We start from the raw sequence: 114606 nt of genomic DNA, 5'->3' as shown, positions 1-114606 counted from the left end.
CCCCATCGCCAGGCCGGCACCGTTGACCATGCAACCGATGTTGCCGTCGAGCGCGACGTAATTGAGTTCCCACTTGGCCGCATGCGCCTCGCGTGGGTCGTCCTGGGAAGGGTCGGCCATGTCGCGCAGCTTCGGCTGTCGATAGATGGCGTTGCCGTCGATATTGAGCTTGGCGTCAAGGCAATGCAGGTTGCCATCTTTCTTGATGACCAGCGGATTGACCTCTAGCAGGGCCAGATCGTAGTCCTGAAACAGCTTGGCCAGGCCAACGAAGATGTGGACGAACTGCTTCACCTGATCGCCCTTGAGCCCGAGCTGGAATGCCAGCTCCCGTGCCTGGAAGGGCTGCGCGCCGACCAACGGATCGATGGTGGCCTTGAGAATCTTCTCCGGAGTGTCGTGTGCAACCTTCTCGATGTCCACGCCGCCCTCGGTGGATGCCATGAACACGATACGGCGGCTCGAGCGGTCCACGACTGCACCCAGGTAGAGTTCCTTGTCGATATCGGTAGCCGCCTCAACCAGGATCTTGCTGACCGGCTGGCCATTGGCATCGGTCTGGTAGGTCACCAGTCGCTTGTCCAACCACTGCTGGGCGAACGCACGCGCCTCGTCTTTGCTGCGTACAAGCTTGACACCACCGGCCTTGCCGCGACCACCGGCATGGACCTGAGCCTTGACCACCCACTCGGTGCCCCCAATCTTGTCACAGGCTTCGGCGGCCTCCTTCGGGCTGTCTACCGCGTAGCCTTTCGACACCGGCAATCCATATTCTGCAAACAGCTGCTTACCTTGGTACTCGTGAAGATTCATGCTTCTTACCGTTATCAGGTACCGCATTTAAGCAGGGCGTTGCCCTGCCCCCTTCAAGTCCCTGAAAACTATCGCCGATACCTTTCAAGGACCTGATTGCTCATGAAAACATCCTACTTTAGTCAAAGAAAAGCCCGGCGTGTTCAGAACAGGCCGGGCTTTTGTACCACGCGATTCGCTTAGCGCTTCTTGCGATTCGCGATGTGAATGGCGTGGCCATTTACTGCCAGCGCAGCCTCATGCAAGGCCTCGGACATAGTCGGGTGCGAGAACACCATCATGCCGAGATCTTCGGCACTGGTGCCGAATTCCATGCCGATTGCACCTTGCTGTACCAGCTCCGCGGCAGCCGGCCCCATCACGTGGACACCCAGAACACGATCGGTCTTGGCATCGGCGATGACCTTGACCAGACCGGCGGTATCGTTGGCGGCCATGGCGCGACCACTGGCAGCGAACGGGAATACGCCGACGTTCACCTCGACGCCTTCGGCCTTCAGCGCCTGCTCGGACTTGCCGACCCATGCGATTTCCGGGTGCGTGTAGATCACCGACGGGATCAGCTCGTAGTTCATCTGAGTCTTGTGACCGGCAATGCGCTCGGCAACCATCACGCCCTCTTCGGAGGCCTTGTGCGCAAGCATGGCGCCACGCACCACGTCGCCGATAGCGTATACACCCGGCACATTGGTCGCGCATTGATCGTCGACATAGATGAAGCCGCGCTCGTCGAGCGTAACTTCCGAGTCGGCAGCCAGCAGATCGGCAGTCACCGGACGACGGCCGACCGCAACGATCAGCTTGTCGAAGGTCTGCTGCTGCTCGCCTTCGGCGTTGGTGTAGCTGACGGTGACCTGGTCGCCCTTGATCTCGGTGCCGGTAACGCGCGCGCCGAGCAGAATGTTCAGACCCTGCTTGGACAGTACCTTGAAGGCTTCCTTGGCGATCTGCTCATCAGCCGCCGGCAGGAACTTGTCCATTGCTTCGATGACGGTGACTTCGGCACCCAGACGGGCCCAGACCGAACCGAGTTCGAGGCCGATGACGCCCGCACCGATCACACCGAGCTTGCCGGGAACAGTTTGGAAGTCCAGGGCGCCGGTAGAGTCGACGATGATCTTCTGATCCACCGGTGCCGGCGGAATGTTCACCGGGGTCGAACCCGAGGCGAGGATGACATTCTCGGCCGCCAGCGTTTGCACGCTGCCGTCGGTACCCGTGACTTCGACCTGCTTGCCGGCCAGCAGCTTGCCGTGGCCTTCGAAGACGGTCACGCCGTTGGCCTTCATCAGCGCCGAAACGCCGCCGGTCAGGTTCTTAACGATCTGGTCCTTGCGCGCGACCATGGTCGGCACGTCCATCTTGACCTCGCCGGTCGAGATGCCGTGAACATCGAAACTGGCATGCGCCTCGTGATACTTGTAGGAGCTATCCAGCAGTGCCTTGGACGGGATGCACCCAACGTTCAGACAGGTCCCGCCGAGCGCGAGCTTGCCGTCCTTGCCCTTGTACTTTTCGATGCAGGCAGTCTTCAGGCCCAGCTGCGCGGCGCGGATAGCGGCGACATAGCCACCTGGGCCCGCACCGATGACGATGACGTCGAATTTCTCGCTCATTACCAATCCTCTTTCCTAAGCGGCAAACGAAAAGCCACGAGCCGCAAGCGGTGCCGGGTATATCACCAGCTGACCGCCCACCGCCCGTGGCTGCCTTGTCAGATGTCCAGCAGCAGGCGAGCCGGATCTTCCAGCAGGTCCTTCATGGTGACCAGGAAGGTTACCGCCTCTTTGCCGTCGATCAAACGGTGATCATAGGACAGCGCCAGGTACATCATCGGCAGGATGACCACCTGACCATTGACCGCCATCGGGCGCTCCTGAATCTTGTGCATGCCGAGAATAGCGGTCTGCGGCGGGTTGACGATCGGCGTCGACAGCAGCGAACCAAACACACCGCCATTGGAGATGGTGAAGGTACCGCCGGTCATTTCCTCGATCGTCAGCTTGCCGGCCTTGGCCTTCTTGCCGAATTCGGCAATGCCGCCTTCGACTTCGGCGAGGCTCATGTGTTCGGCGTTACGCAGCACCGGAACGACCAGGCCGCGATCACTGGAGACGGCCACGCCGATGTCCTGGTAACCGTGATAGACGATGTCGTTGCCGTCGATGGACGCATTGACGCCAGGCTGACGCTTCAGCGCTTCGACCGCGGCCTTGACGAAGAAAGACATGAAGCCCAGGCGTACGCCGTTGTGCTTCTTCTCGAACAGGTCCTTGTACTTGGAGCGCAGCTCCATGATCGGCTTCATGTTGACCTCGTTGAAAGTGGTCAGCATGGCCATGGAGGACTGCGCTTCGACGAGGCGCTCGGCAACCTTGGCGCGCAGGCGAGTCATCGGGACGCGCTTCTCGACGCGATCGCCCGCGGCAAAGATCGGTGCGGCGGCAGCCGGTGCGGCCGGCTTGGCAGCTGCAGCAGGTGCAGACTTCTTCGCCTCGATGGCGGCAACGACGTCTTCCTTCGTTACGCGGCCGTCTTTGCCGGTGCCGCGGATGCTGTTCGGATCGATGCCGTTCTCTTCGGCCAGCTTGCGCGCGGCCGGAGCGAGGATCTGCTCCTCGGCGGAAGCGGCAGGCGCGGACTCGGCAGCCGCTTGCGGAGCAGCAGCCGCAGCCGGAGCCGAGGCAGGCGCGGCAGCAGCGGAGGCACCCGCCTCGAGCTTGCCGAGCAGCTCGCCGCTGAGCACGGTGTCGCCTTCGTTCTTGACGATCTCGGTAAGCACGCCGTCAGCCTCGGCAAGCACTTCCATGACCACCTTGTCTGTCTCGATGTCGACGATCAGCTCATCACGCTTGACGGCCTCGCCAGGCTTCTTGTGCCAGGTCGCGACGGTACCGTCGGCAACGGATTCCGGGAATGTAGGGGCTTTGATCTCGATAGCCATTATCGGGGGTCCTATTGATTCGTTGTCTACGTCGAGGCCGCGCATCGCGCGGCCTCTTGCAGCTGGGTTTTAAACGGTGAACGCGTCCTGCAGCAGCTTCTCTTGCTGCTCGGCGTGCATGGAGGCATAACCGACCGCGGGGGCCGCAGACGCTTCGCGCCCTGCGTACTGAAGGAACAGGTCCTTGTTGTGCGCGGTGGCGACACGCCGCATATGGTGCTGGCTGCAATACCAGGCGCCCTGGTTCATCGGCTCTTCCTGACACCAGACGATGTGCTTGAGGTTCTGGTACGGCGCCAGGACTTCGGCCAGGTCGTCTTCCGGGAACGGGTACAGCTGCTCGATCCGGATGATCGCGATATCCTCGCGGCCTTCGTTGCGACGCTTTTCCAACAGGTCGTAATACACCTTGCCGCTACACAGCACCACACGCTCGACCTTCGCGGCGTCGATCGGATCGATCTCCGGCAGCACGGTCTGGAACGAGCCCTGAGTCAGCTCCTCCAGCGTCGAGATAGCCAGCTTGTGGCGCAGCAGCGACTTCGGCGTCAGCGCAACCAGCGGCTTGCGCAGCGGGCGAATCGCCTGACGACGCAGCATGTGGTAGACCTGCGCCGGCGTCGAAGGCACACAAACCTGGATGTTGTGCTCGGCGCACAGCTGCAGGTAGCGCTCCAGACGCGCGGAGGAGTGCTCAGGCCCCTGACCTTCGTAGCCATGCGGCAACAGCATCGTCAGGCCGCAGAGGCGCCCCCACTTCGCTTCACCACTGCTGATGAACTGGTCGATCACCACCTGGGCACCGTTGGCGAAGTCGCCGAACTGCGCTTCCCACACCACCAGCGCGTTGGGCGTGGTCGTGGCGTAGCCGTATTCGAACGCCAGTACGGCTTCTTCCGAAAGGAACGAGTCGTACAGCGTGAAGTTCGGCTGCTCCTGGTACAGGTGCTGCAGCGGAATGAAGGTCGAGCCATCCTTCTGGTTGTGCAGCGCGGCATGGCGGTGCGAGAAGGTGCCACGACCGACGTCCTGGCCGGTGATACGTACTGGATGGCCTTCGAACAGCAGCGTTGCGTAAGCCATGGTTTCGGCGAAACCCCAGTTGATCGGCATCGCCCCTGCCGCCATCTTGGTCCGGTCCTCGAGAATCTTCGAGACCTGACGCTGAACGACGAAGCCTTCCGGAACTTGCAACAGCTTGTTGGCGAGCTCCTGCAGGGTCTTCAGATCGAAGCTGGTGTCGTGCCGCGCGGTCCAGGCGTGCCCCAGGTACGGCCGCCAGTCGACGAACAGCTCCGGGTTCGGCTCCTTGACCAGGCTCTTGACCACGTGCAGACCGTTGTCCAGCGCCTGACGGTACTCGTCTACGCGGGCCTGAACTTCCTCGCTGCTGAGAACGCCTGCACTGATCAGCGCATCCGCGTAGTGCTCGCGAGTCGTGCGCTGCTTGGCGATCTTCTGGTACATCAGCGGCTGGGTACCGCTCGGCTCGTCGGCCTCGTTGTGGCCGCGGCGGCGATAGCAAACCAGGTCGATGACGATGTCCCGCTTGAACTGCATGCGGTAGTCAACGGCCAGCTGACTGACGAACAATACGGCTTCCGGATCATCGGCATTCACGTGGAAGATCGGCGCCTGGATCATTTTCGCCACGTCGGTCGCGTATTCCGTCGAACGAGCGTCTTCCTGCTTGCTGGTCGTGAAGCCGACCTGGTTGTTGACGACCAGACGAATCGTGCCGCCAGTTTTGAAGGCGCGAGTCTGAGACATCTGGAACGTCTCCATGACCACGCCCTGACCAGCGAAAGCGGCATCACCGTGGATAGTGATTGGCAGCACCTTGTCGCCGACCGGATCGTAACGCCGATCCTGACGTGCGCGCACCGAACCCTCGACCACCGGAGAAACGATCTCCAGGTGAGACGGGTTGAACGCCATCGCGAGGTGAATTTCACCGCCCGGGGTCATCACGTTGGAGGAAAAGCCCTGGTGGTACTTAACGTCACCGGAACTCAGGCCTTCGACCTTCTTGCCCTCGAACTCGTCGAACAAGTCGCGCGGATTCTTGCCGAGCGTGTTCACCAGGACGTTCAGACGGCCACGGTGAGCCATCCCGATGACGACTTCCTTCACGCCGTAGGATCCCGAGCGCTGAATCAGCTCGTCGAGCAGCGGAATGAGGCTCTCGCCACCTTCCAGACCAAAGCGTTTGGTGCCCGGATATTTGGTACCGAGGTACTTTTCCAGACCTTCTGCAGCGGTCAGGCGCTCGAGCAGATGGCTCTTGATCTCAGCGGAGAACTGCGGCCGGCCGCGCACGCTCTCGAAGCGCTGGATGAACCAGTTGCGCTGTTCAGAATCGACGATATGGGCAAACTCAGCGCCGATAGTGCGGCAATATGTCTCTTGAAGCGCCTCGACGATTTCGCGCAGAGTTGCCTGATCCTTGCCGATCGCCAGGTCACCCGTACGAAAAACGGTATCGAGATCGCCGTCGGTCAAGCCATAGTTGTTGATCGACAGGTCGGCCGGAACGGGACGCTGCTGCAGACTGAGCGGGTCCAACTGAGCAGCTTGGTGGCCACGCAGGCGATAAGCCTGAATCAAGCGCACGACTTCCACCTGCTTCTTCTCGTGCTCACTGCTGACGGCGCCAGCAGACACCGGCTGTGCGCGGCGCTGGTTCTTCGCCAACAGCACGAAATGATCGCGAACAGTCGAATGCGACACGTCCGCTGCGCCGGTGCTGGAAGGCAGCTTCTGGAAATAGTTGCGCCATTCTTCAGGCACAGCGTTGGGGTCGTGCAGATAGAGCTCGTATAGCTCTTCCACATAGGCAGCGTTACCACCGGATAGGTGTGCGCTGTCCCACATGCGCTGCATTACGCTTTCTTGCATGTCTGGTCACCTTCGATAAGGAGACACCACCAGCGTGGAGACCGCAGCATGACTTCCCAAGTTCTGAAGCAGCGACTCAGGTAAAGCCACTACGGACCGCGCAGATAGTTCCGGATATTCCGGATGCTCCTGCTGGTCATCAAATTTTCAGAGTGTGACCCCGGCTTTGTGAGCTGGGATCCCTACTAAAACCACGGCGCCTAAGCTGGCGCCGTGGGTACTACGGGTAACGCACGGGCCGGACCAGCATCCACACCGATCCAACCCTGCCACCTCAGGTGGCGCTTTGCAGCAACATGTTGCGCACGTGGCCGATGGCCTTCGTCGGGTTCAACCCTTTCGGGCAAACACTTACGCAGTTCATGATGCCGCGGCAGCGGAACACACTGAACGGGTCATCCAATGCCGCCAGACGGTTTTCCGTCTCGGTGTCGCGGCTGTCGGCCAGGAAACGGTAGGCCTGCAGCAGCGCGGCGGGACCAAGGAACTTGTCAGGGTTCCACCAGAAGGACGGGCAACTGGTCGAGCAGCAAGCGCACAGGATGCACTCGTACAGACCGTCCAGCTTCTCGCGCTCTTCCGGGCTTTGCAGACGTTCGATGGCCGGAGCCGGCGTATCGTTCATCAGGTACGGGCGAACTTTCTCGTACTGCTTGTAGAAGATGCCCATATCGACCACCAAGTCACGAATGACCGGCAAACCAGGCAACGGACGGATAACCAGCTTGTTGCCCTTGACCACGGCGGACAAGGGCGTGATGCAGGCCAGGCCATTCTTACCGTTGATGTTCATACCGTCGGAGCCGCAGACGCCTTCGCGGCAGGAGCGACGATACGAGAAACCCTGGTCCTGTTCCTTGATCAGAGCCAGGACATCGAGAACCATCAGGTCTTTCCCGTCGGTGTTGACCTGGAAGTCCTGCATGAAGGGCTTCTCGTCCTGCTCCGGGTTGTAGCGATAAACACTCACTTGCAACATATCGGTGACCTCAGTAAGTCCGGACCTTCGGCTCGAATGCCGGAACGGTCTTCGGAGCGAAGTTCACGGCACGCTTGCCTACCCGCTTCTCGCCGGGGAAGTACAGGGTGTGGCACAGCCAGTTCTCGTCATCACGCTCTTCGAAATCTTCACGGGCATGGGCGCCGCGGGACTCCTTGCGCGCCTCAGCCGCAACGGCAGTCGCCTCGGCCACTTCGAGCAGGTTCTGGAGCTCGAGCGCTTCGATACGCGCGGTATTGAACGCCTGGCTCTTGTCGGCGATCTTGACGTTGGCAATGCGCTGACGCAGATCCGACAGCTGAGCGATACCCTTCTGCATGTACTCGCCGGTACGGAACACGCCGAAGTAGTTCTGCATGCAGTTCTGCAGCTCTTTGCGCAGCGGCGCAACGTCTTCGCCAGTGGTCCGCTCGTTCACGCCTGCAAGACGAGCCAGGGCCACGTCGAGGTCGGTTTCGCTCGCACCGCGGTGCTCGATACCTTCCTTCAGCGCCTTCTCCAGGTGCAGACCGGCAGCACGACCGAACACCACGAGGTCGAGCAGCGAGTTGCCACCCAGACGGTTGGCGCCATGTACGGATACGCAGGCCACTTCGCCCACCGCGAACAGACCGTCGATGATCTTGTCGTTGCCGTTGGCGTCCTGAGTAATCGCCTGGCCATGGATGTTGGTGGCGATACCACCCATCATGTAGTGGCAGGTCGGAACAACCGGCACCGGTGCAACGACCGGATCAACGTGAGCAAAGGTCTTCGACAGCTCACAGATACCTGGCAGGCGGCTATGCAGCACTTCCTCGCCCAGGTGATCCAGCTTCAGCATCACGTGGTCGCCATCCGGGCCACAGCCGTTACCCGCCAGGATTTCCTTGACCATCGAGCGTGCCACGACGTCGCGACCAGCCAGGTCCTTCGCGTTCGGCGCGTAACGCTCCATGAAGCGCTCGCCGTGCTTGTTGATCAGGTAACCACCTTCACCGCGGCAACCTTCGGTTACCAGCACACCGGCACCAGCGATACCGGTCGGGTGGAACTGCCACATCTCGATGTCCTGCACCGGTACGCCGGCGCGCAGCGCCATGCCGACACCGTCACCGGTGTTGATCAGGGCGTTGGTGGTCGATGCGTAGATACGGCCGGCACCGCCGGTGGCCAGAACCGTGGCCTTGGAGCGAATGTAGACGGTTTCGCCATTCTCGATGCAGATGGCGATGACACCGACCACTGCGCCATCCTGGTTTTTCACCAGGTCGACTGCATACCACTCGTTGAGGAAGGTGGTGTCGTTTTTCAGGTTGCCCTGATAAAGGGTGTGCAGCAGCGCGTGGCCGGTACGGTCGGCAGCGGCACAGGTACGGGCAGCCTGGCCACCCTTGCCGTAGTCCTTGGACTGACCGCCGAACGGACGCTGGTAGATGCGACCGGTTTCGGTACGGGAGAACGGCAGGCCCATGTGCTCGAGTTCGAACACGGCTTCCGGGCCGACCGAGCACATGTATTCGATCGCGTCCTGGTCACCGATATAGTCGGAGCCCTTGACGGTATCGTACATGTGCCAACGCCAGTCATCGTTCGGGTCGGCAGAGGCGATCGCACAGGTGATGCCACCCTGAGCAGACACGGTGTGCGAACGGGTCGGGAAGACCTTGGTAACCACGGCGGTCTTATGCCCCGACTGGGAGAGCTGCAGCGCAGCGCGCATACCGGCGCCACCACCGCCAACGATGATGGCATCGAAGGAAAGCGTACGAATGTTAGCCATGAATCAGATACCCCACAGAATCTGTACGCCCCAGACGAAGAAGGTGAACATGGCAATGCCACACACCGCCTGGAACAGGAAACGCACGCCGGTAGCCCACTTACCGATCGCCATGTTGGTCAGGTAGTCAGTGGAAATCGTCCACATACCGACCCATGCATGCACGCTAAGCGAAACCAGCGCCAGCAGACTGAAGATGCGCATCCAGTTGGCCGAAAAAAGCTCGCGCCACTGAGCGAATTCCAACCCTGGGTTGGCAATCAGGTATCCGAGAAGAAACAGGAAATAAGCCGCCAGCACGACTGCCGACACACGCTGCGCCATCCAGTCATACAGACCTGAACGCGAGAAGTTGGTGACGTTGGTTACCATATCCACACTCCCGCCAAAACGATCAGTACCGCAGAAACGATGATGACGATCTTCGAGCCCAGCTTGCCGCCCTCGAGCGTCTCACCGTGACCCGTATCCATCACCAGGTGGCGAATGCCAGCGACCAAGTGATAGAGAAGCGCCGAAAGCAGCGCCCAGACAATCAGCTTGGCCAATGGGCTGCTCAGGTAGCCTCGCACCTCATCGAAGCCTTCTGGCGAAGACAGCGATGCATCGAGCGCGAACAGCATGAGCGCGATACCGATGAACAGGATGACACCGGATACACGGTGGAGAATCGACGTGTAAGCAGTGATTGGGAGTTTTATTGTCCTAAGATCTAGGTTTACAGGTCGTTGGCTTTTCACGGCTTCTTTTCACACTTGAGAGCCCCAGAGCGCAGGGCAAAGTTGTTGGGAAGAGTACGCAGCAGTACCCGCTACCCACGAGTGACAACCTACAGATTTCCGCCTGTAAGGCCCCTGCCGGTCGGTGCCGGAGTATAAACAGTTAGGTCACTAAGCACAATGTGGTGAAGTGCCACTAAAGGCTGATGGCGACCCCTATATAAATGCCGTAAACAGTCAGCCCAGCGCTGCACAGACACCCCCGAACCCCCTCTGCAGCGAGGCTCTGCGCAAATTGACTTTGCGATTTATCACACTATAGTGATGCGGGCCCTGCGTGGGGGGCCATGATGATTCCAAGCACAAAACAGGAGGCCATGCATGGCTGACAAGAAAGCGCAGTTGATCATCGAGGGCGCCGCCCCCGTCGAACTGCCCGTTTATTCCGGTACCGTAGGGCCTGACGTTATAGATGTACGAAGCCTGGGGACCTCCACGGGTCACTTCACCTTCGATCCGGGCTTCATGTCCACCGCCTCTTGCGAATCCAAGATCACCTACATCGACGGTGACCAGGGCATCCTGCTGCATCGTGGCTATCCGATCGAGCAGCTGGCCGAGAAATCCGACTACCTGGAAACCTGCTACCTGCTGCTCAATGGCGAGCTGCCCACCGTCGAGCAGAAAGCCAAGTTCGTCGACACCATCAAGAACCACACCATCGTTCACGAGCAGCTAAAGACGTTCCTCAACGGCTTCCGCCGCGATGCTCATCCGATGGCTGTCATGTGCGGCATCGTGGGTGCACTTTCCGCCTTCTACCACGACTCGCTGGATATCAATAATCCGCAGCATCGTGAAATCTCCGCGCATCGACTGATCGCGAAGATGCCGACCATCGCCGCGATGGTCTACAAGTACTCCATGGGTCAGCCGCTGATGTATCCGCGCAACGACCTGAACTATGCAGAAAACTTCCTGCACATGATGTTCAACACCCCGGCCGAGGTTAAGCCGATCAGCCCGGTGTTGGCCAAGGCGATGGATCGGATCTTCATCCTCCACGCTGACCATGAGCAGAATGCATCTACTTCGACTGTCCGCCTGGCGGGCTCGACCGGCGCCAACCCGTTCGCCTGTATCGCCGCCGGCATCGCCGCGCTGTGGGGCCCGGCTCACGGCGGCGCCAACGAAGCCGTACTCACCATGCTGGACGAGATCGGCGACGTGTCCAACATCGAGAAGTTCCTGGCCAAGGCCAAGGACAAGAACGATCCGTTCAAGCTGATGGGCTTCGGTCACCGCGTGTACAAGAACTTCGACCCGCGCGCCAAGGTCATGAAGCAGACCTGCGATGAGGTTCTGGGCGAGCTGGGCATCAACGATCCGCAGCTCGAACTCGCGATGAAGCTGGAAGAGATCGCCCTGAGCGACCCCTACTTCGCCGAGCGCAACCTGTACCCGAACGTGGACTTCTACTCGGGCATCATCCTCAAGGCCATCGGCATTCCTACCAGCATGTTCACGGTCATCTTCGCGATGTCGCGGACTGTCGGCTGGATTTCCCACTGGAAGGAAATGATCGCTTCGGGCCAGAAGATTGGCCGCCCGCGTCAGCTCTACACCGGCCCCGCCAAGCGCGATCTGCCGCGCTAAAACAGGCTGGTTTAAGAAAGAAGGCTGCCTAGGGCAGCCTTCTTTTTCTCCTACGGGCACACTCAACGCTTTTCGGCGCGCTCGCGCAGGTTACGCAAGGTGTTCAAAGGCGCCTCGACCACGAACTTGTTGGCCAGCCAGGACGGCACGCTACCACCCGGCTCGGTGTGCACCTGATAGACCACCTCGACTTCACCGCCGGGTTGCGGATTCATCTCCCAGAAGCCCTCCACTTCGCTCACACGAACATAGCCATCCTCTTCCGGAAGGTACTGGGGAAGCCCCTTCAGATCACGGCGCAGCCCGCCGTTCTTGAGCTTGCTTTCCGTTACCTGAACCACGGAGTCACGCGGAGTGACTGGCCAGGGGGTATTGAAACGGGTATAGGTTACCGCTGTGCTTCCCTCCTGTTTGAGCAGCTTCTGCTCCTTGCACTCGTGGATCCACGCACAGGCGCCGCCGACGTCTTCCTGGAGCTTCTTGAGTGTTGCGACATCCGTATCCATCATCGCGACGCCGCGATAAGCCTTGTACTTCGAACCCGGGACCGTCTGCAAATAGACCTTGACGCCATCCTCCTCCTTGGCCAGCTCCCAGCCTTCGGCGGCCTGCACGGAAAGCAGCGGCAACATCAGCAAGGCACCCACAACGCAACCTTTCAAATTCATGCTTCACCTTTTTGTTGTATGCGAATCGGACCGGTCAGGCCGTGGCTTGTTCAAGCCAACCAAGAATCCGCACAGCATCTTCGCGGTCCTGACCGCAAATTGCCGGCTCGGCCTGGAAAGCCGAGCACACCGCCGGCCTTTCAGCATCGCCGAAAATCAGGCAGCGGAACTGCGCCGAAAGCTGAGCACAGCGCACCCCTGCGGGTTTGCCTTGTGGCATGCCAGGTATAGGCGAACTGATGGAAGGAGCGATGCAACATGCCCCGCATCCGGAACGACACTCCATTGACTACTCCTGACCGAATCACGAACGAAATATTAGTTTGCGGTCACGCCGAACGCACCCCTCGCTGACATTTCGTTACGCGACGCCCTTTTCTACCGAGATCGAACCGCCTGGCCAGGTGACGACGTTCGGACGCTTGGGCATACTGGCCACCCATTTTTAACTCATGCAAGGTATCAGCATGTTCAAGGTTAACGAGTACTTCGATGGCACCGTCAAATCCATCGCGTTCGATATGGTCGAAGGCCCTGCCACGGTTGGCGTAATGGCACCAGGTGAGTACGAATTCGGTACGAGCCAACTGGAAGTCATGCACGTTATTGCCGGCAGCCTGGATGTGAAGCTGCCCGATGCCGAGGATTATCGGACATTTGCTGCTGGAACTCAGTTTACAGTTCCCGCCAATAGCAAGTTCCAGCTAAAGGTCGCCGTAGATACTGCGTATCTCTGCGAGTATCGCTAACACCCAGTTATTGGCCGACAGATTAGCGAGCGAACAAAAAAAGCGCTGGCAATGCCAGCGCTTTTTGCAATCCCGAGCCAACTTAGGCGTTGGGCCCGATGGCGTCCCAACCGTTCTTGACCTCTGACAGCAACGATGCCACTTCGTCGAGCTTGCCAACGTCATTATGGCGACTGGCCTCGAACAGGCGCATCGTCATATATTCGTAAAGACGTTCGAGATTCTCAGCCAGCTCACCCCCGGCCTCCTTGTCCAGCACGTCACGCAACCCGCCAACGATGTTGATTGCCTTACCAATCAGCACACCTTTCTCCGCATACGCTTGGCGCAGCATCGCGCCACGAGCCTGGGCAATTCGGTCGAGCCCGCCCTGCATCAGCATCTGGATCAGACGATGCGGGTCGGCCTCGGTAACCTGCGCTTTTACGCCGACCTGCTGATATTGCCGCATTGCTGCCATAGCATTCATTGGAAGAAACCCTCATCACATCAATCGCATGATCTGTTTATCGGTCAGGGCGCGCCAGACTTGAACATCGAACAGAAATAAAAAACCGCCCGAAGGCGGTTTTTTATTTCTGTTGAAGCCGTCATTTTTTCGAATTGCTCGCGGCCCAAGGCAGATTTTCCAACGAAGCCAGAAGGCTGTTGGAAGTATTGGTTAACTGGCCGACCAGGGTGTCCATGGCGTTGAACTGCTTGTACAACCGCTCCTGTAGCGAAGCGATGCGGCGCGTCAGGTCTTCCTTCTGGTCATCGATCTTGGAGATCGTCTCGGTCATAGCCTTGTTGCGCTGCTCGAGAATCCCCCCGGTTTCGGTGTAAGGCTTGAGCTTGTTATCCAGTCGTGTGGCAAGCCCCTGCTCTCCAGTAAACAGCGCCGGCAGTTCCGCGAAGTTGTTAGCCATCGCCTTGTCCAGCTTGGTGCTATCGATGGCCAGCGTACCGTCCTTCTGTGTGGTGATGCCGATGTCCGTCAGCGCGCGTATGGCGCCATCACTCTGCACATTAACCAGCTCGTTGCGAATCGTGTTAAGCAAGGTGCGCGCTGTGGCATCGCCAACCAAGGCCCCCGTTAGCGGCGCCTTGTCATCACCAACCGCTGTGACCTTCGTCTGCGCATTGATCACACCGATCAGCTTGTTGTAGCTGTCGACAAAGGACTGAATCTGCTTTTTGACCCCAACCTTGTCTTCCGCCACTGTGATGGTCAAGGGCTCGTTGGCGGCCGTTTTGGCCTTGAGGTCGAGCGTGACGCCCTCGATAGCGCTGTCTACTTTGTTTGTCTTACTGGTGATCAACAGACCATCAACAGAAATCTGCGCGCTTTGCGCCTTGGAAAGGGTCATGGGGCCTTCCCGGTATAGGGCCATTGCCGACTCATATCCTTGCGGATCGTTTTCAAAATCGCTCAGCTTTGGTTCGACGATCGAGCCATCAAATTTCAAAGCTTCAAGCGAGAGGCTTCCCATCCCGGCATTCGTTGTTTTGCCTTCGACCGTTATATCTTCACCTGTCCCGGTACTGGCACTGCTGAGCACCAGTCGCGCACCCGCATCATCTGTAACGATGGTGGCAGTGAGCCCAACTTCCTTGCCACTCGCATTGACTGCATCGCGGATGCCCACCAGCGTGTTATTGGCGTCGTCCACGGTGACCGAAAGGCTCTCGTCGCCCACCTTGAACGTCAGCGTGCCACCGCCAAAGGTAGCGGGCGCCTCGGCAGTATTGGTGAACGGCTGCAATGCCACCTTGCTGCTACTCGCCAGGGACTTGACCTCCAGCTGATAGCTGCCAGCTCCCGCAGTAGTTGCCGCCGTAACACCTACCAGATCGGACTTACTGGACGTAGCCGAGCGCGCCTGGAACAGGTTTGGCTTGTTCAAAGCACCCAGCGCGGCCTGGAAGTCACTTATTGCGCCTTTAAGGGCGCCAATCGCTGTGATTTGCGTGGTGGTCTTTTTCTCGAGGGTTGCAAGCTGGCTTTCCTTCGGAGCACGCTCAGCAGCGACCATACTCGCAACGATACTGTCGATATCGATTCCGGAACCGATGCCTGTTACGCCCGCCATAGCTTCACCTCGTCAAATAAACCACACGTCCGTATCTCGATCAGCAACCAAACAAGAAACGTGCCGCTAAGCCTTAGCCTCGAACAATAGGCTGCGCATTTCATCCAGGCGCTCGGCCAAGCGCAGAATATCCTCCGACGGAATCTGCCGCACTACCTTGCCCGAGTCACCATCCAGCACCTGCACCACTACTTGACCGGTGGAGTCATCCACACTGAAGTTCAAATCGCGCTGCAAAGTCTGCACCTGCGTGCGAATTCGCTCTACTGCTTCGTTTACATCTACGTTCTGTGGCGCCTTGCCAAAACCACCTTCACCCTGCAACAACGAAAACCCAGCCTCCTGACGGGGGCTGGGCATCGCAGTGCTCGAGGAGGTTGACGCGAGGGGTGCCGCTACTCTTGCGACGTCCATGACTCACCTCTCAATGAATCGATGGGGTGGCGCGCCACCCCATCCATTGCGCCTGGGCTTACTGCAGGAGGCTGAGAACGGCCTGCGGCAGCTGCTTGGCCTGGGCCAGGATCGCAGTACCAGCCTGTTGCAGAATCTGGTTCTTGCTCAGATTCGCGGTTTCGGCGGCAAAGTCGGTATCCTGAATACGGCCACGGGCTGCAGAAACGTTTTCGCTGATGTTTTGCAGATTTGAAATAGTGTTTTCGAAGCGATTCTGTACCGCACCCATATTTGCTCGGGTGTCATCAATCGAAGCCAGCGCTGCGTCGATAACATCAATAGCAGACTGCGCGCCATCTACTGTCGAGATATCAATCGTAGAGACCCGCTTTCCAGAGTCAGTCAGCGTCCCAACGACTTCGGTGGTCCCCAAAGTACCCAATCCATTATTAGCGTTAACGCTGCTTTTTACACTTACAGCACCAGCTGTCGCCGTAAATGATACGTGCCCCGTTACCACGCCAGCCTCATCACCAGCAGTAATCAAATCTTGAGCCGCGCCAGTGCCGGTCAACACACCAGCCGCATCCGATTGCATCGAATCCAGGGTTACTGCTGCTACCCCTGTTTGGCCAGCAAGCTCAACTGAAATATTTTTACCTGTACTGTCAGTGATATTAAGTTTTGTAGGATCAGTTCCATCGATAGAAACCTGCAAATCAGACAATCTAGATTCAGACTGAATGGCTTTTTGTAGCGCTTCAGCTTGCTCCGCGCCGGTCATACCATCAGCATTGCCGATATTGGACAACGTTATGCCGTTAATTTTGAAGCTCATCGAGACTTCAACGTCGTCAGCTGGATCGGCTCCGTCTGTACCTCCCGCAATATCTGCGAATCCAACTTGAGCTACAGTAGTCGCTTTGGCTGTTACACCGTCTACCTCAGCATTGACTGCATCAGCAACATCACGGGCGCTTGCGCCAGCTGTTAAGGATACCGTGCTCTCGCGATTATCGACTTTGAATGTAAGATCTTGCGTAGCGATTCCGCCAGTGCTGCCACTCGCGACATTACTAGAGTCCAGTCCAGCAAACGAAAGAGCGTTAACCCTACCAAGATCCTCAGCCCGCGCTGACCCAATGCTGAAACCAATGGTTTCATTCGCATTTGACCCCACTTGGAACTGAACCCCGCTAAAGGTTCCGTTAAGCAACTTGCGGCCGCCGAATACGGTAGTTTCAGCAATCCGATCCATTTCTTGTTGCAATTGCGCAACTTCTTTCTGCAGGGCTCCACGATCAGCACTATCGTTGGAACCGTTGGCTGCTTGAAGCGAGAGATCCCGCATCCGCTGAAGGATGTTCGTGCTTTGCTGCATCGCACCTTCGGCAGTCTGAGCCATGGAGATGCCATCGTTAGCGTTCTTAACCGCCACACCCAAGCCGCTTATTTGGCTAGTCAGGCGGTTGGCGATTTGCAGACCCGCAGCATCATCCTTCGCACTATTGATACGACTACCGGTAGACAAGCGTTGCATGGAGGTCTGCAACGCATTGGACGAGTTGCTGAGATTACGCTGGGTGTTCAGCGAAGCAATGTTGGTATTGACAGTAAGAGCCATGGTGTTTGCCTCCAAGGGCGCTAGTTACTTTGGTTGCCTGAGCTTGCGACTCCGGGCCGGCTTGTGCCCAGGCACCCATCGAGTTCGCATTCTTTCCTTTTATCGGCGCCGTTTGGGTTGGCTTTAGGGCAGGTTCGAATTTTTTCGTGGGCCCGGTACCGCACCACCGCTACGCCAGCGCATCCGTACTGCGGACTTGCTTGACCAGTTTTTCGGGTGGAGCGGGGAAAACTTTAGGGAGATGGCGGAAGCGGTTTGCTTAGGTGGCAGGAAGGAAGATCGTTGAGTGCTGACGGGCCTCGGAGAGCATTCGCGGCAAAGGCCGCTCCTACAGCTTCAGCGAAACAGTCCGGAGCGGCTTTGGCGGCGAGGGTCGCTGGGATGGGCTTATGCTGGCGCGCTATGAACCAAGCTGAGCGAGGTGCTCGAGGAATTGCGCTTCGTCGAGCACCGTCACACCGAGTTCATTCGCCTTGGCGAGCTTGGAGCCCGCACCCGGCCCGGCGACCACGCACGTCGTCTTGGCCGAAACGGAACCAGCAACCTTTGCCCCCAGGGCCTCCAAGCGCGCCTTGCCCTCGTCGCGGCTCATGCTTTCCAGGGTGCCGGTCAGCACCCAGGTCTGCCCGGCCAATGGCAGGCCCTCGGCCGCTTTCTTCTCGCTTTGCCAGTGCATGCCGAACTCGCGTAGCTGCGCCTCGATGGCGCGGGCGCGCTCGGCGTTCTCGGCGTTGTCGAAATAGTCACGCAGGGCGCGCGCGGCCTTTTCGTTGAGGCGTTCGACCTGGCGCAAGTCGAGCCAGTCGGCGGCGATAATCGCCTCCAGGCTACCGAAGCGCTCAGCCAGGCGTTGCGCACCGGTGCGGGCGATATAGGGAATATTCAGCCGGTCGAGCAGGTCAGCGAGCGTCGCGCAGGCGGCGAACTCCGGATGCACCTCGCCCTCCTCCTGCAGCTGCACGCCGCGCTCGCGCAGCTGGGCGATGACCTGGCGATTGTGCGCGTCGGCGAAAAAGCTGTGGATCTCGTGGGCCACTTCCAGGCCGACGTCCGGCAGATAGACGAGCACATCGGGCAGCGCACGACTGATGCGCTCCAGCGAGCCGAGAGCCCGCGCCAGCAACTTGGCGGTTTCCTCGCCGACGTCAGGAATGCCCAGCGCATAGATGAACCGGGCGAGCGCCGGCTTACGGCTGGCGTCGATAGCGCTCAGCAGGTTGCGCGTGGAGGTTTCGGCGAAGCCATCGAGCTCGATGACCTGTTCCTGGGTGAGGCAGTACAGATCCGCCGGCGATGTGACCAGCCCTCGATCGACCAGCTGCTCGACGATCTTGTCGCCCAGGCCATCGATATCCATCGCGCGGCGCGAGACGAAGTGGATGATCGCCTGCTTCAGCTGCGCCTGACAGGCCAGCCGGCCGACGCAGCGGTAGATCGAGCCCTCGCTCACCGACTCGCGACCCTTGCTGCGCTTGATCAGCTGGGTGCGCTCGACTGCCGACCCGCACACCGGACAGCGCTCGGGCACCTGCACGGCGCGCGCGTCGGCCGGGCGGCGCTCGGCAATGACGCCAAGGATCTGCGGGATCACATCCCCAGCGCGACGCACGATGACGGTATCACCGATCATCACGCCCAACCGCGCCACTTCGTCCATGTTATGCAGAGTCGCGTTGGATACGGTGACGCCGGCCACCTGCACGGGCTTGAGCCGGGCCACCGGCGTGATGGCGCCGGTGCGGCCGACCTGGAACTCGACGTCCAGCAGCTCGGTAATCTCTTCACGAGCCGGAAACTTGTGGGCGATCGCCCAGCGCGGCTCGCGCGCACGAAAGCCCAGCTCTCGCTGCTGCGCCGTGGCATTGACCTTGAACACCACGCCGTCGATCTCATAAGGCAGCGCGTCGCGCTTCTCGCCAATGGCCTGGTAATAGGCACGGCACTCGGCGACGCCTCGGGCCAGCTTCAGCTCGCGGCTGATCGGCAGCCCCCAGCCTTTCAGCGCCTCGAGGATGCCGATATGGGTGTCCGGCAGCTCGCCGTCGCTGCGACCGACGCCGTAAGCGCAGAGCTCCAGCGGGCGGCTGGCGGTGATTCGGGCGTCCAGCTGCCGCAGGCTGCCGGCCGCCGCATTGCGCGGGTTGGCGAAGGTCTTGCCGCCGGCCTCCAGTTGACGCGCGTTGAGCGCTTCGAAGCCGGCCTTGGGCATGTAGATCTCCCCCCGCACCTCGAGCACGGCAGGCCAACCACGGCCCTGCAGCTTCAGCGGAATGTTGCGCACGGTACGCACGTTGGCGGTGATGTCTTCCCCGGTGCTGCCATCGCCGCGGGTGGCACCACGCACCAGCACGCCATTTTCGTACAGCAGGCTGACCGCGAGGCCGTCGAGCTTGGGTTCGCAGCTGTATTCGACCTCTGCGCCGCCACCGAACAGATCGCCAGCCGGGAGGTCCAGCCCCTCGCGCACGCGGCGATCGAAGTCGAGCAGGTCCTGCTCTTCGAAGGCGTTGCCCAGACTCAGCATCGGCACTTCGTGGCGCACCTGGCCGAACGCCGCAAGGGCTTGCCCACCAACGCGCTGGGTCGGCGACTCCGGCGTTACCAGCTCGGGGTGCTCGGCCTCTAGCGCCTTCAGTTCGTTGAACAGGCGATCATATTCGGCGTCAGGCACGCTCGGCTCGTCGAGCACGTAATAGCGGTAGTTGTGGGCGTCGATTTCGCTGCGCAGTTCGGCGATGCGCTCGGCGGCGGTTTGAGCGGAAGGCATAGGACGGAGCCGTGACTGGGGCTGTGCTGATTCAGACCGCATCAGCGCGCCTTGGTTGATAGGGAAAGGCGTCGGATTCTAGCCGAATGCGACCGGGAAGGCAGGTCTGCGGGCACCTGATCGGGCATAGGCAACAGGGCGGGGAACACGACAGCGCAACGGTGACAGGCGCCCCGACCAATAGGATCGGCGGGCTGGAGCCGACTCGGAAAAGCGTCCTGATGCAGCGGCCGCTGGGCTGAAGGGCCGCTCCAGGGATGTAGCGCCGAATGATCGGCCGGGGCGAGCCGGCCCGGCAAACGCGGCACCGGGCGCTAGGCCCGGTGCGAGGGAGTTACTCAGCGTTGCTTGAGTGTCATCTGTCGGCGCTCGAACTCCACGATACGCTGGCGATAGTGCTCGATGGTCTGAGCGGTCAATACGCTGCGTTGGTCGTCCTTGAGTTCGCCGTTGAGCTCCGAGGCAAGCTTGCGGGCCGCCGCGACCATGACATCGAAAGCCTGTTTGGGATGTCGCGGCCCAGGCAGGCCAAGGAAGAAACTCACGGCCGGAGTGGTGAAATGGTCGATGTCATCGAGGTCGAAGGTGCCCGGCTTGACGGCATTGGCCATCGAGAACAGCACCTCGCCATTGCCCGCCATGCTTTCGTGACGATGGAAGATGTCCATTTCACCAAAACGCAGCCCGCTCTCGAGGATGTTCTGCAGCAAGGCCGGCCCACGAAAGCCGCCCGGATCGCGCGCGAGCACGTTGATCACCAGGACTTCCTCGACCGGAGACTGATCCCGCGCGACTTCCGGCTCCTTCTCGGACTCGTCGTCCTCCCCGACCACGGGGTCGAGCAAGGTTGGCACCGGCTCTTCGGCCGCAAAATGCAGATCACCCTGACGCGGCTCCTTGTGGCGGCGCTTGGCGGCCGGCTCACGGATGCCCTCGCGCGCGTTGACGGCAGGCAGATCGGTCTCGTTCAGTTGGGGCTCGTTGTTGCGATTGACGACCCGCGCCGGGCCGAGCAGTTCGTTGGAGTCGTCATCGACGTCCGGAAGATTGGCGAGGTTGCGGTCCAGCTTGAATTTCAGCTTGCCCTTGCCGCCGCGCATGCGGCGCCAGCCGTCAAAGAGTATCCCGGCGATGACGATGATGCCGATGACGATCAGCCACTCGCGCAGACCGATATCCATTAATCCTCTTACCCCTGAATCCGATGATAAAGACGCGAAATATCAGGCATTCCAGCCGCATTCGCGCATCGCAAAAAATGTTCTCTAAGCTAGCACGACGAACGGCAGATTTGCACCGTGCGCCAGTTCTCTTTTATAGCCGTGGGCCGTTGCAAAACGCTTCCAGACTCCAAGCCAACCTCAGGCCTCTGCCAACGCCACGGCTTGCTCCACGTCGACGGCGACCAGACGCGAACAACCCGGCTCGTGCATGGTCACGCCCATCAGCTGGTCGGCCATTTCCATGGCGATCTTGTTATGGGTGATGTAGATGAACTGCACCTTCTCGGACATCTCCTTGACCAACCGGGCGTAGCGACCGACGTTCGCGTCATCCAGCGGCGCGTCCACTTCGTCGAGCATGCAGAACGGCGCCGGATTCAGCTGGAAAATCGCGAACACCAGGGCCAGCGCCGTTAGCGCCTTTTCACCCCCGGAGAGCAGGTGGATGGTGCTGTTCTTCTTGCCTGGCGGCCGCGCCATGATCGCTACCCCGGTATCGAGTAAATCTTCCCCGGTAAGTTCCAGATAGGCCGTGCCACCGCCGAACACCTTGGGGAATAGCGCCTGCAGGCCGGCGTTGATCTGCTCGAAGGTTTCCTTGAAGCGATTGCGCGTCTCGCGGTCGATCTTGCGGATGACGTTTTCCAGCGTCTCCAGCGCCTCGACCAGGTCGTCGTTCTGCGCGTCCAGGTAGCGCTTGCGCTCGGACTGCTGCTGATATTCGTCGATCGCCGCCAGGTTGATCGGCCCGAGGCGCTGAATGCGCTGCGCCAGTTGTTCCAGCCCCGCCTCCCATTGCGCCTCCCCCGCATCGGCGGGCAACGTGGCGAGTACCCCATGCAGGTCGTAGCCATCCTCGTGCAGCTGATCCTGCAAGGCCTTGCGGCGAACGGTGAGGGCCTGCCACTCCAGCCGCTGCTGTTCCAGCTGACCACGCAACAGCTGCGCCTGCTGTTCGGCCTGAGTCCGGCGCTTTTCGGCATCACGCAGTTCACGATCCGCGTCTTCGAGGGCAAGCCGCGCCAGCTTCAGCTCGTCCTCGACGGCCATACGCCGCTCGAGCAGCTCTTCGAGCTTCATGCGTAGCTCTTCGAGCGGAGCCTCGCCCTCCTCCAGGTTGAGGTTCAGCTGTTCGCGTCGCTCGACCGCCCGCTCGAATTGCAGCTCCAGCCGCTCCAGCGCCTGGCGGGTCGAATCGTGCTGGGCACGCAGCGAGCCCACCCGCACGGCGAGCTGGTGCGCATGATCCTTGTGCTGGCGAGCATCCTGGCGCACCCGGTCGAGGCGCTCGCGGATGTCGTCACGGCTGGCTAGCAGCTCTTCCCGACGCTCGCTATCGCTGGCCATGGCATCGAGCGCGTCCTGCAGCAGCAGACGCGCCTCGCCGAGCTGCTCGGTCTCGATCGCACGTTGCTCTGCCAGCTCGGCAAGCTCCGTCTCGAGGCGCTGACGGCGCTCCAGTAGCTGCTCTGCGCGCGCCTGGCGAGCGGACCGCTGCGCCTTCAGTTCGCCTTGCTGGCGCGCCTCGTCCTGCAGCAGACGGCGCTGCCGCTCGCGCGCCGCTTCACGCTCGGACAGCTCGTGGCGCCCCTGGGCCAGGCGTCGCTCGATATCGTCCAGCGCGCGCAGCCGCTCCTCGCGTTCATCGACGAGCGCGGCCAACTCCTGACCGCGCGCGAGGATGCCGCCAGAGGCATCCTCGGGGCGGCGAACCCGCAGGAAGTGGCGCCCGACCCAGTAGCCATCACGACTAACCAGACTTTCACCTTCGGCAAGCGAGGCACGCCCGGCCAGCGCCTGCTCGAGCGTTTCGACCGGGCGGACAGCACCCAGCCAGGGCGAGAGATCGATACCCGCCTCGACCTTGTCGAGCAGGCTGCCCCGCTGCTTCGCGGCCGGAGCGCCCGTTGCGATGCGCAGCTCGCCTTCGGCGAACGTGGCGAAATCGAGCGCGCCCAGATCATTCAGCACCACGGCCTGCAGATCCGCGCCGAGCACCGTCTCGACGGCGACCTCCCAACCGGCCTCGACACGTAGCTGCTCGGCCAACCGGCTGGATTCGGACAGTTGCTGATTGCTCAGCCACTCGGCGACGCCCTTGCCCGGCTCCAGCGCCGCCTGCTGCAGCGCCTCGAGCGACGCGATGCGGCCTTCCAGGCGCTGCAGCTCACCCGTGGCTCGCTGCTGGGTGTTGCCGAGTTCGTCGAGTTCGCCGCGCAGGGTCTCGAGCTGCTCGTCGAGCACCTGCTCGGCAGCCGCCAGCTCTTCAAGGCGCAGCTCGCCGAGCGCCAGCTGTTCGTCCAGCTCCAGGATTGCCGCATCTTCCGGATCAGCCGCCAGCTGAACACGCTCCTCGTCGAGCCGACGCTGCCGCTCGCTGAGGCGCTCGAGGCTCTGCTCCTGCTGCTGGATACGCGCCTGCTGCACCTCGGCTACCCGACGCGGCTCGGCGCTCTGCTGGTTGAAGCGATCCCACTGTTCCTGCCAGCTCTGCATCGCTGCTTCGGCCTGCTCGAGCTGTGCAGCGCCCTCCTCCGCACTCGCAGCGGCCAGCTCTTGCTCGGGCTCGAGCATGGCAAGCTCTTCGCCAAGCGTCGCCAGCAACGTGCGGTCATGCCCCAGGTGCGATTCGGTTTCCAGCCGGGCCCGCTCCGCCTCGCGCAAATCATCCTGCAGCTGGCGCAAACGCTGCTGGCCATGCTGAATACTCTGCTCGACGCGGGCGATGTCGCCCCCCACCGAATAGAAGCGCCCCTGCACCTGGTTGAAGCGCTCGGAGAGTTCGTGATGGCCGTCGCGCAACCGCTCGATACTGGCATCGGCACTGCGCTGCTCGGCTACTAGCGCTTCGAAGGCAACCTCCTGATTGCCGATGACCTGCTCACGCCCGCCGACCTGCTCGTTCAATGCCTGCCAGCGCAATGCGGCCAGCTGGGCCTTGAGCTGGCGCTCCTCGGCTTTGTACTCCTGGTATTTCTCCGCCGATTGCGCCTGACGATGCAGCCGTTCGAGCTGCCGTTCGAGTTCTTCACGCAAGTCAGTCAGGCGTGCCAGGTTCTCCTGGGTGCGGCGAATGCGATTCTCGGTCTCGCGGCGACGCTCCTTGTATTTGGAGATGCCCGCCGCTTCCTCGATGAAATGCCGCAGATCTTCGGGTTTGGCCTCGATCAGCCGGGAAATCATGCCCTGCTCGATGATCGAATAGCTGCGTGGGCCAAGGCCGGTGCCGAGGAAGATGTCGGTGATATCACGGCGACGGCACTTGGTGCCGTTGAGGAAATAGGTGTTCTGCCCGTCGCGGGTCACCCGGCGGCGGATGGAAATCTCGGCAAACGCCGCGTATTCGCCAGTCAGGCTGCCGTCGGCATTGTCGAAGATCAGCTCGATGCTGGCCTGGGTCACCGGCTTGCGGGTGTTGGAGCCGTTGAAGATGACGTCGGTCATCGACTCGCCGCGCAAGTTCTTCGCCGAGCTCTCACCCATTACCCAGCGCACCGCGTCGATGATGTTGGACTTGCCGCAGCCGTTGGGCCCGACCACCGCCGCCATGTTGCTCGGGAAGCTCACGGTGGTGGGATCGACAAAGGACTTGAAGCCTGCGAGCTTGATGCTTTTCAGACGCATGAAAGCCTTCCGTGGCAGCGGCCGGCGCCTGGCCGGGCAAGCAGTGGTCGCCGTGACGTCATGGGTGTTTCGGGCATCCTGGTGGGCGTTGGCGATAGGCGCGCGAGTCTAGCACGCCACCTCGTTCGCCAGGCAGGCACCTACGCATGCTGCAGGGCGCAAAGGCGCGCGAGGGGACGGGACAGCCGGAACCGTTGGGGACGGATCGGGGGTTTCGCCAGCGGCCCGTCAGCCGCCGGTCATGCTCATGAAGCGCACCACCTGCACCTGCTCGTCGGTACGGAAGTGGTGACGTTCCGGCTTGAGCTGCAGCGCCTCGACCAGCGCGTTGCGCAGCCGCTCGGCGTCGCCAGGATGGCTGCGCATCAGCTGCTTGAGGTCCAGCGCCCCTTCATGACCGAGGCACAGCACCAGCTTGCCTTCGGCTGTGACCCGTACGCGATTGCAGCTGCCGCAGAAATTGTGGCTGTGCGGCGAGATGAAGCCGACCTGCGTCTGCGTGCCCGCCACCTGCCAGTAGCGCGACGGCCCACCGGTGACATGGCTGCTGCGCACCAGCGTATGCCGCTGTTCGATGCGCTCGCGCACCTCATCGCTGGAACAGAAAGTGATCCGGCGCTCGTGGCTGGCCACGTTGCCCAGCGGCATCTCTTCGATGAAGCTGATATCGAGCCCTCGCGCCACGGCGAAATCGACCAGATCAAGCACCTCGTCGTCATTGCGGCCTTTCTGGATCACGCTGTTGAGCTTGATGCGCTCGAAGCCAGCAGCCTTCGCCGCATCGATGCCTTCAAGCACGCGTTCGAGGCGGTCACGCCGAGTCAGCTCGGCGAAGCGTTGCGGATTCAGCGAATCGAGGCTGACGTTCAGACGGCGCACGCCTGCGCGGCGCAAGGCGGGCGCCAGCTTGTAAAGCTGCGAACCGTTGGTGGTGATGGCCAGGTCTTCCAGTTCGCTGCGTGCGCCAAGGCGTTCGAGCAGCTCGGTCAAACCCTTGCGGACCAGCGGCTCGCCACCGGTGATGCGGATGCGCTTGACGCCCAGCCCGATGAAGGCATCGGCGACGGCGTAAAGCTCTTCAAGCGAAAGGATGTGCGAGCGCGGCGCGAAGATCATGTCCTCGCTCATGCAGTAGGTGCAGCGAAAGTCGCAACGGTCGGTAACCGAAAGCCGCAGGTATGTGATGCGCCGACCGAACGGGTCGACCAGCTTCGAATCGGACATCTCTCTCTCCCACTGCACGCATGAACCAAGACTATGACGGAAGACGGCAATAGGCAAAGAACGTTCGCTCGGGCAAGCGCGGCCACGCTGTGTACACTGCGGCGCAGAGCGAACCCGCTGGCCACGCGGGTCAACCTGCCCTGGAGGAACGAGCCGGATGGATAACGATGCGCTGCGCGAGATGAACTGGCGCGAACGCCTGTACACCATCATCTTCTTCACCAATACCGACGCCGGCCGGCGATTCGACACCTGGCTGCTGGTGGTGATCTTCGCCAGCCTGGTGGTGGTGATGTTCGACAGCGTCGCCAGCATCAACCAGCGTCACGGCATGCTGCTGGCCGGCATCGAATGGGTCTTCACCGCGCTGTTCGCCCTCGAATACATCACCCGGGTGTGCGTTCACCCCGCTCCGCGCAAGTACATCTTCAGCTTCTACGGGGCCATCGACCTCCTGTCGGTGGTGCCTGCGTTCATCGCCTTGCTGTTCCCCGATGCCCAGTACCTGCTGATCGTCCGGGTGATTCGCATGCTGCGGGTCTTCCGCGTACTGAAGCTCACCCATTACCTCAGCCAGGCCAACTTCCTTCTGGTGGCGCTGCGCGGCAGCCGGCAGAAGATCGTCGTATTCCTGCTGAGCGTGAGCACGCTGGTGGTGGTGTACGGCACGCTGATGTACGTGATCGAGGGGCCCAGCAACGGCTTCACCAGCATCCCGATGAGCGTGTACTGGGCGGTGGTGACGCTGACCACCGTGGGGTTCGGCGACATCGTTCCACACACTGCCCTGGGCAAGGCCCTGGCGACGCTGGTGATGATCACCGGCTATTCGATCATTGCCGTGCCAACGGGCATCTTCACCGCCGAACTGGCCAATGCCATGCGCGACGACAGCGTGCTGCATTACAACTGCCCGAGCTGCGCCAAGGGCGTGCACGACGCCAACGCCGCGTTCTGCAGCCGTTGCGGCAGTCGCCTGTTCGAACGCCTCGAGGAAGCGCCAAGGCACCCCGAGCGTGACGAGTCGCCGCCACCGGCAGACTGAGCGCCCCGACCGCGCACTGAGCCCGAGCAGCCGAACGGCTCGCAGGCAAGGCTGTCACAAGTCAGACTTGCCGCCACCGGACGAACTCGGGCATGCCCCTTCTCAAGCTGCTGCATTTCGCCGCGCTGATCTGCTGGTGCGGCACGCTGCTCTACCTGCCGGCGCTGGTTGCTGCCGGCACACGCAGCAGCGACAAGCTCTTCTACCGCGACCACGCGCATCTGACGCGCCTGGTCTTCACCCTCATCGGTACGCCCGCCGCGCTGCTGGCCATCGGCTCGGGTACGGCGCTGTTCCTGCGCGACGGCACCCTCGCCGGCTGGCTGATCATCAAGTTGACGGCCGTAACCGGCATGGCGCTCTGTCATGCGCTGTGCGGGGTTCTCGTGCTGCGCGTTGAGCGTCGGCCGGACCGCCGCGTCACCTACCAGTGCCTGACGCTGGGCGTGCTCATCCCCCTGCTGATCAGCCTGACGCTCTGGCTGGTGCTGGCCAAACCCTTCTGACCCGGACGGACTCGACGCATGACGCCTGACGCCCGCGCCCGCCGCACGCTCCCGCTAGCTGTCCAGATCGACGCCGACGGCATGTTCATACACCAGGCGCCCACCAAGGAACGCCGCCAGGGAGATCAGCAGCGCCGTGATCACGGACAGGTACAGCCCCCACAGGGCCCCCTCGTCAGCGCCGAGGCCCTGATAGCGCAGAAGCCAGTTGAGCGAGGCCAGCGAGAGCATCATCACCGCCAGGATGGCGTGGCACCAGGCTGTCACCTTGCGCCGAATATCCCGCACGCTGAGCAGATCGATCAGCCCGGCGATGCTCGCGACCCAGCCGCCGAACGCACCGACACCGGCCAGCCAGAGCCCGCCGCGCTGCCAGAACGGATCGAGCGTCCACAGGTAGGCCAGGTCGGCCGGAAGCAAACCGATCAGCGCCGCTACCGGAAAGTGGATCATCATCGGATGCAGCGGATGGCTGCCGATCGCCGCATTGCTGTGGATCGAATTTCGCTCTATCGCCATTGCGCCCTCCCAGGCCCACTTCACGGGTTGAACGCTGCCCCGGCCGGGCGCGACAGCGAACGTCAGCCGGCCGGCATGGCGTCGGTGAAGCAACAGACGCAGCCGCAGGCCCTGATGAAATGGACCACGCTGGCGCTGGCAGTTCCTTCTCTGACTGCCTGCGGCGGTGCGCAGTCGGCGCTGAACCCGGCCGGCCCGATGGCGCAGGACGTGGCTAACGTCTGGTGGTGGATGTTTGGCTTTGCCGTGCTCGTCTGGCTGGCGGTAGCCACGCTGTGGGTCTATGCCATGTTGCGTCGTTCGCAGCCGCACAGCGCCGAGCAGGCCAAGCGCATCAATCGCCGCTGGGTAATCGGTGGCGGCATCGTGCTGCCCAGCGTGAGCATCGCCGTGCTGCTCGCCTTTGGCCTGCCGACCGGCCGCAGCATGCTGCCGCTGCCCGTCGAGGGTGAACAGCCGCTGCGGATCCGGATCGTCGGCCACCAATGGTGGTGGGAAGTGCGCTACCCGGACCAGGAGGTGGTCACGGCCAACCAGCTGGTTCTACCGGTCGGTCGGCCGGCCGACATCGAGGTCACCAGTGCCGATGTCATCCATTCGTTCTGGGTACCGCGGCTGGGCGGCAAGATGGACATGATTCCCGGGCGAACCAACGTCATCCGCCTTGAAGCTGCCCATGCGGGCGCCTACCGCGGGCAATGCTCGGAATTCTGCGGCACCCAGCATGCCTTCATGGCGCTGCATGTGGAGGCGCTGGAGACCAGTGATTTCGCGGCCTGGCTGGAACGTCGCCAGCAGCGCGCGGCAATCCGGCCGGCCCCGGGCGAGGCCGGCGCGGTATTCGCGTCGCGCTGCGGGCAATGTCACCGCGTCGCCGGCGTGAGCGACGGCAACCGTGCACCCGACCTGACCGACCTGGCCACCCGCCCGACCCTCGGCGCCGGCGTCATCCGCAATGACCACGACGGCCTGCGCCGCTGGCTGCGCGAGCACCAGACGCTCAAGCACGGCAATGCCATGCCACGCCACGACGAGGTACCCGACGCCACCCTCGAACAGATCGCCCAATGGCTGGAGACGCTCTCCCCATGAGCAATGCAACCCCCCGCACCGCCCCAGGTACCGACATCGACCAGCTGCATGACCAGTTCGACGAGGTCTGGGGCAACCCGCGCGGCTGGCGTGCGCTGACCATCGTCAACCACACCACCATCGGCCTGCGCTTTCTCGTCACCGGTGGCGTGTTCTTCCTGATCGGCGGGTTGCTGGCGATGCTCATCCGCACCCAGCTCGCCCTGCCCGGCTACGAGCTGATGGAGCCGGACGTCTACAACCAGGTCTTCACCATGCACGGCACGGTGATGATGTTTCTGTTCGCCGTGCCGATGATGGAAGGGCTGGCCGTCTACCTGATCCCAAAGATGATCGGCGCGCGCGACCTGGTGTTCCCACGGCTGTCGGCGCTCGGCTATTTCTGCTACCTGTTCGGCGGCATCATCCTGCTGTCGAGCATCTTTCTGGACGTCGCGCCGAAGGCTGGCTGGTTCATGTACACGCCGCTGTCGAGCCAGGCGCACACCCCGGGCGTCAACTCGGACTTCTGGCTGCTGGGTATCACCTTCGTCGAGATCTCCGCAGTGTCGGCCGGGGTCGAGCTGGTGGTATCGATCCTGCGTACCCGCACCAGCGGCATGGCGCTGCACAAGATGCCGCTCTACGCCTGGTACATCCTGGTGATGGCGATGATGATCGTGGTCGGATTCCCGCCGCTGATCCTGGGCAGCATCCTGCTGGAACTCGAGCGCGCCGCCGGATTCCCCTTCTTCGACCCGGCCGGCGGTGGCGACCCCGTGCTCTGGCAGCACCTGTTCTGGCTGTTCGGCCATCCGGAGGTGTACATCATCTTCCTTCCGGGGGCGGGCATTGTCACCACGCTGATCCCAGTGTTCTGCCAGCGCCCGCTGGTAGGTTATCGCTGGGTGGTACTCGGCGTCGTCACCACCGGCTTCATCAGCTTCGGGCTGTGGGTCCACCACATGTTCACCGTCGGCATACCGCAGCTGGCGCAGGCGTTCTTCTCGGCGGCGAGCATGCTGGTGGCGGTGCCGACCGGCGTGCAGATCTTCGCCTGGCTGGCGACGCTCTGGCTCGGCCGGCCGGTTTACAAGGTGCCGATGCTCTGGCTGGTGGGTTTTCTGCTGGTGTTCGTGGCCGGCGGCCTGACCGGCGTCATGCTCGCCCTGGTGCCGTTCGACTGGCAGGTCCATGACACCCACTTCGTCGTCGCGCACATGCACTACGTGCTGGTCGGCGGCATGTTCTTTCCACTGATGGCCGGGCTCTACTACTGGCTGCCGCACTTCTCCGGGCGCATGCCCTCGGAGAAGCTGGGCCGCTGGGGCTTCTGGCTGGTGTTCATCGGCTTCAACCTGACCTTCCTGATCATGCACTGGACCGGCCTGATCGGCATGCCGCGGCGCGTATACACCTACGAAAGCGGCCTGGGCTGGGACATTCCCAACCTCATCTCGTCGGTCGGCAGCTTTGTCATGGCCATCGGCGTGGCGACCATCCTGCTCGACATCGTGCTGCACTTTCGCTTCGGTCTGCCGGCGCCGAAGAACCCCTGGAACGCCGATACCCTGGAGTGGGCGACCAGCCTGCCGCCTTCGGCCTACAACTTCGTCAGTTTGCCGGACGTCACCGACCGTCACCCGCTATGGAAGGAGCCGGATCTGCACGACAGCATTGCCCGCGGCGAGCATGCGCTGACGGTGATCGATCACGGTCGCCGCGAGACCTGGGGCAGCGACCCGCTGAGCGGCAAGGTGCGCGAAATCATCCACCTGCCCGGCAACAGCTGGCTGCCGTTCATCGCTGCCGTACTGCTGGCGGTGCTCTGCCTGAGCCTGCTGAACAAGTTCTACTGGTTGGCGCTGGGTGCCACCGTGGCCACGCTCGTCGTGCTGCTGCGCTGGTCATGGGAGAACGGTGCGCACCCGGCTGCCGCCCCGGACGCACGCACCGAGCCGGACGAGCCTCCCCTGCATTCACGCACCTTCGATGGCCCCGGCCTGTGGGGCATGGGCGTCACCCTGCTGGCCAACGGGGCGCTCTATCTGTCGCTGGTGTTCGGCTGGTTCTATCTGTGGACGGTCGCACCGCAGTGGCAAGTACCCGAGCAGCGGCTCGACGGCTGGCCGATGCTGGTGAGTGGCGTGCTGCTCAGTGCGGGGTGCATCTGGCTGCACAGGCTGATCAAGCGGCTGCGCCAGGGAACGCTGAACACGCTGCTGGTCAACCTCGCCGGCCTTGCGTTGCTCGCCTCGCTGCAGACCGCTCTGCTGGTCTGGCAACTGCTCGGAACACCGCTGGAGCCGACGCAGACTGCGCATGATGCGGTGATCTTCGTCGTACTGGCCTACAGCATCATCCACTGCGGGCTGGCCGCGGTGCTCACCGCGCTGCAGGCCTGGCGCGTCGGCTATGGCTACGTCGGCGTGAAGGCGCCCTACGAGCCGATCGTCGTCGAGCAACTCTGGTACTACAACCTCGGTGTGCTGTGGATCAGCTATGCGGCAATCGTGCTGTTTCCCGGCACCTGGGGAGGTGTCTGATGAAGTACGCACGCACCTCGGCTTATCACCCGGTGCAGATTCCGCTGGGTCTGGTGATCTGGAGCCTGTGGTTCATCGGCATGTATGGCGGCCAGGCGGTCGTCTGCACGCTGGCGCCGCCTGCGCCCGAGCAGGGCGTCTGGAACTGGTTGAACGCCGGGCTCGGCCTGCTCACGCTGCTGACGCTCGGTCTGCTGGTGTGGCTGGCCTCGCACTTCTGGCGCTTGTCGAGACCGCCCCATCAACTCAACGAACGGCAGGTGTTCGTCACCAAGATCGCCGCCGGCATCCACATGATCGCGGCGATTGCCACGCTATTCGTCGGCATCCCGTTGCTGCAGATTCCGCCATGTCTGTAGCTCATCGCGCGGCCGCCACCCTGCTGCTCGGCCTGGCCTGGGCGGCCCCCGCGGCGGCGCACGGCCTGTTCGACGCGCACCTGGCCGAACGCACGCCACTGCTGATCACCGCCGCCCTCGTGGCAGCGGCCTGGCTGCTCTACCTACTGGGTGGGCGTCGCGTACCGCCGCGCCCCCACGAAGCGCTGTGTTTTCACGCGGCGATGCTGCTGACCGTGCTGAGCGTGTTCGGCCCCCTCGACGAATGGGCCGAAACCAGCACCAGCTGGCACATGACGCAGCACATGCTGTTCATTCTGGTGATCGCGCCACTCTGGGCGCTGGCGCGCCCGCTGCCACAGTGGCGCGGCGTCACCGGCTGGTTCGGGCAGCGCGTGTGGACTCTGCTGCTGCGTGCCGGACGCTACCCCACGGCGCTGGCCCTGCTGCACGGCGCCATCATCTGGATCTGGCACACGCCGCGGCTGTACGTCCTGGCGCTCGACAATCTCTGGGTGCATGCCTTCGAGCACGCCTGTTTTCTTTTTACCGGCTGGCTGTTCTGGTGGTCGGTCCTGCGCGCCAACCGCAAGCAGGTGCCGCAGGCATTGATGGCGGTGCTGCTGACACTGATGCATACCGGCTTGCTGGGCGCACTGCTGACGTTCGGCTCTGTGTCGTTTTATGGCGCCGAGCGGGACGTGGCGGATCAACAACTGGCGGGGCTGATCATGTGGGTGCCCGGCGGCTTCGTCTACCTGGCTGCCGGCGGCTGGATCGCCTGGCGCTGGCTCGGCCGGCTGTGGCACAGCCAACCCCAGCCCGACGACGGCCTGTGAGCCGTCGGTCGACTCAGTCGAGCTTCTTGCGGATCCAGTACAGGTAGGTGCCGGCCTCTTCCTGGCGGTCGACCAGCTCGTGGCCGAGAAAGACGCAGAACTTGGGAATATCGCGTTGCGTGGACGGGTCGGTGGCGATCACCTTCAGCAACTCGCCACCGGCCAGGTCGCGCACCTTGTTGTGCAGCATCATCACCGGCTCCGGGCAGTTCAGGCCGGTGGCATCGAGCACCGCATCGACGGTCAGGTCAGTCTGGGTCATGTGAACTCCAAAAGATCAGGCGCGCATTGTCACGCAAGCCTTGGCCGAGGTCACCTGCCGCCTCACAACCGGCGCAGGTGACAGGTGACTTCTTCGCGGTCGTGATAGAGCTGCTTGCAACCGATGCTGGCGCGCACGCCACGTTCGGCAAGCCCGTCGCGGATGCGTTCCAGCAAGCGACGCACCTCGGCGTAGCGTTGCTTCATCGGCAGTTTCAGGTTGACCACCGCTTCGCGGCACAGGCCCTCGCCGATCCAGGTTTCCAGCAGCGCCGCATTGCGTGCCGGCTTCTCGACGATGTCGCAGACCATCCAGTCGACCGGCTTGCGCGGGCGAAAGGCGAAGCCGTCGGCGCGGAAATGATCGACCAGGCCGGAGTCCATCAGTTCGGCGTTCATCGGCCCGTTGTCCACCGCGCTGACGCGCATGTGGCGGTTGACCAGCTGCCAGGTCCAGCCGCCGGGCGCCGCGCCCAGATCGACTGCGGTCATTCCCGGCGCCAGGCGGGCGTCCCACTGGTCGCGCGGAATGAAATGGTGCCACGCCTCCTCGAGTTTGAGCGTCGAGCGGCTAGGCGCCTGGCGCGGGAACTTCAGCCGCGGTATGCCCATCGGCCAGAGCGCGCTGTTGCCAATCTCGGCCACGCCGGCAAACACCTCGCGCCCGCTCTTGAACGTCAGCAGCAGGCGCGGCCCGCCGCTCTTGTCCACCAGGCGACCAGCCTTGAGCAGCGCCTTGCGCAACGGCCCCTCGAACTTGCGGCAAAAGGTCGAGAGCTCCTTGCCGTCATTGGTATCGGTGACCTCCAGCCACAGGTCGCTGCACACCGGATAGCCGGCCAGTTGCTCGAGCAGGACCGAGATGCGATCGGTTTCCGGCAACTGCACAAAGGCGCCGCGCGCCCACTGACGGGGGAAGATCAACTCGCGAAAGCGAGTCCCGTGCATCAGGCGCTCGGCATCGGCTGCATCGTTGCAGACGAACTCGGCGTAGGCGCTGTCCGGCTTGGCGCGGGCGTAGCCGGGCACATCGAGCCGGGCAGCCTGTTCGCTGAGCTCGGCACAGGCCTCGCCCTCGAAGCCCGGACGGCAGTGCAACAGCAGTGAATTCATGGGTCGATCCTGTTCGGGCAGCCGCTGGGGGCGGCCATGATAGCGGAACCGCCGGCGCCCCGGCCCTGTCCAGTGAGGTAGCGAAACACCCTGGCCAGAGCTAGGGTCAAACAGGTTCTGGCCTATTCATTCTGTCAATGTCCCGCTAGGCGGGCCCACAAGGAGATGCGCGATGCCGTCCCTGGACAGCCTCAATTGCCGGCGAAGCCTCGAGGTAGCCGGCAAGACCTACCACTATTACAGCCTGCCCGATGCGGCGACTCACCTGGGCGACATCAGCCGCCTGCCCACCTCGCTCAAGGTGCTGTTGGAAAACCTGTTGCGCTGGGAAGACGGCGTGACAGTACGAGGCGAGGACTTCGACGCGCTGGCGCAATGGCTGCAGACCCGCAGCAGCGAGCGTGAAATCCAGTACCGCCCGGCCCGCGTGCTGATGCAGGACTTCACCGGCGTACCGGCGGTGGTCGACCTGGCCGCCATGCGCGATGCCGTGGCCCGCGCCGGGGGCGACCCGCAGAAGATCAATCCGCTGTCGCCGGTGGACCTGGTGATCGATCACTCGGTCATGGTCGATCGCTTCGGCAGCGACCAGGCGTTCCACGAGAACGTCGAGATCGAGATGCAGCGCAACGGCGAACGCTACGAGTTCCTGCGCTGGGGCCAGCAGGCCTTCGACAACTTCAGCGTGGTGCCGCCGGGCACCGGCATCTGCCATCAGGTCAACCTGGAATATCTCGGCCAGGTGGTCTGGACGCGCGAGGAAGATGGCGCCACCTATGCCTACCCCGACACGCTGGTCGGTACCGACTCGCATACCACCATGATCAATGGCCTCGGCGTGCTCGGCTGGGGCGTTGGCGGTATCGAAGCCGAAGCGGCGATGCTCGGCCAGCCGGTTTCCATGCTCATCCCGGAAGTCGTCGGCTTTCGCCTGACCGGCAAGCTGCGCGAAGGCGTGACGGCCACCGACCTGGTGCTCACGGTCACGCAGATGCTGCGCAAGCACGGGGTGGTCGGCAAGTTCGTCGAGTTCTACGGGCCGGGCCTCGACCACCTGCCGTTGGCTGACCGCGCCACCATCGGCAACATGGCGCCGGAGTACGGCGCGACCTGCGGCTTCTTCCCGGTCGACCAGGTGACCATCGACTATCTGCGTCTGACCGGGCGCAACGACGACCGCATCGCCCTGGTCGAAGCCTACTGCAAGGCGCAAGGAATCTGGCGCGACAGCCAGACGCCGGATCCAATCTTCACCGCCTCGCTCGAACTCGACCTCGACCAGGTCCAGCCATCGCTCGCCGGCCCCAAGCGTCCGCAGGACCGGGTCGACCTCAAGGAGATCGGCGCCGCCTTCGATCTGCTGCTGGAAACCGGCGGCAAGAAGCAGCAGGCCGACACTCCGGCGCCCGTTGCCGGCGAGGATTTTTCGCTGAAGCACGGCGCGGTGGTGATTGCCGCGATCACCTCCTGCACCAATACCTCCAACCCCAACGTGCTGATGGCTGCCGGGCTGCTGGCCAAAAAAGCGGTCGAGCGCGGCCTCAAGCGCCAGCCGTGGGTCAAGTCCTCACTGGCGCCGGGCTCGAAGGTCGTCACCGACTACCTCGAGCGTGCCGGCCTGACGCGCTACCTCGACCAACTCGGTTTCAACCTGGTCGGCTATGGCTGCACGACCTGCATCGGCAACTCGGGGCCGCTTCCAGATGCGATCGGCGAGGCGATCACCGACAACGACCTGATCGTTTCCTCGGTGCTGTCGGGCAACCGCAACTTCGAGGGGCGCGTGCATCCGTTGGTCAAGGCCAACTGGCTGGCTTCACCGCCGCTGGTCGTGGCTTTTGCGCTGGCCGGCACCACCCGCATCAACATGGATACCGACCCGCTGGGCTACGACGCGAGCAACCAGCCGGTCTACCTACGCGATATCTGGCCGAGCAGCGCCGAGGTGAGCCAGGCGGTCGGCATGATCGACGGCGAGATGTTCCGCAGCCGTTACGCCGATGTGTTCACCGGTGACGAGCACTGGCAACGCATCGCCGTCAGTGCCGGCGACACCTACCAGTGGAACGCCTCGTCCACCTACGTGCAGAACCCGCCCTTCTTCGAAGGAATTGGCGAGCCGCCGGCGCCGCCGCGGGATATCGACAATGCGCGAATCCTGGCGCTGTTTGGTGACTCGATCACTACCGACCATATTTCGCCGGCCGGCAACATCAAGGCCAGTTCGCCGGCGGGGCTGTACCTGCAGCAGCTGGGCGTCAAGCCGGAGGACTTCAACTCCTATGGTTCACGGCGCGGCAATCACGAAGTGATGATGCGCGGCACCTTCGCCAACATCCGCATCAAGAACGAGGTGCTCGGTGGCGAGGAAGGCGGCGAGACCCTGCACCAGCCGAGCGGCGAGCGGATGTCGATCTACGACGCGGCGATGCGCTATCAGCAGGAAAACGTGCCGCTGATAGTCATTGCCGGCAAGGAATACGGCACCGGCTCCAGTCGCGACTGGGCCGCCAAGGGCACCAACCTGCTTGGCGTCAAGGCGGTGATCGCCGAGAGCTTCGAGCGCATCCACCGCTCGAACCTGATTGGCATGGGGGTACTCGCGCTGCAGTTCGTCGGCGAGCAAAGCCGCAAGACGCTTGGCCTGAACGGACGCGAAATCTTGTCCATTCGCGGCCTGGGCGGGGAAATCAAGCCGCGCCAGTTGCTGACCGTGGACGTCGAGCGCGAGGACGGCTCGCGCAGCAGCTTCCAGGTGTTGTGCCGCATCGACACGCAGAACGAAGTCGAGTACTTCAAGGCCGGCGGCATCCTGCATTACGTCCTGCGCCAGCTGATCGGCAGCTGAGTTCGTCCAGCGCAAATAGAAACGCCGGAGCAATCCTTGCTCCGGCGTTTTTGCGTCCCTTCTCGATGCATCTCCCCCGGCACTCCGGCCACGGCCACCCTGCGGCGTCGATCAGTTCCCTTGAAACCTTCGGCGAATGGTTTTCTGCCGACTCGAGAGAGACCATAGGCCCTAAAAATGACAGGGATATTAAGCCCTTGCCCGCTGGTCGCCTATTCCGAAGCGAACTGATCTGATGGTCAGCTTCGGTTCAAGAAGGCGCTAACCGAGCCGACTAAACAACCGGACCTGCAAAAAGAACAAATAGGTAGCAGGTCGCACCACTTTCTTACCTGCCGGACGTGCCTCCTCGATGCGTAACAATCAGCCCGTAACCCAGCGCGAATACGCCTTCCCCGACCAGCAGCGCCTGATCTCCACGACCAACCTCAAAGGCCAGATCACTTACTGCAATGACATCTTCGCCGAGGTCAGCGGCTTCGATCGCGCGGAGCTGATCAACGCACCGCATAACATCATCCGCCATCCAGATGTCCCGCCAGCGGTGTTTGCGCACATGTGGGCAACGCTCAAGGACGGCCGACCCTGGATGGGCATCGTCAAGAACCGTCGCAAGAACGGCGACCATTACTGGGTCAATGCCTACGTCACGCCGGTTCTCGACGCGGCACGCAACGTTACCGGCTACGAGTCGGTGCGCACCCAGCCAACGCGCGAGCAGGTTGGCCGCGCCGAAGCTCTCTATGCCCGGCTCAACGCAGGCAAGCGCGGCATTCCGTTGATCGACCGCTGGGTGCCGCTGCTTCTCAACTGGCTGCCCTTCATACTGATCAGCCAGGTTGGCTTCGCCATTGGTGTCTGGCTCAACCACGGCCCGGGTTTCGCCGTCGCGGCGTTGCTATCGATTCCCCTGGGCCTGGCGGGCCTGCACTGGCAGCAGCGCGGGATGAAGCGCCTGCTCGGGCTGGCCCGGCAAACCACCAGCGATCCGCTGATCGCCCGTATGTACACCGACAGCAAGGGCGTCGAAGCCCAGCTGGAAATGGCCATGCTGAGCCAGCAGGCCCACCTCAAGACCTGCCTGACGCGCCTGCAGGACAGTGCCGTACAACTGCAGGGCCAGGCAGGACGCACCGACACGCTGGCCCAGAGCTGCTCCGATGGCCTGGCGCATCAACATCAGGAAACCGAGCAGGTCGCGACGGCGGTCAACCAGATGGCGGCCACCACCCAGGAGGTCGCCGGTAACGTGGCGCTGGCCGCCGAAGCCACCCAGCAGGCCACCGACCTGACGGTGCGCGGGCGCGACGTGACCGGCGAGACGCGCAAGGCGATCGAGCGGCTCTCTGCGGCTGTGGCGCGGACCGGCGAGGTAGTCAATCGACTCGCCCGTGACAGCGACGAGATCGGCAGCGTGGTCGATGTGATCAAGAGCATTGCCGACCAGACCAACCTGTTGGCCTTGAATGCGGCCATCGAGGCTGCGCGGGCGGGCGAGAGTGGCCGCGGCTTCGCCGTGGTCGCCGACGAGGTACGCCAACTGGCGCAGCGCACCGCCGAAGCCACCGGGCAGATTCACCAGCTCATCGAGAAGCTGCAGCAGCAGGCCAGGCACGCCGTCGAGGCGACCGAGAGCGGCCGCGTGGAAGCCGAGCGGGGGGTGGGCCAGGTGGTCGAAGCCGACCTGGCGCTGGCGGGCATCAGCGAGGCGATTGGCAATATCACCGAAATGGCCACGCAAATCGCGTCCGCCACCGAGGAGCAGAGCGCCGTGGCCGAAGAAATCAGTCGCAACGTGGGCACCATCGCCCAGCTGACTGACCGCACCTCGGGCGATGCACGCAGCCTCGCGCTGCTGAGCGAGGACCTGGCAGCTACCGCGCAGGCGCAGTATTCGCTGGTCGAGCGCTTCAATCGCTGAGCGGGCGAAAGCCTGTCAGACGCCGGGCGCCGGCAGCAGCCGGCTTAGCCAGGCCGAAATCGCATCGGCGGCGCTGTCCAGGTGCCCGCCATGGGTCAGCCCGGAACGTTTCAGCGGCTTGAGGTCATGATCGGCGGCCTCGAGCCACTGCAGCTCGATAGCCGATGACAACGCGTAGCGGGCAACGGTCTGCCGATCACCCAGCGCATCGCGCTCGCCCTGCACGATCAGTGTCGGGGTACGAAGAGTGCCCAGATGCGCCACCCGCGGCTTTTCCGGCTTGCCCGCGGCATAGAACGGATAACCGAGACAGACCAGCGCATCGGCCCCCAACTCGTCGGCCACCAGGCTCGCCATACGGCCGCCCATGGACTTCCCGCCGATCGCCAAAGCGCCTGTGGTTTGCTGTCGCACCCAGGCGTACATCGCCCGCCACTCCTCCTCTAGCCGGGCCGCCGGACTGGGCGGCCGTTTGCCTCCACTCAGCCTTCGCTCGGCCATGTACCGAAACTCGAAGCGACACACGGCAATGCCGCGCGCGGCAAGGCGCTCAGCGATTTCCGACATGAACGGGCTGTCCATCGGCGCGCCCGCTCCGTGCGCCAGCACGAGGGTCGCCCAGGCCCCGTCAGCCGGGCGATTCCAGCAGACGAAATGGCCATTGTCACAATGTGTGTATTGACCTTGGTCAATACCGGCGAATTGCCCTTTCCCCATGCTTGCCTCGCTTTCTTAGGAAAGAAAATCTGCTCATTTAGCCGTGGATGGAAGCCCATACATGAACACAGCAACCAGTACCGCCTATCACTACAAGGTGGTCCGCCAATTTGCCATCATGACGGTGGTGTGGGGAATCGTCGGGATGGGGCTCGGCGTTTTCATCGCAGCACAGTTGGCTTGGCCATTCTTGAACTTTGACCTGCCGTGGACGAGCTTCGGCCGCCTGCGACCTCTGCACACCAACGCGGTGATCTTTGCCTTTGGTGGCTGTGCACTGTTCGCGACGTCCTACTACTCGGTCCAGCGCACCTGCCAGACCACGCTCTTCGCGCCAAAACTGGCGGCCTTCACCTTCTGGGGCTGGCAGCTGGTCATCCTGCTCGCCGCGATCTCCCTGCCGCTGGGTTTCACCAGCTCCAAGGAATACGCCGAACTGGAGTGGCCGATCGACCTGCTGATCACGGTCGTCTGGGTTGCCTATGCAGTGGTGTTCTTCGGCACCCTGGCCACCCGCAAGGTCAAGCACATCTATGTGGGTAACTGGTTCTTCGGCGGCTTCATCCTGACCGTGGCGATCCTGCACATCGTCAACAACCTGGAGATTCCGGTCACGGCGATGAAGTCCTACTCGCTGTATGCCGGCGCCACCGATGCCATGGTCCAGTGGTGGTACGGCCACAACGCCGTAGGCTTCTTCCTGACCGCAGGCTTCCTCGGCATCATGTACTACTTCGTGCCGAAGCAGGCCGAGCGCCCGGTGTATTCCTATCGCCTGTCGATCGTGCACTTCTGGGCACTGATCACCGTGTACATCTGGGCCGGCCCGCACCACCTGCACTACACCGCGCTGCCGGACTGGGCGCAGAGCCTGGGCATGGTGATGTCGCTGATTCTGCTGGCTCCGAGCTGGGGCGGCATGATCAACGGGATGATGACCCTCTCCGGTGCTTGGCACAAACTGCGTAGCGACCCGATCCTGCGCTTCCTCGTCGTCTCCCTGGCGTTCTACGGCATGTCGACCTTCGAAGGTCCGATGATGGCGATCAAGACCGTCAACGCGCTCTCCCACTACACCGACTGGACCATCGGCCACGTACACGCCGGCGCCCTCGGTTGGGTGGCGATGGTCTCCATCGGCGCGCTGTACCACCTGATTCCGAAGGTCTTCGGGCGTCAGCAGATGCACAGCATCGGCCTGATCAACACCCACTTCTGGCTGGCCACCATCGGCACCGTGCTCTACATCGCCTCGATGTGGGTCAACGGTATCGCTCAAGGCCTGATGTGGCGTGCGATCAACGAGGACGGCACCCTGACCTACTCCTTCGTCGAAGCGCTGGAAGCCAGCCACCCCGGCTTCGTGGTGCGCATGATCGGCGGTGCGGTCTTCTTCACCGGCATGCTGGTGATGGCCTACAACACCTGGCGCACCGTGCGTGCGGCCAAGCCGGCGGAATATGACGCTGCCGCGCAGATCGCTTGAGGAGCCGAGGTAAATGAAACAGCACGAGAAACTTGAAAAGAACGTCGGCCTGCTGGCCCTGTTCATGATCCTCGCGGTGAGCATCGGCGGCCTGACCCAGATCGTTCCGCTGTTCTTCCAGGACGTGGTCAACGAACCGGTCGCCGGGATGAAGCCCTACACCGCGCTGCAACTGGAAGGCCGCGACATCTATATCCGCGAGGGCTGCGTCGGCTGCCATTCGCAGATGGTCCGTCCCTTCCGCGCCGAAACAGAGCGCTACGGCCACTACTCGGTTGCCGGTGAAAGCGTGTACGACCACCCGTTCCTGTGGGGCTCCAAGCGCACCGGTCCGGACCTGGCCCGCGTGGGCGGCCGCTACTCCGACGACTGGCACCGTGCGCACCTGTACAACCCGCGCAACGTCGTCCCCGAGTCGAAGATGCCTTCCTACCCCTGGCTGGTAGAGCACACCCTCGACGGTCAGGACACCGCCAAGAAGATGCAGGCGCTGCGCACGCTGGGCGTGCCCTACAGCGACGAAGACATCGCTGGTGCACGCGACGCCGTCAAGGGCAAGACCGAGATGGATGCCATGGTCGCCTACCTGCAGGTACTGGGTACGGCGCTGACCAACAAGCGCTGACACGGCTAATGAGCAAGGGGCTGCCCGCAGCCCCTGGGACCAATCAAGGGCAGCCGGGCGTTCGGGCTGCCCAGGAGTAGAACATGAGCAATTTCTGGAGTGGATACATCGCCCTGCTGACGCTGGGCAGCATCGTCGCTCTGTTCTGGCTGATCTTCGCCACCCGCAAGGGCGAACCGGCCGGCATGACGGACAAGACGATGGGGCATTCTTTCGATGGCATCGAGGAGTACGACAACCCGCTGCCGCGCTGGTGGTTCCTGCTGTTCATCGGCACGCTGTTCTTCGGCATCATCTACCTGATCCTGTACCCGGGCCTGGGGAACTGGAAGGGCGTACTGCCGGGCTATGAGGGTGGCTGGACGCAGGACAAGCAGTGGCAGCGCGAGATGGATGCGGCCGAGCAGAAGTACGGACCGATCTTCGCCAAGTACTCGGCGATGTCGATCGAGCAGGTGGCTCAGAACGACGAAGCGATGAAGATGGGCGCCCGTCTGTTCGCCAACTACTGCACCATCTGCCATGGCTCCGATGCCAAGGGCGCCATGGGCTTCCCGAACCTGACCGACAGCCACTGGCGCTGGGGCGGCGAGCCCGCCGCGATCAAGACCACCATTCTCAATGGCCGGATCGCTGCCATGCCGGGCTGGGGTCAGGTGATCGGTGAAGAAGGCGTGAAGAACGTCGCCGCCTACGTTCGCCAGGACCTGGCCGGCCTGAAGCTGCCGGAAGGCACCGTGGCCGACGTTGAAGCCGGCAAGGCGATCTTCGCCCAGAACTGCGTGGCCTGCCACGGCCAGAAGGGCGAAGGCATGGCGATGATGGGCGCACCGAACCTGACTGCACCGTCCGGCTGGATCTATGGCTCCGGGCTGGCACAGCTGCAGCAGACCATCCGTCATGGCCGCAACGGCCAGATGCCTGCCCAGGAGCAGTATCTGGGCAAGGACAAGGTCCACGTGCTGGCGGCGTACGTTTACAGCCTGTCGCACAAAGCGGAACCTGCATCCAACTAAAAAGTCCTAGAGGGCGGTACACTCGTACCGCCTCTCTGGCCTTGTCCACGGACATACTTCGGTCGCATGCGACGCTCTGTCGCACCAGTGGCGACCAACCGCCCTTCCCCCTCCCCCACTACAGTCCTAAGCTTTCGCAGCGGCTCGCCTGGTAGCGCACAGTTCAAGGCGAAGCTCGCCAAAGACAGGCACCGGCAGGGTGCCCGAACGCCCCCTCGATGCGTATGGAAAACGCTTGCAATCGGGGTTCTGGCGGGTCGAGACAGTCCTGGCGTCGTTTGCATTGCCCCCCTGCTTTCTCCATACTCGCCGCCGTTTTTGCCCTTCGAAATGCCATTAGCGTGGAAGCCTTGCATGAGCACAGCAATAAGTGAGACTGCTTATAACTATAAGGTGGTTCGCCAATTCGCCATCATGACGGTGGTATGGGGAATCGTGGGTATGGGTCTGGGTGTTTTCATCGCCGCACAACTGGTGTGGCCGGCACTCAACCTCGATCTACCGTGGACGAGCTTCGGCCGCCTGCGACCTCTGCACACCAACGCGGTGATCTTCGCCTTCGGCGGTAGCGCACTCTTCGCGACGTCCTATTACGTCGTGCAGCGCACCAGCCAGGCTCGCCTGTTCTCCGACTCTCTGGCTGCCTTTACCTTCTGGGGATGGCAGGCGGTGATCGTCCTGGCGGTCATCACGCTGCCGATGGGTTACACCAGTTCCAAGGAGTACGCCGAACTGGAGTGGCCGATCGATATCCTGCTGGCGATCGTCTGGGTTTCCTACGCGCTGGTGTTCTTCGGCACCATCATGAAGCGCAAGGCCAAGCACATCTATGTGGGCAACTGGTTCTTCGGCGCGTTCATCCTGGTCACGGCGATGCTGCACATCGTCAACAACCTGGAAATGCCGGCCGGCTGGTTCAAGTCGTACTCGATCTATTCCGGTGCGACCGATGCCATGGTCCAGTGGTGGTACGGCCACAACGCCGTGGGCTTCTTCCTGACCACCGGCTTCCTCGGCATGATGTACTACTTCGTGCCGAAGCAGGCCGAGCGCCCGGTGTATTCCTACCGCCTGTCGATCGTGCACTTCTGGGCACTGATCACCCTCTATATCTGGGCCGGCCCGCACCACCTGCACTACACCGCCCTGCCCGAGTGGGCGCAGAGCCTGGGTATGGTGATGTCGATCATCCTGCTGGCTCCGAGCTGGGGCGGCATGATCAACGGCATGATGACCCTGTCCGGCGCCTGGCATAAGCTGCGCACCGACCCGATCCTGCGCTTCCTGGTGGTCTCGCTGGCGTTCTACGGCATGTCCACCTTCGAAGGCCCGATGATGGCGATCAAGACCGTCAACGCGCTTTCCCACTACACCGACTGGACCATCGGCCACGTACACGCCGGCGCCCTCGGCTGGGTTGCGATGATCACCATCGGTTCGATGTATCACCTGATCCCGCGCGTCTTCGGCCGCGAGCAGATGCACAGCATCGGGCTGATCAACGCCCACTTCTGGCTGGCCACCATCGGCACCGTGCTCTACATCGCCTCGATGTGGGTCAACGGCATCACCCAGGGCCTGATGTGGCGTGCGATCAACGAAGACGGCACCCTGACCTACTCCTTCGTCGAAGCGCTGGAAGCCAGCCACCCGGGCTTCATCGTGCGTGCGCTCGGCGGCGCCTTCTTCCTCACCGGCATGCTGCTGATGGCTTACAACACCTGGCGCACCGTGCGTGCGGCCAAGCCGGCGCAATACGACGTCGCTGCGCAAATCGCTTGAGGAATTAGCTAGATGAAACAGCACGAGAAACTCGAGAAGAACATCGGCCTGCTGACGCTGTTCATGATCCTGGCGGTAAGCATTGGCGGTCTGACCCAGATCGTTCCGCTGTTCTTCCAGGACGTGGTCAACGAGCCGGTCGAGGGCATGAAGCCCTACACCGCGCTGCAACTGGAAGGCCGCGACATCTATATCCGCGAGGGCTGCGTCGGCTGCCATTCGCAGATGGTCCGCCCGTTCCGCGCCGAAACAGAGCGCTACGGCCACTACTCGGTTGCCGGTGAAAGCGTTTACGACCATCCGTTCCTGTGGGGCTCCAAGCGCACCGGTCCGGACCTGGCCCGCGTGGGCGGCCGCTACTCCGACGACTGGCACCGTGCGCACCTGTACAACCCGCGCAACGTGGTTCCCGAATCGAAGATGCCTTCCTACCCCTGGCTGGTGGAACACACCCTGGACGGCAAGTCCACTGCGACCAAGATGCAAGCGCTGCGCACGCTGGGCGTGCCCTACAGCGACGAAGACATCGCTGGTGCACGCGACGCCGTCAAGGGCAAGACCGAAATGGACGCCCTTGTCGCCTATCTCCAGGTGCTGGGCACTGCACTCACGAACAAACGGTAACGCGTTATGGATATCGGGACTCTCCGCGGCCTTGGCACTGCACTGGTATTCGTCGCCTTCATAGGCGTCGTGCTCTGGGCCTACAGCAGCAAACGCAAGAAGAGCTTTGACGAAGCCGCCAACCTGCCTTTCGCAGACGAGACCGACGCCAAGAAGCGTGACGAAGAAGCTTCCAGGAGTAAGAAATAAATGACGTCGTTTTGGAGTTGGTACATCACACTGCTGAGCCTGGGCACGATCGCCGCCCTGGTTTGGCTGTTGCTGGCGACCCGCAAGGGACAGCGCCAGGAAAGCACCGAAGAGACCGTCGGACACTCGTACGACGGAATCGAGGAGTACGACAACCCGCTGCCGCGCTGGTGGTTCATGCTGTTCGTCGCCACCGTCGTGTTCGCCCTCGGTTATCTGGCTCTTTACCCGGGCCTGGGCAACTGGAAAGGCGTGCTGCCGGGCTATGAAGGCGGCTGGACCCAGGTCAAGCAGTGGCAGAAGGAAGTGGACAAGGCCAACGAGCAATACGGCCCTCTGTACGCCAAGTTCGCCGCGATGCCGGTCGAGGACGTCGCCCAGGACGCACAGGCGCTGAAGATGGGTGGTCGCCTGTTCGCCTCCAACTGCTCGGTCTGCCACGGTTCCGATGCCAAGGGGGCTTACGGCTTCCCCAACCTGACCGACAACGACTGGCTGTACGGCGGTGAGCCCGAGACGATCAAGACCACCATCATGCACGGTCGCCAGGCCGCCATGCCGGCGTGGAAGGACGTGCTCGGCGAAGCGGGCATTCGCAACGTTGCCGGCTATGTGCGCAGCCTTTCCGGCCGCGATACCCCCGAGGGTGTCGAGGTAGACGTTGAGCAGGGTCAAAAACTCTTCGCCACCAATTGCGTAGCCTGTCATGGAGCGGATGGCAAGGGTAACCACGCCATGGGCGCACCCAACCTGACCGACAACGTATGGCTGTATGGTTCCAGCTTCGCGCAGATCCAGCAGACCCTGCGTTACGGCCGTAACGGTAAGATGCCCGCCCAGGAAGCCAACCTTGGCAACGACAAGGTGCACCTGCTGGCCGCTTATGTTTACAGCCTGTCCCAGCAGCCGGAGAAGTGATTCGGCGAGGTCAGGGGCGACGACCTGTCGCACCTGACCTTATACCTCCGGGCGTACCATGCGCAGCTGGAACAGCTAACGGATCCCGACCGGCATGCATCGGACGGGGCACCCCACACTCCGCCGTGGTACGCACTTGATGACTGAGCAGATTCCCGTTCGCGACGTAACCCCTCCGGCCAAGTCCGAGGCCTCCAACGACCTCTACGCGGCCCGCGAAAAGATCTATACCCGCGCCTTCAGCGGCGTGTTCCGCAACCTGCGACGCTTCGGCGGCGCACTGTTGTTTGTCCTCTACTTCGGTACCGTCTGGCTGAACTGGGATGGCCGACAGGCCGTCTGGTGGGACCTGCCAGAACGCAAATTCCATGTCTTCGGTGCGACCTTCTGGCCACAGGACTTCATGCTCCTGTCGTGGCTATTGATCATCTGCGCCTTCGGCCTGTTCTTCATCACGGTCTTCGCCGGCCGAGTCTGGTGTGGCTACACCTGCCCGCAGAGTGTGTTTACCTGGGTCTTCATGTGGGCCGAGAAGGTGACCGAGGGCGACCGCAACCAGCGCATGAAGCTGGACAAAGCCCCGATGACAGGCAACAAGTTCGCGCGCAAGGCAGCCAAACATGCCATCTGGCTGGTCGTCTCGCTGCTGACCGCCATTACCTTTGTCGGTTACTTCACGCCGATCCGCGAACTCGTACCTGATCTGCTCACGCTGCAGGTCGGCGGTTGGGCGCTGTTCTGGATCGGCTTCTTCACGCTGGCCACCTATGGCAACGCCGGCTATCTGCGTGAGCAGGTGTGCATCTACATGTGCCCCTATGCACGCTTCCAGAGCGTGATGTTCGACAAGGACACCCTCATCGTGTCCTACGATCCGCGGCGTGGCGAAAAGCGCGGCCCGCGCAAGAAGGACGCCGACTACAAGGCCATGGGCCTGGGCGACTGCATCGACTGCACCATGTGCGTACAGGTCTGCCCGACCGGCATCGACATTCGTGATGGCCTGCAGATCGAATGTATCGGGTGCGCGGCGTGCATCGACGCCTGCGACGCGATCATGGACAAGATGAACTACCCGCGCGGACTGATCAGCTATACCACCGAGCACAACCTGTCCGGGCAGAAGACCCATCTGCTGCGGCCGCGCCTGATCGGCTACGCTATCGCGCTGCTGGCGATGATGTCGCTGTTCAGCTTCGCCCTCTACAGCCGCCCGCTGGTCAAGCTGGATGTCCTCAAGGACCGCGTGCTGTACCGCGAAAACGAGATGGGCCAGATCGAGAACGTGTATACGCTCAAGGTCATGAACAAGGCGCAGAAGCCGCAGACCTTCGTGATCGAGGCTCGTGGCCTGGACGGCCTGACGTACTCGGGCCGCAGCGAAGTTCAGGCCGCCGCCGGCGAGCTGGTAACCGTTCCGGTCGAGCTGTCGATCGCTCCGGAGAAACTGCCGTCCAGCACCAATGAGATCTCCTTCCATGTCAAGTCGGCCGACGACCCCTCGGTCAACGATGACGCCGACAGCCGCTTCATCGGGCCGAGCATCCGCTAACAGGTTATACATGCAAAGCAATAACGAACAGACACGTTGGTACACCCAGTTCTGGGCCTGGTTCGTCATCGCCATCCTGCTGATTGCGGTGGTGCTCGGTGTCTCGATGCTCACCATCGCCATCCGCAATGCCGATACCCTGGTCGCGGACAATTACTACGACGTCGGCAAGGGCATCAACCAATCGCTGGAACGCGAGAAGCTCGCCGAGCAGCTGAACCTGCGCGCGCAACTGACGCTCAACGAGGAGCGCGGCCTGGCCGAGCTGCAACTGAGCGGTGACAGTCGTCCGCAGCAACTGGTGCTCAACATCATCTCGCCGACGCAGCCGGAGCGTGACCGTCGAATCATTCTTCAGCCGCAAGGCGACGGCTTCTACCAGGGTCAGCTTCCCGAGGCGATCGCCGGCCGGCGCTTCGTCGAGCTGATCGGGCGCGAGGGCGAGCAGGACTGGCGTCTGTTCGACGAGAAGCAGGTTGAAGCCGGCAGGATGCTGGAACTGAAGCCAAGCCACTGATGGCAACCCCTGCTCCCTGCTACCACTGTGGCCTGCCGGTACCGGCAGGCTCGCATTTCCATGCCAGAGTGCTCGGCGAAGTGCGCCAGCTGTGCTGTCCGGGCTGCCAGGCGGTGGCTGAGGCCATCGTCAAGGGTGGCCTGGAAAGCTACTACCAGCACCGCAGCGACGCGGCGATCAATCCCGAAGCCTTGCCCAAGGTACTCGGCGAAGAACTCGCACTCTACGATCGGGCTGACGTGCAGCAGCCATTTGTCCGCCACGAGGGCGATCTGGCCAGCACATCGCTGATGATCGAGGGCATAAGCTGCGCAGCCTGCGGCTGGCTGATCGAACGGCATGTACGCAACCTGGCCGGTGTCGCCGAAGCGAGCCTCAACCTGTCGAACCACCGCCTCCAGGTTCGCTGGAGCGATACAGCACTTCCCCTGAGCGAGCTGCTCGCGGAGCTGCGCCGGATTGGCTACGCAGCCCACCCCTACCAGGCCGACCAGGCAGCGGAACGATTGGCCAGCGAAAACCGGCGCTCGCTGAGACAGTTGGGCGTGGCCGGCCTGTTATGGATGCAGGTGATGATGGCCACCATGGCCACCTGGCCAGAGTTCAATATCGACCTGTCTGCGGGCATGGACAGCATCTTGCGTTGGACAGCGCTGCTGTTGACCACGCCCATCGTGTTCTATTGCTGTACCGACTTCTTCAAGGGTGCACTGCGCGATCTGCGCACCCGTCATCTGACCATGGATGTCTCGGTTTCGCTGGCCATCGCCGGCGCGTACCTGGCCGGTATCTGGTCGACCATCACCGGCCATGGCGAGCTGTATTTCGATGCGGTCGGCATGTTCGCGCTGTTTCTGCTTGCCGGGCGCTATCTGGAGCGCCGTGCGCGCGAGCGGACTGCAGCAGCCACCGCACAACTGGTAAATCTGCTACCGGCGTCATGCCTGCGTCTGGACGCCGCGGGTCAGTCGGAACGGGTCCTGCTGAGCGAACTGAAGCTCGGTGATCGGGTGCTCGTGCAACCCGGCGGCCTGATTCCCGCCGACGGGCGCATCCTCAGCGGGCAATCGAGCATCGACGAATCGGTACTGACCGGCGAGTACCTGCCGCTGCCAAGAGCGCCCGGCGACGCGGTCACCGCCGGTACGCTCAATGTCGAGGGCCCGCTGACCGTGGCAGTCGACGCGCTTGGCGACGACACCCGGCTCTCGGCCATCGTCCGGCTGCTCGAGCGCGCCCAGTCGGACAAACCGAAGCTTGCCGAGATCGCCGACCGCGTATCGCAGTGGTTCCTGGTTATCGTGCTGCTCGCAGCGGCGGTGGTCGGGCTGGTCTGGTGGTACATCGACCCGCAAAGGGCTTTCTGGATCGTGCTGGCACTGCTGGTCGCCACCTGCCCCTGTGCCCTGTCACTGGCGACGCCGACTGCCCTGACGACCGCCACCGGAACCTTGCACAAGCTCGGATTGCTCTTGACCCGCGGGCACGTGCTCGAAGGCCTGAACCACATCGATACCGTGGTCTTCGACAAGACCGGCACGCTGACCGAGGGACGCCTTACCCTGACCGCCGTGCATCCCCTCGGCAGCGAGGATGCCGACCGCTGCCTGGCGTTGGCAGCGGCGCTGGAAAATCGCTCGGAGCATCCCATTGCCCGCGCCTTCGGTCGCGCGCCGCAACCTGCCGATAGCGTCGACAACGTGCCAGGGCTCGGCTTGGAAGGCCGTGTCGGCGGTCGCCAGCTGCGTATTGGCCAGGCATCCTTCGTCGCGGCGCTGTACGCCGGGGAAGCCCCGCCGATTCCGGGCGACCAGGGGCAATGGCTGCTGCTGGCGGACACCACCGGGCCGCTCGCCTGGTTCGTACTGGACGATCGCCTGCGCGACGATGCGCTCGCCCTGCTCTCCGCCTGTCGCAAACGCGGCTGGAAGACCCTGCTGCTTTCCGGAGACAGTTCGCCAATGGTGGGCCGGATAGCCGAGGAGCTGGGTATCGACGAGGCGCGAGGCGGTCTGACCCCGGCAGATAAGCTGGTACGGCTGCAAGCCATGCAGGCTGCCGGTGCCCGCGTGTTGATGCTTGGCGACGGAGTCAACGACGTGCCGGTACTGGCCGCCGCCGACATCAGCATCGCCATGGGCAGCGCAACGGACCTGGCCAAGACCAGCGCGGACGCGGTGCTGCTGTCCAATCGATTGCAGAGCCTGGTCAGTGCATTTCAGGTCGCCAGGCGCAGCCGCCGCATCATCATTGAAAACCTTGCCTGGGCCTCCCTGTACAATGGCCTGATCCTGCCGTTCGCCGCAGTGGGCTGGGTAACCCCGCTCTGGGCTGCGCTGGGCATGTCGGCCAGCTCGCTGCTCGTGGTGCTCAACGCGTTGCGGCTGACGCGCCACTAATCCTGCCGGCAAATGTCGGCGGCACCTACCACGGAGATGACATGGCCGCTCTGTACGTACTCATTCCGGTCGCCGTTGTACTGGTTGCGCTAGCCATCTGGGTGTTCTTCTGGGCGGTGGACAGTGGGCAATTCGACGACCTCGACAGCCCCGCCCACAGCATCCTCTTCGACGACGACGAAACGAAACCGGAGCAACAGCCCGCCCAGAAGGACGTCAAGGACGCGGATCGCCGTAGCGATGATTGAACTCTTGCCACTACTCGTCTCCGCGTTCGTCCTCGGCCTGCTGGGCGGTGGGCATTGCCTTGGCATGTGCGGCGGGCTCATGGGCGCGCTGACCATGGCGATTCCGCCAGCGCAAAGGGGCAGGCGCCTGCGCCTGCTCATCGCCTACAACCTGGGCCGCATTCTCAGCTACGCCTGCGCGGGAATCCTGATCGGACTGGCCGGCTGGGCCATCGCCAGCGGACCGGCAGCCACCGCGATGCGCGTGATCGCCGCCTTGCTGCTGATCGCGATGGGCCTTTATCTGGCCGGCTGGTGGAGCGGGCTGACCCGCATCGAGGCGCTCGGACGAGGGCTCTGGCGGCACATTCAGCCAGCCGCGAGCCGACTGATGCCGGTCAGCAGCGTGCCTCGCGCCTTGCTGCTTGGCGCACTCTGGGGCTGGTTACCCTGCGGCCTCGTCTATAGCACCTTGCTCTGGTCGGCCAGCCAGGGTGATGCCTGGCAGAGCGGATTGCTGATGCTGGCCTTCGGCCTCGGTACCTGGCCGGTACTGCTGGCCACCGGACTGGCCGCCGAGCGGCTGACGGCCCTGTTGCGCAAAAGACAGGTGCGCCTCGCTGGCGGCGTCCTGGTGATCCTGTTTGGTCTCTGGACACTGCCGGGGCCGCATCAACAGTGGCTGATGGGGCACGGCAGTGCCGCCGCGTCCCACCAGGGGCACTGAGCTGCCTCAAGGCTCCTTCGGCAAGGCCCGCTTGTGTGCGGTCTTGTCGTAGGTATCAATGATCGTGCGCGCCGCTTCCTCCGACACATGCTCGCCCTGCAGGAACGCATCGATATCCCGGTAGGCAACGCCGTGAGCGTCTTCGTCCGGTTTGCCGGGCGTGAGCTCCTCCAGGTCTGCGGTCGGCACCTTTTTCACCAGTTGATCAGGTGCGCCGAGGGCGGCGGCAAGCTGGCGAACCTGTCCCTTCACCAGGCCGGCCAGCGGCGTGAGGTCACAGGCGCCATCGCCGAACTTGGTAAAGAAGCCCATTACGGCCTCGGCTGCGTGATCCGTACCGATGACCAACCCCTTTCGCGCATTGGCGATGGTGTACTGCGCCACCATGCGCATGCGGGCCTTGGTATTGCCTAGCACGAAGTCCCGGCTCGCCGGAGACAGCGCGCCGAGTGCCTCGGTGGCCTCGGCCAGCGCCTGGACGGCGGGCCCGATGTTCACCGTATGGCATTCGTCCGGTGCAATGGTGTCGACGGCAAGCTGCGCCTCGTCCTCGTCGTGCTGAACCTGGTACGGCAGGCGGACAGCGATGAAGCGATAGTCGTCGCCCTCCCCGGCCGCCCGCATGCCCTCCACCGCACGCTGGGCCAGCAGGCCTGCGGTCGTGGAGTCGACACCACCACTGATCCCCAGTACCAGGGTTTTCATACCGGACTGACGCAGACAATCCTGAATGAAGCGCACACGTCGCTCGATCTCCGCATCGATCGCTTCCGGACCGTCGAACGCTGGCCGTACCTTGAGTGCAGCGGCAATTTCCGCCTGGCGATTGTGCATCGATTTCCTCCTCTAGCCCTTGGGCACAGTGCATTGCCAACAGAATACGACAGACACGCATCTGACCACGACGGCCCGCCGAATTCGCTACCTCGACCACTCATCGTCACGCATCCGGCACGGTCAGGCCTTGGTTGATACAGGTCAAGTCCGCCCTGAAGCCCGCTGCCTAGAATCCGCCCACCGCCGTCATACCGGGGAAGCCAATGCTTGACTCCATCCGCTGGGACACCGATCTGGTCCGTCGCTACGATCAGGCCGGCCCGCGTTACACGTCCTACCCGACGGCCGTCCAGTTCAACAGCAAGGTCGGCTCGTTCGACCTTCTCCACGCCCTGCGCAGCAGCCGCAACGCCAAACGACCACTGTCGCTTTACATACACATCCCGTTCTGCGCGAACGTCTGCTACTACTGTGCCTGCAACAAGGTCATCACCAAGGACCACGGCCGAGCCCAGCCATACCTGGAGAGGCTGGAAAAGGAAATAGAGCTGGTCGCCCGCCACCTCGGCGCTGACCAGGTCGTCGAGCAGCTGCACCTGGGCGGCGGCACGCCGACCTTCTTCAGTCATGACGAGCTGCGCCGTCTGATGGCTTGCCTACGCCGCCATTTCCATCTGCAGGACGACGACCACGGCGACTTCAGCATCGAGATCGCCCCCCGTGAGGCCGACTGGTCGACCATGGGGCTGCTGCGTGAGCTCGGCTTCAATCGAATCAGCATCGGCGTGCAGGATCTCGATCCCGAAGTCCAACGCGCGGTCAATCGCATGCAGAGCCTGGAGCAGACCACGACGATCATCGATGCTGCCCGAACCCTGCAATATCGGTCGGTCAACGTCGACCTCATCTACGGTCTTCCGTTGCAGCGCCCCGACGGCTTTGCGCGCACCGTCGAGGCGATCATCGCGCTGCAGCCCGACCGCCTGTCCCTGTTCAACTATGCCCACCTGCCGGAACGCTTCATGCCGCAACGGCGCATCGATGCCGAGCAACTTCCCTCGCCGGCCGACAAACTGGTCATGCTGCAACGCAGCATCGAGCAACTCACCGATGCCGGCTATCGCTACATCGGCATGGACCACTTCGCACTGCCGGACGACGATCTGGCCATGGCGCAGGAAGACGGCAAGCTGCAGCGAAACTTCCAGGGCTATACCACGCACGGCCACTGCGATCTGATCGGCCTTGGCGTCTCGTCCATCAGCCAGCTGGGCGACCTCTACAGCCAGAACGTGAGCGATATCGGCGCCTATCAGCAGGCGATCGATCGCGGTCAGCTGCCCACCGCTCGAGGCCTGCGCTGCAACGAGGACGATCGCATCCGGCGCTTTGTCATCCAGAAGCTGATTTGCGACTTCGAACTCGGGTTCGCCGAACTCAAGCGCCTTCACGGCGTGAATTTCACGTCATATTTCGCCAGTACCCGGCCCATGCTCGAGCAGATGGCAGCCGATGGGCTGATCGAACTGACAGACGAACACCTGCTGGTGCAGCCAGCCGGGCGCCTGCTCATTCGCGCCATTTGCATGTTGTTCGATCACTACCTGCCCGAACAGTGTCATCAGCGTTTTTCGCGGGTGATTTGATTCGTCGGAAACCAGCAACAAAAGCTGCGCCTGCGACCACTGGGCCGTTTGGATATTGCCGAATCCTGAGTTAACCTTGCGCGCAAATCGAAGGCCTTCTAGGAACTTCCAATGCCCGAGTCGATCAAGGTCCGCGCTCAGCGCCAGGCCCACTGCAAGGATTGCAGCCTTTCCGGCTTGTGTCTGCCGCTCTCTCTGAACATGCAGGACATGGATGCGCTCGACGACATCGTCAAGCGCGGGCGCCCGTTGAAGAAGGGTGAGACCCTGTTTCGCCAGGGTGACAGCTTCGCCTCGGTGTTCGCTGTCCGTTCAGGAGCTCTGCGCACCTTCAGCGTGACCGACAACGGCGAGGAGCAGATCACCGGCTTCCATCTGCCGAGCGAGCTTGTCGGACTGTCGGGCATGGATACCGAAGCCTATCCGGTCACCGCCCAGGCCCTGGAGACCACCTCCGTCTGCGAGATCCCGTTCGATCGCCTGGACGAGCTCAGCGTGTTGCTGCCGCAGCTCCGTCGCCAGCTGATGCGAATCATGAGCCGGGAAATCCGCGACGATCAGCAGATGATGCTGCTGCTCTCCAAGAAAACCGCCGACGAACGTATCGCCACTTTCCTGATCAACCTGTCCGCACGCTTCAGTGCCCGCGGCTTCTCTGCCAACCAGTTCCGCCTGCCGATGTCGCGTAACGAAATCGGTAACTATCTGGGGCTGGCTGTGGAAACGGTTTCGCGCGTATTTACGCGATTCCAGCAGAACGGCCTGCTCGAGGCCGAAGGCAAGGAAGTCCGCATCCTCGATCCGATCGGCTTGTGTGCATTGGCGGGTGGCAATCTCGAAGCCGATTCCGCGCGCTCGGAGTAGTCGATGATCTTCGACGAATTCAGCATCAAGACGCTCATCCGTCCGGTAGCCGACTTTCCCAGCCCGGGCGTGGTTTTTCGTGACATTACCCCACTGCTGCAGTCGCCCAAGGCACTGCGCATGGTTGCCGACAGTTTTATCCAGCGCTACGTCGAAGCCGAGTTCAGCCACATCGGCGCCCTTGATGCACGCGGTTTCATCGTCGGCTCGATCGTGGCCTACGAACTGAACAAGCCGCTGGTGCTGTTCCGCAAGCAGGGCAAGCTGCCGGCCGATGTGCTCTCGCAGGCCTATCAGACCGAGTACGGCCAGGCGCACCTGGAGATCCATTCCGACAGCCTGTGCGAAGGCGATTCAGTGGTGCTGTTCGACGATCTGATCGCCACTGGTGGCACGCTGCTAGCAGCCGCGCAACTGGTTCGGCGTATGCGCGCCGACATCCATGAGGCAGCCGCGATCATTGATCTGCCCGAGCTGGGCGGTTCGAGAAAGCTCCAGGATATCGGCATCCCCACCTTTACGCTGACCGCGTTCGCCCTGGACGATCGCTGACGGCCTGCAGGGGGACCGATGCCCGCTCGCCTTGGACGCCTCCTGCTGATTGGCCTGCTCACCCTTGCCACATCCGCGCTTGCGCTCGATCGCGCCGCACTGCTGGATGAAGCGAACATATTGCTCTTTCCGCAGCCGCGCCCACTGCCGACGGTCGAGTTGCTGACCCAGGACGCCGAACCCTGGCGCACCGAAGCCCTGCGCGGGCGCTGGCATCTGCTGTTTTTCGGTTTCACATCCTGCCCGGACATCTGTCCGACCACGCTGGCCGACATGCGTCGTCTTCTGGCAGAGCTGCCACCGGAACAACGCGCGAATGTTCAGCTTGTGCTGGTCACCGCCGATCCAGCACGCGATTCGCCAGCGCAGTTGAAAGACTATCTGAGTTACTACCGGGCAGGCTTTCAGGGCCTCACCGGCGACCTGACTCAGCTGCAATCCCTGTCCCGCGCGCTGGGCCTGCCATTCGTGCCAGCCGCCCAGACCAGCGGGGACTATAGCGTCAGTCACAGCGGAAACATCGCCTTGGTGGGCCCGGACGGCCGGCTCCATGGCCATTTGCGCGCGCCCTTCAAGCTCGACGCATTACGCCGAGCACTAGCGCAAATCATGGCGAGCGAAAGCGCGACTCAGTGACAGTCCAGGGTATCGGCCAGCACGTAAGCCTGAAACGCCACCTCGTCGACGGATTCGCGAATGAACTGGTCAAGCCGTCCGTTGCGCGCCCATTCGGCGAGCAGGTCACGCTCCCCTGCTTCGGCCGACTCGACCATCAGCTCACGCTCGGCATCTGCCAGTCTGGGCAGCAGACGCGCGTAACGACGCCATTCCGGCAGTTTCGCCAGCGGTTCGAGTAGTACGAGGTCCTCCACCACCACCTGGCACTCGCCAAGCTTCAAGCCAATGAGCGCATGTGCCGAACTTGGGTAATAGCGGGCATGAGCCGCGAAGCGCTGCTCGATGAGCCGTGCCGCGCCATGCCCTTCGGCAATACAGAAGGTCTGCCCGGTCAATGCCTGCCAGCCGAAGTCGGACTCCGAGGAAGCCAGCGCAGCCACCGCCGACCGGTAATAAACCAGCCCGGCACCGCCGCTAGCAAACACCGGAGCCGACGCCTGCGGGCCACGCTCGGCTGTCAGGCTCGATACCAGACGCGTCTCCAGACTATCGTGCGCACTGCTGGACAAAGCCGATGGCGCAGCCGCGGCTACAGCCGCTCCACTCAGCAGCAGCGCGGACAATACCAGGCGCGGCAGGCCGTGCGTCATAGCTAGACGTACTGATAGCGCAGCATCCGCTGCTTGAACTTCTCGAGTACGACCTGATCGATCAAGGTCGCCAGAATCGCAATGACCAGGATGTTCATCATCACACCGGTCATATCGGCGATCTCACCCGAGTAGGCCAATGCCCGGCCCAATCCCTGGCCAAAGCCGATCAGCATCTCCGCCGAAATCAGCGCGCGCCACGCATTACCGAAGGCCAGCTGCGCCCCGGTGATCAGCTCGGGCATCACCGCTGGCAGGTAGACCCGACGCAGCAGCTGCCAGCGCGAGGCCCCCATGACTCGCGCCGCGGACACGTGAACCGGCTGCACGCTTTCCGTGGCGTTCATCACCGACAGCGCCATGGGGAAAAACGCAGCAAGCGCCACGACGACGATGATCGGCAGATTGCCAAAGCCCATGACGATCAGGAACAGCGGGACCCACGCGATGGAGGGAATCGACTGCAGGATGACAATGGCCGAGCGCAGGATTTCCCGGAAGAAGAACAGCACGCCACCGACGAGGCCGAAGCCTATTCCGAACAACAGTGCGAAACTGTAGCCGCTGCCCAGCCGGCTCATGCTGCCGAGCAGGCCTTCGCGGAACGCCGGCTCCTGCAGGGCGCTTTGCATCCGCTCGAGCACCGCGGGTATGCCGGGCATGAGAAAGTCCGGCAAGCTCCAGGCGGCCGCCTGCCAGATCAGCAGGATGAACACTACCGCGAGCAGCACGGCAGCGTATTTCTTCGGCCCGGTAAGACGACGTTGCTGACTCATGCGTGCGAGACCTCCGTCTTGATACCGAGCAAACGCAGGATCTCGCGACGCTCGGCGGCGAACTCCGACAGGTCGTGACTCTTTTCGCAATGGGTAAAGTTGAACGTTTGCAGCACACGCGTCGGTCGTGCGCTGAAGACCAGCACATGATCCGCCAGATAGAGCGCCTCATCGACATCGTGCGTGACCAGCAGCACCGTCGGCTGGTGCTCTTCGATCAGCTCGCGCAGCACATCTTGCAGCGCCATTCGGGTCAGGGCATCCAGCGCACCGAAAGGCTCGTCCAACAGCAGCACCTCCGGCTTGGCAATGAACGCGCGTGCCAGTGCCGTGCGCTGGCGCATGCCTCCGGAAACCTGGTGCGGGTAATAGTCTTCGAAGCCCTTCAGGTTGACTCGCTCCAGCCAGGCGAGCGCCTGCGCGAAGGCCTCGCGCCGGGATACGCCCTGCAGCTCGAGTGCCATCGCGACGTTCGCCTGCAGGCTGAGCCACGGATAGAGCGCATGCTCCTGGAAGACCAGAGTGCGGCTGGGATGAGGCCCGCTGACGGGTTTCCCATCGGCGAGCACCTTGCCGACGGTCGGCTGCTCCAGGCCGGCCACCAGGTGCAGCAGTGTGGATTTACCACAGCCGGACGGCCCTACCAGTGCAACCAACTCGCCCTGAGCGAATTCCCCGCTGAAGCCCTTGATGACCTCCAGCTCGCCGAAGCGCTTGCCTACCTCTTCAAACCTGAGCTGCATAAACACTCTTCGAATATCAAAAAAACAGCCCGGCTTGCCGGGCTCGATATGCCGCCGGAGTTACCCGGCGCGCTTATGGGAACTGTCGATCAGAGCTGCCGCGACTCCTGCCAAGACAGATCGAGAATGGCGCGCGTATCGAACGCTTTGCCGTCGCGCGTCTTCAGCGAGCCCTGTTCCTGAAGGATGTCAGCGAGCTCCTGGATACGCGCCAGGTCAGACGCTTCCAGCTTGGCACTGAAGTCCTGCGTGGCGATCGCCTCCTTGATCACGACTTCGCGCGCCAGCTCTCCACGCTCGCGGGTCTTGAGCGTCGGCTCGGCGATGAAGTAGCTGGCGATCAACTTGGCGGCCTCCGCCGGCTGCTTCTCGAGCATCTGGATCGCTTCGCGCTGGGCGTCGAGCGATTGCCAGATGGCCTCCTTGCGCTTGGCCAAGGTCTCGCCCGAGGTAATCACCACCATGCAGGGAAATGGCCAGACCTCGCCGATCTCGTAGATCTGGCGAACCGGCGCTACCAGCTGCGCAATGCGATCGTACGGTTCGAACAGGAAGGCTGCATCAACACGACCCGACACCAGCGACTGCACCGCCACAGCCGGGCTGACGCCCATGATGTTGACTTCGCTCGCTTGCAGCCCGGCCGCCTTGAGGGTTACGCCGCGCAACACGGCGTCTGCGGTGCTCCCCTCGCGCTGGGAAGCCAGCGTGCGCCCTTTTAGGCCGGCAACATCGGTGATGCCGGTTTCATCGCGCACGAGAATCGAGTGGTAGCCGCGCTGAGCACCACCGACCACCTTCAGATCGGCGCCTTTGGACGCCCAGGCTACTGCGTTGGTAAAACCGAGCACGCCGGTATCGAGCTGCCCGCCGACAATCGCCTTGATCAGGTCGGTGCCGGAACTGAATTCCACGAGCTCGACATCCAGCCCATGCTTGGCATAGAGACCGGCTTCATGTGCCACCATCGCCTGAGCGTCGTCCATCACGCGGATATAGCCGACCTTGAGCTTTTCCTCGGCGTGGGCGAAGGCACTGGCCAGTACCAGCGCAGGGATCAACCAGAACTTTGCTCTCATGCTTTCCTCGACTGACGCAGGTTATAACCAGATCGAAGCAACTTATTCGATATGGCTATTTACTTGAGTTGGCTTAGAACTTTACCTGAATCACGCAAACGAAGGCACTAGCAAAGCGCTATAAGGTTAAAGCCTGGTGATCTACGTGTATGGCGTGCAGGCGATTTACAGCGCAACCGGCTTGCGTCCTGCCAGCGCGTGAGCCAGGGTGCCGCCGTCGACGAGATCGAGTTCGCCCCCCAAGGGCACGCCATGAGCGATCCGGCTGACGACCAGCCCTCGCGGGGTCAGGAGCTGCGCGATGTAATGGGCTGTTGCCTCGCCCTCGACGGTGGGATTGGTCGCCAGAATCACCTCGCTGAACGCCCCGTTGGCAACCCGGGCGAGCAATTCAGGAATGCCGATCGCCTCGGGGCCGAGACCATCGAGCGGTGAAAGGTGCCCCTTGAGCACGAAATAACGGCCACGGTAGCCGGTCTGCTCGACGGCAAAGACATCCACCGGGCTCTGCACCACGCACAGCAGTGCATCGTCGCGCCGCGGATCGGCGCACTGGGGGCACAGGTCGTCCTCGCTCAGCGTGCGGCACAGGCGGCAATGGCCGACATTGTCCATCGAGCTGGCCAGCACCTCCGCCAGGCGTCTGCCCCCGCTACGATCGCGCTCGAGCAGCTGCAACGCCATGCGCTGGGCGGTTTTCTGCCCGACGCCGGGCAAAATGCGCAAGGCGTCGATGAGCTGTCGGATAAGCGGGCTGAAACTCATGGTGGAATCGTCTGCGGGGTCTTGTTCGGAGGCCAGTCAGTCCGGGCGGCAGCACAGGGCTGCCGCCGCGTACAGCGATCAGAACGGCATTTTGAAGCCAGGCGGCAACTGCATGCCGGCGGTCATGCCGGCCATCTTTTCCTGGCTGTTCTGCTCGATCTTGCGCACGGCATCGTTCACCGCGGCAGCGATCAGGTCTTCGAGGATTTCCTTCTCCTCCTGCATCAGGCTGTCATCGAGGCTGACGCGCTTGACGTCGTGCCGCCCGTTCATGACGACGCTGACCAGGCCTGCCCCGGATTGCCCGGTAACCTCGGCATTGGCCAGCTCCTCCTGCATCTTCTGCATTCGTTCCTGCATCTGCTGCGCCTGCTTCATCAGGCCAGCCATGCCACCTTTCATCATGTGTTCACCTCAAGCGGATCGGGTTTCAGGTTGTTCGACGGGTTCGATAGTGCCTTCGCGGATAACCGCTGAGAAGTGCTGCACCAACTGCTGGACAACCGGATCGGTCTGGATCGAGCGCTCGGCCGCCCGCTGCCGCTCATGACGCCGCCGCATGCCGGCCTGCGCAGGCGTTTCCTGTTCCGGCGTCCTGACTTCGATGACCAGCTTCAGCTCGCGACCGTGATACTGGTTGAGCGCATCGTTGAACCGGCGCAGCTGGGTGGCGTTGAAGAGCGCACTTTGAGCCGGATCGAGATGCATCACCCAGCGATCGCCCTCGACCGCAACCAGTGTGCAGTTGGCGGCGATGCTGCCGGTCAGCCCGGACAGGCCGAGCTTCAGGTAAAGCGCCTGCCATTCGGCCGCCAGGCCGGTTGCAGGCGCGACATCAGGCAACGCGGCCTCGGTCGGTGCCGCCGGCTCGCCAGCCTGCTCGGCGTGCAAAAACTCATCGAGATAGACCTCGGCCTGGTTCTCGACCTCGAAATAATCTTCGTCCGAAAACGGTGGCTCGTCATCTTCGGCATCCTCGGCCACGACGACGCTTGCCGGGAGCGCCTCGGGCTCGGCCAGACCGGCCTGCAGCACCGGTGCGCTGACGGCTACCGGCGTCTCGCTGGGCTCGTCCCAGGGCAGATCCGGCTTGGCGGTGCCACTCTCATGGGCGTGCAGCGAAGGCCCGGCCGATTCAGACGCAGGCATCTCGGCGGGAGCGGGCTGCGTTGGCTCCGGCCGGGCCTGGGCGGGAGCGGCGGCGACTGGGGGCGGCATCCGCGGCTCGGCGCTGGCAGGCCCCTCGGCCGGAGCGCTCGGCACGAGATCCGCCGAGCGCTCCGGCGCGGCCACCGGTGTCTCGACGGGTTCAGCCGTGGCCTGGCTGACCCTCAGCGGCTTTAGCGATACCCGAGGTGCGTCCTCGTCGTCGGCCGGACGAAACGCCAGCATGCGCAACAGCACCATCTCGAAACCGCTGCGCGGATCGGGCGCCAGGGGCAGGTCGCGCCGCCCCACCAGGCCCATCTGGTAGTAGTACTGCACATCCTCGGCCGGCAGCGCTTGCGCCAGCGTCAGTACCTGCTCGCGATCGCCCTGCCCGTTGTCCACCGCATCCGGCAGCGCCTGTGCGATGGCCACGCGGTGCAAGACGTTAAGCAGCTCGGCCAGCACGCCGTTCCAGTCCGGCCCCTGTTCGGCCAGGTTGCGAACGGCGTCGAGCAAGGCGCGCGCGTCGCCCTGCAGCAACGCCTCGAGCACCCCGTAGACCTGGCCGTGATCCAGCGTGCCGAGCATCGCGCGCACGTCTGCCGCCAGCACCTTGCCTTCTCCAAAGGCGATGGCCTGGTCGGTGAGACTCATCGCATCGCGCATCGAGCCATCGGCCGCACGCCCCAGCAGCCAGAGCGCTTCGGGCTCGAACGGCACCTGCTCGGCGGTCAGTACATGGGTCAGGTGCTCGACCACGCGCTCGGGTGGCATGTTCTTCAGCGAGAACTGCAGGCAGCGCGAGAGGATGGTGACTGGCAGTTTCTGCGGGTCCGTCGTGGCCAAGAGAAACTTAACGTGCGGCGGCGGCTCCTCAAGCGTCTTCAGCAGTGCATTGAAGGAGTGCGACGAAAGCATGTGCACTTCGTCGATCAGGTAAACCTTGTAGCGCCCGCGGCTGGGTGCGTACTGGACGTTGTCCAGTAGTTCGCGCGTATCTTCCACCTTGGTCCGGCTCGCCGCATCGACTTCGATCAGGTCGACGAAACGTCCCTCGTCGATCTCGCGGCAGACCGAGCACTGGCCGCAGGGCGTCGAGCTGACGCCGGTTTCGCAGTTCAGACACTTGGCGATGATGCGCGCGATGGTGGTCTTGCCGACACCGCGGGTCCCGGTGAACAGGTAGGCGTGATGCAGGCGGCCGTTATCCAGCGCATTGATCAGGGCCCGCAGCACGTGCGTCTGGCCGACCATTTCGCGGAACGAGCGCGGACGCCATTTACGGGCAAGAACCTGATAACTCATAACACCATCGCGGGCTGAAGCGGGTCGGGTAGGGACAGGCCATTACTGGCCCGTCCCCCCCTAAGAACCGTACGTGCGGCTTTCACCGCATACGGCTCAAGTTTACGAAAAGCCAGCCAAGAGGCTAACCGACATTAATGGTGCGAGATATTAGCATCTCTGGCCACCGTATCGCAGAGTTACCTTTTCACGCCGGCTGTGCACCAGCGCATGACAGTTGGGATGAAGCAGCACACGGTTCCTCAAGGTATCCGTCCCGCCGTCCACACGCCTGATGACGTGATGGTCGTGCCAACCGGTTTCCTTGCTGATCGCATGCCCGCACAGGGCACATAGCCCCTTCTGCCTACGGAAGATGCTGAGGATCTGTCCTCGATAACGCAGCGTGTGCTGCATCCGTTGAACCCTCAACGCCTCCCACTTCAGCTCCTGCGTCGCGTCGTAGGGCTGATACTCTCCCGATAAACGCTTGTGACGCACGATTGCGGTCTCCGCCAGCTCGTACAGCCGCCGGAACTGCCTTTCTCCCTTGCCATTTTTGTAGGGATACGCAAACACCCAGTTCTGCCCACCTATGGATCGGAAGTATTTTTTCCTGATCCAGTCAGCCGACTTCCGCGGATGCCTCCGCTTCGCCCACCTCCAGAGTCGCCAGAAGATAAGGCTATCCAGCTTGCTGAAGGTTTGTTTTGCCACGACCGTGGAGTGGTATTGCGCCCACCCCTTCAGTACCGGGTTCAGCTGGCCGATCAACGCGTCCTGCGTCAGTGCTCCGCTGCCTTTGATGATCTCACGCACTTTCCGATAGAACGCCGAGACGTTCTTCTTCGAGGGCTTGATCAGCAGCTTGGCATTCCTATACGGCGATTTCGGCACGTACTTCCTGAAATTCCACCCCAGAAAATCGAAGCCTTGGTGGATGTGCGTGATCTGCGTTTTCTCCCGTGACAGCGCAACTCCTCGTACCGACAGAAATTGCTCTACCCAGGGCTTGACCTCTTCCTCCAACAGCTCTTTCGAGGCTGCAGTTACGACGAAGTCATCCGCATAGCGAACACACTGTACCTTGCTCTTCTTAGCGTTCCGGGTCCCCAACTTGTTCACCAGATGGCGCTTTAGCTGAGTCTCCAGACCATTCAGGGTGGCGTTTGCCAGACAGGGCGAGATGATCCCACCCTGCGGCGTCCCGGCCTCCGTAGCCATGAGTTGTCGCCGGTCGATAACCCCGGCCTTCAACCATTTGCGCAGTACCGTCCTGTCCATCGGGACATTCCAGCACAGCCACTCATGGTTAATGTTGTCGAAGAAACCCTTGATGTCGCCTTCCAGAATCCAGACCGGCGCCGTTTGCGGCGACAGCAGGTGGAAAAGCTCAACCATTGCGTCAGTAGTCGAACGATCCGGGCGAAACCCATAGGACTTCGGATCGCTGGTGCTTTCCACGACAGGTTCCAACACTTGCAGATACAGCGCCTGCATGGCCCGATCCAACATGGTCGGGATACCCAGCGGGCGTTTCTCATGCTTTCCAGGCTTCGGTATCCATACCCGCCGCAGCGGCCTGGGCCGATAGCCTCGCTTTTTCGACAGACGTCCCACGGCATGGAGCTTGGCCTGAGGCGTTCCCCAGGTTTCTCCATCGACACCCGGCGTCTTGCGACCCCGGTTCTCCGTGACTCGTCTTACGGCCAGACAGCGGCCATAAAACGAGTGGGTCAGCAGGCGTTGCAGGCGTTTAACCCTGCGCCAGTCGCCTTCCCGAGTTGCCTGCGCAATCTTTAGCTGCGTTTTCCGAACGGATTGTTGAATCCTGGCCCAATCGAGATCGTGCCAGTTCTTCACCCCGTCGAAGGACGCAGACGCGACCGATGTTGCTGGTTGCGTTTTCATACTGTCCTCCTGATATGCACGACATTCAGGACGGACTACTCCCCTATGGGCAGTAGTCGCCCATAGGGTCGTTGGGTTATCGCTGGAATCAGCGGCTCTTCTTGCGCTCGTAAACCAGATGCACGTCAGCCAGGGTTGCCCCTGCCGGTAATGTCTCAACCGGTATGCCACCCATTACAGGTAGCCCTTCGCTTTTTGCATCCTCCCATTCCCCACACCCATCAGCGCCCCTTGCAGTTTGCCTGCCTGACCGATGTTGCTGCCCAGGCGGGTGGTCGGGATTGCCACGTTCCCCGAGACGCATCAATTCCCCGTTTAGGCTTCGTCTCTCCCCCGGCAGTCTGCGGTACCGCATCACCTCATCCCACAGTGATGACCGACTGCATTGCCGTTTTTGGCTGAGGCCAATAATTGCCGTAGGCCCGTCCATTATGACGAGGGTTCTGGCGACGATTCACATGTGCTAGCCATGCGGGTTGGGTCATTAGCCTCGACACGTCCGTGCAATTCGGACGCGAAGCGTTCTCCGTCACCGGATAACACCCTCTTGCGAGCGAGACATTGTTAATCGGGCTTCACACCCCAGGGTTGGCCCCTGACGCATGCCGATCTAATGAACGGGCAGGTACATGCCCGGCTCGGTACTCCCTGTGCAAGCGGAGCTGAGCAATGCGTTTCGGAGCTTGACGCTCCGTGCTTGGTTCAACGTCCCCAACGTCTCACGACGGTGATAAGGCTCTATGCCAAACAAGAGGACGAAGTTCTGCCCTGAGGGCGGAATTCACCCTCAGGCTTAGACATTATTTGTAACAATCCAGACGGGCCGGAAAGCTACTTTCCTGTGTCTGCACCTCACTCTGAACCCATTTTGGGCGCGAACTGATGCAGATTTATTGCCTAGCTTCGCTAAAACGCAGAGCGTCCGAAGCATAGGTTTACCAGGCAGAGCCGGTACATTGACTGCTGTTTTAAGCATTAACCCCCTGATAGCAAAGGGTTTGGAGCCATGGTGCAGTAAACCAAACCAAGCACGACACGTACACACGTGTCGCACAGGACGGGTAATGCTAGCGGAGCAGGCCGCAAATTGCATCCAGCCGGGTCCCATCAACCATGCGCAGCGACGCTAGGCCCTGACGTCGTCGCACGCCGCATCGCCGTCGAGCAGTTGCGCGCCAAGCGCTGTCACGATCTGCTCGAGCCGAGCATTGTGCCCGCGAATACGAACTCGCAGGCCATCGATCTCGCGCCGCACCGGGTAGCCCTTGCGCAACCGGTCAAAGGCCGCGCTTCGAGCGGCCTCGTCGCCGCAAAGGCTGCGGCGGAAGTCGGCGTCATCGCGCCGCGGGTCGTAGACCAGCCGACAAAGGCCGGCCAGCGCCTCCTGCGGATCGGCCGAAGCGTCATAGACGATTTCGCGCAACGGCATCTCGGGCATGAGCGACTGCAATCGACGAACCGGCGCCAGGCCGCGCGCCTGGCAGAACGCCTGATAAACCTGCGCCGTGCCCCGCAGTTTGCCATCGAGGCTGTAACCGGCGATGTGCGGGGTGGCAATGCGGCAGAGCTGCGCCAGCGCCACGTCCACCTGGGGTTCGTGCTCCCAGACATCAAGTACGGCCTGCAGGTCGCCTCGACGCTGCAAGGTCTGGTACAAGGCGCGATTGTCCACCACCGCCCCGCGGCTGGCATTGATCAGCCAGGTACCAGGCCGCAGCCGGGCCAGACGCGCCTGGTCCAGCAGATGGAAGGTCGCGTGCTCGCCCTGTTGGGTGAGCGGGGTATGCACACTGATCACGTCGCAGTTGGCGAGGATGTCCTCCAGGTCGACGAAGCCACCCGCCTCACGCACCTGGCGCGGCGGGTCGCATACCAGCACGTCCCATCCCAGCGCGCGCAGTACTTCGACCAGACGGCCGCCGACCTCGCCCGCCCCGACGACTCCATAGCGACGCGTGTTCAGCTCTGCGCCGGTCGTTTCCGCCAGCGCCAGCAGACTGCCGAGCACGTAATCGACCACCCCGCGCGCATTGCAACCGGGCGCACTGGCCCAGGCGATTCCGGCCGCGTCCAGATAATCGAGATCCAAGTGATCGGTACCGATGGTACAGGTGCCGACAAATCGCACCGCACTGCCCTCCAGCAGCCCGCGATCGACGCGCGTGACCGAGCGCACCAGCAACACCTCGACGCCCTCGAGGGCTGCACGATTGATCGAACGACCAGCCATGCGGCGGATCTCGCCATGCTCGGCAAAAAACTCGTCGACCAGCGGAATGTTTTCGTCAGCGAGGATGCGCATGGGCTGCTCCTTTGTCGTCGCGTTATGAATCGCCGGCAGGCGTGCCTTTCGGCAAATCACGTGGCGGCATAGACTACTGCGCTTTGTATACAACCGGAACGCAAGAAATGCCTGTCGAGCAAAAGCTCCGGCGTATCCGCCAGGAGTTGCGCAGCCTGTTTGCCCTGGCGCTGCCGATGATGATCGCGCAACTGGCGCACACTGCCATGGGTTTCGTCGACACGGTGATGGCCGGCCGGGTCGGTCCCGCCGATCTGGCGGCCGTCGCACTGGGCAATTCCATCTGGGTACCGATCTATCTGCTACTGACCGGCATCGTCCTGGCGACCACACCGAAGGTGGCGCAGCGTTTCGGCGCCGGCAATCATCAGGACATCGGCCCGCTGGTGCGCCAGGCACTCTGGATGGGCGCCGGGCTGGGCACGCTGTGCGCAGTCCTGATGTGGAATGCCGAACCGGTGCTGCGGCTGATGAATGTCCAGAGCACGCTTATCACGCCCAGCATGACGTATCTGAAGGCGGTCGCCTGCGGCTTTCCTGCCGTCGGCCTGTATCAGGTGCTGCGCTGCTACAGCGACGGGCTCGGCCACACGCGACCGAGCATGGTGATCGGCCTTCTCGGGCTGTTGCTGAACATCCCGCTGAACTACATCTTCATCTATGGCAAGTTCGGCGTGCCCGCGCTGGGCGGCGTCGGCTGCGGCGTGGCCACGGCGCTGGTCATGCTGTTCATGTTCGCCGCGATGCTGTTCTGGGTACGTCGTGCCGCCTGCTACCGGCCCAGCCAGCTGTTTGCCCGTCTCGATCGCCCGCACTGGCCGGAGCTCCGGCAGCTGTTGTCGGTCGGCGTTCCGATCGGCGTCGCCGTGTTCGCCGAGGCCAGCATTTTCTCGGTGATCGCGCTACTGATCGGCGCGCTTGGCGCAACCGTAGTCGCCGGGCACCAGATCGCCCTGAATTTCACCTCGCTGATCTTCATGATTCCACTGTCGCTGGGCATGGCTGTGACGGTGCGCGTCGGTCAGGCACTGGGCCGAAGGGAACCGCGGGAAGCGCGCTTCGCCGCCGGCACCGGCATCGCCTCGGCGCTGGTCTATGCATGCTTCTCGGCGGCTTCCATGTTGCTGTTCGCCGAACCCATCGCGCGCATCTATACCGCTGACCCCGCCGTGATCGCAGTCGCCGCGGGGCTGTTCTTCTATGCCGCGCTGTTCCAGTTCTCCGACGTGGTGCAGGTCACCGCCGCCGGCGCCCTGCGCGGCTACCAGGACACGCGCATGACGATGGTGTTCACGCTTTTCGCCTACTGGGGCATCGGCTTGCCGCTGGGCTACCTGCTGGGCCTGACCGATATCCTGGGCCCGGCCTCAGGCCCCAGCGGGCTCTGGCAGGGGCTGATCGCCGGGCTGAGCTGCGCGGCGATGTTGCTCAGCATTCGCCTGGCGCGCAGTGCACGCCGCGAGATACGCCGCCTGCGCCTTGGCGAACGGAACGCTACACCTCAAGTGCCAGCATGACCGCACTGAGCACCAGAAATGCGCTGAAGGCCACGCGCAGCAGCCGCTCGGGCAGTGCATGGGCCAGGCGAACCCCGAGGCTGATGCTCAGCAGCCCGCCGGCGGCCAGCGGCAGGCCAAGTGCCCAGTCCACCTGGCCGTGCAGTGCGTAGGTCGCCAGCGTCACGCCGGTACTGGGCGCTGCCAGCGACAGCGAAAGCCCCTGGGCAATGACCTGCGTCGTGCCGAACACGCCGGTCAGCACGGGCGTGGCCAGCACTGCGCCGCCCACGCCGAACAATCCACCCAGCGCGCCGCCCCCCGCACCGAGCACACCCAGCCACGGCCACGGATGACGCAGCGTCGTGCCACCTGGGGCACGCTGGCTATAGGCACGCCACAGCGTGTGTGCTGCCAACGCCAGCAGAAAGCCGACGAACGCCAGACGCATACGCTGGGCATCGAGCGAAACGGCAATCGCCGAACCGAGAATCGCGAAACAGAAACTCGGTACGCCCAGGGCAACGGCATGGCGCCAGTCGATTCGGTTGCGCTGGTGATAGCGCCAGATAGCCAGGAGTACGTTGGGCACGACCATTACCAGCGCGGTGCCTTGGGCAAGCTGCTGGTCCAGCCCGAACAACACACCTAGCACCGGAATGGCGATGAGCCCACCGCCGATGCCAAACAGGCCACCCAGCGTCCCCAGCGCAAGGCCCAGCGCGAGATTCAGCAACAGGTCTAGCATTTTCCGCGACGCTCCCTCGGCAAAGGCGCCCATGGTAGAAGCGACGCGCTGGCGGGAAAACGCACAGCCACGCACAATGGCTTGGCCTATTCCGCAAAAGCGACACGTCATGGCCGCCGATGATCTTTCCGCACCGCTTCGCCTGTTTCTCGATGTACTGGAGAGCGGCTCCTTTTCCACCGTTGCACGCCAGCAAGCACTGACACCGTCCGCCATCGCCCGGCGCATCGATGCCTTGGAGCGCAGCCTCGGCTGCCAGCTGTTCAACCGCAGCACGCATGCAGTGCGACCGACCTCCGCGGCGCTGGCGTTCGCCGAGCGCGCCCGGCGGATCGTCCAGGAGCTGCAGCTGGCGCGAGCCGAAGTCGCCGCGCGTGACGGCGCTCCTCAAGGGCTGATCCGCATCGATGCCCCCACCCCTTTCGGACGTCGGCACCTGGCGCCGGTACTCGCTGACTTTCTCGCCGCCTACCCGAACGTCGATGTGCAGCTGCGCCTGATCGACAGCTTCGTCGACCTGCATGGCGAGCATCTGGGAGAAGTCGACCTGGTGCTACGCATCGGCCCACTCGCCGATACGCGCCTGGTGGCGACCCCTCTGGCGCCGATGGTTCGCATCGCCTGCGCCAGCCCGGCGTACCTGGAACGCCACGGCACGCCCCTGCGCCCCAGCGAACTGGCCGGGCACGACGGTCTGGATTGGGATGTGCTCGCGCCGCCCTACGCCTGGCGTTTCAGCGAAAGCGGCAAGCCAGTGCTTTGCCGCCCCGCTCGCCTTCGCATGCGCGCCAACAATGCCGAGGCCTTGCTCAGCGGTGTGCTCGCCGGGCTGGGCATTGCCCACCTGCCCACCTGGCTGATCAGTGATCATCTCTTGCGTGGCGAACTGACACCGCTGTTCTGCGACGATGGCCTGCCCACGCCAGAGCCCAGCGGCATCTACGCGCTGCGCCTGACGCGCGAGGCCGACTCGCGCTGCCGATTGCTGCTGGAGTTTCTCAAGGCCCGCTTCGGCCCACAGCCCCCCTGGGACATGGCGCTACGCAACGGGCTGCAACGACAATGACGGTCAACAACCCGGACGGCTGAGTTCCTGAGTGACGCCCCAGCCATCCAGCTCGCCCCCCAGAGGTTCGACGAGGCTCTCCAGGCTCTGTTCGAAATCGTCGATGCCTTCGAACGTGGCGTACATCACCTTGCTGACCTGCAGATTCCAGGCACCGTCGTCCCGCGGCAGTACCTGCGCGTTGACACTTTCGCCACGGAACTTGCCGGCCACTTTGCTGGCCTTGTCGCGGTCGGCGAATACCGCATAGAACTCGATCGGATGGACCCGTGAAAAGTCGAAACCGCCCTCTTTCATCTGACGCAGGACGGCGCTGCTGACATCCTCGTGGAAGGTGGCGCTCATGGTTCTACCTCCTCTAGCGATGGATGAGACGCTTGCTACAACGGACCACGCCAGCGCGCGAGGTTTCCCCGACCCGATGAACAGAGCCATCGGCGCGGTTACCGGCTGGTAACCAGAGAATAGCGAAGCAATGACCCGCCGGGTACGACGGGCGCGCAAGCAGGTCAGTCGTTGCTCGGCTTGCCGATGGCCTGCAGCACGTATTGCGGCAGGCCAAAGGCACCGCAATGGACATGCGCGTTGTAATAGCGCGTGACGATTCCGCTGCCAGCCAGACGCTGGGTCAGGGTGTCGAGGGGCACCTTGCGGCTGGCCGGATCGCATGCACCCCAGGCAAAGGTCATCGCGCCACCGATATAGGTCGGCACGGCCGCCTGGTAGAAATGCCAGTCGGCAAACAGACCGTGCATCCGCCTGGCGGTAGTCTGCACCTCGCCAAGCTGCAGGAACGGCGTGCCGTTCTGCGCCACCAGAATGCCGCCTTCGTTCAGACAGCGGCGGCACGCCTGATAGAAGTTCTCGGAAAACAGCACTTCGCCTGGCCCCACGGGATCAGTGGAGTCGGAAATGATCACATCGAATTTTTCTTCGCAGTCGGCGACAAAGCGCATGCCGTCTTCGATGACCAGGCTCAGCCGCGGATCCTCGAAGGCACCGCTGGAATGGTTGGGCAGCAGAGCCTTGCAAAGTTGCACTACGGTTTCATCGATCTCGACCATGGTGATCTGCTCGACGCTGCGATGCTTGCAGACCTCGCGCAAGATGCCGCCATCGCCGCCGCCAACGATCAACACGCGCCGGGCCAGGCCATGCGCGAGGATCGGCACGTGAGTGAGCATCTCGTGATAGATGAATTCGTCGGCCTCGGCGGTCTGGACGACCCCATCGAGGGCCATCACCCGCCCCATGCGGGCATTCTCGAAGATGATCAGGTGCTGATGTTCGGTGCGTACTTCGTGGAGCACCCGGTCGATGCGAAAGCGCTGGCCGTAGCCGTCGTATAGCGTTTCCTGAAAATCGGTCATGGGTGGTCCCCTTATGGCTGGCCGGCCGCGGCGCCTCGCTGGTGCCACCTGGCAGAACGGCCGTTGTTATACCTTGGTCGCAGAATGCCAGAAAGCCGGCTTGCGACGCACAACCGGCAACGGCCCTGAACGCGGAACTTAACCATGAGCCAAACGCTGTACCTGCCCTACCTGGAACCCTGGAACTGGTCCCAGTTTTATCAGCACTTCGCCATGCGCCTGCTGCCGGGCGTGGAAGCACTGAGTGCAAACAGCTACAGCCGAAGCGTTCACGTTGGCCAGCTGCGCGGCTGGCTGAGCGTGGCACCGCTGGCCGATCGACCGGCGCTGGCGCTAACGCTCAGCGACGCGCTGCAACCGGTGCAAAGCGCGATTGCGGCGCGCGTCCGACGTATGTTCGATCTCGATGCCGACCCCGTGGCGATCGCCGCGCACCTCTGCCAGGACGCGAAACTGGCGCCCGGAGTGCTGGCCAACCCGGGCCTGCGCGTTCCAGCGGCCTACGATCCGTTCGAACAGGCCGTGCGGGCGATCGTCGGCCAACAGGTTTCGGTCAAGGCGGCAGTCACCATCACCCGGCGTCTGGTCGACCGCCTGGGCGAGCCGCTGGTCGACGCCCCGCACGGCGTGGAGCGTCTGTTTCCCAGTGCGCAGGCCATCGCCGAAGCGACGCTGGACAACATCGGCATGCCGGCCAAACGACTGGCCGCGCTGCAGCACCTGGCGTGCGCGGTCGCCGACGGGCGGCTGCAACTGGATATCGCAGCGGGTAGCGAAGAATTGGTGCGGCAACTTTGCGAACTGCCAGGTATCGGCCCGTGGACCGCCGAATACATTGCGCTACGCGGCTTTGGCGCGCCGGATGCCTTTCCCAGCGCGGACCTTGGCCTGTTGAAAGCGCCACTGTGGGGCGGCCCTATCACCGCAAGCGAACTGGCGGCGCGCGCCGAAGCCTGGCGCCCCTGGCGCGCCTACGCGGCCATACATATCTGGCAGGCCTATGCGGCACAGGCGTTCGCGCCGAAGCGCTAGAGCCTCGCTTTGCCCCAGGGACCGGCGGCGATGGCCCACATGACCAGCCCGACGACCGGGAGCAGAAGTACCACCAGGCTCCAGATGACCCTGCGGCCGAACTCGATCCGGCTGCGCCAGATCTGGACGAGAGCGACCAGATCCAGCACGGCGACCAGAATCGCCAGCGGCAAACTGAGCGAGTCGAGCATCAACGGCGAATTTCGCTGCGGGCGTCGGGCCGATTGCCACGCGGCCCCATGATGCCCCAGAGAATCAGGCCAAGCACCGGCAGGATGAGAATCAGCAGCACCCAGAGCACTTTCTTGCCGCCCGTGGCGTCACTGCGAACGATACTGACGATGGCCCAGATATCCAGCAGCAGGATGATCAGACCGAGAATTCCACCAAAGGCATCCATAGGGTTACTCCCCTTCAAGAAGGTTCGTAATTAGGATGCCAGCGCACCTGCAGGGTTCAGTTACCAGCCAAGGCGCCGGGATCGATCATCGAGAAACTGCGGACCGTGACGTGCACGGGCAGCCACCTCAGTCCTCCAGACGCGGGAAGCGGCTGGCGATGTCATCGCCGGTGAACTCGGCGACCCAACCGTCGGGATTATTGAACAGGCGGATCGCAACGAAATGCGGCTCCTCGCCCATGTCGAACCAGTGGCGAGTGCCGGCCGGTACGGAAATCAGATCGTTCTTCTCGCAGAGCACGGCATAGACCATGTCCTCGATGTGCAGCGTGAACAAGCCGCGCCCGGCCACGAAAAAGCGCACCTCATCCTCGGCGTGGCGATGCTCCTCGAGAAACTTTGCGCGCAGCTCGGCCTTCTGCGGATGGTCTCGGGTCATGCTGATGACGTCGACGGTGACATAGCCGCGCTCGCTCATCAGCTTTTCGATCTGCGGACGATAGGCGGCGAGCACCTCATCCTGACTGGCGCCAGCGACGATCGGAGCGCCGGCATCCCAGCGCTCCAACTGCACGCCGACATCAGCCAGCGTGCTGGCGATGTCCTCGAGATAGGTCAGAACCTTCAGCGGCTGCTCCGGACGGTCCTGGTGATAAACGCTGAGCACACTCATGTTTGTTCTCCCGAATTGATTGCGCCTGGCGAAGGAATCAGTGCTGCTGCAGTGCGCGCATCCTCAGCTCGCACTCGAACAGGAATTCAAAGGCCTCAACCTGCCGCAGGGCATCACTCAGCGTGGCGCCCCAGGTGTACAGGCCGTGGCCGCGAACGAGGTAGCCGGCGCAGTCGGGATGCGCCTGCAGCCATGGCTGTACGGCTGCGGCCAGACCGGTGATCGACGGGTCATTTTCAAGGATCGGCACCCGTACTTGGCATGCGTGCGTGGTCACCCCGGCGAAGACCTTCAGCAGTTCGTCGTCGGCGAAGAGCAGCGAGTCGCCAGTGGCGATCCGCGACAGTACGGTGGCGCTGACCGAGTGGGTGTGCAGCACCGCGCCAATCTCGGGTTTCCAGCGGTATAGCTGGGTGTGTAGCGAGGTGTCGGTCGATGGCTGCTTGCCCGGTTCCAGGCTGGCACCCTGCATGTCCACAGCCACCAGGTCATCCGCGCCGAGCCGGCCCTTGTGCGAGCCCGAAACGGTCAGCAATACCTCGGCGCTGGTCAGGCGCGCCGAGTAGTTGCCGCTGGCGGCCGGCGACCAGCCGCGCGCATGAATAGAGCGGCCGGCCTCGATGATTGCCCGGGTCAGCTGGTCGCGTGTCGCGGTCATGCCTGCTCCTCCTGCAAACGAAAGGCAATGGTAGCGGCCGCTACCAGTGCAGCCAGGCTGGCCAGCAGAAATGTCCAGGTCGCCCCCAGGCTGTTCCAGCTATAGCCGGCGTATAGCGCACCCAGCGCACCGCCGACACCGGCCAGCGAAGCGTACAGCGCCTGTCCCTGGCCCTGCTGGTTCTGGCCAAAGCTGCGCTGGACGAAGTGGATCGCGGCCGCATGGAAGCTGCCGAAAGTCGCCGCGTGCATCAGCTGGGCGATGAGCAGCACGCCGATATGCTCGGCCAGGGTCCCCAGCAGCAGCCAGCGCAACGCCGCGAGCAGGAAGCTGGCGAGCAGAATCCGGCGCAGGCTGAAGCGTTCGAGCAGACGCGCCATTGCCAGGAACAGCAGGATTTCCGCTACCACGCCAAGCGCCCAGAGCAGGCCGATGGTGCCACGCGCGTAGCCCAGGGTTTCCAGATGGATGCTGAGGAAGGTGTAATACGGGCCGTGCGACAACTGCATCAGCCCTACCGCGAGGTAGAACGCCAGCACCTGCGGCCGTAGCAGCTGGCGCAGGAAGCCACCCGTGTCGGTTCTGGCGTCCTGCCCATGCGGGCGGGCGTTAGGCACCCAGGCGCTGCCGGCGACGATGCCGATCATCACCAGCATGACCAGGTGCGGGTAGTAGTCCAGGCTGAAGCGCTCGAAGGCCTGGCCCAGCCCAACCACGGCGACGATGAAGCCGATGCTGCCCCACAGGCGCACCTGGCTGTAGCGCGCTGTCTGGCCGTGCAGGTGGGCCAGGGTGATCACCTCGAACTGCGGCAGCACGGCATGCCAGAAGAAGGCATGCAGGGCCATGACCAGTGCCAGCCAGGCAAAACTCTTGTCGAGAAAGATCAGGCCGAAGGACGCCAGCGTACAGAGCGCCCCGAGGCGGACGATCTCCAGTCGGCGCCCGCTTCGGTCGCCGAGCCAACCCCAGAGGTTGGGCGCCACGCAGCGCATCAGCATCGGTATCGCGATCAGCTCGCCGATACGTTCGGCGTCGAAGCCCAGGTGATCGAAATAGAGCGCGAGAAACGGCGCCGTCGCTCCGAGCAGTGCGAAGTAGAAGAAATAGAAGCCCGACAAACGCCAGTATGGGAGCGGAACCGTCATGGCCGAGCGGCACCGGAGCGCGCGTGGCCGGCGCCGGCCGAGGTGGCGCATGCACCCCCTCGCCACGCCGCTCGCCTCATCGCTGCCCGAGCACCGGCGTGGACACCGCCACTTCGGCATTCTGCGCGCGCTGGCGCAGCAGGTGGTCCATCAGCACGATGGCCATCATCGCTTCGGCGATCGGCGTCGCACGAATACCGACACAGGGGTCATGCCGCCCCTTGGTGATGACTTCGACAGGGTTGCCGTGCACATCGATCGAGCGGCCGGGCGTGGTGATGCTGGAGGTCGGCTTGAGCGCCAGATGGGCAATGATCGGCTGGCCACTGGAGATACCGCCGAGAATGCCGCCCGCATGGTTGGACAGGAATCCCTCCGGAGTCAGCTCATCGCGGTGCTCAGTGCCGCGCTGGGCTACGCACGCGAAGCCGGCACCGATCTCGACGCCCTTGACTGCGTTGATGCTCATCAGCGCATGGGCCAGCTCGGCATCCAGCCGATCGAAGATGGGCTCGCCGAGGCCCGGCATCACGCCGTCGGCGACCACGGTGATCTTCGCGCCCACCGAATCCTGGTCACGGCGCAGCTGGTCCATGTAAGCCTCAAGCTCCGGCACCTTGTCCGGATCGGGGCAGAAAAAGGCGTTTTGCTCGACGCTGTCCCAGGTCTTGAAGGGGATCTCGATCGGGCCGAGCTGGCTCATGTAGCCACGCACCTGAATGCCGAGGCTTGCCAGGTACTTCTTGGCAATCGCTCCAGCCGCCACGCGCATGGCGGTTTCACGCGCCGAGCTGCGGCCACCACCACGGTAATCGCGGACACCATATTTGTGATGGTAGGTGTAGTCGGCATGCGCCGGGCGGAACAGGTCCTTGATCGCCGAGTAGTCCTTGGACTTCTGGTCGGTGTTGCGGATCAACAGGCCGATCGGGCAGCCAGTCGTCCTGCCTTCGAAAACGCCAGAGAGGATCTCGACCTCGTCGGCTTCCTGGCGCTGGGTGGTGTGGCGGCTGGTGCCGGGCTTGCGCCGGTCCAGGTCTCGCTGCAGGTCCTGCAGGGACAGCTCCAAACCCGGCGGGCAGCCGTCGACGATGGCGACCAGCGCCGGGCCGTGACTTTCACCAGCAGTGGTGACGGTGAACAGCTTGCCGTATGTGTTGCCGGACATGCAGGGGCTCCGCGATCGACCAAGACAAAGGGCCGGAAGTATACCTGAGCACGGCTGTCTTTAATCGCCCGGCAACCGCACCATGGCGGAACGAAAACCCTCAATCGGCGTCCGACTAGCCCCATTTCCCGAAAGCCGCCATGCGCCTACTGGTACTGATCTGTATGTTGGTCCTGCCGCTTGCCAGCCAGGCGCGCAGCGTCCTGACCGAGCCCGTCACGCTCGACACACCGAGCGGCCGGCTGTTCGGCACGCTCGTGCTACCCGGCGACGGCCGTTCGCCCATGCCGGTCGCCCTGCTGGTCGCCGGTTCGGGGCCTACCGACCGCAACGGCAACAGTCCTTTTGGGCGCAATGACAGTCTGCGCAAGCTGGCCGCCGCGCTGGCGAAGATGGGTGTCGCCAGCCTGCGCTATGACAAGCGCGGCGTCGCCGCCAGCCTCGATGCAGGGCGCGACGAGCGAACGCTGAGCGTCGAGGGCTACGTTGATGACCTCATTGCCTGGAGCCACCGGCTACAAGCCGACCAACGCCTCGGTCCGCAGATTTTCATCGGCCACAGCGAAGGGGCACTGGTGGCCAGCCTGGCAGCCGCACAGGTCGACCCGGCAGCGCTGATCAGCATTGCCGGCAGCGGCCGACCGATCGACGAATTGCTGCGGCAGCAGCTGCAAGGCAAGCTGGGCCCGGACCTGCTCGCCAACAGCAGCTACCTGATCGACGAACTCAAGGCCGGGCGAACCAACGAGCAGGTTCCCGAGCCACTAAAGGTGCTGTTTCGTCCGAGCGTCCAGCCGTACCTGATATCGCTTTTTCGCCATGATCCCGCCACGGCTATGGCTGCAACCCGCTGCCCGACACTGATCATCCAGGGCAGCCGCGATGCCCAGGTCAGCCTGGCCGACGCCAGCGCCTTGCACGCCGCCAGGCCCGAGGCAGAGCTCGCCGTGATTGCCGGCATGAACCATGTACTGCGGATCGTCGCGCCAGACAGTCCTGCCCCGCTGGCGTCGTACAACGAGCCACAACTACCGCTGGCCCATGAACTGCTCGTTCGCATCGAGACCTTTCTGCTCGATACTGGCCTGCTGCCATCCTCCAGATAGCGGCCCTGCTGCCGATAAGACGGCGCAGCAGCCTTGCGGACCGAGCCAGCATGACCGAGCCATCACCGACCACCGACGCCGAAAACGCCAATCCGCCCAAGCACCCGTGGAGCGAGCTGCCCGCCGAGCGCTTCGAGTTGCTGCGCCTGGCTCCGCTGCCGACCGAGCGTGATCTGGGGCCGCGTCCATTGCGCTTCGTCGAGCTCGGCCAGGTCGAACGCCACAGCCAGCAACAGAGCCTGCTACGCCTGTTCATTCAGGTGCCGGGACAGTTGCGTGCTCGCAAGCTGAACATGCTCGAAGTCTGGGCCGATCATCGCAGCAAGGAGATCCGCTTCGGCCCCGACAGCGGCCTGCAAATCGAGCCGGCGAACCGCGGGCTGGGGCGCTTCCTGCTGGCTCGCGCGATCCGCTGGGCGCAGAAGCGCTGGGGACACTACCTGGTCGAGGGCGGCACACTGCCGGCGGAGGCGCTTAGCGACGAACAGCGCATGCGCCGCGACCATTGCCTGCGAACCCAGGGCTTCGACGTCGACTACCCGACCGCCGGCGGCGCACGGCCGAGCTACAGCGCGCCACGCGTCAGCGCGCTGCGGCCAGACTGGAACGAAGACAAGGTGCAGGTCATCGGACTCAGCGATGCCGCCGCGATGCTGGAGCAGGCCGACCGCAACCTGCTGGACCAGCAGAACCAGCTCGGCCAGCTGCAGGAACGCATCAGCCGGCTCCGCCGTGAGGACGGCACGCTGCGCTTCACCATCGTCTGCCTGATTGCCTTTGCGCTGTTCCAGGCCGGCCTGCTGATCTGGATGGCGACGCGTTAACGCCCGGTCGGAACGAGCCGCTGGCGAAACAGCGCCTGGTGTTCACGGCACTGCTGCGCCGCCAGCAGGAACACGCCATGACCGCCGCGCTGGAATTCCAGCCAGGTGAAATCGACCTCCGGGTACAGCGCCTCGACGTGGACCTGGCTATTGCCGACCTCGACCACCAGCAGGCCATCATCGGTGAGATGGTCGGCGGCCTCGGCGAGCATACGCCGGACCAGGTCGAGGCCATCGTCACCGCAGGCCAGGCCAAGCTCGGGCTCGTGCTGGTACTCGTCAGGCATGGAGGCGAAATCCTCGAGGTCGACATACGGCGGGTTGGACACGATCAGATCGAAACGCTGGCCCGGCAGCCCATCGAAGCCATCGCTCTGTACCGTGTACACCCGCCCTTCCAGCTCGTGCTGCTCGATGTTCAGGTTGGCCACTTCGAGTGCGTCGTACGACAGATCGGCGAGCACCACCTCGGCGTCTGGAAACTCATAGGCACAGGCGATACCAATGCAGCCCGAGCCGGTGCACAGATCGAGGATGCGCGCCGGCGTCTTGGGCAACCATGGGGCGAACTGGCGCTCGATGTATTCGGCGATCGGTGAGCGCGGCACCAGCACGCGCTCATCGACGATAAACGGCAAGCCACAGAACCAGGCCTCCCCCAGCAGATAGGCCGCCGGCACACGTTCTTCGATACGTCGGCGCAACAGCTCGTTCAGGTGAAGACACTCGGCTTCTTCGAGCCGGCAGTCGAGGTACGCATCGGCCATCGCCCATGGCAGGTGCAACCCACCGAGGACCAGCAGGCGCGCCTCATCCCAGGCGTTGTCCGTGCCATGCCCAAAATAGACCTCATGCTCGTGAAAGCGGCTGACCGCCCAACGGATGTAGTCACGCAGCGTTTGCAGACGCGAGGGCGAAACGATCATGACGGCGCCTCCTGGAAAAAGCCGGGCAGTTTAGCAGCGGTGGCGAAGGCCAGCGAGCGCCGGGCAAGCCTGCTAGAACGACAGATAGCGGGTCTGTAAATGCACCGATCGGCGGGAGCGCCCGGGGTCGCCGGGCTGTACGCTGCGCGCGGCGGACTTTGGCGTACCGGCGGTTCACAACCTCGTCCCGGCACGCCACAATCAGCCCCCTCATGGAACAAGGAGTCGAGAATGACCAAGCCACAGACCATGCTTCAACTGAGTGGCCGCAGCTATGCACCTGCGACGCTGGCCAACGCCACCTTGCTGGTCATCGACGTACAAGAGGAATACCGCAGCGGCGTGCTGGCGTTGCCCGCGCTGGGCACGGCGCTGCCCGAGATCACCCGCCTGCTCGCCGCGGCCCGGGAAGCCGGCGCGCCCGTGGTGCACGTCCATCATCTCGGCATTTCCGGCGGCCTGTTCGATCCGCAGGGTTTTCGCGGCCAGATCATGCCCGAGGCAGCCCCGCTAGCCGGCGAGACCATAGTCGCCAAGCGGCTGCCCAACGCCTTCGCCGGCACCGACCTGCATGAACTGCTGCAGCAACACGGTCGTCTGGACCTGATCGTCTGCGGTTTCATGACCCATTCGAGCATCAGCACCACCGTGCGTGCGGCAAAGGACTATGGCTACCGTTGCACGCTGGTCGACAGCGCTTGTGCAACCCGAGACCTGCCCATGGGTGAAGGCACTGTCGATGCCGATCAGGTCCATCGGATGGAAATGACCATTCTGGCGGACAACTTCGCCGTCTGCGTACCCAACACCGAGGCGCTGACCCGCTGACACGGCCAGCCCCTTTCGTTACCACCCGGGCGCAACCGCGGTTGAGGCCGGCCGCCGACCCGGAGAGGTAGATTCGATGAGAGTGCCTGACAGCTTCGATGCGCGCCGCCTTCGACCACGCCGCCGCTGCAGCGCCTGGGTGCGTCTGGCCGGCCTGCTGGCATTGACGCTGTGCTGTGCCGGCCTACTGTTGACCGCAACGGGACTTGCCGCCCTCGCAGGGCAGGCATCGGCCGAACTCGCTGCCGATGCAGGTGGGCCGCTGACGGCTATCGGCCTTGCCCTGCTCTTGGTCGGCCTGCTGCTCTGGCGTCGCATTCGCCGAAGCGGGAAGCGTTCCGGGGAGCTCTGTCTCTCGCCAGGGCTGCTGAAGAAGCGACCATAGCCGCCGGGGCATGCTGCCCAGCACTTGCGTTAAACTGGCACGCCGATGCGGAGAGGCCCATGCAGAACGATCAAGATGACGACTTTTCCCTATTCCAGGCTGCAGTACGCGGCGTGAAGCCGATCACGCACGACCGGGCCGAAACAGGCAAACCGCGTAATAACAGGCAGCAGATCGCCGAGCGTCGCGCCAACGCGAGTATGAGTACCGAGGCGATCCGCGTCGACGGCCTTTCGGACCAGTTCGTCATTGATGTGGGCGCGGAAGACGAGCTGTACTGGGCCCGAGACGGTGTCCAGGACGGCCAGATGCGCAAGCTCAAGGCGGGCCAGATAGCTTTTGAAGGCAGCCTGGATCTTCATGGCCTGACGGTGGAAAAGGCGCGCCAGCAGCTTTGGGATTTCATCGCTGAAGCAACTCGCTATGAAATTCGCTGTGTGCGGGTCACGCACGGCAAGGCTGCCCGGCTGGATGGCAAGCGACCTCTGATCAAAAGCCACGTCAACACCTGGCTGCGTCAGCATCCGCAGGTACTGGGGTTCGCGTCCTGCCTGCCACGCCATGGTGGGACAGGCGCCCTCTACGTCATGCTCAAGCGGACGATGCTCGAAGGCCGCGACGAATGAAGCTGGCGCGGCAACTCGTCGCGCCATTGCCGTCATGACGCTTGCCAGCGAACCGGCTGCCGCCTACCCTTCGCGTTCGCTCTGCCAAGACACCCACAGGTCGTTCGATGTCACTGGAACACAATTACACCCAGATCCTCACTCAGCTCGGTGAGGACGTCTCTCGCGAGGGCCTGCTCGACACGCCCAAACGCGCCGCCAAAGCCATGCAGTACCTGTGCAAGGGCTATCAGCAGACGCTGGAAGAAGTTACCAACGGCGCGCTGTTCAGCTCCGACAACAGCGAAATGGTGCTGGTCAAGAACATCGAGCTTTATTCGCTCTGCGAGCATCACATGCTGCCGTTCATCGGCAAGGCGCATGTCGCCTACCTGCCTGCCGGCAAGGTGCTGGGGCTGTCGAAAGTTGCGCGGATCGTCGACATGTACGCGCGCCGCCTGCAGATCCAGGAAAACCTTACCCGCGAGATCGCCGAGGCGGTTCAGCAGGTCACCGGTGCCGCGGGCGTTGCAGTGGTCATCGAGGCCCAGCACATGTGCATGATGATGCGCGGCGTGGAGAAACAGAACTCCTCGATGGTTACCTCGGTCATGCTCGGCCAGTTCCGTGACAACGCGGCGACTCGCAGCGAGTTCCTCGGCCTGGTCAAGTAAACCGAGCCGGCACCCGCTCGGTGCCTGATCGTCCGAGCGGCTACCGGAGCCGTTTTTTCAGTCGAACATACCCACGTGACGTGGATGGCTGGCGACCCGTGCCAGCCATTCACGGATGGCCGGATAATCGGTCAGGTCGAAGCCGCCCTCGGGCGCTACATGCGTGTACGCATACAGCGCCACATCCGCAATCGAATAACGATCGCCAACCAGGAACGGTGTGCGCAACAGCTGCTGCTCCATCACATTCAGTGCATGGTAGCCGTCGAACAAGCGGGCCTCGTATTCAGCCTTACGCTCCTCCGGCAGCCCAAGGTAGACCTTGATGTAGCGCGCCACCGCAATATAGGGCTCGTGGCTGTACTGCTCGAAGAACTGCCACTGCAGCACCTGAGTGCGCAAACGCGGCTCACGCGGAAGGAACTCGCTTCCCTCGGCCAGAAAATTGAGAATCGCGTTGGACTCCCATAGGCACGAACCATCGTCGAGCTCGAGCACCGGAATCTTGCCGTTGGGATTCTTCTTCAGGAAATCCTCCGAACGAGTCTCGCCGCGCAGGATATTCACCGGCACCCACTCATAAGGCTGCTGCAGCAGATGCAGCATCAGCTTGACCTTGTAGCAGTTGCCCGACCGGTAATCGCCGTAAACCTTGTACATGACACCCTCCAGTGCCTTGAACCAACCGCCTTCTAAGCCGCCCGCGCCGCTTGCGCGTCGCGAATCACCGCTGCCAGTCGCCGCACGCCTTCGCTAAGACGCTCTGGCGCAACGTGGCTGAAATTGAGCCGCAGGTAGCCCGGGTTGCGTTCCGGATCGACGAAGAAAGGCTCGCCCGGCATGAACGCGACGTCTTCGGCCAAGGCAGGCCGAAGCAAGGTGCGTGTGTCTAGCGGTTGCTTCAGCGCGAGCCAGAAGAACAAGCCGCCCTGAGGGACCTCCCAGTTCGCCAGTTCGGAGAAATGCTCCTGCAGCGCGGCCTGCATGGCATCGCGGCGTTCTCGGTAAAACGACCTGAGCGCAGCCAGATGGTCCGCATAGGCGGCGCTGCCCAACCACTGCAGGGCTTGCCACTGGCCGATGCGATTGGTGTGTAGATCAGCCGACTGCTTGAGTCGCAGCAAATAGGGATACAGGTCGGGCGACGCAATCAGGTAGCCCACTCGCAGGCCAGGCAGGAGCGTCTTGGACACCGTGCCGGTGTAGATCCAGCTGGCCTTGCGCAGCCGGCCGACGATTGGGCTGGCCATGCCTTCATCGAATACCAGTTCGCGGTAGGGCTCATCCTCGAGCAGAGTGACTTCGAACTCATCGAGCAACGCAGCCACCGCGTCGCGCTTCGCTTCGCTATAACGCACGCCGGATGGATTCTGGAAGGTCGGGATCAGATAAGCGAATGCCGGCTTGTGACGCGCCAGGCGTGCACGGAGGTCGCTCAGGCACGGGCCGTCCGCCTCCTGCGCAACGGCCAGACAGTCGGCTCCGAACAGCTGGAACGATTGCAGCGCAGCCAGATAGGTGGGCGCCTCGACGAGGACCTCGGTACCGGGGTCGATAAACAGCTTCGAAGCGAGGTCCAGCGCCTGCTGCGAGCCACTGAGAATGAGTACCTGGCTGGCATCGCAGGGCACGCCGAGCAGCCGCGCCTGGGCGGCGATGACTTCACGAAGCTCGGGCTCCCCTTCGCTCATGCCGTACTGCCCGAGGCTCGCCGGCATTTGCGACCAATCGACCGCAGGCAGCATCGGCTCTGCCGGCAACCCACCGGCAAACGACATGACTTCCGGGCGCTGCGCTGCAGCGAGGATCTCGCGGATAAGCGAGCTTTTCAGGCGATCGATACGTTCGGAGAAAGGCATTTCGGTACCGGGATGCAGGGGCAGGAAAAATACGTCAAACTTCTTGACCGAAATTACGCCTCGCCGAATAAATACGTCAATATGCCTGACCTAAAAAAAAGCACTACGCAACGACAGATCATGGAGACCTTCTTTCTCGGCTACCAGGCGTTCACCGCCAAGCCAGACGAGATTCTCGCGCGCCGGGGCCTGTCGCGTGTCCATCACCGGATTCTGTTCTTCATCGGTAGCTACCCCAACCTGAACGTCAAGGAACTGCTCGGCTATCTGGGGGTGAGCAAACAGGCGCTGAATATCCCGCTGCGCCAATTGGTCGAGATGCATCTGGTCGAAAGCCTGCCTGCCGAGGAAGACAAGCGTAAGCGCATCCTGCGCTTCACCGCCGAAGGCGCGAAGCTAGAACAGCAACTGCGCCGCGAGCAGGTCAGGCTATTGGAGAAAGTCTTTGCCGAAATCGGCGAGCAAGCGGTGGAAAGCTGGCTGGCGGTGAACCATTCGCTCTCGGTGCGCGGACACAAGCATCGCTGACCTGGACGCCGCTGAAACTCAGGCACAAAAAAGGGCGAACCGAAGTTCGCCCTTTTTCATTCAGGAGAAAAACAGAAACTTAGTTCTGGTTTTCCATCTGAGCGCGGATCAGATCACCAATGGTGGTCGGACCAGTGCTTTCGACTTCCTGCTTGCTGCGCAGCTGGTTCATCGCGTCCTTCTCGTCCTCGACATCCTTGGACTTGATGGACAGGTTGATGACGCGGGACTTGCGATCGATGTTGATGATCTTGGCCTCGACCTCATCACCTTCCTTCAGCACGTTGCGCGCGTCTTCAACGCGATCACGGCTGATTTCGGAAGCCTTGAGGGTGGCTTCGATATCGTTGCCCAGGTCGATCACCGCACCCTTGGCATCAACTTCCTTCACGGTGCCGCGAACGATGCTGCCCTTGTCGTTCAGGCTGACATAGTTGGAGAACGGATCATCTTCCAGTTGCTTGATACCCAGGGAGATGCGCTCGCGCTCCGGGTCAACGGAAAGGATGACGGTTTCCAGCTCGTCGCCCTTCTTGAAGCGACGCACAGCTTCTTCGCCCGCTTCGTTCCAGGAGATGTCCGACAGGTGAACCAGACCGTCGATACCGCCTTCCAGGCCGATGAAGATACCGAAATCGGTGATCGACTTGATGGTGCCGGAGATGCGGTCGCCCTTGTTGAACTGGGCAGAGAAGTCTTCCCACGGGTTGGACTTGCACTGCTTGATGCCCAGGGAGATACGACGACGCTCTTCGTCGATATCCAGGACCATGACTTCCACTTCGTCGCCGACCTGTACGACCTTCGACGGGTGGATGTTCTTGTTGGTCCAGTCCATTTCGGACACGTGCACCAGACCCTCGACACCCTCTTCCAGCTCGGCGAAGCAGCCGTAGTCGGTGAGGTTGGTGACGCGAGCCATGACGCGGGTGCCTTCCGGATAACGAGCCTTGATGGCGACCCATGGGTCTTCGCCCAGCTGCTTCAGACCCAGCGATACGCGGTTGCGCTCGCGGTCGAACTTCAGCACCTTGACATCGATCTCGTCGCCGACGTTGACGATCTCGGACGGATGCTTGATACGCTTCCAGGCCATATCGGTGATGTGCAGCAGACCATCCACGCCGCCCAGGTCGACGAACGCACCGTAGTCGGTGAGGTTCTTGACGATACCCTTGACGACCTGGCCTTCCTGCAGGGACTCCAGCAGAGCCTCACGCTCGGCGCTGTTCTCGGCTTCCAGCACGCTGCGGCGGGAAACGACAACGTTGTTGCGCTTCTGGTCGAGCTTGATGACCTTGAACTCGAGCTCTTTGCCTTCCAGGTGCGTGGTGTCTCGAACCGGACGGACATCGACCAGCGAACCCGGCAGGAATGCACGGATGCCGTTGATGTCGACGGTGAAACCGCCCTTGACCTTGCCGTTGATGACGCCCTTGACCACTTCTTCAGCAGCGAAAGCCGCTTCCAGAACAATCCAGGATTCCGCGCGCTTGGCCTTTTCACGGGACAGCTTGGTTTCGCCAAAGCCATCTTCGACCGCGTCCAGAGCAACGTGGACCTCGTCACCCACCTTGATGGTCAGCTCGCCCTGCTCGTTGTAGAACTGCTCGACCGGGATGACGCCCTCGGACTTCAGGCCGGCATGCACGGTGACCCAGTCACCGTCGATGTCGACCACGATGCCGGTGATGATGGCACCCGGCTGCATGTCGAGGGATTTCAGGCTTTCTTCAAATAGTTCTGCGAAGCTTTCGCTCATGTTGATTCCTGCTGTTTTCGGGCAGCGGGCTGCCCTATCTCCACGCTCCAGACAACGTGGGTTCATTCATATAAAAAAAGGCCTGCAGGACTGGATCTGGATTCCTGCACGCCTCCTTGTAAACAGGCTCCGCACAACCGCGGAACCTGCCAGATCGCCTCTCGGCGCTCCCTCTCAGGACAGACTGCGCGCGGCGGCCTCGTCCAGAATTCGTTGCAGCACCTGCTCGATGGAGAGCGAAGTGGAATCGAGTTCGACAGCGTCTGCTGCCGGCTTCAATGGTGCCACCTCGCGTTGGGTATCGCGCTCATCGCGCGCCCGAATCTCCTCAAGAAGACTCGCGAGATTAACATCATCACCTCTTGCCTTCAACTGAAGGAAACGCCTTCTGGCGCGTTCCTCGGCACTGGCCGTGAGAAAAATCTTCAAGGAAGCGTCGGGAAACACCACGGTACCCATGTCGCGCCCGTCGGCGACCAGCCCCGGCAATTGACGGAAGGCCTGCTGCCTTTGCAGCAATGCCTGACGTACCTCGCCGAGTGCCGCCACCTGAGAGGCGCCAGCACCGACATTTTCGTTTCGGATTGCCTCGGTGACGTTATCGCCTTCGAGCCGGATGGTCATGCCCTGACCTGGCACCGCAGGCTCGAAAACCACATCGAGACCTACCGCCAGCGACGCCAGCGCGGCACCATCACTCAGCGATACACCATGCTTTTGCGCAGCCAACGCGAGCAGGCGATAGAGCGCGCCGGAATCGAGAAACACCCACCCTAACCGCTCGGCAAGTAATGCCGCGATCGTGCCCTTGCCCGATCCACTGGGCCCATCGATGGTGATAACCGGAGCCTGCTGGCTCATGAGGGCTCCTCCATCCGTACCTGCATGCCGGCACGCTGGGCCAGGGCGAGGAAGTTGGGGAACGAAGTGGCGACGTTCGCACAGTCATGAATGCGGATCACACCAGCCGAACGCAACGCCGCCACGCTGAACGACATGGCAATGCGATGATCGCCGTGGGCCCACACCTCGCCTGCACCCAGGCGACCGCCTTCGATGACGATGCCATCGGGGGTCGGCTCGGCCTTGATACCCAGTGTCGTCAGACCATCGGCCATGACCTGGATCCGGTCGGACTCCTTGACTCGCAGCTCCTCTGCCCCGCGCAGCGTGGTGCGCCCGTGAGCGCAGGCAGCCGCGACGAAGAGTACTGGGAACTCGTCGATCGCCAACGGGACGAGCGCTTCGGGGATGTCGATACCCTTGAGCTGGGCCGAGCGGACACGAATATCGGCTACGGGCTCGCCGCCAACCTCACGCTGGTTTTCGAGGCTGATATCGGCGCCCATGAGCTTGAGAATGTCGATCACGCCGGTGCGGGTCGGGTTGATCCCCACGTGCTCGAGCACGATATCCGACGCCTCGGCGATACTTGCAGCGACCATGAAGAACGCAGCGGAAGAGATATCAGCCGGGACCTCGATACGGGTACCAGTCAGCTTGTGACCCGGCTCGACGGTCACGGTGCTGCCGTCAACCTTCACCGGGTAACCGAAACCGCGCAGCATGCGCTCGGTATGGTCACGCGTGGGAGCCGGCTCGGTCACAGACGTCTCGCCCTGCGCATAGAGCCCTGCCAGCAGCAGGCAGGATTTGACCTGGGCACTGGCCATCGGCATGTCGTAGTGCATGCCACTCAGCCGCTGACCACCCTTGATGCGCAACGGCGGGCGTCCGTCGGCGCCGGTCTCGATCACCGCGCCCATTTCCCGCAGCGGCTTAGCGACGCGGTTCATGGGACGCTTGGAGAGCGAGGCGTCACCACTGAGCTCGGTATCGAAGGACTGCGCCGCGAGCAGCCCTGACAGCAACCGCATCGATGTGCCCGAATTCCCCATGTAGAGCGGACCGGCCGGGGCCTTCAGGCCGTGCAGGCCAACGCCGTGAACGGTCACGTTCCCCTGCTGGGGGCCTTCGATCACAACCCCCATATCGCGAAACGCCTGGATAGTCGCCAGTGCGTCCTCCCCCTCCAGAAAGCCCTCGACCTCGGTAGTACCCTCGGCAAGCGAGCCGAGCATGATCGAACGGTGAGAGATGGACTTGTCGCCCGGTACCCGCAGGCGACCCTTGAGGTGGCCACCTGGCTGAGCAATGAAGATCAGATCTTTGGAATGCATAACGTCCACATAGGCCCTGCGAGCCAGTATTTTGCTGAAATGTTCACGGGCCGCCTGGGCACGCGTAAAAACGCCCAGAAGCTTGCGCCCATCCTGCTGATCGATAGCAGCACGCAACTCATCGAGGTCAGCCCGAAAGTCGTCGAGCGTATGCAGCACCGCTTCACGATTGGCGAGAAAGATGTCGTGCCACATGACCGGATCACTGCCCGCTATACGGGTGAAATCGCGAAACCCTCCTGCCGCATAGCGAAAGATTTCCAGATTCTCGTGCCGCCGGGCCAACGAGTCGACCAGTCCGAACGCGAGCAGGTGCGGCAGATGACTGGTGGCTGCGAGCACTTCGTCATGGCGAACCACGTCCATGTGCTCGACATGCGCGTCAAGGGTAGCCCAAAGCCGATGCACCAGCTCGAGGGCATCTGGATCGGTCTCTGCCAACGGCGTCAGGATCACCTTGTGCCGACGAAACAACGATCCGTCGGCAGCAGTCACGCCACTCTGCTCGGAGCCCGCAATGGGATGCCCCGGCACGAAGCGATCGGGCATTCTGCCAAAGGCTGCAGCAGCGCGGCGCACGACGCTACCTTTCGCGCTCCCGACGTCGGTCAGGATCGCATCGCCCAGGTCGAGCCCGGCCAGTTGCTCCAGCAGCCGCTCCATGGCCAGTATCGGCACCGCCATCTGGACCACTTCGGCACCGCGGCAGGCCTCTTCGAGCGACTCTGCGCAGCGATCGACTACGCCAAGCTCGACGGCCAGCTCACGGGAGCGGGGATTCAGGTCGAAACCCACCACTTCACGGCACGCCTTGGCTTCTCGCAGCCCCTTGGCGAATGAGCCACCGATAAGCCCAAGCCCAACGACGACCAGACGCCCGACCAGCGGCGCCGCCATGGCTTCGCGAGCGCCACTCACCGAGCCAGCACCTGCTGAAGGGCGTCCAGCAGACGAGCATTCTCGGCTTCGGTGCCGATCGAAACGCGCAGGAACGTCGGCATTCCATAACCGGCGACTGGGCGCACGATCACGCCTTCGTGCAGCAGTGCCTGATTGACCGGCGCCGCATCACGAGCGAAGTCCACTGCGATGAAATTTCCCCGCGATGGAATCCAGCTCAAGCCGAGCGCCCGAAAACCCGCTTCGAGCTGGCGCATGCCGGCGGTATTGGCCTCACGACTGGCGCGAAGATAGTCCTCGTCCTCTAGCGCCGCGCAAGCGGCCGCGAGCGCGAGACTATTGACGTTGAAGGGCTGACGGACACGGTTGAGCACGTCGGCGATTCGCGGCGACGAAATCGCATAGCCAACGCGCAACGCAGCCAACCCATATGCCTTGGAGAAAGTGCGCGAGACCAGCAGATTGGGATACTGGGCGAGATAAGCCAGGCCGTCGGGAAGCTCACTACCCTCGGCGTATTCGATATATGCCTCGTCGAGTAGGACGAGCACCTGCTCCGGAACTTGCGCCAGAAAACGCTCCAACGCTTCGGCACCGAACCAGGTACCCGTAGGGTTGTTCGGGTTGGCAAGAAATATCACGCGGGTTTGAGCATCGATCGCCGCCAACATGGCGTCGAGATCGTGCCCCCAGTCGCGGGCGGGCACCACCTTGCCTTGGGCGCCCGCTGCCTGCGTCGCGATCGGATAGACCGCAAAGGCGTGTGCACTGAACACCGCGTTGAGCCCGGGAGCGAGAAAAGCACGGGCCACCAACTCAAGGATGTCGTTCGAGCCGTTGCCCAGGGTGATCTGTTCCGGTGCGACACCGTAGCGATGGGCCAGGCTCTGCTTGAGCGTGAAGCCGTTGCCATCCGGATAGCGCGTCAGCTCCGGCAGCGCCTGGCGAACGGCTTCTAGCACGCGCGGGCTCGGTCCCAGCGGGTTCTCGTTACTAGCAAGCTTGACGATCGTTTCGGGAGCAAGGCCAAGCTCACGGGCCAACTCATCGACCGGCTTGCCGGGAACGTACGGGGACAGCTTTTGCACGCCCGGCTGAGCCAGGGCAAGAAAATCACAGGACATTACTTCGAGCCTCGAGCTATCGGCCGCCCGCACGAGCCGCACGCCACTCACCGCAGCCTGAGGCTCGCAGCCGGCGCCGCTAATTAAAGTACCGCCTTGGGATACGAACCCAGCACCTTCAGCGCAACCGCTTCCCGGCCGATCTTTTCGAGCACGTCCTTGATAAGCGGATCCTGGTGATGCCCCAGGAAATCGATGAAGAACACATAGGTCCATTTGCCGCTGCGTGAGGGACGTGTTTCGATACGGGTCAGATCGATACCGTTGGAATGGAACGGCACGAGCAATTCATGCAGGGCACCAGGCTTGTTGCGCATCGAGACGATGATGGACGTCTTGTCATCACCTGTCGGCGGGACTTCCTGGCTGCCGATGATGAGGAAGCGCGTGGAGTTGTCGGGGCGGTCTTCGATCTTTTCCGCCAGCTTGGTCAGATCGTACAGCTGGGCGGCCATGTCCCCGGCAATCGCTGCGGAATTCCACTCGCTCTTGACCCGCCGTGCCGCGTCGGCGTTGCTGGAAACAGCCACACGCTCGACGTTCGGGTAATGCGAATCGAGCCACTTGCGGCATTGAGCCAGGGACTGGGCGTGCGAGTAGATACGCGTGATGCGGTCGGTCTTGGTGTTCTCGCCCACTAGCAGGTGATGGTGGATACGCAACTCCACTTCACCGCAGATGACGATGTCATGCTCGAGGAAACTGTCGAGCGTATGGTTGACCGCGCCTTCGGTCGAGTTTTCGACCGGCACGACACCGAAATTCACCGCACCGGCCACGACCTCGCGAAAGACCTCGTCGATTGCCGCCATCGGCTGGCTGATGACCGAATGGCCGAAGTGCTTGAGCGCCGCCGCCTGCGAAAAGGTTCCTTCGGGACCGAGATAGGCCACACGAAGCGGCTGCTCCAGGGCCAGGCAGGAGGACATGATTTCGCGAAACAGGCGGGCCATTTCCTCATTGTCCAACGGCCCCTTGTTAAGCTCCATGATGTGCTTGAGCACCCATGCCTCACGCTCCGGCCGATAGAACACCGGCTTTTCGCCCTCACCCAGGGAAGCGGTCTTTACCCGCGCAACTTCCTGAGCGCAGCGGGCTCGCTCGCTGATCAGCTCGAGGATTCTCTCGTCCAGATTGTCGATGCGCACGCGCAGGGCTTTCAGCTGATCAGCGTCACTCATCAGCCATGCTCCTTCTCGAACTCGCCCATGTAGGCAACCAGCGCCTCGACGGCATCGAGCCCCACGGCATTGTAAATCGAGGCACGCATGCCACCGACCGACCGATGCCCCTTGAGGTTGAGCAGGCCGCGGGCGTCTGCGCCAGCGAGGAATGCCTTGTCCAGCCGCTCGTCCGCCAAGCGGAAGGGTACGTTCATCCAGGACCGCGCATTGGGCGCGATCGGATTGGCGTAGAACTCGCTGGAGTCGATGAAGCTATACAGCAAATCCTTCTTCGCCCGGTTGCGCGCCTCCATTGCCTCGACGCCACCTTGCTCCTTGAGCCATTCGAAGACCAGGCCGGCCAGATACCAGGAAAAGGTTGCTGGCGTGTTGTACATCGAACCGTTGTCGGCGGCGACCTTGTAATCCAGCATCGTCGGACAACTGCTGCGCGCACGCCCCAAAAGGTCTTCACGGACAATTACCACCACCAGACCACTGGGACCGATGTTTTTCTGAGCACCGGCATAGATCAGGCCATAGCGGGAAACATCGATCGAGCGCGACAGGATGTCGGAGGACATGTCCACGACTAACGGCGTCTCACCGACTTCCGGCACCCAGTCGAATTGCACGCCGCCGATCGTCTCGTTGCTGGCGTAGTGCAGGTAGGCCGCGCGCTCGCTCAGCTGCCACTCATTTTGCCCCGGAATCGAGAAATAATCGTATGGCTTGGCGCTGGCGGCGACGTTGACCTGGCCGAAGCGACGGGCCTCGTCAATCGCCTTGCGCGACCAGATACCCGTATCGATATAGTCGGCAACTCCGCTCTCGGGGAGCAGGTTGAGGGGGATTTCTGCAAATTGCTGGCTGGCGCCACCCTGCAGAAACAGCACCTTGTAGTTGTCGGGGATCGTCAGCAGGTCGCGCAGGTCCTGCTCGGCCTTGCTGGCGATGGCCACGTACGCATCGCTGCGATGGCTCATTTCCATCACAGAAAGTCCCAGCCCCTGCCAATCCAGCAACTCTGCCTGAGCACGCTCGAGGACCGCGGTTGGAAGCGCAGCCGGACCTGCGCAGAAGTTGAAAGCGCGTTTGCTCACGTCGTTCACTCTCGAATCGGGCACTCGTAGCCCCTGGGATAGCACATCATGTCCGGAGAGGCCCAGCAGCAGGGCCATCCGGCCCGCCTTTAGTCTTCGTCGTCCGTCGGCAACACATCAGGGGAGACGTCGCCTACGCCACCGAGCAGTTCGTCTTCGCCTGGCTCAGTGCTGACCACGGGCATCTCCTTCTCGAGCGCATCCTCGGTCAGCAGCGCTTCGATGTCTTCCTGCACCTCATCTTCGGACGGCTCCTGCACCCGCTCAAGCCCGACCAGGTGTTCACCCTTGCCTAGCTTGATCAGCGTAACCCCTTGAGTGTTGCGCCCTTGCGACGACACTTCGTCGACACGGATGCGCACGAGGGTCCCCTGATCGGAGATCAGCATGATCTCCTCGCCGTTCTGTACCTGAATCGCGCCGACCAGCTTGCCATTGCGCTCGTTGCTGACCATGGCAATCACGCCTTGGCCGCCGCGACCGCGCTGCGGATACTCGTCGATCGGCGTGCGCTTGCCGTAGCCATGGAGCGATGCGGAGAGTATCTGCGCGCCAGGCTCCGGGATGATCATGGAGATCAATTGCTGGCCGTCCTGCAGGCGCATGCCGCGCACACCGCGTGCGGTACGCCCCATGGTGCGCACGTGCCCTTCCTTGAAGCGAATCACCTTGCCGGCGTCGGAGAACAGCATAACCTCGCGGCTGCCGTCGGTAATCGCAGCGGCGATCAGGGTATCGCCTTCCTCGAGGCGCAGGGCGATCAGACCACTGCTACGGGGACGACTGAACTGAACCAGCGGCGTCTTCTTCACGGTACCGTTGGCGGTTGCCATAAAGATGAAGGCGCCACTCACAACCTCCTCGGCGGCGTCCTCGCCCTCAGCCAGATCCTCGACTTCGTCCTGCTCGACTGCATCGTCCAGGTCATCCTCGTCGGACGCCTGCTGACGCAACGCCTCCAGATCGACCTGAAGCATCGCGGTAATACGCTCACCTTCGTCGAGCGGCAGCAGGTTCACCAATGGACGTCCCCGGGAAGTACGCGACGCCTCTGGAATTTCATAGGTCTTGAGCCAGTAGACCTTGCCCTTGCTGGAGAAAAGCAGCAACGTCGTATGACTGTTCGCGACCAGCAGATGCTCGACGTAATCCTCTTCTTTCACCCCGGTCGCGGCCTTGCCACGCCCGCCGCGACGCTGTGCCTGATAGGCGGCCAGCGGCTGGGATTTGGCGTAACCACCATGAGAGATGGTAACGACGCGTTCTTCTTCGGTGATCAGGTCGGCCAGGGTCAGATCCAGACGGGACTCGAGGATCTCGGTACGACGCGCATCGCCGAAGTCGCGCTTCACGCCCTCCAGCTCCTCGCGGATGACTTCCATCAGCCGCACCGGACTGGTCAGGATACGGATCAGCTCGCCGATCTGGGTAAGGATTTCCTGGTACTCGGCGAGCAGCTTCTCATGCTCGAGGCCGGTCAGTCGGTGCAGGCGCAGATCGAGGATCGCCTGGGCCTGTTCCGGTGAAAGGAAATACTTGCCGTCGCGCAGACCATACTGCGGGTCGAGATTCTCTGGACGGCAGGCATCGGCACCTGCGCGTTCGACCATCGCTTCGACCGCGCTCGACTCCCAGGCGGTGGAAATCAGCGCATCCTTGGCTTCGGCCGGCGTCGGCGAAGCCTTGATCAGGGCGATTACCGGATCGATGTTAGACAGCGCGACCGCCTGACCTTCGAGAATATGCCCGCGCTCGCGCGCCTTGCGCAGTTCGTATACGGTACGCCGGGTGACAACTTCGCGGCGGTGGCGAACGAAGGCTTCCAGCAGCTCCTTGAGGTTCAGCGTGCGCGGCTGCCCATCGACCAGCGCTACCACGTTGATGCCGAATACGCTCTGCAGCTGAGTCTGGGCATAGAGATTGTTGAGGACCACCTCCGGCACTTCGCCACGTCGCAGCTCGATGACGACGCGCATGCCGTCCTTGTCTGACTCGTCACGCAGCTCGGTGATGCCTTCGATCTTCTTCTCTTTCACCAGCTCGGCGATCTTCTCGATCAACCGCGCCTTGTTCAGCTGGTAAGGCAGCTCGGTGACGACGATCTGCTGTCGGCCACCGACCTTGTCGATGTCCTCGATTTCTGCGCGGGCCCGAATATAGATACGTCCTCGGCCGGTGCGGTACGCCTCGATGATACCCGCGCGCCCGTTGATGATACCGGCGGTAGGAAAATCAGGCCCTGGGATATGACGCATCAGCTCATCGATGCTGATGTCCGGATCATCGATAAGTGCCAGACAGCCGTCGATCACCTCGCCCAGATTGTGCGGGGGAATGTTTGTAGCCATACCGACAGCGATGCCGCTGGAGCCATTGACCAAGAGGTTGGGCACCTTCGTGGGCATGACTGCGGGAATCTGCTCGGTGCCGTCATAGTTCGGCACCCAATCGACCGTCTCCTTGTCCAGATCGGCTAGCAGCTCATGGGCCAACTTGGCCATGCGCACTTCGGTGTAACGCATCGCTGCTGCGCTGTCGCCGTCTACCGAACCGAAGTTGCCCTGACCATCGACGAGCAGGTAGCGCATCGAGAAGGGCTGCGCCATTCGAACGATGGTGTCGTAGACTGCCGAGTCGCCATGGGGGTGATACTTACCAATGACGTCACCAACCACACGGGCAGACTTCTTGTACGGCTTGTTCCAGTCGTTGCCCAGCTCACTCATGGCATAGAGCACGCGCCGGTGGACCGGCTTGAGACCGTCGCGCGCGTCCGGCAGCGCACGACCGATGATTACGCTCATTGCGTAGTCGAGGTAGGACTGCTTGAGCTCGTCTTCGATATTGACCGGGAGAATTTCTTTGGCCAGTTCGCCCATGGAAACCTGGTTCCTTTTTAGTCAGCAAGGTCCTGCGATAAGCCCGAAATGGTACCACAGCTGGCTGCCGCAAACGCGAAGCCAGGGCCTTGCGTGCGTCAGTCAGCGGAAGAGTCTCAATGCAGGCGAGTGCGACTCATGAGGCGAGCCAGCTTATCCGCCGTAGGTCGTTCCACGATGCCTTTCTCCGTCACGATTGCGTCGATCAGATCTGCCGGCGTGACGTCGAATACGGGGTTATAGACATCCACCTCCTTAGCGACCTGCTGTCCGTTCAGCTCAAGCAGCTCCTTGGCGGAACGCTCTTCTAGCGGCATCGCGTCTCCATCTTCCATCGACATATCGAACGTTGAGCTAGGCGCAACAACCATGAAGCGAACCCCATGATGCATGGCCAACACCGCCAATTGATAGGTACCTATCTTGTTGGCAACATCGCCGTTTGCAGCGATTCGGTCAGCGCCAACAATCACCCAGCTGATCGCTCGGGTTTTCATCAGATGCCCTGCAGCCGAATCGACGTTCAAGGTGACAGGCACGTCTTCGTTGCTAAGCTCCCAGGCCGTCAATCTTGACCCTTGAAGCCAAGGCCTTGTCTCGTCTGCGTAAACGCGCTCGACCAGGCCATCAAGATGGGCAGCGCGAATGACCCCGAGAGCAGTACCGAAGCCACCCGTCGCGAGCGCCCCCGTGTTGCAATGGGTAAGAAAGGTCTGCGGGCTAGTATTGAACTTACGTATCAGCTCTACGCCCCATTGAGCCATTACGAGATTTGCTTCGCGGTCGCTCTGGTGAATGACTACTGCCTGGGCCTCGAGCGCGGCGAGGACATCTTCACCTGGTCTTAGCCGCTGCAAGCGCTCGCGCATTTGCCCCAGCGCCCAAGCCAGGTTAACTGCCGTCGGGCGTGCAGCGGCCAGCACTGCAAAGTCGCATTCCAGTTGATTGCGCCAGTCTCCACCGTTCTTTAGGTGTGCTCGCAACCCAAGGACGACTCCATAGGCAGCACTTATGCCGATCGCAGGCGCGCCACGGACAACCATTTCTCGAATGGCTTGAGCCACGTCCGCTACGGAATCGAAGCTGCGCCAGACCACTTCAAGCGGGAGCAGACGCTGATCAAGCAAGCGCAGGCAATCCCCACACCACTCTATCGACCTGGTTCTCTCAGCAGCCAAAAGGCGCTCGCGCATAACTGTCCCCGTAGGAATAAATAGCGCACCGATTATACCCGTGATGCGGTCTGGGCAGCGGTAAAGCGACTGGCGAATCACAGCCGCACGATGTGGAATAGGCGTGCTGCCCTGGGCGGAGAGATAGTCAGCAGTGAGTAACCCCTGAGCAGGGGGCGCCCTGGACCGCTCTAGTTTTCCCGTTGCGCAAAGACAAACCCCCGACCAGCGAGTGCGGGTCGGGGGTTTGGTATAGGTGCTTGACGATGACCTACTCTCACATGGGGAAGCCCCACACTACCATCGGCGATGCGTCGTTTCACTGCTGAGTTCGGGATGGGATCAGGTGGTTCCAACGCTCTATGGTCGTCAAGCAATTCGGTTGCTGTATCGGTGTTGAGTCGTTACAGCGAATTGGGTATGTGATGTCTGGCTTTGCAGTTCAATTCGAATTTTCGGCTGTTGTCGGCTTCGACCGACCCACAATCGTCAGATTGTTTGGGTGTTATATGGTCAAGCCTCACGGGCAATTAGTACAGGTTAGCTCAACGCCTCACAACGCTTACACACCCTGCCTATCAACGTCGTAGTCTTCGACGGCCCTTCAGGGAGCTCGAGGCTCCAGTGAGATCTCATCTTGAGGCAAGTTTCCCGCTTAGATGCTTTCAGCGGTTATCTCTTCCGAACATAGCTACCCGGCAGTGCCACTGGCGTGACAACCGGAACACCAGAGGTTCGTCCACTCCGGTCCTCTCGTACTAGGAGCAGCCCCTCTCAAATCTCAAACGTCCACGGCAGATAGGGACCGAACTGTCTCACGACGTTCTAAACCCAGCTCGCGTACCACTTTAAATGGCGAACAGCCATACCCTTGGGACCGGCTTCAGCCCCAGGATGTGATGAGCCGACATCGAGGTGCCAAACACCGCCGTCGATATGAACTCTTGGGCGGTATCAGCCTGTTATCCCCGGAGTACCTTTTATCCGTTTGAGCGATGGCCCTTCCATACAGAACCACCGGATCACTAAGACCTACTTTCGTACCTGCTCGACGTGTCTGTCTCGCAGTCAAGCGCGCTTTTGCCTTTATACTCTGCGACCGATTTCCGACCGGTCTGAGCGCACCTTCGTACTCCTCCGTTACTCTTTAGGAGGAGACCGCCCCAGTCAAACTGCCCACCATACACTGTCCTCGATCCGGATGACGGACCAGAGTTAGAACCTCAAGCATGCCAGGGTGGTATTTCAAGGATGGCTCCACGCGAACTGGCGTCCACGCTTCAAAGCCTCCCACCTATCCTACACAAGCAGGCTCAAAGTCCAGTGCAAAGCTACAGTAAAGGTTCACGGGGTCTTTCCGTCTAGCCGCGGATACACTGCATCTTCACAGCGATTTCAATTTCACTGAGTCTCGGGTGGAGACAGCGCCGCCATCGTTACGCCATTCGTGCAGGTCGGAACTTACCCGACAAGGAATTTCGCTACCTTAGGACCGTTATAGTTACGGCCGCCGTTTACCGGGGCTTCGATCAAGAGCTTCGCTTGCGCTAACCCCATCAATTAACCTTCCGGCACCGGGCAGGCGTCACACCCTATACGTCCACTTTCGTGTTTGCAGAGTGCTGTGTTTTTAATAAACAGTCGCAGCGGCCTGGTATCTTCGACCGGCATGAGCTTACTGAGCAAGTCATTCACCCTCACCGGCGCACCTTCTCCCGAAGTTACGGTGCCATTTTGCCTAGTTCCTTCACCCGAGTTCTCTCAAGCGCCTTGGTATTCTCTACCCGACCACCTGTGTCGGTTTGGGGTACGGTTCCTGATTACCTGAAGCTTAGAGGCTTTTCCTGGAAGCATGGCATCAACCACTTCGCTTTCTAAAAGAAAGCTCGTCATCAGCTCTCGACATTGAGATCCCGGATTTACCTAAGATCCCTGTCTACCGCCTTAAACTTGGACAACCAACGCCAAGCTGGCCTAGCCTTCTCCGTCCCCCCATCGCAGTAACCAGAAGTACGGGAATATTAACCCGTTTCCCATCGACTACGCTTTTCAGCCTCGCCTTAGGGACCGACTCACCCTGCGTCGATTAACGTTGCGCAGGAACCCTTGGTCTTTCGGCGTGCGAGTTTTTCACTCGCATTGTCGTTACTCATGTCAGCATTCGCACTTCTGATACCTCCAGCAAGCTTCTCAACTCACCTTCACAGGCTTACAGAACGCTCCTCTACCGCTCAACTTACGTTGAACCCGTAGCTTCGGTGCATGGTTTGAGCCCCGTTACATCTTCCGCGCAGGCCGACTCGACTAGTGAGCTATTACGCTTTCTTTAAAGGATGGCTGCTTCTAAGCCAACCTCCTAGCTGTCTAAGCCTTCCCACATCGTTTCCCACTTAACCATGACTTTGGGACCTTAGCTGACGGTCTGGGTTGTTTCCCTTTTCACGACGGACGTTAGCACCCGCCGTGTGTCTCCCGTGCTGACACTTGCTGGTATTCGGAGTTTGCATCGGTTTGGTAAGTCGGGATGACCCCCTAGCCGAAACAGTGCTCTACCCCCAGCAGTGATACACGAGGCGCTACCTAAATAGCTTTCGAGGAGAACCAGCTATCTCCGAGCTTGATTAGCCTTTCACTCCGATCCACAGGTCATCCGCTAACTTTTCAACGGTAGTCGGTTCGGTCCTCCAGTCAGTGTTACCTAACCTTCAACCTGCCCATGGATAGATCGCCCGGTTTCGGGTCTATTCCCAGCGACTAGACGCCCTATTAAGACTCGCTTTCGCTACGCCTCCCCTATTCGGTTAAGCTCGCCACTGAAAATAAGTCGCTGACCCATTATACAAAAGGTACGCAGTCACCTAACAAAGTAGGCTCCCACTGCTTGTACGCATACGGTTTCAGGTTCTATTTCACTCCCCTCTCCGGGGTTCTTTTCGCCTTTCCCTCACGGTACTGGTTCACTATCGGTCAGTCAGTAGTATTTAGCCTTGGAGGATGGTCCCCCCATGTTCAGACAACGTTTCACGTGCGCCGTCCTACTCGATTTCACTTCAAGGATCTTTTCGTATACGGGGCTATCACCCACTATGGCGGCACTTTCCAGAGCCTTTTACTAAGATCAAAGAAGCTTAAGGGCTAATCCCCGTTCGCTCGCCACTACTAAGGGAATCTCGGTTGATTTCTTTTCCTCAGGGTACTTAGATGTTTCAGTTCCCCTGGTTCGCCTCTTGCACCTATGGATTCAGTACAAGATACCTAGGTTATCCTAGGTGGGTTCCCCCATTCAGAGATCTCCGGATCAAAGTCTGTTTGCCGACTCCCCGAAGCTTATCGCAGGCTACCACGTCTTTCATCGCCTCTGACTGCCAAGGCATCCACCGTATGCGCTTCTTCACTTGACCATATAACCCCAAGCAATCTGCTTCACAGCGAAGCTTGTGGTTGGTTGGTGAATACGACATTCGCCGAAAATTCGCGCTTGAACTCGCAAATTTTGCCTTGAGTTGCTGAGTGCAGTGAAACACTCAACAAGTCACTTCTATCACATACCCAAATTTTTAAAGAACGATTCCGGTAAAGACCAGAAATCAACATTCATCAGCCAGGCTGAAAATGCTCATTTCTAAACTCTAACGAGAGGTGGTGGAGCCAAGGAGGATCGAACTCCTGACCTCCTGCGTGCAAAGCAGGCGCTCTCCCAGCTGAGCTATGGCCCCAATGTCTTGAAGCCTGCGCCCCTCAACATTGGTGGGTCTGGGCAGATTCGAACTGCCGACCTCACCCTTATCAGGGGTGCGCTCTAACCAACTGAGCTACAGACCCAATCGTCTTCGCAATGAATCAAGCAATTCGTGTGGGAACTTATGAAGAAGCTGAGATCTTCGATTAAGGAGGTGATCCAGCCGCAGGTTCCCCTACGGCTACCTTGTTACGACTTCACCCCAGTCATGAATCACTCCGTGGTAACCGTCCCCCCGAAGGTTAGACTAGCTACTTCTGGAGCAACCCACTCCCATGGTGTGACGGGCGGTGTGTACAAGGCCCGGGAACGTATTCACCGTGACATTCTGATTCACGATTACTAGCGATTCCGACTTCACGCAGTCGAGTTGCAGACTGCGATCCGGACTACGATCGGTTTTATGGGATTAGCTCCACCTCGCGGCTTGGCAACCCTTTGTACCGACCATTGTAGCACGTGTGTAGCCCAGGCCGTAAGGGCCATGATGACTTGACGTCATCCCCACCTTCCTCCGGTTTGTCACCGGCAGTCTCCTTAGAGTGCCCACCTTAACGTGCTGGTAACTAAGGACAAGGGTTGCGCTCGTTACGGGACTTAACCCAACATCTCACGACACGAGCTGACGACAGCCATGCAGCACCTGTGTCAGAGTTCCCGAAGGCACCAATCCATCTCTGGAAAGTTCTCTGCATGTCAAGGCCTGGTAAGGTTCTTCGCGTTGCTTCGAATTAAACCACATGCTCCACCGCTTGTGCGGGCCCCCGTCAATTCATTTGAGTTTTAACCTTGCGGCCGTACTCCCCAGGCGGTCGACTTAATGCGTTAGCTGCGCCACTAAGATCTCAAGGATCCCAACGGCTAGTCGACATCGTTTACGGCGTGGACTACCAGGGTATCTAATCCTGTTTTGCTCCCCACGCTTTCGCACCTCAGTGTCAGTATTAGCCCAGGTGGTCGCCTTCGCCACTGGTGTTCCTTCCTATATCTACGCATTTCACCGCTACACAGGAAATTCCACCACCCTCTGCCATACTCTAGCCAGACAGTTTTGGATGCAATTCCCAGGTTGAGCCCGGGGCTTTCACATCCAACTTATCAAACCACCTACGCGCGCTTTACGCCCAGTAATTCCGATTAACGCTTGCACCCTTCGTATTTACCGCGGCTGCTGGCACGAAGTTAGCCGGTGCTTATTCTGTCGGTAACGTCAAAACAGCAAGGTATTAGCTTACTGCCCTTCCTCCCAACTTAAAGTGCTTTACAATCCGAAGACCTTCTTCACACACGCGGCATGGCTGGATCAGGCTTTCGCCCATTGTCCAATATTCCCCACTGCTGCCTCCCGTAGGAGTCTGGACCGTGTCTCAGTTCCAGTGTGGCTGATCATCCTCTCAGACCAGCTACGGATCGTCGCCTTGGTGAGCCTTTACCTCACCAACTAGCTAATCCGACCTAGGCTCATCTGGTAGCGCGAGGTCCGAAGATCCCCCGCTTTCTCCCGTAGGACGTATGCGGTATTAGCTCGAGTTTCCCCGAGTTATCCCCCACTACCAGGCAGATTCCTAGGCATTACTCACCCGTCCGCCGCTCGCCGGCATCCCGAAGGACCCGCTGCCGCTCGACTTGCATGTGTTAGGCCTGCCGCCAGCGTTCAATCTGAGCCATGATCAAACTCTTCAGTTCAATACTGCTTGGGTTTTGAGAAAACCCTAAACTTGGCTCAGCAATCGCAAATAAACTCTCGAATTCACGAGTGTTACTTGTGCTGCTGACAATCTTGCGATCATCAGTCTTACCTCACAAGCACCCACACGAATTGCTTGATTCAGTTGTTAAAGAGCGTTTCGATCAAGTCTTTCGTCTCAACCGAGGCCGCGCATTCTACAGCAGCCTTTCAACCTGTCAAGCTCTTTTTCGAAAATTTCTTTTCTACTCAATCGCTTGCCGCCTCGCCGAACTTACAACCTCTCGAAGCGGGAGGCGAATCATACAGCGTCAATTTCCGCTGTCAACCGCCTTTTTTTCACCACCTCGATCAATTCGACCGAGACACCAGCAGGCCACAACCTCCGCCCTGCCAGCGCGGCGCATTCTACTCGAATCCGCCACCTTTGCAACCCCTTTCAGCTATCTAACCTCTTGATTCAAAAGGCCTTTTTGCTGCAGTTCGCTGCGAAAGTGGTGCGCATTATAGGGGGCTTTGGCTGGGCGTCAACTACCAATAACCGATTACCTCGAAACTAGCTTTTTGGCTCGCTCTATCCTTATATAGGCAATTTGTTCAAAGGCGCTATAACACTCGATACACTGTGCCCCCTTCAAGCAGCCGTGCGTACTCATGACCCTAGATAGCGCCCCTCCACTGGATCTCATCCTATTACCCAGTTGGCTTGTGCCTGTGGAACCTGCCGGCGTCGTTCTAAGGGATCATGCGCTGGGAATTCGTGAAGGGCGTATCGCCTGCATCCTTCCCCGGGCCGACGCTGCGCTGATACCAGCCAAGCAACGTCTCGAACTTCCCGGCATGCTTCTGACGCCCGGTTTGGTCAATGCTCATGGCCACGCTGCGATGACGTTGTTTCGGGGCCTGGCAGACGACTTGCCACTCAAGAACTGGCTCGAAGACCACATCTGGCCCGCCGAAGCCAAATGGGTCGATGAGGATTTCGTCCGGGTTGGCTCCGAGCTGGCGATCGCTGAGCAGCTCCAAGGTGGTATCACCTGCTTTTCTGACATGTACTTCTACCCGGACGCCGTCAGTGAAGTGGTGCACCGGACGGGGACACGCGCGCAGATCACCATCCCCATCCTGAACATCGCCGTGCCCGGCGCTCGCGATTCCGATGAGGCCCTTCGCAAGGGGCTTTCGCTGTTCGATGACCTCAAGCAGCACCCAAGAATCTGCGTTGCCTTTGGTCCGCACGCCCCCTACTCGGTCAACGACGAACGCCTAAGCGCCATCCAGGTTCTCGTGAACGAGATGGATGCTGGCATCCACATGCATGTCCATGAGACAGCCAGGGAAATCGAGGACGGAGTACGTCTGCATGGTGAGCGCCCGCTGGCGCGACTGGCCAGGCAACAGTTGCTCGGCCCGCGCTTCCAGGCGGTTCATATGACTCAGGTGAATGAGGATGACCTGGCGCTGCTCGTCGAGCACAACTGCAGTGTCATTCATTGCCCCGAGTCGAACCTGAAGTTGGCCAGCGGCTTCTGCCCAGTGGAGCGGTTGTGGGAGGCTGGTGTAAACGTCGCGATCGGCACGGACGGCGCGGCGAGCAACAATGACCTGGACCTTTTGGGCGAAACGCGCACCGCTGCACTGCTGGCTAAAGCGGTTGCAGGCTCGGCCACTGCGCTCGATGCCCATCGCGCGCTACGCATGGCCACATTGAATGGCGCGCGCGCGCTGGGGCTGGATGAAGAGATCGGTTCACTGGAGATAGGCAAGGCGGCCGACCTGGTCGCGTTTGACCTGTCGCGCCTGGCACAACAGCCGATCTATGATCCGGTTTCGCAGCTCATCTATTCCTGCAATCGGGATCACGTCCGCCACGTCTGGGTAGCCGGCAAGCAGCTACTCGACGATCGCCGACTGACCCGCATTAACGAACCTGATCTCCTCGCGCGCGTCCAGGCGTGGGCAGAGCGCATTACCAGAGAAAGACTGTGAGCGTGTACGGCACTTCAGCGTTGCAGCGGGCCCGCCTGCTGTAGAGTACCGCCCCGGATGAATGAACTGGCCGCGGCGACGCAGCCCCTATCAACAGACTGCAACGGAACTGAACATGAGCAACGTCGATCATGCTGAAATCGCAAAATTCGAGGCCCTCGCTCACCGCTGGTGGGACAGGGAAAGCGAGTTCAAACCGTTGCACGAAATCAATCCGTTACGCGTCAACTGGATCGATGAGCGAGCCACACTTGCCGGCAAGAAGGTTCTCGATGTTGGTTGTGGCGGCGGAATACTCAGCGAATCCATGGCGCGCCGAGGCGCTCAGGTCACCGGCATCGACATGGGCGAGGCCCCTCTTTCGGTGGCGCGCCTGCATCAGCTCGAGTCCGAACTGGACATCGATTACCGACAGATCACTGCTGAAGCATTGGCGGCTGAACAGCCAGGTCAGTACGACGTCGTAACCTGTCTCGAAATGCTCGAGCATGTTCCCGATCCGGCATCCGTCATTCGCGCCTGTCACGCACTGGTCAAACCCGGCGGACAGGTGTTCTTCTCGACCATCAGCCGCAACCCCAAGGCCTATGCGCTGGCTATAGTGGGCGCCGAGTACCTATTGCAGCTGCTGCCGCGCGGCACCCATGACTACCGCAAATTCATCCGGCCGTCCGAGCTTGGCGCCTGGTGTCGTGAGACCGGGCTGGCAATGAACGACATTGTCGGACTTACCTACAACCCGCTCACCAAGCAGTACAAGCTCACCGACGACGCCGACGTGAACTACATGGTCCAGACCACCCGGGAGGCATGATGCGCCTGCGCGCCGTACTGTTCGACATGGACGGGACCCTGCTCGACACGGCTCCCGATTTCATCGCCGTGATCCAGGCCATGCGCCACGCTCGCGGGCTGCCTCCGGTAGCCGAAGCGCGAGTGCGCGACGTTGTCTCCGGCGGCGCTCGAGCAATGGTGCTGAACGCCTTCGACGTCGCCCCGGATTCAGCCGAATTCGAAGCCCTGCGGCTGGAGTTTCTCGACCGTTATCAGGAGCATTGCGCCGTTTACAGCCGGCTCTACGATGGCATGGAGCAATTGCTCGTCGACATCGAAAAGGCGGGATTGATCTGGGGAGTCGTGACAAACAAGCCCGTGCGCTTCGCCGAGCCCATCATGCAAAGGCTCGGCCTCGCCGAGCGTTCCTCGGTTCTCGTCTGCCCCGACCATGTAACGCGAAGCAAGCCCGACCCCGAGCCGATGCTGCTCGCCTGCGACAAGCTGAGCCTGGAGCCAGCAAGCGTGCTCTTCGTGGGTGATGACCTGCGCGACATCGAATCCGGCCGGGCTGCAGGCAGCAGGACTGCCGCGGTCCGTTACGGCTATATCCACCCGGGCGACGACCCCAGTCACTGGGGAGCGGATGTCGTCGTATCCCATCCGCAGGAGCTGCGCAGCGTGCTGGACCATGCCCTTTGCCGCTGCTGACCGATTGGTATCCACCCTTTAGCGAGATTTCCCATGTTCGATTACACCGCGCGCCCAGACCTGCTCGCCGGGCGCATCATTCTGGTAACCGGCGCAGGTCGCGGTATCGGTGAAGCCGCCGCCAAAGCCTATGCCGCGCACGGCGCCACCGTCCTGCTGCTTGGCAAGACCGAAGAAAACCTCAATCGCGTATACGATGAAATCGAAGCGGCCGGGCACCCGCAGCCTGCGGTCATCCCGTTCAACCTGGAAACCGCACTGCCCCATCAGTACGACGAGCTGGCGGCCATGATCGAGCGTGAGTTCGGACGGCTCGACGGCTTGCTGCACAACGCTTCGATCGTCGGCCCGCGCACCCCGGTCGAGCAGCTTTCCGGGGAAAACTTCATGCGTGTCATGCAGGTAAACGTCAACGCCATGTTCATGCTTACCAGCACCCTGCTGCCGCTGCTGAAGCTCTCGACAGACGCATCGATCCTGTTCACGTCCAGCAGTGTAGGGCGCAAGGGGCGTGCCTACTGGGGCGCGTACGCGGTATCCAAGTTCGCCACCGAGGGGCTCATGCAAGTCGTCGCGGACGAACTGGATGGCACCGCCCCGGTCAGGGCCAACAGTGTCAACCCGGGCGCGACCAGGACCGACATGCGCGCCAAGGCCTACCCGGCCGAGAATCCGCTGAACAACCCCCTGCCAAGCGAAATCATGCCGGTGTACCTGTATCTCATGGGCCCGGACAGCGTCGGAGTCAACGGGCAAGCGTTCGATGCTCAGGGCTGACGTTCGAGTGACGGTTTTCCGTCTGCGCTCTGCGGCGCCGCTGTCAAAATGACATCAAACGCAGCGGCTAACCGCTCAGCTCGCTGTCGATCGGCACCATAGTTTTCCTCTAAGCCACTGAATTCAGTGGCTTTTCTTTTTCTGGCATCGTTTTAGCTTATCAGCAGGCATCAAGCGTAACGTCACCTGGAGCAGACAATGCTGCCTGCCATGCAGAACGATTCCACCATCGAGCACCTCGCCAGCCGCGACTCACAGCGGTCGCCGGCTGGTCCCGTACGGCTGGGCGTACCGGTGACGCTGAGCGATCTGCGACGCACCTTGGGGCAGCGTCTGCAGACGAGCCTGGAGATCGATCGGCTGCTGGGCTTCTTCTATGAAGAGGTACCTGCGCTCATGGCGCTGGATGGTCTGTTCTACCGCCACCCGGAAAGCGACCTGCGCCTCGAATATGGCCGGCCGGGCCCGCATAGCGCCAGCTATCGCCTGAGCCAGGACGCCGCCGACCTCGGAGAGATCACGCTCTACCGCGCGCAAGTGTTCTGCGAGCAAGAGCTGGCGCAGCTGGAGAGCCTGATGGGCGTGCTGGTCTTCCCCCTGCGCAACGCTCTGCTCTACCGTGCGGCGCTGATGGCCTCGCTGAAGGACTCACTGACCGGCGCCGGCAACCGGGTGGCCCTCGATCAGAGCCTCGCACGCGAAGTGGAACTGGCCCGACGGCACCAGCAACCGCTGTCGGTGGTGATGCTCGACATGGACCATTTCAAGCAGCTCAACGACCGCCACGGGCACGCTGCGGGCGATGCCGCACTACGGCTGGTGGCCGCCGAGCTTCGCGATCAGCTACGTAACGTCGACATGGTGTTCCGCTACGGCGGCGAAGAGTTCGTCCTGCTGCTTTCCAACACGGACGGAGCCTGTGCTGCAATTGCCGCTGAGCGTGTGCGAGCAGCCATCGAGCGGCTACCGTTCGAATACGACCGGCAACCGATTCCGCTGAGCATCAGTCTTGGCTGTGCCACCTATCGGCATGGCGAAACACCTCACGAGTTGCTGAGGCGCGCGGATGAACTGCTCTATCTCGCCAAACGCAACGGCCGGAATCGGTTGCAAACCTGCTTCGACCAGGAATGAAAAAAGCGCCCGCAGGCGCTTTTTTCATTTAGGGTTCACGACGCCGACGACCAGCGCCTCCGCCACCTTTGCGCGGCTTGTCGGCCGCCGATCCACGGCCGGCATCGGAGCCAGGCTTGCCGGGGCGACGATTATCGCTCGGGCGCTCTGCCAGTGGCGTCCCGCGGCTTCCGGCAGGGCGCGGCTTGCGTGCCCCCGTGTCGCGAGGCGCACGCGGCGACTCGGAGCGCACATCGGCTTCGTCGGCCGGACGCAGCACACGCGGGCGTCGATCGTTGCGAACCGGCTTGGCGGCCTTGCGCTGCATACGCTCGATCTTTTCCTTGGTGCGGGTCTTCAACTCCGGCAAGGCCACCGGCTTGAGGCCGACTTCCTCGCTGAGGATATTCACCTCGCCCTGGCCCATCTCGCGCCAGCGCCCCATCGGCAGGTCCGACGTCATGAACACCGGGCCGAAACGCACGCGCTTGAGCCGGCTCACCACAACCCCCTGGGACTCCCACAAGCGCCGGACTTCGCGGTTGCGTCCTTCCATCACCACGCAGTGGTACCAATGATTGAGCCCCTCGCCGCCTGGCGCCTCCTGGATGTCCGTAAAGCGCGCCGGGCCGTCCTCGAGCATCACGCCGGTCTTGAGGCGCTCAAGCATTTCCTCGGTGACCTCGCCACGGACGCGCACGGCGTACTCGCGGTCCATCTCATAGGACGGGTGCATCAGCCGATTGGCCAGCTCGCCGTCCGTGGTGAACAGCAGCAGGCCGGTGGTGTTGATGTCCAGTCGGCCGACATTGATCCAGCGTCCTTCTTTAAGGCGCGGCAGGCGGTCGAAGATGGTAGGCCGGCCCTCGGGATCGTTGCGGGTACAGATCTCGCCTTCGGGCTTGTTGTAAATCAGCACGCGACGGACGATCTGCCCGGGTTCCTCGCGCTTGATCAGGCGGCCGTCGATGGCGATGGCGTCCTGCGACTCGACACGTTGGCCAAGGCTGGCCACCGAGCCGTTCACCTTGACCCGGCCTTCGCTGATCCAGGTTTCCGCGTCGCGGCGAGAGGCGAGCCCAAGGCGGGCCAGCACTTTCTGCAGTTTTTCGCCGTGCGCCACATGGGCAACGGAGTCTTCGTGTTCGGTCATCCTGGCACCTCCCGGTGTGTCATATCCGAGTGAAAGGGCGCGCATCATACTCGCATCGCCCGGCCTGCACGAGGCCCTTGCTCATGCCAGGGCCGCGAGGGCCTGTGCGCTGGCCTGGCGGATCGCGGCCCAATCACCGGCGTTGAGCGCGGCGGCCTCGATCATCCAGGTCCCGCCGACGCACATGACGTTGGGCAGCCCCAGGTACTGCGCCGCGTTGCCGGCATTCACCCCGCCGGTCGGGCAGAACCGCGCATCGGGAAAAGGTCCGGCAAATGCCTTGAGCGCCGCCATGCCGCCACAGATCTCTGCAGGGAAGAGTTTGAAACGCCGGTACCCCAGGCTGTAACCCTCCATGATCTCGCTAGCGGTAGCCACGCCCGGCAGCAACGGCACCGAACACTGCACGCCCGCCTCGAGCAGCTCACGGCTGGCGCCGGGAGAGACGACGAACTGGGCCCCTGCCGCCTCGACCTCGTCCATCATGCGCCGGTCGAGCACGGTGCCTGCACCGACGACCAGATCCGGGCGCTGCTCGCGCAGACGGCGGATCGCGGTCAGGCCATGCGCCGAACGCAAAGTGATCTCCAGCGCCGTCAGGCCACCGCTGGCGAGTGCGTCGGCCAGCGGCAGGATCTGCTCTTCGCTGCCGATGGTGATCACCGGGAGAATGCGCGCCCGGCTGCAGATCGCTTCGATCAGGGCGTTCTTCTGCTCCATCGACATATCGCTCTCCTCGGGCCTCAAGGGCACCAGTAGATTTCCAGGGGGGAATGGATGAACGCACGGATCGGCATCTGCAAGGCATCGGCCGAGAGTGCATCACGCAGGGTGTCCAGCTTGGCCAGCCCCTGGATGGCCAGGTACTGCGTCCGCGCGCTGGCCAGGATGGGGTACGACAGGCTCAGCCGCTCATGCGGCGCGCTGGGCGCGCGCATCGGTACACAGGGCTCGGGGCAATCATCGCGCAGGGCGTGCGCCAGGTTGTCACTGCCGGGAAACAGCGAGGCGGTATGACCGTCTTCACCCATGCCCAGCACCAGCACGTCGATGGGCTGGGCCAGGCCGGTGAGCACTTCAGCCGCGTGGCGGGCCGCTTCAGCGAGCGTATCGGCCGGGCTGTAAAGCCCTAGGAATTGCGCCTGTGCAGCCGGCCCCTGCAGCAGATAGCGGCGCACCAGCGCTTCGTTGCTGGCCTCGTCGCTCGGTGGCACCCAGCGCTCGTCCGCGAGGGTGACCTGCACGCGACTCCAGTCGAGCTCGCGGCGCGACAGCGCCTCGAAGAATGGAATCGGGCTGCGGCCGCCGGAAACCGCCAGGCTCGCAATCCCATGGGTGTGCACCGCATAGTCGAGCACCTTGGCCACGCCATCGGCCATCACCTCGGCCATTCGTTTCGCGTCGGCCAGGCTGTGCGCCACCACACCGGTGGGTAGATCGAGTTCAGAGATCGCCATACCAGGACCTCCCGTCACGAGTAATCAGGGCAATCGAAGCGACCGGCCCCCAGGAGCCGGCCGGATAGAGCTTGAGACTGTCGCCCAGACGGGTCCAGCCGTCGATCAGCTGATCGCACCATTGCCAGGCGTACTCGACTTCGTCCCGCCGCACGAACAGGTTCTGGTTGCCCTGCATCACTTCGAGCAACAGGCGCTCGTAGGCGTCAGGGATGCGCGCGCTCTTGTACGTCTCGGAAAAGTTCAGTTGCAGCGGGCCACTGCGCAGGTGCATGCCCTTGTCCAGCCCCTGCTCCTTGGTCATCACCTGCAGCGAGATGCCTTCGTCCGGCTGCAGGCGGATGATCAGACGATTGCTGATGAGCGAGCGCTGCTCGGGCGCGAAGATGTAGAACGGCGGCTCCTTGAAATGGATGACGATCTGCGACAGCTTCTGCGCCATGCGCTTGCCGGTGCGCAGGTAGAACGGGACGCCGGACCAGCGCCAGTTGCAGATGTCCGCACGCAGCGCGACAAAGGTCTCGGTGCTGCTCTGGGCGTTCGAGTTTTCCTCTTCGAGGTAGCCGGGCACCGCCCTGCCCCCGGCGATGCCGGCAGCGTACTGGCCGCGAACGACGCGTTGCCCGAGCAGCTCGGGAGTAATCGGCGCGAGTGCCTTGAGGACCTTGACCTTCTCGTCGCGGATGCTGTCGGCGGTAAGGTTGCTCGGCGGGTCCATGGCGATCAGGCAGAGCAGCTGCAACAGGTGGTTCTGCACCATGTCGCGCAACTGGCCAGCCTGGTCGAAATAGCCCCAACGCCCCTCGATGCCAACGGTCTCGGCGACGGTGATCTCGACATGGGAAATGTGGTGCTGATTCCACTGCGTCTCGAAAAGACTGTTGGCAAAGCGCAGAGCAATCAGGTTCTGCACCGTTTCCTTGCCCAGGTAATGGTCGATCCGATAGACGCGGCTCTCGGGAAAATACTGCGCCACCGCTTCATTGACGACACGCGACGACGCCAGGTCGTGGCCGATGGGCTTCTCCAGCACCACCCGGGCATGCTCGGCCAGACCGACCGCTGCGAGATGCTGGCAGATCATCCCGTACACCGAGGCCGGGGTAGCGAAATAGGCGATGAGCGTTGGGCCGGCGCCGACACGCTCGGCCAACGCCACGTAGCTCTGGGCATCGCGGAAGTCCATCCGCAGAAAGCTCAACCGCGCACGAAAGCGCTGCAGCACCTCTTCGTCTATTTCCCTGGCAGGTACATGGCGCCGCAGATGTTCGTCAATGAAGGCCAGATGGCCGCCTTCATCGCCCGGGTCGCGCGCCAGGGCCAGGATGCGCGTATCGGCATGCAGCAAGCCAGCCCGGTCAAGTTGATAGAGCGCCGGGAACAGCTTGCGTAGCGCCAGGTCGCCAAGCGCACCGAACAGGGCAAAGGTACAGGGATCGACAGTTATCGCAGGCATCAGAGGCGTTCTACTGACCATGGCATTCAAAGATAACAGCCAGCTGTCGCACAGCGACCCGGCGTCGGGACGGCGCGCAACAGCCATCGTATAGAACAGACAGGGTTATTTCGGGAAATCTCCCGAACAGAGGCGCAGTTCGTCCCGCAGAGCAGGCAGGCCGACGCAAGGCGGCGCCAAGGACATGACGCCGCGGCAGATTCGCCAGGAAACAGCCTGGCCCCGCCGGCTGCGGAGGCCAGGCTGTGCGGCTACCACCAGTGTTCGACCTGCACGCCGAAGTTGGAGCCGTGCCGTGCACTGCCAAAGGTACCGCTGTCGGACAGGGTCGAGCCCGGGTCCATCTGGCTGGCAGCAACCTGCGCGGCCTTGTTCCAGCTCGCATAGGTGTAATAGAGCCGGATTTCCGGGCGCGCCCAGAACCCCGGGCCGGTCGGCGACCAGGTCGGTGCGATGGTGAACTTGGTCAGCTTGCGTGTGCCGTCGCTCGCATCGACCTGATCGTGCCCCAGCTCGGTGACCAGCTTGAACTGCTCGCTGATCGCATACGAAGGGCGCACGCCGATCGACAGCCAGTCCTGGTCGGCGCCATCGTCACGCGTGTCCTTCTGGTAGACCACCTGGAACTGGCCGCCGAAACGGGACGTGGTCTGCCAGTCGAAATATTCGACGACACGCCAGCTCTTGGCGCTGTTGTCCAGGGTGACATCGCCGGTATAGCCGAGGCCCGTCCCCGGCCCGCGGCCGTATTGCACGGCGAAGGTGTTGCCACCGCCGAGAAAACCGTCCTGCTTGTGCTGCACGGTGACGGCCCAGCCGCTATGCGCGTCGGTGCGATCGGGCTTGTCGATGTAACTGACGCCGAACTCCAGCTCCCCGCCGGGATTGCTGTCGAAGCCGCCGACGTTGAAGTCGTGCCGGTTGACGTAATTCTTCTGGAACACGTTGTCCTTGCGCGAGAACGCGTAGCTGTACTTCAGGCCGCCATATTCGAAGTCCTCGATACCGGCGCCGGTAGCGCTCTGGTTCCAGTAGTAGAAGTCGGAGATGTGGATGTCGTTACGCTTGTAGAACCGCCGCCCGGCCCACAGCGAACCATTGTTCAGCGCCGGCACCTTGCTCCACTCGGCATAGGCCTGGACCATTCGCGCCCAGCCATGGTCGCCGGTGAATTCCGGCGTATGACCGTACCCGTTGTACAGCGCGGCCATGCCCTCCAGGCTCAGCACCGAACCGTCGGCAAAGGTGAACAGGTCCTGTCGCAGGTCCAATTCGGCGTACTGTTCGCATTCGTTACCCAGGCGGTACTTGGTCTGCGCACCGGGTAGCTGGAAGCAGGACTGGGTTCCGCCCTCGGTGGAGCCGCCCACCCCGCTACGCAGGTAGCCGGTGAAGTCGAGCGCCAGGGTGGTTCCCGGCAGCGCCAGCGCGCCGAGCGACAGCGCCAAACCAACCGTTGTTGTTGTTTTCATCGTTCACTCCCACTGTTGTTATTGTTCTCGACGTTACTGCTACGACCCTCCGGCCGTGACGGTTATCCCGCCGTAGAGCGGCTGGCCGCATTTTTTGCCAACCCGCACTCAACGGCTCTTGAACAGCGCCACATTGTGCGGGCGGCCTGCCGCCTGTGCACCCAACCGTTCGCCACTGTGCGCATCGAACAGCAGCACCTTGGCCGGATCGAACTGCAGCGTCAGGCACTGGCCGACCTGCGGCGCCGCGTCCGGCGCCATGCGGCAGCAGACCTTGGTTTCATTGAGCGTGACGAAGGCCAGCGTGTCGGGCCCGGTCGGCTCGATCACCTCGACCTCGGCACGTACGGCTGGCAGCGTCGCATCACCCTGGCCGACCAGAATCTGTTCGGGGCGCACGCCCAGGATCACCTCGCGGCCATCGAGTTCGGCCGCGTCGGCCACCATAAGCGGCAGTTCGCACGCCGTCTTGGCCGAAGCCCCGGCGGCACTCTCGAGCATCGCCAGCCATTGGCCGCCCTGGCACTGCAGACGCAGCGGGATGAAGTTCATCGGCGGCGAACCGATGAAGCTGGCAACGAACAGGTTGGCCGGGTCGTTGTAGATCTGCTGCGGTGTACCGAACTGCTGGACGATGCCGTCCTTCATCACCGCCACCTTGTCACCGAGGGTCATCGCCTCGATCTGATCGTGGGTCACGTAAACCGTGGTGGTCTTCAGCCGCTGGTGCATGAGCTTGATTTCGGTGCGCATCTCCACGCGCAACTTGGCATCGAGGTTCGACAGCGGCTCGTCGAACAGGTAGATCTTCGGCCGCCGCGCCAGCGCCCGGCCCATCGCCACCCGTTGCTGCTGGCCACCGGAGAGCTGCGAGGGCTTGCGCATGAGCAGGTGTTCGATCTGCAGCAGCTTGGCGACCCGCGCCACCTCCTCATCGATCCGCTCCTGCGGCACCTTGCGCATCTTCAGGCCGAAGGCGATGTTGTCGCGCACGTTCATCGTCGGGTACAGCGCGTAGGACTGGAACACCATGGCGATGTCCCGATCCTTCGGGCTCATGCCGCTGATGTCCTGCCCTTCGACGAGAATCTCGCCACCGCTGATGTCTTCCAGCCCGGCAATGCAGTTCATCAGTGTGGATTTGCCGCAGCCGGACGGCCCGACCAGGATCAGGAACTCGCCGGAGTCGATCTTCAGGTCGATGTGTTTGAGCGTGTCCGGCAGACCGGCGGCGTAGCGCTTGTTGACGTTGCACAATTCGAGGGATGCCATGGTCCGTTTCCTCAACCTTTGACCGCGCCGGCCGTTAGGCCGCGCAGGAAGTACTTGCCGGCCAGCACATAGACGACCAGCGTGGGGAGGCCGGCGATCATCGCGGCGGCCATATCGACGTTGTATTGCTTGGCTCCGGTGCTGGTGTTGACCAGGTTGTTCAGCGCCACCGTGATCGGCTGGCTGTC

The 114606-nt window shown here is 62.2% G+C and carries 100 protein-coding genes, 2 tRNA genes and 3 rRNA genes (2 of these 105 running past the window's edge); 41 read left to right on the top strand and 64 right to left on the bottom strand.

Annotation, left to right across the window (positions count from 1 at the left end; translation table 11 throughout):
• The 8 genes from sucC to sdhC all read right to left on the bottom strand — a co-directional run.
• Positions 1-813: the 5' portion of an ADP-forming succinate--CoA ligase subunit beta gene (gene sucC / locus CL52_RS08175; protein ID WP_041105333.1), read on the bottom strand. The gene continues 357 nt to the left of window position 1, outside the view; 813 of the gene's 1170 nt are visible here — the first part of the coding sequence; its start codon is at positions 811-813; its stop codon lies off the left edge, out of view.
• Positions 814-992: 179 nt separating this feature from the next.
• Positions 993-2429 (bottom strand): dihydrolipoyl dehydrogenase, encoded by a 1437-nt coding sequence (gene lpdA, locus CL52_RS08170; protein WP_043219730.1) that lies wholly within the window; start codon positions 2427-2429, stop codon positions 993-995.
• A 98-nt stretch (positions 2430-2527) separates the two neighbouring features.
• A complete protein-coding gene (gene odhB / locus CL52_RS08165) occupies positions 2528-3757 on the bottom strand; it encodes a 2-oxoglutarate dehydrogenase complex dihydrolipoyllysine-residue succinyltransferase (protein WP_043219727.1) in 1230 nt (409 codons plus the stop codon).
• A gap of 69 nt (positions 3758-3826) precedes the next feature.
• Positions 3827-6655 carry a 2-oxoglutarate dehydrogenase E1 component gene (locus CL52_RS08160; RefSeq protein ID WP_043219724.1) on the bottom strand — a complete coding sequence of 943 codons (2829 nt, stop codon included), beginning with the start codon at positions 6653-6655 and terminating at the stop codon, positions 3827-3829.
• Positions 6656-6929: 274 nt separating this feature from the next.
• Complete coding sequence (locus CL52_RS08155; protein ID WP_041105327.1) at positions 6930-7634, bottom strand: succinate dehydrogenase iron-sulfur subunit; 705 nt, start codon at positions 7632-7634, stop codon at positions 6930-6932.
• A 10-nt stretch (positions 7635-7644) separates the two neighbouring features.
• Entirely contained in the window at positions 7645-9417 is a 1773-nt protein-coding gene (sdhA, locus tag CL52_RS08150; RefSeq protein ID WP_041105325.1) for a succinate dehydrogenase flavoprotein subunit, read from the bottom strand.
• A gap of 3 nt (positions 9418-9420) precedes the next feature.
• The gene (gene sdhD / locus CL52_RS08145; protein WP_043219721.1) at positions 9421-9789 is read right to left on the bottom strand and encodes a succinate dehydrogenase, hydrophobic membrane anchor protein; all 369 of its coding nucleotides are present in this window, start codon (positions 9787-9789) and stop codon (positions 9421-9423) included.
• On the bottom strand, positions 9783-10157 hold the full coding sequence (sdhC, locus tag CL52_RS08140) for a succinate dehydrogenase, cytochrome b556 subunit (RefSeq protein WP_041105322.1): 375 nt from the start codon (positions 10155-10157) through the stop codon (positions 9783-9785). Before sdhC ends, sdhD begins: the two co-directional genes overlap by 7 nt.
• Before the next feature lie 360 nt (positions 10158-10517).
• On the opposite strand from sdhC, the gene gltA reads away from it, so the two are divergent.
• Entirely contained in the window at positions 10518-11792 is a 1275-nt protein-coding gene (gltA, locus tag CL52_RS08135) for a citrate synthase (RefSeq protein WP_041105321.1), read from the top strand.
• 62 nt (positions 11793-11854) lie between these two features.
• Here gltA and CL52_RS08130 read toward each other — a convergent pair whose 3' ends face one another.
• Together CL52_RS08130 and CL52_RS20605 are read right to left on the bottom strand one after the other, a co-directional pair.
• The gene (locus tag CL52_RS08130) at positions 11855-12424 is read right to left on the bottom strand and encodes an START domain-containing protein (protein ID WP_235366403.1); all 570 of its coding nucleotides are present in this window, start codon (positions 12422-12424) and stop codon (positions 11855-11857) included.
• A gap of 70 nt (positions 12425-12494) precedes the next feature.
• Positions 12495-12746, bottom strand: a complete 252-nt coding sequence (locus CL52_RS20605; protein ID WP_074519838.1) for a YkgJ family cysteine cluster protein — start codon at positions 12744-12746, stop codon at positions 12495-12497.
• 181 nt (positions 12747-12927) lie between these two features.
• Here CL52_RS20605 and ppnP point away from each other — a divergent pair, with 181 nt between their 5' ends.
• Positions 12928-13209 carry a pyrimidine/purine nucleoside phosphorylase gene (gene ppnP / locus CL52_RS08125; protein ID WP_043219715.1) on the top strand — a complete coding sequence of 94 codons (282 nt, stop codon included), beginning with the start codon at positions 12928-12930 and terminating at the stop codon, positions 13207-13209.
• 82 nt (positions 13210-13291) lie between these two features.
• On the opposite strand, the gene fliS is transcribed toward ppnP, so the two are convergent.
• The 8 genes from fliS to moaA all read right to left on the bottom strand — a co-directional run bounded on the left by fliS (position 13292) and on the right by moaA (position 26139).
• The gene (gene fliS / locus CL52_RS08120; RefSeq protein WP_043219712.1) at positions 13292-13678 is read right to left on the bottom strand and encodes a flagellar export chaperone FliS; all 387 of its coding nucleotides are present in this window, start codon (positions 13676-13678) and stop codon (positions 13292-13294) included.
• A 121-nt stretch (positions 13679-13799) separates the two neighbouring features.
• Positions 13800-15281 (bottom strand): flagellar filament capping protein FliD, encoded by a 1482-nt coding sequence (gene fliD / locus CL52_RS08115; protein ID WP_043219708.1) that lies wholly within the window; start codon positions 15279-15281, stop codon positions 13800-13802.
• Between the two features lie 66 nt (positions 15282-15347).
• Positions 15348-15641, bottom strand: coding sequence for a flagellar protein FlaG (locus CL52_RS08110; protein ID WP_043219707.1), 294 nt, complete (start codon positions 15639-15641; stop codon positions 15348-15350).
• A gap of 112 nt (positions 15642-15753) precedes the next feature.
• On the bottom strand, positions 15754-17301 hold the full coding sequence (locus CL52_RS08105; RefSeq protein WP_043219705.1) for a flagellin: 1548 nt from the start codon (positions 17299-17301) through the stop codon (positions 15754-15756).
• Positions 17302-17701: 400 nt separating this feature from the next.
• A complete protein-coding gene (ligA, locus tag CL52_RS08100; RefSeq protein WP_043219704.1) occupies positions 17702-20068 on the bottom strand; it encodes an NAD-dependent DNA ligase LigA in 2367 nt (788 codons plus the stop codon).
• Between the two features lie 338 nt (positions 20069-20406).
• Complete coding sequence (gene zipA / locus CL52_RS08095) at positions 20407-21249, bottom strand: cell division protein ZipA (RefSeq protein ID WP_043219702.1); 843 nt, start codon at positions 21247-21249, stop codon at positions 20407-20409.
• Between the two features lie 180 nt (positions 21250-21429).
• The gene (smc, locus tag CL52_RS08090; protein WP_043219699.1) at positions 21430-24915 is read right to left on the bottom strand and encodes a chromosome segregation protein SMC; all 3486 of its coding nucleotides are present in this window, start codon (positions 24913-24915) and stop codon (positions 21430-21432) included.
• A 228-nt stretch (positions 24916-25143) separates the two neighbouring features.
• On the bottom strand, positions 25144-26139 hold the full coding sequence (gene moaA / locus CL52_RS08085; protein WP_041105307.1) for a GTP 3',8-cyclase MoaA: 996 nt from the start codon (positions 26137-26139) through the stop codon (positions 25144-25146).
• 157 nt (positions 26140-26296) lie between these two features.
• On the opposite strand from moaA, the gene CL52_RS08080 reads away from it, so the two are divergent.
• Both CL52_RS08080 and CL52_RS08075 read left to right on the top strand, forming a co-directional pair.
• Positions 26297-27184 (top strand): ion transporter, encoded by an 888-nt coding sequence (locus tag CL52_RS08080; protein WP_043219698.1) that lies wholly within the window; start codon positions 26297-26299, stop codon positions 27182-27184.
• A 92-nt stretch (positions 27185-27276) separates the two neighbouring features.
• Positions 27277-27690, top strand: coding sequence for a CopD family protein (locus CL52_RS08075; RefSeq protein ID WP_041105304.1), 414 nt, complete (start codon positions 27277-27279; stop codon positions 27688-27690).
• 54 nt (positions 27691-27744) lie between these two features.
• Here the strand turns inward: CL52_RS08075 and CL52_RS08070 are convergent, their stop codons facing one another.
• Positions 27745-28209: a DUF2231 domain-containing protein gene (locus CL52_RS08070; RefSeq protein WP_043219697.1), complete on the bottom strand. Its 465-nt coding sequence runs from the start codon at positions 28207-28209 to the stop codon at positions 27745-27747.
• 198 nt (positions 28210-28407) lie between these two features.
• Between CL52_RS08070 and coxB the strand changes: the two genes are divergently transcribed.
• From coxB to CL52_RS08050, 4 genes are read left to right on the top strand one after another with little or no spacing between them, the layout of a single operon-like run.
• Positions 28408-29301 (top strand): cytochrome c oxidase subunit II, encoded by an 894-nt coding sequence (gene coxB, locus CL52_RS08065; protein WP_041105806.1) that lies wholly within the window; start codon positions 28408-28410, stop codon positions 29299-29301.
• Positions 29298-31826 carry a cytochrome c oxidase subunit I gene (gene ctaD / locus CL52_RS08060; protein WP_043219695.1) on the top strand — a complete coding sequence of 843 codons (2529 nt, stop codon included), beginning with the start codon at positions 29298-29300 and terminating at the stop codon, positions 31824-31826. The genes coxB and ctaD overlap by 4 nt, the downstream gene beginning before the upstream one ends.
• A complete protein-coding gene (locus CL52_RS08055; protein ID WP_043219693.1) occupies positions 31826-32185 on the top strand; it encodes a hypothetical protein in 360 nt (119 codons plus the stop codon). Before ctaD ends, CL52_RS08055 begins: the two co-directional genes overlap by 1 nt.
• Positions 32176-33003, top strand: coding sequence for a cytochrome c oxidase assembly protein (locus tag CL52_RS08050; RefSeq protein ID WP_052264526.1), 828 nt, complete (start codon positions 32176-32178; stop codon positions 33001-33003). The genes CL52_RS08055 and CL52_RS08050 overlap by 10 nt, the downstream gene beginning before the upstream one ends.
• Before the next feature lie 13 nt (positions 33004-33016).
• On the opposite strand, the gene tusA is transcribed toward CL52_RS08050, so the two are convergent.
• Together tusA and rlmM are read right to left on the bottom strand one after the other, a co-directional pair.
• A complete protein-coding gene (tusA, locus tag CL52_RS08045) occupies positions 33017-33265 on the bottom strand; it encodes a sulfurtransferase TusA (RefSeq protein ID WP_041105295.1) in 249 nt (82 codons plus the stop codon).
• A 62-nt stretch (positions 33266-33327) separates the two neighbouring features.
• Entirely contained in the window at positions 33328-34377 is a 1050-nt protein-coding gene (rlmM, locus tag CL52_RS08040) for a 23S rRNA (cytidine(2498)-2'-O)-methyltransferase RlmM (RefSeq protein WP_043219690.1), read from the bottom strand.
• Between the two features lie 172 nt (positions 34378-34549).
• On the opposite strand from rlmM, the gene acnA reads away from it, so the two are divergent.
• Both acnA and CL52_RS08030 read left to right on the top strand, forming a co-directional pair.
• Positions 34550-37225 carry an aconitate hydratase AcnA gene (gene acnA / locus CL52_RS08035; RefSeq protein WP_043219687.1) on the top strand — a complete coding sequence of 892 codons (2676 nt, stop codon included), beginning with the start codon at positions 34550-34552 and terminating at the stop codon, positions 37223-37225.
• Between the two features lie 352 nt (positions 37226-37577).
• A complete protein-coding gene (locus CL52_RS08030; protein WP_041105291.1) occupies positions 37578-39146 on the top strand; it encodes a methyl-accepting chemotaxis protein in 1569 nt (522 codons plus the stop codon).
• Between the two features lie 15 nt (positions 39147-39161).
• Here the strand turns inward: CL52_RS08030 and CL52_RS08025 are convergent, their stop codons facing one another.
• The gene (locus CL52_RS08025; protein WP_043219683.1) at positions 39162-39863 is read right to left on the bottom strand and encodes an alpha/beta family hydrolase; all 702 of its coding nucleotides are present in this window, start codon (positions 39861-39863) and stop codon (positions 39162-39164) included.
• A gap of 61 nt (positions 39864-39924) precedes the next feature.
• Here CL52_RS08025 and ccoN (CL52_RS08020) point away from each other — a divergent pair, with 61 nt between their 5' ends.
• The 12 genes from ccoN (CL52_RS08020) (at position 39925) to CL52_RS07965 (ending at position 51925) form a co-directional block, all read left to right on the top strand.
• The gene (gene ccoN, locus CL52_RS08020) at positions 39925-41349 is read left to right on the top strand and encodes a cytochrome-c oxidase, cbb3-type subunit I (RefSeq protein ID WP_014820504.1); all 1425 of its coding nucleotides are present in this window, start codon (positions 39925-39927) and stop codon (positions 41347-41349) included.
• 13 nt (positions 41350-41362) lie between these two features.
• Positions 41363-41974: a cytochrome-c oxidase, cbb3-type subunit II gene (gene ccoO, locus CL52_RS08015; RefSeq protein WP_014820505.1), complete on the top strand. Its 612-nt coding sequence runs from the start codon at positions 41363-41365 to the stop codon at positions 41972-41974.
• Between the two features lie 83 nt (positions 41975-42057).
• Positions 42058-42990: a cytochrome-c oxidase, cbb3-type subunit III gene (ccoP, locus tag CL52_RS08010; RefSeq protein WP_041105287.1), complete on the top strand. Its 933-nt coding sequence runs from the start codon at positions 42058-42060 to the stop codon at positions 42988-42990.
• A 354-nt stretch (positions 42991-43344) separates the two neighbouring features.
• Positions 43345-44772 carry a cytochrome-c oxidase, cbb3-type subunit I gene (gene ccoN, locus CL52_RS08005; protein WP_041105286.1) on the top strand — a complete coding sequence of 476 codons (1428 nt, stop codon included), beginning with the start codon at positions 43345-43347 and terminating at the stop codon, positions 44770-44772.
• A gap of 12 nt (positions 44773-44784) precedes the next feature.
• Positions 44785-45396 carry a cytochrome-c oxidase, cbb3-type subunit II gene (gene ccoO, locus CL52_RS08000; protein ID WP_041105284.1) on the top strand — a complete coding sequence of 204 codons (612 nt, stop codon included), beginning with the start codon at positions 44785-44787 and terminating at the stop codon, positions 45394-45396.
• A gap of 6 nt (positions 45397-45402) precedes the next feature.
• Positions 45403-45585 (top strand): CcoQ/FixQ family Cbb3-type cytochrome c oxidase assembly chaperone, encoded by a 183-nt coding sequence (locus CL52_RS07995; protein ID WP_041105282.1) that lies wholly within the window; start codon positions 45403-45405, stop codon positions 45583-45585.
• Positions 45586-46503 (top strand): cytochrome-c oxidase, cbb3-type subunit III, encoded by a 918-nt coding sequence (gene ccoP, locus CL52_RS07990; protein WP_041105280.1) that lies wholly within the window; start codon positions 45586-45588, stop codon positions 46501-46503.
• Between the two features lie 139 nt (positions 46504-46642).
• Entirely contained in the window at positions 46643-48055 is a 1413-nt protein-coding gene (gene ccoG, locus CL52_RS07985) for a cytochrome c oxidase accessory protein CcoG (protein WP_041105278.1), read from the top strand.
• 10 nt (positions 48056-48065) lie between these two features.
• Positions 48066-48572: a FixH family protein gene (locus tag CL52_RS07980; protein ID WP_041105277.1), complete on the top strand. Its 507-nt coding sequence runs from the start codon at positions 48066-48068 to the stop codon at positions 48570-48572.
• Positions 48572-50971: a heavy metal translocating P-type ATPase gene (locus tag CL52_RS07975; RefSeq protein WP_043219677.1), complete on the top strand. Its 2400-nt coding sequence runs from the start codon at positions 48572-48574 to the stop codon at positions 50969-50971. Before CL52_RS07980 ends, CL52_RS07975 begins: the two co-directional genes overlap by 1 nt.
• Positions 50972-51012: 41 nt before the next feature.
• Positions 51013-51219 carry a cbb3-type cytochrome oxidase assembly protein CcoS gene (ccoS, locus tag CL52_RS07970; RefSeq protein WP_043219675.1) on the top strand — a complete coding sequence of 69 codons (207 nt, stop codon included), beginning with the start codon at positions 51013-51015 and terminating at the stop codon, positions 51217-51219.
• Positions 51212-51925, top strand: coding sequence for a sulfite exporter TauE/SafE family protein (locus tag CL52_RS07965; RefSeq protein WP_041105271.1), 714 nt, complete (start codon positions 51212-51214; stop codon positions 51923-51925). Before ccoS ends, CL52_RS07965 begins: the two co-directional genes overlap by 8 nt.
• Before the next feature lie 6 nt (positions 51926-51931).
• Here the strand turns inward: CL52_RS07965 and nadE are convergent, their stop codons facing one another.
• On the bottom strand, positions 51932-52759 hold the full coding sequence (gene nadE / locus CL52_RS07960; protein ID WP_043219673.1) for an NAD(+) synthase: 828 nt from the start codon (positions 52757-52759) through the stop codon (positions 51932-51934).
• 206 nt (positions 52760-52965) lie between these two features.
• Here nadE and hemN point away from each other — a divergent pair, with 206 nt between their 5' ends.
• The 4 genes from hemN (at position 52966) to CL52_RS07940 (ending at position 56400) form a co-directional block, all read left to right on the top strand.
• The gene (gene hemN, locus CL52_RS07955; protein ID WP_043219671.1) at positions 52966-54348 is read left to right on the top strand and encodes an oxygen-independent coproporphyrinogen III oxidase; all 1383 of its coding nucleotides are present in this window, start codon (positions 52966-52968) and stop codon (positions 54346-54348) included.
• A 111-nt stretch (positions 54349-54459) separates the two neighbouring features.
• The gene (gene fnr / locus CL52_RS07950) at positions 54460-55212 is read left to right on the top strand and encodes a fumarate/nitrate reduction transcriptional regulator Fnr (protein ID WP_043219669.1); all 753 of its coding nucleotides are present in this window, start codon (positions 54460-54462) and stop codon (positions 55210-55212) included.
• A 3-nt stretch (positions 55213-55215) separates the two neighbouring features.
• Complete coding sequence (locus tag CL52_RS07945) at positions 55216-55764, top strand: adenine phosphoribosyltransferase (protein ID WP_043219666.1); 549 nt, start codon at positions 55216-55218, stop codon at positions 55762-55764.
• 18 nt (positions 55765-55782) lie between these two features.
• A complete protein-coding gene (locus CL52_RS07940; protein ID WP_043219664.1) occupies positions 55783-56400 on the top strand; it encodes an SCO family protein in 618 nt (205 codons plus the stop codon).
• Here CL52_RS07940 and CL52_RS07935 read toward each other — a convergent pair.
• The 9 genes from CL52_RS07935 to pdxB all read right to left on the bottom strand — a co-directional run bounded on the left by CL52_RS07935 (position 56394) and on the right by pdxB (position 67041).
• A complete protein-coding gene (locus tag CL52_RS07935; RefSeq protein ID WP_043219663.1) occupies positions 56394-57032 on the bottom strand; it encodes a transporter substrate-binding domain-containing protein in 639 nt (212 codons plus the stop codon). The genes CL52_RS07940 and CL52_RS07935 overlap by 7 nt on opposite strands.
• Positions 57033-57034: 2 nt before the next feature.
• Positions 57035-57808: an ABC transporter permease gene (locus CL52_RS07930; RefSeq protein WP_041105261.1), complete on the bottom strand. Its 774-nt coding sequence runs from the start codon at positions 57806-57808 to the stop codon at positions 57035-57037.
• The gene (locus CL52_RS07925; RefSeq protein ID WP_041105259.1) at positions 57805-58551 is read right to left on the bottom strand and encodes an ABC transporter ATP-binding protein; all 747 of its coding nucleotides are present in this window, start codon (positions 58549-58551) and stop codon (positions 57805-57807) included. The genes CL52_RS07930 and CL52_RS07925 overlap by 4 nt, the downstream gene beginning before the upstream one ends.
• A gap of 89 nt (positions 58552-58640) precedes the next feature.
• Positions 58641-59630 (bottom strand): ABC transporter substrate-binding protein, encoded by a 990-nt coding sequence (locus CL52_RS07920; RefSeq protein ID WP_043219661.1) that lies wholly within the window; start codon positions 59628-59630, stop codon positions 58641-58643.
• A gap of 165 nt (positions 59631-59795) precedes the next feature.
• The gene (gene recR, locus CL52_RS07915; RefSeq protein ID WP_043219659.1) at positions 59796-60395 is read right to left on the bottom strand and encodes a recombination mediator RecR; all 600 of its coding nucleotides are present in this window, start codon (positions 60393-60395) and stop codon (positions 59796-59798) included.
• 78 nt (positions 60396-60473) lie between these two features.
• Positions 60474-60800 carry a YbaB/EbfC family nucleoid-associated protein gene (locus tag CL52_RS07910; protein ID WP_041105256.1) on the bottom strand — a complete coding sequence of 109 codons (327 nt, stop codon included), beginning with the start codon at positions 60798-60800 and terminating at the stop codon, positions 60474-60476.
• 9 nt (positions 60801-60809) lie between these two features.
• Positions 60810-62849, bottom strand: a complete 2040-nt coding sequence (gene dnaX, locus CL52_RS07905; RefSeq protein WP_043219658.1) for a DNA polymerase III subunit gamma/tau — start codon at positions 62847-62849, stop codon at positions 60810-60812.
• 150 nt (positions 62850-62999) lie between these two features.
• Positions 63000-64739 (bottom strand): group II intron reverse transcriptase/maturase, encoded by a 1740-nt coding sequence (gene ltrA, locus CL52_RS07900; protein ID WP_043219657.1) that lies wholly within the window; start codon positions 64737-64739, stop codon positions 63000-63002.
• Positions 64740-65865: 1126 nt separating this feature from the next.
• The gene (gene pdxB / locus CL52_RS07895; RefSeq protein WP_043219655.1) at positions 65866-67041 is read right to left on the bottom strand and encodes a 4-phosphoerythronate dehydrogenase PdxB; all 1176 of its coding nucleotides are present in this window, start codon (positions 67039-67041) and stop codon (positions 65866-65868) included.
• 107 nt (positions 67042-67148) lie between these two features.
• Between pdxB and CL52_RS07890 the strand changes: the two genes are divergently transcribed.
• On the top strand, positions 67149-68558 hold the full coding sequence (locus CL52_RS07890; RefSeq protein WP_043219654.1) for an MATE family efflux transporter: 1410 nt from the start codon (positions 67149-67151) through the stop codon (positions 68556-68558).
• On the opposite strand, the gene CL52_RS07885 is transcribed toward CL52_RS07890, so the two are convergent.
• Entirely contained in the window at positions 68536-69285 is a 750-nt protein-coding gene (locus CL52_RS07885) for a sulfite exporter TauE/SafE family protein (protein WP_043219652.1), read from the bottom strand. The two genes, CL52_RS07890 and CL52_RS07885, sit on opposite strands and share 23 nt — an antisense overlap.
• Positions 69286-69394: 109 nt before the next feature.
• Here CL52_RS07885 and CL52_RS07880 point away from each other — a divergent pair, with 109 nt between their 5' ends.
• Entirely contained in the window at positions 69395-70351 is a 957-nt protein-coding gene (locus CL52_RS07880) for a LysR family transcriptional regulator (RefSeq protein ID WP_043219651.1), read from the top strand.
• 3 nt (positions 70352-70354) lie between these two features.
• Here the strand turns inward: CL52_RS07880 and CL52_RS07875 are convergent, their stop codons facing one another.
• Together CL52_RS07875 and speE are read right to left on the bottom strand one after the other, a co-directional pair.
• Positions 70355-70696, bottom strand: coding sequence for a ribonuclease E inhibitor RraB (locus CL52_RS07875; RefSeq protein ID WP_041105242.1), 342 nt, complete (start codon positions 70694-70696; stop codon positions 70355-70357).
• Positions 70697-70860: 164 nt separating this feature from the next.
• Positions 70861-71721, bottom strand: coding sequence for a polyamine aminopropyltransferase (gene speE / locus CL52_RS07870; protein WP_043219648.1), 861 nt, complete (start codon positions 71719-71721; stop codon positions 70861-70863).
• A gap of 144 nt (positions 71722-71865) precedes the next feature.
• Between speE and CL52_RS07865 the strand changes: the two genes are divergently transcribed.
• Positions 71866-72753, top strand: coding sequence for a DNA-3-methyladenine glycosylase family protein (locus CL52_RS07865; RefSeq protein ID WP_041105238.1), 888 nt, complete (start codon positions 71866-71868; stop codon positions 72751-72753).
• Here the strand turns inward: CL52_RS07865 and CL52_RS07860 are convergent.
• From CL52_RS07860 to aroC, 6 genes are all read right to left on the bottom strand, one after another.
• Complete coding sequence (locus CL52_RS07860) at positions 72750-72944, bottom strand: PLDc N-terminal domain-containing protein (protein ID WP_043219645.1); 195 nt, start codon at positions 72942-72944, stop codon at positions 72750-72752. The two genes, CL52_RS07865 and CL52_RS07860, sit on opposite strands and share 4 nt — an antisense overlap.
• Positions 72944-73153 carry a PLDc N-terminal domain-containing protein gene (locus tag CL52_RS07855; RefSeq protein ID WP_043219642.1) on the bottom strand — a complete coding sequence of 70 codons (210 nt, stop codon included), beginning with the start codon at positions 73151-73153 and terminating at the stop codon, positions 72944-72946. Before CL52_RS07855 ends, CL52_RS07860 begins: the two co-directional genes overlap by 1 nt.
• Positions 73154-73280: 127 nt before the next feature.
• A complete protein-coding gene (locus tag CL52_RS07850) occupies positions 73281-73826 on the bottom strand; it encodes a 1,2-dihydroxy-3-keto-5-methylthiopentene dioxygenase (protein ID WP_043219638.1) in 546 nt (181 codons plus the stop codon).
• Positions 73827-73863: 37 nt separating this feature from the next.
• Positions 73864-74484 (bottom strand): methylthioribulose 1-phosphate dehydratase, encoded by a 621-nt coding sequence (locus tag CL52_RS07845; protein ID WP_043219636.1) that lies wholly within the window; start codon positions 74482-74484, stop codon positions 73864-73866.
• On the bottom strand, positions 74481-75632 hold the full coding sequence (locus CL52_RS07840) for an MFS transporter (RefSeq protein WP_043219633.1): 1152 nt from the start codon (positions 75630-75632) through the stop codon (positions 74481-74483). The genes CL52_RS07845 and CL52_RS07840 overlap by 4 nt, the downstream gene beginning before the upstream one ends.
• Positions 75633-75708: 76 nt before the next feature.
• On the bottom strand, positions 75709-76800 hold the full coding sequence (gene aroC / locus CL52_RS07835; protein WP_041105224.1) for a chorismate synthase: 1092 nt from the start codon (positions 76798-76800) through the stop codon (positions 75709-75711).
• 140 nt (positions 76801-76940) lie between these two features.
• On the opposite strand from aroC, the gene CL52_RS07830 reads away from it, so the two are divergent.
• Together CL52_RS07830 and CL52_RS07825 are read left to right on the top strand one after the other, a co-directional pair.
• Positions 76941-77906: an alpha/beta hydrolase gene (locus CL52_RS07830; protein ID WP_043219631.1), complete on the top strand. Its 966-nt coding sequence runs from the start codon at positions 76941-76943 to the stop codon at positions 77904-77906.
• Between the two features lie 50 nt (positions 77907-77956).
• The gene (locus tag CL52_RS07825) at positions 77957-78730 is read left to right on the top strand and encodes a hypothetical protein (protein WP_043219628.1); all 774 of its coding nucleotides are present in this window, start codon (positions 77957-77959) and stop codon (positions 78728-78730) included.
• On the opposite strand, the gene prmB is transcribed toward CL52_RS07825, so the two are convergent.
• The gene (gene prmB, locus CL52_RS07820) at positions 78727-79656 is read right to left on the bottom strand and encodes a 50S ribosomal protein L3 N(5)-glutamine methyltransferase (RefSeq protein ID WP_041105218.1); all 930 of its coding nucleotides are present in this window, start codon (positions 79654-79656) and stop codon (positions 78727-78729) included. The two genes, CL52_RS07825 and prmB, sit on opposite strands and share 4 nt — an antisense overlap.
• Positions 79657-79887: 231 nt before the next feature.
• On the opposite strand from prmB, the gene CL52_RS07815 reads away from it, so the two are divergent.
• The 4 genes from CL52_RS07815 to folE all read left to right on the top strand — a co-directional run bounded on the left by CL52_RS07815 (position 79888) and on the right by folE (position 82148).
• Positions 79888-80484, top strand: a complete 597-nt coding sequence (locus CL52_RS07815) for a cysteine hydrolase family protein (protein ID WP_043219625.1) — start codon at positions 79888-79890, stop codon at positions 80482-80484.
• A gap of 76 nt (positions 80485-80560) precedes the next feature.
• The gene (locus CL52_RS07810) at positions 80561-80869 is read left to right on the top strand and encodes a hypothetical protein (protein ID WP_043219623.1); all 309 of its coding nucleotides are present in this window, start codon (positions 80561-80563) and stop codon (positions 80867-80869) included.
• Positions 80870-80928: 59 nt separating this feature from the next.
• Positions 80929-81495: a Smr/MutS family protein gene (locus CL52_RS07805; RefSeq protein WP_041105212.1), complete on the top strand. Its 567-nt coding sequence runs from the start codon at positions 80929-80931 to the stop codon at positions 81493-81495.
• A gap of 107 nt (positions 81496-81602) precedes the next feature.
• Positions 81603-82148, top strand: a complete 546-nt coding sequence (folE, locus tag CL52_RS07800) for a GTP cyclohydrolase I FolE (protein WP_041105210.1) — start codon at positions 81603-81605, stop codon at positions 82146-82148.
• Between the two features lie 57 nt (positions 82149-82205).
• Here the strand turns inward: folE and CL52_RS07795 are convergent, their stop codons facing one another.
• Complete coding sequence (locus tag CL52_RS07795) at positions 82206-82808, bottom strand: glutathione S-transferase family protein (RefSeq protein WP_041105208.1); 603 nt, start codon at positions 82806-82808, stop codon at positions 82206-82208.
• 32 nt (positions 82809-82840) lie between these two features.
• Entirely contained in the window at positions 82841-84007 is a 1167-nt protein-coding gene (locus tag CL52_RS07790; protein WP_043219619.1) for an aminotransferase-like domain-containing protein, read from the bottom strand.
• Between the two features lie 81 nt (positions 84008-84088).
• Here CL52_RS07790 and CL52_RS07785 point away from each other — a divergent pair, with 81 nt between their 5' ends.
• Positions 84089-84535: a MarR family winged helix-turn-helix transcriptional regulator gene (locus CL52_RS07785; protein ID WP_043219617.1), complete on the top strand. Its 447-nt coding sequence runs from the start codon at positions 84089-84091 to the stop codon at positions 84533-84535.
• Between the two features lie 79 nt (positions 84536-84614).
• Here the strand turns inward: CL52_RS07785 and rpsA are convergent, their stop codons facing one another.
• The 13 genes from rpsA to CL52_RS07720 all read right to left on the bottom strand — a co-directional run bounded on the left by rpsA (position 84615) and on the right by CL52_RS07720 (position 102243).
• Positions 84615-86297, bottom strand: coding sequence for a 30S ribosomal protein S1 (gene rpsA, locus CL52_RS07780; protein ID WP_041105204.1), 1683 nt, complete (start codon positions 86295-86297; stop codon positions 84615-84617).
• 174 nt (positions 86298-86471) lie between these two features.
• Positions 86472-87158 carry a (d)CMP kinase gene (gene cmk / locus CL52_RS07775; RefSeq protein ID WP_041105202.1) on the bottom strand — a complete coding sequence of 229 codons (687 nt, stop codon included), beginning with the start codon at positions 87156-87158 and terminating at the stop codon, positions 86472-86474.
• The gene (locus tag CL52_RS07770) at positions 87155-89374 is read right to left on the bottom strand and encodes a bifunctional prephenate dehydrogenase/3-phosphoshikimate 1-carboxyvinyltransferase (RefSeq protein WP_043223011.1); all 2220 of its coding nucleotides are present in this window, start codon (positions 89372-89374) and stop codon (positions 87155-87157) included. Before CL52_RS07770 ends, cmk begins: the two co-directional genes overlap by 4 nt.
• Positions 89375-89391: 17 nt before the next feature.
• The gene (hisC, locus tag CL52_RS07765) at positions 89392-90501 is read right to left on the bottom strand and encodes a histidinol-phosphate transaminase (protein WP_043219613.1); all 1110 of its coding nucleotides are present in this window, start codon (positions 90499-90501) and stop codon (positions 89392-89394) included.
• An 83-nt stretch (positions 90502-90584) separates the two neighbouring features.
• On the bottom strand, positions 90585-91682 hold the full coding sequence (gene pheA / locus CL52_RS07760) for a prephenate dehydratase (protein WP_043219611.1): 1098 nt from the start codon (positions 91680-91682) through the stop codon (positions 90585-90587).
• Entirely contained in the window at positions 91682-92767 is a 1086-nt protein-coding gene (gene serC, locus CL52_RS07755) for a 3-phosphoserine/phosphohydroxythreonine transaminase (protein ID WP_043223008.1), read from the bottom strand. Before serC ends, pheA begins: the two co-directional genes overlap by 1 nt.
• 89 nt (positions 92768-92856) lie before the next feature.
• A complete protein-coding gene (gyrA, locus tag CL52_RS07750; RefSeq protein ID WP_043219608.1) occupies positions 92857-95646 on the bottom strand; it encodes a DNA gyrase subunit A in 2790 nt (929 codons plus the stop codon).
• Positions 95647-95762: 116 nt separating this feature from the next.
• Positions 95763-96839, bottom strand: a complete 1077-nt coding sequence (gene mtnA, locus CL52_RS07745; protein WP_043219606.1) for an S-methyl-5-thioribose-1-phosphate isomerase — start codon at positions 96837-96839, stop codon at positions 95763-95765.
• A gap of 237 nt (positions 96840-97076) precedes the next feature.
• Positions 97077-97192 (bottom strand): 5S ribosomal RNA (gene rrf, locus CL52_RS07740).
• 135 nt (positions 97193-97327) lie between these two features.
• A 23S ribosomal RNA gene (locus CL52_RS07735) occupies positions 97328-100219 on the bottom strand.
• 239 nt (positions 100220-100458) lie between these two features.
• A tRNA-Ala gene (locus CL52_RS07730) sits at positions 100459-100534 on the bottom strand.
• Positions 100535-100563: 29 nt separating this feature from the next.
• Positions 100564-100640: transfer RNA gene (locus CL52_RS07725), tRNA-Ile, on the bottom strand.
• 64 nt (positions 100641-100704) lie between these two features.
• Positions 100705-102243 (bottom strand): 16S ribosomal RNA (locus tag CL52_RS07720).
• The 16S, 23S and 5S rRNA genes sit together here with 2 tRNA genes alongside, the layout of an rRNA operon.
• A gap of 655 nt (positions 102244-102898) precedes the next feature.
• Between CL52_RS07720 and CL52_RS07715 the strand changes: the two genes are divergently transcribed.
• From CL52_RS07715 to CL52_RS07695, 5 genes are all read left to right on the top strand, one after another.
• Positions 102899-104233: a TRZ/ATZ family hydrolase gene (locus CL52_RS07715; protein WP_074519862.1), complete on the top strand. Its 1335-nt coding sequence runs from the start codon at positions 102899-102901 to the stop codon at positions 104231-104233.
• 115 nt (positions 104234-104348) lie between these two features.
• Positions 104349-105047, top strand: coding sequence for a bifunctional 2-polyprenyl-6-hydroxyphenol methylase/3-demethylubiquinol 3-O-methyltransferase UbiG (gene ubiG / locus CL52_RS07710; protein WP_043219600.1), 699 nt, complete (start codon positions 104349-104351; stop codon positions 105045-105047).
• Positions 105047-105718 (top strand): N-acetylmuramic acid 6-phosphate phosphatase MupP, encoded by a 672-nt coding sequence (mupP, locus tag CL52_RS07705; protein ID WP_043219598.1) that lies wholly within the window; start codon positions 105047-105049, stop codon positions 105716-105718. The genes ubiG and mupP overlap by 1 nt, the downstream gene beginning before the upstream one ends.
• Before the next feature lie 33 nt (positions 105719-105751).
• On the top strand, positions 105752-106495 hold the full coding sequence (locus tag CL52_RS07700) for a YciK family oxidoreductase (protein WP_043219595.1): 744 nt from the start codon (positions 105752-105754) through the stop codon (positions 106493-106495).
• A gap of 198 nt (positions 106496-106693) precedes the next feature.
• Positions 106694-107629 (top strand): GGDEF domain-containing protein, encoded by a 936-nt coding sequence (locus tag CL52_RS07695; RefSeq protein ID WP_043219593.1) that lies wholly within the window; start codon positions 106694-106696, stop codon positions 107627-107629.
• 28 nt (positions 107630-107657) lie between these two features.
• Here the strand turns inward: CL52_RS07695 and rluB are convergent, their stop codons facing one another.
• The 7 genes from rluB to CL52_RS07660 form a co-directional block, all read right to left on the bottom strand.
• The gene (gene rluB / locus CL52_RS07690; RefSeq protein ID WP_043219589.1) at positions 107658-108761 is read right to left on the bottom strand and encodes a 23S rRNA pseudouridine(2605) synthase RluB; all 1104 of its coding nucleotides are present in this window, start codon (positions 108759-108761) and stop codon (positions 107658-107660) included.
• Between the two features lie 81 nt (positions 108762-108842).
• The gene (locus CL52_RS07685) at positions 108843-109487 is read right to left on the bottom strand and encodes a bifunctional 4-hydroxy-2-oxoglutarate aldolase/2-dehydro-3-deoxy-phosphogluconate aldolase (protein ID WP_043219587.1); all 645 of its coding nucleotides are present in this window, start codon (positions 109485-109487) and stop codon (positions 108843-108845) included.
• Positions 109488-109504: 17 nt separating this feature from the next.
• Positions 109505-110218: a 6-phosphogluconolactonase gene (gene pgl / locus CL52_RS07680; RefSeq protein WP_043219584.1), complete on the bottom strand. Its 714-nt coding sequence runs from the start codon at positions 110216-110218 to the stop codon at positions 109505-109507.
• Positions 110205-111674, bottom strand: a complete 1470-nt coding sequence (gene zwf / locus CL52_RS07675) for a glucose-6-phosphate dehydrogenase (RefSeq protein ID WP_043219582.1) — start codon at positions 111672-111674, stop codon at positions 110205-110207. Before zwf ends, pgl begins: the two co-directional genes overlap by 14 nt.
• Before the next feature lie 251 nt (positions 111675-111925).
• Positions 111926-113146: a maltoporin gene (locus CL52_RS07670; protein ID WP_043219579.1), complete on the bottom strand. Its 1221-nt coding sequence runs from the start codon at positions 113144-113146 to the stop codon at positions 111926-111928.
• Between the two features lie 108 nt (positions 113147-113254).
• Complete coding sequence (locus CL52_RS07665; protein ID WP_043219577.1) at positions 113255-114418, bottom strand: ABC transporter ATP-binding protein; 1164 nt, start codon at positions 114416-114418, stop codon at positions 113255-113257.
• A gap of 11 nt (positions 114419-114429) precedes the next feature.
• Positions 114430-114606, bottom strand: partial view of a carbohydrate ABC transporter permease gene (locus CL52_RS07660; RefSeq protein ID WP_041105941.1) — the 3' end only. The gene runs 669 nt beyond the window's last position; only the last 177 of its 846 coding nucleotides appear in the window; its start codon lies beyond the right edge, outside the window; its stop codon occupies positions 114430-114432.

The sequence above is a fragment of the Stutzerimonas balearica DSM 6083 genome (assembly GCF_000818015.1).
GTDB classification, from domain to species: domain Bacteria; phylum Pseudomonadota; class Gammaproteobacteria; order Pseudomonadales; family Pseudomonadaceae; genus Stutzerimonas; species Stutzerimonas balearica.
Note: the sequence above shows the minus strand (reverse complement) of the source record. Positions and strands in the feature narration are given on the sequence as shown.

Excerpts from the sequence above, each read along its gene's own strand:
- lpdA (WP_043219730.1), bottom strand. The coding sequence starts at position 2,429 with ATGAGCGAGAAATTCGACGTCATCGTCATCGGTGCGGGCCCAGGTGGC.
- odhB (WP_043219727.1), bottom strand. The coding sequence starts at position 3,757 with ATGGCTATCGAGATCAAAGCCCCTACATTCCCGGAATCCGTTGCCGAC.
- CL52_RS08160 (WP_043219724.1), bottom strand. The coding sequence starts at position 6,655 with ATGCAAGAAAGCGTAATGCAGCGCATGTGGGACAGCGCACACCTATCC.
- CL52_RS08155 (WP_041105327.1), bottom strand. The coding sequence starts at position 7,634 with ATGTTGCAAGTGAGTGTTTATCGCTACAACCCGGAGCAGGACGAGAAG.
- sdhA (WP_041105325.1), bottom strand. The coding sequence starts at position 9,417 with ATGGCTAACATTCGTACGCTTTCCTTCGATGCCATCATCGTTGGCGGT.
- sdhD (WP_043219721.1), bottom strand. The coding sequence starts at position 9,789 with ATGGTAACCAACGTCACCAACTTCTCGCGTTCAGGTCTGTATGACTGG.
- gltA (WP_041105321.1), top strand. The coding sequence starts at position 10,518 with ATGGCTGACAAGAAAGCGCAGTTGATCATCGAGGGCGCCGCCCCCGTC.
- CL52_RS08130 (WP_235366403.1), bottom strand. The coding sequence starts at position 12,424 with ATGTTGCCGCTGCTTTCCGTGCAGGCCGCCGAAGGCTGGGAGCTGGCC.
- CL52_RS20605 (WP_074519838.1), bottom strand. The coding sequence starts at position 12,746 with ATGGAGTGTCGTTCCGGATGCGGGGCATGTTGCATCGCTCCTTCCATC.
- ppnP (WP_043219715.1), top strand. The coding sequence starts at position 12,928 with ATGTTCAAGGTTAACGAGTACTTCGATGGCACCGTCAAATCCATCGCG.
- fliS (WP_043219712.1), bottom strand. The coding sequence starts at position 13,678 with ATGAATGCTATGGCAGCAATGCGGCAATATCAGCAGGTCGGCGTAAAA.
- fliD (WP_043219708.1), bottom strand. The coding sequence starts at position 15,281 with ATGGCGGGCGTAACAGGCATCGGTTCCGGAATCGATATCGACAGTATC.
- CL52_RS08110 (WP_043219707.1), bottom strand. The coding sequence starts at position 15,641 with ATGCCCAGCCCCCGTCAGGAGGCTGGGTTTTCGTTGTTGCAGGGTGAA.
- CL52_RS08105 (WP_043219705.1), bottom strand. The coding sequence starts at position 17,301 with ATGGCTCTTACTGTCAATACCAACATTGCTTCGCTGAACACCCAGCGT.
- ligA (WP_043219704.1), bottom strand. The coding sequence starts at position 20,068 with ATGCCTTCCGCTCAAACCGCCGCCGAGCGCATCGCCGAACTGCGCAGC.
- zipA (WP_043219702.1), bottom strand. The coding sequence starts at position 21,249 with ATGGATATCGGTCTGCGCGAGTGGCTGATCGTCATCGGCATCATCGTC.
- smc (WP_043219699.1), bottom strand. The coding sequence starts at position 24,915 with ATGCGTCTGAAAAGCATCAAGCTCGCAGGCTTCAAGTCCTTTGTCGAT.
- moaA (WP_041105307.1), bottom strand. The coding sequence starts at position 26,139 with ATGTCCGATTCGAAGCTGGTCGACCCGTTCGGTCGGCGCATCACATAC.
- CL52_RS08080 (WP_043219698.1), top strand. The coding sequence starts at position 26,297 with ATGGATAACGATGCGCTGCGCGAGATGAACTGGCGCGAACGCCTGTAC.
- CL52_RS08075 (WP_041105304.1), top strand. The coding sequence starts at position 27,277 with ATGCCCCTTCTCAAGCTGCTGCATTTCGCCGCGCTGATCTGCTGGTGC.
- CL52_RS08070 (WP_043219697.1), bottom strand. The coding sequence starts at position 28,209 with ATGGCGATAGAGCGAAATTCGATCCACAGCAATGCGGCGATCGGCAGC.
- coxB (WP_041105806.1), top strand. The coding sequence starts at position 28,408 with ATGGCGCAGGACGTGGCTAACGTCTGGTGGTGGATGTTTGGCTTTGCC.
- ctaD (WP_043219695.1), top strand. The coding sequence starts at position 29,298 with ATGAGCAATGCAACCCCCCGCACCGCCCCAGGTACCGACATCGACCAG.
- CL52_RS08055 (WP_043219693.1), top strand. The coding sequence starts at position 31,826 with ATGAAGTACGCACGCACCTCGGCTTATCACCCGGTGCAGATTCCGCTG.
- CL52_RS08050 (WP_052264526.1), top strand. The coding sequence starts at position 32,176 with ATGTCTGTAGCTCATCGCGCGGCCGCCACCCTGCTGCTCGGCCTGGCC.
- tusA (WP_041105295.1), bottom strand. The coding sequence starts at position 33,265 with ATGACCCAGACTGACCTGACCGTCGATGCGGTGCTCGATGCCACCGGC.
- rlmM (WP_043219690.1), bottom strand. The coding sequence starts at position 34,377 with ATGAATTCACTGCTGTTGCACTGCCGTCCGGGCTTCGAGGGCGAGGCC.
- acnA (WP_043219687.1), top strand. The coding sequence starts at position 34,550 with ATGCCGTCCCTGGACAGCCTCAATTGCCGGCGAAGCCTCGAGGTAGCC.
- CL52_RS08030 (WP_041105291.1), top strand. The coding sequence starts at position 37,578 with ATGCGTAACAATCAGCCCGTAACCCAGCGCGAATACGCCTTCCCCGAC.
- CL52_RS08025 (WP_043219683.1), bottom strand. The coding sequence starts at position 39,863 with ATGGGGAAAGGGCAATTCGCCGGTATTGACCAAGGTCAATACACACAT.
- ccoN (WP_014820504.1), top strand. The coding sequence starts at position 39,925 with ATGAACACAGCAACCAGTACCGCCTATCACTACAAGGTGGTCCGCCAA.
- ccoO (WP_014820505.1), top strand. The coding sequence starts at position 41,363 with ATGAAACAGCACGAGAAACTTGAAAAGAACGTCGGCCTGCTGGCCCTG.
- ccoP (WP_041105287.1), top strand. The coding sequence starts at position 42,058 with ATGAGCAATTTCTGGAGTGGATACATCGCCCTGCTGACGCTGGGCAGC.
- ccoN (WP_041105286.1), top strand. The coding sequence starts at position 43,345 with ATGAGCACAGCAATAAGTGAGACTGCTTATAACTATAAGGTGGTTCGC.
- ccoO (WP_041105284.1), top strand. The coding sequence starts at position 44,785 with ATGAAACAGCACGAGAAACTCGAGAAGAACATCGGCCTGCTGACGCTG.
- CL52_RS07995 (WP_041105282.1), top strand. The coding sequence starts at position 45,403 with ATGGATATCGGGACTCTCCGCGGCCTTGGCACTGCACTGGTATTCGTC.
- ccoP (WP_041105280.1), top strand. The coding sequence starts at position 45,586 with ATGACGTCGTTTTGGAGTTGGTACATCACACTGCTGAGCCTGGGCACG.
- ccoG (WP_041105278.1), top strand. The coding sequence starts at position 46,643 with ATGACTGAGCAGATTCCCGTTCGCGACGTAACCCCTCCGGCCAAGTCC.
- CL52_RS07980 (WP_041105277.1), top strand. The coding sequence starts at position 48,066 with ATGCAAAGCAATAACGAACAGACACGTTGGTACACCCAGTTCTGGGCC.
- CL52_RS07975 (WP_043219677.1), top strand. The coding sequence starts at position 48,572 with ATGGCAACCCCTGCTCCCTGCTACCACTGTGGCCTGCCGGTACCGGCA.
- ccoS (WP_043219675.1), top strand. The coding sequence starts at position 51,013 with ATGGCCGCTCTGTACGTACTCATTCCGGTCGCCGTTGTACTGGTTGCG.
- CL52_RS07965 (WP_041105271.1), top strand. The coding sequence starts at position 51,212 with ATGATTGAACTCTTGCCACTACTCGTCTCCGCGTTCGTCCTCGGCCTG.
- nadE (WP_043219673.1), bottom strand. The coding sequence starts at position 52,759 with ATGCACAATCGCCAGGCGGAAATTGCCGCTGCACTCAAGGTACGGCCA.
- hemN (WP_043219671.1), top strand. The coding sequence starts at position 52,966 with ATGCTTGACTCCATCCGCTGGGACACCGATCTGGTCCGTCGCTACGAT.
- fnr (WP_043219669.1), top strand. The coding sequence starts at position 54,460 with ATGCCCGAGTCGATCAAGGTCCGCGCTCAGCGCCAGGCCCACTGCAAG.
- CL52_RS07945 (WP_043219666.1), top strand. The coding sequence starts at position 55,216 with ATGATCTTCGACGAATTCAGCATCAAGACGCTCATCCGTCCGGTAGCC.
- CL52_RS07940 (WP_043219664.1), top strand. The coding sequence starts at position 55,783 with ATGCCCGCTCGCCTTGGACGCCTCCTGCTGATTGGCCTGCTCACCCTT.
- CL52_RS07935 (WP_043219663.1), bottom strand. The coding sequence starts at position 57,032 with ATGACGCACGGCCTGCCGCGCCTGGTATTGTCCGCGCTGCTGCTGAGT.
- CL52_RS07930 (WP_041105261.1), bottom strand. The coding sequence starts at position 57,808 with ATGAGTCAGCAACGTCGTCTTACCGGGCCGAAGAAATACGCTGCCGTG.
- CL52_RS07925 (WP_041105259.1), bottom strand. The coding sequence starts at position 58,551 with ATGCAGCTCAGGTTTGAAGAGGTAGGCAAGCGCTTCGGCGAGCTGGAG.
- CL52_RS07920 (WP_043219661.1), bottom strand. The coding sequence starts at position 59,630 with ATGAGAGCAAAGTTCTGGTTGATCCCTGCGCTGGTACTGGCCAGTGCC.
- recR (WP_043219659.1), bottom strand. The coding sequence starts at position 60,395 with ATGAGTTTCAGCCCGCTTATCCGACAGCTCATCGACGCCTTGCGCATT.
- CL52_RS07910 (WP_041105256.1), bottom strand. The coding sequence starts at position 60,800 with ATGATGAAAGGTGGCATGGCTGGCCTGATGAAGCAGGCGCAGCAGATG.
- dnaX (WP_043219658.1), bottom strand. The coding sequence starts at position 62,849 with ATGAGTTATCAGGTTCTTGCCCGTAAATGGCGTCCGCGCTCGTTCCGC.
- ltrA (WP_043219657.1), bottom strand. The coding sequence starts at position 64,739 with ATGAAAACGCAACCAGCAACATCGGTCGCGTCTGCGTCCTTCGACGGG.
- pdxB (WP_043219655.1), bottom strand. The coding sequence starts at position 67,041 with ATGCGCATCCTCGCTGACGAAAACATTCCGCTGGTCGACGAGTTTTTT.
- CL52_RS07890 (WP_043219654.1), top strand. The coding sequence starts at position 67,149 with ATGCCTGTCGAGCAAAAGCTCCGGCGTATCCGCCAGGAGTTGCGCAGC.
- CL52_RS07885 (WP_043219652.1), bottom strand. The coding sequence starts at position 69,285 with ATGCTAGACCTGTTGCTGAATCTCGCGCTGGGCCTTGCGCTGGGGACG.
- CL52_RS07880 (WP_043219651.1), top strand. The coding sequence starts at position 69,395 with ATGGCCGCCGATGATCTTTCCGCACCGCTTCGCCTGTTTCTCGATGTA.
- CL52_RS07875 (WP_041105242.1), bottom strand. The coding sequence starts at position 70,696 with ATGAGCGCCACCTTCCACGAGGATGTCAGCAGCGCCGTCCTGCGTCAG.
- speE (WP_043219648.1), bottom strand. The coding sequence starts at position 71,721 with ATGACCGATTTTCAGGAAACGCTATACGACGGCTACGGCCAGCGCTTT.
- CL52_RS07865 (WP_041105238.1), top strand. The coding sequence starts at position 71,866 with ATGAGCCAAACGCTGTACCTGCCCTACCTGGAACCCTGGAACTGGTCC.
- CL52_RS07860 (WP_043219645.1), bottom strand. The coding sequence starts at position 72,944 with ATGCTCGACTCGCTCAGTTTGCCGCTGGCGATTCTGGTCGCCGTGCTG.
- CL52_RS07855 (WP_043219642.1), bottom strand. The coding sequence starts at position 73,153 with ATGGATGCCTTTGGTGGAATTCTCGGTCTGATCATCCTGCTGCTGGAT.
- CL52_RS07850 (WP_043219638.1), bottom strand. The coding sequence starts at position 73,826 with ATGAGTGTGCTCAGCGTTTATCACCAGGACCGTCCGGAGCAGCCGCTG.
- CL52_RS07845 (WP_043219636.1), bottom strand. The coding sequence starts at position 74,484 with ATGACCGCGACACGCGACCAGCTGACCCGGGCAATCATCGAGGCCGGC.
- CL52_RS07840 (WP_043219633.1), bottom strand. The coding sequence starts at position 75,632 with ATGACGGTTCCGCTCCCATACTGGCGTTTGTCGGGCTTCTATTTCTTC.
- aroC (WP_041105224.1), bottom strand. The coding sequence starts at position 76,800 with ATGTCCGGCAACACATACGGCAAGCTGTTCACCGTCACCACTGCTGGT.
- CL52_RS07830 (WP_043219631.1), top strand. The coding sequence starts at position 76,941 with ATGCGCCTACTGGTACTGATCTGTATGTTGGTCCTGCCGCTTGCCAGC.
- CL52_RS07825 (WP_043219628.1), top strand. The coding sequence starts at position 77,957 with ATGACCGAGCCATCACCGACCACCGACGCCGAAAACGCCAATCCGCCC.
- prmB (WP_041105218.1), bottom strand. The coding sequence starts at position 79,656 with ATGATCGTTTCGCCCTCGCGTCTGCAAACGCTGCGTGACTACATCCGT.
- CL52_RS07815 (WP_043219625.1), top strand. The coding sequence starts at position 79,888 with ATGACCAAGCCACAGACCATGCTTCAACTGAGTGGCCGCAGCTATGCA.
- CL52_RS07810 (WP_043219623.1), top strand. The coding sequence starts at position 80,561 with ATGAGAGTGCCTGACAGCTTCGATGCGCGCCGCCTTCGACCACGCCGC.
- CL52_RS07805 (WP_041105212.1), top strand. The coding sequence starts at position 80,929 with ATGCAGAACGATCAAGATGACGACTTTTCCCTATTCCAGGCTGCAGTA.
- folE (WP_041105210.1), top strand. The coding sequence starts at position 81,603 with ATGTCACTGGAACACAATTACACCCAGATCCTCACTCAGCTCGGTGAG.
- CL52_RS07795 (WP_041105208.1), bottom strand. The coding sequence starts at position 82,808 with ATGTACAAGGTTTACGGCGATTACCGGTCGGGCAACTGCTACAAGGTC.
- CL52_RS07790 (WP_043219619.1), bottom strand. The coding sequence starts at position 84,007 with ATGCCTTTCTCCGAACGTATCGATCGCCTGAAAAGCTCGCTTATCCGC.
- CL52_RS07785 (WP_043219617.1), top strand. The coding sequence starts at position 84,089 with ATGCCTGACCTAAAAAAAAGCACTACGCAACGACAGATCATGGAGACC.
- rpsA (WP_041105204.1), bottom strand. The coding sequence starts at position 86,297 with ATGAGCGAAAGCTTCGCAGAACTATTTGAAGAAAGCCTGAAATCCCTC.
- cmk (WP_041105202.1), bottom strand. The coding sequence starts at position 87,158 with ATGAGCCAGCAGGCTCCGGTTATCACCATCGATGGGCCCAGTGGATCG.
- CL52_RS07770 (WP_043223011.1), bottom strand. The coding sequence starts at position 89,374 with ATGGCGGCGCCGCTGGTCGGGCGTCTGGTCGTCGTTGGGCTTGGGCTT.
- hisC (WP_043219613.1), bottom strand. The coding sequence starts at position 90,501 with ATGTCCTGTGATTTTCTTGCCCTGGCTCAGCCGGGCGTGCAAAAGCTG.
- pheA (WP_043219611.1), bottom strand. The coding sequence starts at position 91,682 with ATGAGTGACGCTGATCAGCTGAAAGCCCTGCGCGTGCGCATCGACAAT.
- gyrA (WP_043219608.1), bottom strand. The coding sequence starts at position 95,646 with ATGGGCGAACTGGCCAAAGAAATTCTCCCGGTCAATATCGAAGACGAG.
- mtnA (WP_043219606.1), bottom strand. The coding sequence starts at position 96,839 with ATGCGCGAGCGCCTTTTGGCTGCTGAGAGAACCAGGTCGATAGAGTGG.
- CL52_RS07715 (WP_074519862.1), top strand. The coding sequence starts at position 102,899 with ATGACCCTAGATAGCGCCCCTCCACTGGATCTCATCCTATTACCCAGT.
- ubiG (WP_043219600.1), top strand. The coding sequence starts at position 104,349 with ATGAGCAACGTCGATCATGCTGAAATCGCAAAATTCGAGGCCCTCGCT.
- mupP (WP_043219598.1), top strand. The coding sequence starts at position 105,047 with ATGCGCCTGCGCGCCGTACTGTTCGACATGGACGGGACCCTGCTCGAC.
- CL52_RS07700 (WP_043219595.1), top strand. The coding sequence starts at position 105,752 with ATGTTCGATTACACCGCGCGCCCAGACCTGCTCGCCGGGCGCATCATT.
- CL52_RS07695 (WP_043219593.1), top strand. The coding sequence starts at position 106,694 with ATGCTGCCTGCCATGCAGAACGATTCCACCATCGAGCACCTCGCCAGC.
- rluB (WP_043219589.1), bottom strand. The coding sequence starts at position 108,761 with ATGACCGAACACGAAGACTCCGTTGCCCATGTGGCGCACGGCGAAAAA.
- CL52_RS07685 (WP_043219587.1), bottom strand. The coding sequence starts at position 109,487 with ATGTCGATGGAGCAGAAGAACGCCCTGATCGAAGCGATCTGCAGCCGG.
- pgl (WP_043219584.1), bottom strand. The coding sequence starts at position 110,218 with ATGGCGATCTCTGAACTCGATCTACCCACCGGTGTGGTGGCGCACAGC.
- zwf (WP_043219582.1), bottom strand. The coding sequence starts at position 111,674 with ATGCCTGCGATAACTGTCGATCCCTGTACCTTTGCCCTGTTCGGTGCG.
- CL52_RS07670 (WP_043219579.1), bottom strand. The coding sequence starts at position 113,146 with ATGAAAACAACAACAACGGTTGGTTTGGCGCTGTCGCTCGGCGCGCTG.
- CL52_RS07665 (WP_043219577.1), bottom strand. The coding sequence starts at position 114,418 with ATGGCATCCCTCGAATTGTGCAACGTCAACAAGCGCTACGCCGCCGGT.